The organism is Pseudomonas sp. FBCC-B35, from assembly GCF_059133755.1.
Window position 1 is genome coordinate 629678 of the sequence record NZ_CP101439.1, and the last position, 115343, is coordinate 745020.

General features: G+C 61.6%; 102 protein-coding genes, 1 other RNA gene and 3 pseudogenes (2 of these 106 running past the window's edge). 61 read left to right on the top strand and 45 right to left on the bottom strand.

Annotation, left to right across the window (positions count from 1 at the left end):
- Together amn and NMB38_RS02750 are read left to right on the top strand one after the other, a co-directional pair.
- On the top strand, nt 1–830 hold the 3' portion of the coding sequence (amn, locus tag NMB38_RS02745) for an AMP nucleosidase (RefSeq protein WP_049696675.1). It extends 634 nt beyond the left edge of the window; only the last 830 of its 1464 coding nucleotides appear in the window; its start codon lies off the left edge, out of view; it ends in the stop codon at nt 828–830.
- Nucleotides 831–836: 6 nt separating this feature from the next.
- Nucleotides 837–1475: a pseudouridine synthase gene (locus tag NMB38_RS02750; protein ID WP_088523404.1), complete on the top strand. Its 639-nt coding sequence runs from the start codon at nt 837–839 to the stop codon at nt 1473–1475.
- Between the two features lie 36 nt (nt 1476–1511).
- Here the strand turns inward: NMB38_RS02750 and NMB38_RS02755 are convergent, their stop codons facing one another.
- Complete coding sequence (locus NMB38_RS02755; protein ID WP_023534618.1) at nt 1512–1715, bottom strand: DUF2788 domain-containing protein; 204 nt, start codon at nt 1713–1715, stop codon at nt 1512–1514.
- A gap of 54 nt (nt 1716–1769) precedes the next feature.
- Nucleotides 1770–2246: an Lrp/AsnC family transcriptional regulator gene (locus tag NMB38_RS02760; RefSeq protein WP_023534579.1), complete on the bottom strand. Its 477-nt coding sequence runs from the start codon at nt 2244–2246 to the stop codon at nt 1770–1772.
- Nucleotides 2247–2642: 396 nt separating this feature from the next.
- Here NMB38_RS02760 and NMB38_RS02765 point away from each other — a divergent pair, with 396 nt between their 5' ends.
- Nucleotides 2643–3476, top strand: a complete 834-nt coding sequence (locus NMB38_RS02765) for a DUF6515 family protein (protein WP_027915233.1) — start codon at nt 2643–2645, stop codon at nt 3474–3476.
- Nucleotides 3477–3480: 4 nt separating this feature from the next.
- Here the strand turns inward: NMB38_RS02765 and NMB38_RS02770 are convergent, their stop codons facing one another.
- Nucleotides 3481–4350 (bottom strand): cation diffusion facilitator family transporter, encoded by an 870-nt coding sequence (locus NMB38_RS02770; protein WP_027915232.1) that lies wholly within the window; start codon nt 4348–4350, stop codon nt 3481–3483.
- Between the two features lie 21 nt (nt 4351–4371).
- Entirely contained in the window at nt 4372–4791 is a 420-nt protein-coding gene (gene pmcY, locus NMB38_RS02775) for a periplasmic Zn2+ metallochaperone PmcY (protein WP_494354885.1), read from the bottom strand.
- 119 nt (nt 4792–4910) lie between these two features.
- Here pmcY and hrpB point away from each other — a divergent pair, with 119 nt between their 5' ends.
- Both hrpB and NMB38_RS02785 read left to right on the top strand, forming a co-directional pair.
- On the top strand, nt 4911–7430 hold the full coding sequence (hrpB, locus tag NMB38_RS02780) for an ATP-dependent helicase HrpB (RefSeq protein WP_088523407.1): 2520 nt from the start codon (nt 4911–4913) through the stop codon (nt 7428–7430).
- A gap of 49 nt (nt 7431–7479) precedes the next feature.
- Nucleotides 7480–7692: a hypothetical protein gene (locus NMB38_RS02785; protein ID WP_128610956.1), complete on the top strand. Its 213-nt coding sequence runs from the start codon at nt 7480–7482 to the stop codon at nt 7690–7692.
- A gap of 185 nt (nt 7693–7877) precedes the next feature.
- On the opposite strand, the gene NMB38_RS02790 is transcribed toward NMB38_RS02785, so the two are convergent.
- The 4 genes from NMB38_RS02790 to NMB38_RS02805 all read right to left on the bottom strand — a co-directional run bounded on the left by NMB38_RS02790 (nt 7878) and on the right by NMB38_RS02805 (nt 11353).
- Entirely contained in the window at nt 7878–8606 is a 729-nt protein-coding gene (locus NMB38_RS02790) for an RHS repeat-associated core domain-containing protein (protein ID WP_081728210.1), read from the bottom strand.
- A 364-nt stretch (nt 8607–8970) separates the two neighbouring features.
- Nucleotides 8971–10293, bottom strand: coding sequence for an APC family permease (locus NMB38_RS02795; protein WP_027915227.1), 1323 nt, complete (start codon nt 10291–10293; stop codon nt 8971–8973).
- Between the two features lie 83 nt (nt 10294–10376).
- Complete coding sequence (locus NMB38_RS02800; RefSeq protein WP_027915226.1) at nt 10377–11201, bottom strand: carbon-nitrogen hydrolase family protein; 825 nt, start codon at nt 11199–11201, stop codon at nt 10377–10379.
- Nucleotides 11198–11353, bottom strand: a complete 156-nt coding sequence (locus tag NMB38_RS02805; protein ID WP_154665194.1) for a hypothetical protein — start codon at nt 11351–11353, stop codon at nt 11198–11200. The genes NMB38_RS02800 and NMB38_RS02805 overlap by 4 nt, the downstream gene beginning before the upstream one ends.
- 130 nt (nt 11354–11483) lie before the next feature.
- Here NMB38_RS02805 and NMB38_RS02810 point away from each other — a divergent pair, with 130 nt between their 5' ends.
- On the top strand, nt 11484–12263 hold the full coding sequence (locus NMB38_RS02810; RefSeq protein ID WP_028687140.1) for a helix-turn-helix transcriptional regulator: 780 nt from the start codon (nt 11484–11486) through the stop codon (nt 12261–12263).
- A gap of 16 nt (nt 12264–12279) precedes the next feature.
- Here NMB38_RS02810 and NMB38_RS02815 read toward each other — a convergent pair whose 3' ends face one another.
- Entirely contained in the window at nt 12280–12936 is a 657-nt protein-coding gene (locus NMB38_RS02815) for a membrane protein (protein WP_027915224.1), read from the bottom strand.
- Between the two features lie 167 nt (nt 12937–13103).
- On the opposite strand from NMB38_RS02815, the gene NMB38_RS02820 reads away from it, so the two are divergent.
- From NMB38_RS02820 to NMB38_RS02870, 11 genes and pseudogenes are all read left to right on the top strand, one after another.
- Nucleotides 13104–13865, top strand: a complete 762-nt coding sequence (locus tag NMB38_RS02820) for a DUF2076 domain-containing protein (protein ID WP_027915223.1) — start codon at nt 13104–13106, stop codon at nt 13863–13865.
- A gap of 70 nt (nt 13866–13935) precedes the next feature.
- A complete protein-coding gene (locus NMB38_RS02825; protein WP_023534583.1) occupies nt 13936–14415 on the top strand; it encodes a LabA-like NYN domain-containing protein in 480 nt (159 codons plus the stop codon).
- Between the two features lie 7 nt (nt 14416–14422).
- Nucleotides 14423–15028, top strand: a complete 606-nt coding sequence (locus NMB38_RS02830) for a 3'-5' exonuclease (RefSeq protein WP_027915222.1) — start codon at nt 14423–14425, stop codon at nt 15026–15028.
- Between the two features lie 130 nt (nt 15029–15158).
- Entirely contained in the window at nt 15159–16052 is an 894-nt protein-coding gene (gene yedA, locus NMB38_RS02835) for a drug/metabolite exporter YedA (protein WP_145280382.1), read from the top strand.
- An 81-nt stretch (nt 16053–16133) separates the two neighbouring features.
- Nucleotides 16134–17465 carry an RNA helicase RhlE1 gene (gene rhlE1 / locus NMB38_RS02840; RefSeq protein ID WP_027915220.1) on the top strand — a complete coding sequence of 444 codons (1332 nt, stop codon included), beginning with the start codon at nt 16134–16136 and terminating at the stop codon, nt 17463–17465.
- Nucleotides 17466–17764: 299 nt separating this feature from the next.
- Entirely contained in the window at nt 17765–18091 is a 327-nt protein-coding gene (tnpA, locus tag NMB38_RS02845; RefSeq protein WP_028687138.1) for an IS66-like element accessory protein TnpA, read from the top strand.
- On the top strand, nt 18088–18423 hold the full coding sequence (tnpB, locus tag NMB38_RS02850; RefSeq protein ID WP_028687137.1) for an IS66 family insertion sequence element accessory protein TnpB: 336 nt from the start codon (nt 18088–18090) through the stop codon (nt 18421–18423). Before tnpA ends, tnpB begins: the two co-directional genes overlap by 4 nt.
- Before the next feature lie 78 nt (nt 18424–18501).
- Complete coding sequence (gene tnpC / locus NMB38_RS02855) at nt 18502–19995, top strand: IS66 family transposase (protein ID WP_345956863.1); 1494 nt, start codon at nt 18502–18504, stop codon at nt 19993–19995.
- Nucleotides 19996–20309: 314 nt separating this feature from the next.
- The gene (locus NMB38_RS02860) at nt 20310–21797 is read left to right on the top strand and encodes a SulP family inorganic anion transporter (RefSeq protein WP_345956540.1); all 1488 of its coding nucleotides are present in this window, start codon (nt 20310–20312) and stop codon (nt 21795–21797) included.
- Nucleotides 21798–21893: 96 nt separating this feature from the next.
- Nucleotides 21894–22055: pseudogene (locus NMB38_RS02865) on the top strand (transposase domain-containing protein); the annotation flags it as partial.
- A 153-nt stretch (nt 22056–22208) separates the two neighbouring features.
- The gene (locus NMB38_RS02870; protein WP_081783942.1) at nt 22209–22958 is read left to right on the top strand and encodes an RHS repeat-associated core domain-containing protein; all 750 of its coding nucleotides are present in this window, start codon (nt 22209–22211) and stop codon (nt 22956–22958) included.
- Between the two features lie 91 nt (nt 22959–23049).
- Here the strand turns inward: NMB38_RS02870 and NMB38_RS02875 are convergent, their stop codons facing one another.
- From NMB38_RS02875 to pmrG, 3 genes are all read right to left on the bottom strand, one after another.
- Nucleotides 23050–24303: a TIGR03862 family flavoprotein gene (locus NMB38_RS02875; protein ID WP_110607066.1), complete on the bottom strand. Its 1254-nt coding sequence runs from the start codon at nt 24301–24303 to the stop codon at nt 23050–23052.
- Nucleotides 24304–24451: 148 nt separating this feature from the next.
- A complete protein-coding gene (locus tag NMB38_RS02880) occupies nt 24452–25366 on the bottom strand; it encodes a histone deacetylase family protein (protein ID WP_027915218.1) in 915 nt (304 codons plus the stop codon).
- Nucleotides 25367–25476: 110 nt separating this feature from the next.
- Complete coding sequence (pmrG, locus tag NMB38_RS02885; protein ID WP_242810066.1) at nt 25477–26163, bottom strand: lipopolysaccharide core heptose(II)-phosphate phosphatase PmrG; 687 nt, start codon at nt 26161–26163, stop codon at nt 25477–25479.
- 181 nt (nt 26164–26344) lie between these two features.
- Between pmrG and NMB38_RS02890 the strand changes: the two genes are divergently transcribed.
- The 9 genes from NMB38_RS02890 (at nt 26345) to NMB38_RS02930 (ending at nt 35449) form a co-directional block, all read left to right on the top strand.
- Nucleotides 26345–26917 (top strand): GNAT family N-acetyltransferase, encoded by a 573-nt coding sequence (locus NMB38_RS02890; protein ID WP_027915216.1) that lies wholly within the window; start codon nt 26345–26347, stop codon nt 26915–26917.
- A 141-nt stretch (nt 26918–27058) separates the two neighbouring features.
- The gene (gene tesB / locus NMB38_RS02895; protein WP_345956542.1) at nt 27059–27928 is read left to right on the top strand and encodes an acyl-CoA thioesterase II; all 870 of its coding nucleotides are present in this window, start codon (nt 27059–27061) and stop codon (nt 27926–27928) included.
- Nucleotides 27925–28515 carry an HAD family hydrolase gene (locus NMB38_RS02900; RefSeq protein ID WP_132578063.1) on the top strand — a complete coding sequence of 197 codons (591 nt, stop codon included), beginning with the start codon at nt 27925–27927 and terminating at the stop codon, nt 28513–28515. Before tesB ends, NMB38_RS02900 begins: the two co-directional genes overlap by 4 nt.
- A gap of 48 nt (nt 28516–28563) precedes the next feature.
- A complete protein-coding gene (locus tag NMB38_RS02905; RefSeq protein WP_088523411.1) occupies nt 28564–29574 on the top strand; it encodes a zinc-dependent alcohol dehydrogenase family protein in 1011 nt (336 codons plus the stop codon).
- Between the two features lie 128 nt (nt 29575–29702).
- Nucleotides 29703–30818 carry an ABC transporter substrate-binding protein gene (locus tag NMB38_RS02910; protein ID WP_027915213.1) on the top strand — a complete coding sequence of 372 codons (1116 nt, stop codon included), beginning with the start codon at nt 29703–29705 and terminating at the stop codon, nt 30816–30818.
- Entirely contained in the window at nt 30815–31876 is a 1062-nt protein-coding gene (locus tag NMB38_RS02915) for a FecCD family ABC transporter permease (protein ID WP_111475486.1), read from the top strand. Before NMB38_RS02910 ends, NMB38_RS02915 begins: the two co-directional genes overlap by 4 nt.
- Complete coding sequence (locus NMB38_RS02920; protein ID WP_345956543.1) at nt 31873–32634, top strand: ABC transporter ATP-binding protein; 762 nt, start codon at nt 31873–31875, stop codon at nt 32632–32634. Before NMB38_RS02915 ends, NMB38_RS02920 begins: the two co-directional genes overlap by 4 nt.
- Before the next feature lie 348 nt (nt 32635–32982).
- On the top strand, nt 32983–34374 hold the full coding sequence (gabP, locus tag NMB38_RS02925; protein ID WP_028687127.1) for a GABA permease: 1392 nt from the start codon (nt 32983–32985) through the stop codon (nt 34372–34374).
- A gap of 256 nt (nt 34375–34630) precedes the next feature.
- The gene (locus tag NMB38_RS02930) at nt 34631–35449 is read left to right on the top strand and encodes a hypothetical protein (protein WP_110607062.1); all 819 of its coding nucleotides are present in this window, start codon (nt 34631–34633) and stop codon (nt 35447–35449) included.
- A 66-nt stretch (nt 35450–35515) separates the two neighbouring features.
- On the opposite strand, the gene NMB38_RS02935 is transcribed toward NMB38_RS02930, so the two are convergent.
- Nucleotides 35516–35995, bottom strand: coding sequence for a hypothetical protein (locus NMB38_RS02935; RefSeq protein WP_042139356.1), 480 nt, complete (start codon nt 35993–35995; stop codon nt 35516–35518).
- Nucleotides 35996–36300: 305 nt separating this feature from the next.
- Between NMB38_RS02935 and NMB38_RS02940 the strand changes: the two genes are divergently transcribed.
- The 7 genes from NMB38_RS02940 to NMB38_RS02970 all read left to right on the top strand — a co-directional run bounded on the left by NMB38_RS02940 (nt 36301) and on the right by NMB38_RS02970 (nt 44219).
- Complete coding sequence (locus NMB38_RS02940; RefSeq protein ID WP_059183414.1) at nt 36301–37152, top strand: STAS domain-containing protein; 852 nt, start codon at nt 36301–36303, stop codon at nt 37150–37152.
- Between the two features lie 3 nt (nt 37153–37155).
- On the top strand, nt 37156–37518 hold the full coding sequence (locus NMB38_RS02945; protein ID WP_027915208.1) for an STAS domain-containing protein: 363 nt from the start codon (nt 37156–37158) through the stop codon (nt 37516–37518).
- Entirely contained in the window at nt 37515–37919 is a 405-nt protein-coding gene (locus tag NMB38_RS02950; RefSeq protein ID WP_242810070.1) for an anti-sigma regulatory factor, read from the top strand. The genes NMB38_RS02945 and NMB38_RS02950 overlap by 4 nt, the downstream gene beginning before the upstream one ends.
- Nucleotides 37910–38929, top strand: a complete 1020-nt coding sequence (locus NMB38_RS02955) for an ATP-binding protein (RefSeq protein ID WP_181420247.1) — start codon at nt 37910–37912, stop codon at nt 38927–38929. Before NMB38_RS02950 ends, NMB38_RS02955 begins: the two co-directional genes overlap by 10 nt.
- Nucleotides 38922–39764 carry a sensor histidine kinase gene (locus tag NMB38_RS02960; RefSeq protein WP_028687124.1) on the top strand — a complete coding sequence of 281 codons (843 nt, stop codon included), beginning with the start codon at nt 38922–38924 and terminating at the stop codon, nt 39762–39764. The genes NMB38_RS02955 and NMB38_RS02960 overlap by 8 nt, the downstream gene beginning before the upstream one ends.
- Nucleotides 39761–41704, top strand: a complete 1944-nt coding sequence (locus NMB38_RS02965; RefSeq protein ID WP_049696665.1) for a response regulator — start codon at nt 39761–39763, stop codon at nt 41702–41704. The genes NMB38_RS02960 and NMB38_RS02965 overlap by 4 nt, the downstream gene beginning before the upstream one ends.
- A 121-nt stretch (nt 41705–41825) precedes the next feature.
- Nucleotides 41826–44219, top strand: coding sequence for a TonB-dependent siderophore receptor (locus tag NMB38_RS02970; RefSeq protein ID WP_104925759.1), 2394 nt, complete (start codon nt 41826–41828; stop codon nt 44217–44219).
- A 210-nt stretch (nt 44220–44429) separates the two neighbouring features.
- On the opposite strand, the gene NMB38_RS02975 is transcribed toward NMB38_RS02970, so the two are convergent.
- Nucleotides 44430–46283 carry a DEAD/DEAH box helicase gene (locus NMB38_RS02975; protein WP_345956544.1) on the bottom strand — a complete coding sequence of 618 codons (1854 nt, stop codon included), beginning with the start codon at nt 46281–46283 and terminating at the stop codon, nt 44430–44432.
- 121 nt (nt 46284–46404) lie between these two features.
- A complete protein-coding gene (locus NMB38_RS02980; RefSeq protein WP_027915202.1) occupies nt 46405–47292 on the bottom strand; it encodes a LysR substrate-binding domain-containing protein in 888 nt (295 codons plus the stop codon).
- A gap of 168 nt (nt 47293–47460) precedes the next feature.
- On the opposite strand from NMB38_RS02980, the gene NMB38_RS02985 reads away from it, so the two are divergent.
- The 11 genes from NMB38_RS02985 to NMB38_RS03035 all read left to right on the top strand — a co-directional run bounded on the left by NMB38_RS02985 (nt 47461) and on the right by NMB38_RS03035 (nt 59678).
- On the top strand, nt 47461–48294 hold the full coding sequence (locus NMB38_RS02985) for an HTD2 family dehydratase (RefSeq protein ID WP_027915201.1): 834 nt from the start codon (nt 47461–47463) through the stop codon (nt 48292–48294).
- Between the two features lie 30 nt (nt 48295–48324).
- On the top strand, nt 48325–49488 hold the full coding sequence (locus NMB38_RS02990; protein WP_023534647.1) for an acyl-CoA dehydrogenase family protein: 1164 nt from the start codon (nt 48325–48327) through the stop codon (nt 49486–49488).
- A gap of 14 nt (nt 49489–49502) precedes the next feature.
- Nucleotides 49503–50852 (top strand): MmgE/PrpD family protein, encoded by a 1350-nt coding sequence (locus NMB38_RS02995; RefSeq protein WP_494354886.1) that lies wholly within the window; start codon nt 49503–49505, stop codon nt 50850–50852.
- A gap of 20 nt (nt 50853–50872) precedes the next feature.
- The gene (locus NMB38_RS03000) at nt 50873–52072 is read left to right on the top strand and encodes a CaiB/BaiF CoA transferase family protein (protein ID WP_494354887.1); all 1200 of its coding nucleotides are present in this window, start codon (nt 50873–50875) and stop codon (nt 52070–52072) included.
- Nucleotides 52073–52087: 15 nt separating this feature from the next.
- Entirely contained in the window at nt 52088–52915 is an 828-nt protein-coding gene (locus NMB38_RS03005; protein WP_196110392.1) for an HpcH/HpaI aldolase/citrate lyase family protein, read from the top strand.
- A gap of 171 nt (nt 52916–53086) precedes the next feature.
- Complete coding sequence (locus NMB38_RS03010) at nt 53087–54085, top strand: TRAP transporter substrate-binding protein (RefSeq protein WP_023534545.1); 999 nt, start codon at nt 53087–53089, stop codon at nt 54083–54085.
- Between the two features lie 63 nt (nt 54086–54148).
- Complete coding sequence (locus NMB38_RS03015; RefSeq protein ID WP_027915196.1) at nt 54149–54784, top strand: TRAP transporter small permease; 636 nt, start codon at nt 54149–54151, stop codon at nt 54782–54784.
- Nucleotides 54781–56064, top strand: coding sequence for a C4-dicarboxylate TRAP transporter large permease protein DctM (gene dctM, locus NMB38_RS03020; RefSeq protein WP_027915195.1), 1284 nt, complete (start codon nt 54781–54783; stop codon nt 56062–56064). The genes NMB38_RS03015 and dctM overlap by 4 nt, the downstream gene beginning before the upstream one ends.
- 149 nt (nt 56065–56213) lie before the next feature.
- Complete coding sequence (locus NMB38_RS03025) at nt 56214–57806, top strand: argininosuccinate lyase (RefSeq protein WP_490805813.1); 1593 nt, start codon at nt 56214–56216, stop codon at nt 57804–57806.
- Between the two features lie 340 nt (nt 57807–58146).
- Nucleotides 58147–58839, top strand: a complete 693-nt coding sequence (locus NMB38_RS03030; RefSeq protein ID WP_023534529.1) for a bacteriorhodopsin — start codon at nt 58147–58149, stop codon at nt 58837–58839.
- A 2-nt stretch (nt 58840–58841) separates the two neighbouring features.
- Nucleotides 58842–59678, top strand: coding sequence for a beta-carotene 15,15'-dioxygenase, Brp/Blh family (locus NMB38_RS03035; RefSeq protein WP_490805814.1), 837 nt, complete (start codon nt 58842–58844; stop codon nt 59676–59678).
- A 44-nt stretch (nt 59679–59722) separates the two neighbouring features.
- Here NMB38_RS03035 and NMB38_RS03040 read toward each other — a convergent pair whose 3' ends face one another.
- The 7 genes from NMB38_RS03040 to NMB38_RS03070 form a co-directional block, all read right to left on the bottom strand.
- Nucleotides 59723–59986: a DUF3077 domain-containing protein gene (locus tag NMB38_RS03040; protein ID WP_027915447.1), complete on the bottom strand. Its 264-nt coding sequence runs from the start codon at nt 59984–59986 to the stop codon at nt 59723–59725.
- 88 nt (nt 59987–60074) lie between these two features.
- Nucleotides 60075–60317: a hypothetical protein gene (locus tag NMB38_RS03045; RefSeq protein ID WP_490805815.1), complete on the bottom strand. Its 243-nt coding sequence runs from the start codon at nt 60315–60317 to the stop codon at nt 60075–60077.
- 743 nt (nt 60318–61060) lie between these two features.
- Nucleotides 61061–61324, bottom strand: coding sequence for a DUF3077 domain-containing protein (locus NMB38_RS03050; RefSeq protein WP_350025655.1), 264 nt, complete (start codon nt 61322–61324; stop codon nt 61061–61063).
- An 87-nt stretch (nt 61325–61411) separates the two neighbouring features.
- A complete protein-coding gene (locus NMB38_RS03055; RefSeq protein ID WP_125922122.1) occupies nt 61412–61654 on the bottom strand; it encodes a hypothetical protein in 243 nt (80 codons plus the stop codon).
- Nucleotides 61655–62383: 729 nt separating this feature from the next.
- Nucleotides 62384–63352, bottom strand: a complete 969-nt coding sequence (locus NMB38_RS03060) for a DUF932 domain-containing protein (RefSeq protein WP_494354888.1) — start codon at nt 63350–63352, stop codon at nt 62384–62386.
- A 111-nt stretch (nt 63353–63463) separates the two neighbouring features.
- Nucleotides 63464–63787 carry a hypothetical protein gene (locus NMB38_RS03065; RefSeq protein ID WP_494354889.1) on the bottom strand — a complete coding sequence of 108 codons (324 nt, stop codon included), beginning with the start codon at nt 63785–63787 and terminating at the stop codon, nt 63464–63466.
- 190 nt (nt 63788–63977) lie between these two features.
- A complete protein-coding gene (locus tag NMB38_RS03070; RefSeq protein ID WP_494354890.1) occupies nt 63978–64826 on the bottom strand; it encodes a hypothetical protein in 849 nt (282 codons plus the stop codon).
- A gap of 322 nt (nt 64827–65148) precedes the next feature.
- On the opposite strand from NMB38_RS03070, the gene NMB38_RS03075 reads away from it, so the two are divergent.
- The 6 genes and pseudogenes from NMB38_RS03075 to NMB38_RS03100 all read left to right on the top strand — a co-directional run bounded on the left by NMB38_RS03075 (nt 65149) and on the right by NMB38_RS03100 (nt 72314).
- Nucleotides 65149–65349: a helix-turn-helix transcriptional regulator gene (locus tag NMB38_RS03075; protein ID WP_181126733.1), complete on the top strand. Its 201-nt coding sequence runs from the start codon at nt 65149–65151 to the stop codon at nt 65347–65349.
- Nucleotides 65350–65879: 530 nt separating this feature from the next.
- Nucleotides 65880–66536 carry an inovirus Gp2 family protein gene (locus NMB38_RS03080; RefSeq protein WP_494354891.1) on the top strand — a complete coding sequence of 219 codons (657 nt, stop codon included), beginning with the start codon at nt 65880–65882 and terminating at the stop codon, nt 66534–66536.
- 142 nt (nt 66537–66678) lie between these two features.
- A pseudogene (locus NMB38_RS03085) lies at nt 66679–67059 on the top strand (group II intron maturase-specific domain-containing protein); the annotation flags it as partial.
- Between the two features lie 177 nt (nt 67060–67236).
- Nucleotides 67237–68160, top strand: a complete 924-nt coding sequence (locus NMB38_RS03090; RefSeq protein WP_198731394.1) for a DUF4007 family protein — start codon at nt 67237–67239, stop codon at nt 68158–68160.
- Nucleotides 68120–71479, top strand: a complete 3360-nt coding sequence (locus NMB38_RS03095) for an ATP-binding protein (protein WP_494354892.1) — start codon at nt 68120–68122, stop codon at nt 71477–71479. Before NMB38_RS03090 ends, NMB38_RS03095 begins: the two co-directional genes overlap by 41 nt.
- Nucleotides 71472–72314 (top strand): phosphoadenosine phosphosulfate reductase domain-containing protein, encoded by an 843-nt coding sequence (locus tag NMB38_RS03100; protein WP_494354893.1) that lies wholly within the window; start codon nt 71472–71474, stop codon nt 72312–72314. The genes NMB38_RS03095 and NMB38_RS03100 overlap by 8 nt, the downstream gene beginning before the upstream one ends.
- Nucleotides 72315–72367: 53 nt before the next feature.
- Here NMB38_RS03100 and NMB38_RS03105 read toward each other — a convergent pair whose 3' ends face one another.
- From NMB38_RS03105 to NMB38_RS03180, 16 genes and pseudogenes are all read right to left on the bottom strand, one after another.
- Nucleotides 72368–73579: a DGQHR domain-containing protein gene (locus NMB38_RS03105; protein WP_494354894.1), complete on the bottom strand. Its 1212-nt coding sequence runs from the start codon at nt 73577–73579 to the stop codon at nt 72368–72370.
- The gene (locus NMB38_RS03110) at nt 73576–74148 is read right to left on the bottom strand and encodes a GIY-YIG nuclease family protein (protein ID WP_494354895.1); all 573 of its coding nucleotides are present in this window, start codon (nt 74146–74148) and stop codon (nt 73576–73578) included. Before NMB38_RS03110 ends, NMB38_RS03105 begins: the two co-directional genes overlap by 4 nt.
- A complete protein-coding gene (locus NMB38_RS03115) occupies nt 74145–79559 on the bottom strand; it encodes an FtsK/SpoIIIE domain-containing protein (protein WP_494354896.1) in 5415 nt (1804 codons plus the stop codon). Before NMB38_RS03115 ends, NMB38_RS03110 begins: the two co-directional genes overlap by 4 nt.
- Nucleotides 79553–81106, bottom strand: a complete 1554-nt coding sequence (locus NMB38_RS03120) for a hypothetical protein (RefSeq protein WP_198731385.1) — start codon at nt 81104–81106, stop codon at nt 79553–79555. The genes NMB38_RS03115 and NMB38_RS03120 overlap by 7 nt, the downstream gene beginning before the upstream one ends.
- On the bottom strand, nt 81103–83010 hold the full coding sequence (locus NMB38_RS03125; RefSeq protein WP_494354897.1) for a DEAD/DEAH box helicase family protein: 1908 nt from the start codon (nt 83008–83010) through the stop codon (nt 81103–81105). Before NMB38_RS03125 ends, NMB38_RS03120 begins: the two co-directional genes overlap by 4 nt.
- A gap of 1383 nt (nt 83011–84393) precedes the next feature.
- On the bottom strand, nt 84394–84576 hold the full coding sequence (locus NMB38_RS03130) for a hypothetical protein (protein WP_494354898.1): 183 nt from the start codon (nt 84574–84576) through the stop codon (nt 84394–84396).
- Nucleotides 84577–84592: 16 nt separating this feature from the next.
- Nucleotides 84593–85090, bottom strand: a complete 498-nt coding sequence (gene radC / locus NMB38_RS03135) for a RadC family protein (RefSeq protein ID WP_494354899.1) — start codon at nt 85088–85090, stop codon at nt 84593–84595.
- Nucleotides 85091–85254: 164 nt separating this feature from the next.
- Nucleotides 85255–85380 (bottom strand): annotated as a pseudogene (locus NMB38_RS03140) (alkaline phosphatase); the annotation flags it as partial.
- 155 nt (nt 85381–85535) lie between these two features.
- The gene (locus NMB38_RS03145) at nt 85536–86792 is read right to left on the bottom strand and encodes an integrase domain-containing protein (protein WP_494354900.1); all 1257 of its coding nucleotides are present in this window, start codon (nt 86790–86792) and stop codon (nt 85536–85538) included.
- Nucleotides 86793–86977: 185 nt separating this feature from the next.
- Nucleotides 86978–87369: a transfer-messenger RNA gene (ssrA, locus tag NMB38_RS03150) on the bottom strand.
- 98 nt (nt 87370–87467) lie between these two features.
- The gene (locus NMB38_RS03155; protein WP_145280337.1) at nt 87468–87761 is read right to left on the bottom strand and encodes a PA2433 domain-containing protein; all 294 of its coding nucleotides are present in this window, start codon (nt 87759–87761) and stop codon (nt 87468–87470) included.
- A gap of 204 nt (nt 87762–87965) precedes the next feature.
- Nucleotides 87966–88334, bottom strand: a complete 369-nt coding sequence (locus NMB38_RS03160; protein WP_027915438.1) for an antibiotic biosynthesis monooxygenase family protein — start codon at nt 88332–88334, stop codon at nt 87966–87968.
- A gap of 57 nt (nt 88335–88391) precedes the next feature.
- Nucleotides 88392–89087 (bottom strand): glutamine amidotransferase, encoded by a 696-nt coding sequence (locus NMB38_RS03165; protein ID WP_490805825.1) that lies wholly within the window; start codon nt 89085–89087, stop codon nt 88392–88394.
- A gap of 36 nt (nt 89088–89123) precedes the next feature.
- On the bottom strand, nt 89124–90185 hold the full coding sequence (locus NMB38_RS03170) for an iron-sulfur cluster-binding domain-containing protein (protein WP_242810089.1): 1062 nt from the start codon (nt 90183–90185) through the stop codon (nt 89124–89126).
- A complete protein-coding gene (locus tag NMB38_RS03175) occupies nt 90182–91144 on the bottom strand; it encodes an AurF N-oxygenase family protein (protein ID WP_490805826.1) in 963 nt (320 codons plus the stop codon). The genes NMB38_RS03170 and NMB38_RS03175 overlap by 4 nt, the downstream gene beginning before the upstream one ends.
- A 123-nt stretch (nt 91145–91267) precedes the next feature.
- Nucleotides 91268–92482 carry an MFS transporter gene (locus NMB38_RS03180; RefSeq protein WP_430491834.1) on the bottom strand — a complete coding sequence of 405 codons (1215 nt, stop codon included), beginning with the start codon at nt 92480–92482 and terminating at the stop codon, nt 91268–91270.
- Between the two features lie 257 nt (nt 92483–92739).
- On the opposite strand from NMB38_RS03180, the gene NMB38_RS03185 reads away from it, so the two are divergent.
- Entirely contained in the window at nt 92740–94038 is a 1299-nt protein-coding gene (locus tag NMB38_RS03185; RefSeq protein WP_490805827.1) for a serine hydroxymethyltransferase, read from the top strand.
- Between the two features lie 9 nt (nt 94039–94047).
- On the opposite strand, the gene pdxR is transcribed toward NMB38_RS03185, so the two are convergent.
- The gene (gene pdxR / locus NMB38_RS03190; RefSeq protein WP_023533154.1) at nt 94048–95544 is read right to left on the bottom strand and encodes a MocR-like pyridoxine biosynthesis transcription factor PdxR; all 1497 of its coding nucleotides are present in this window, start codon (nt 95542–95544) and stop codon (nt 94048–94050) included.
- 131 nt (nt 95545–95675) lie between these two features.
- On the opposite strand from pdxR, the gene serC reads away from it, so the two are divergent.
- From serC to glyA, 5 genes are all read left to right on the top strand, one after another.
- A complete protein-coding gene (serC, locus tag NMB38_RS03195) occupies nt 95676–96758 on the top strand; it encodes a 3-phosphoserine/phosphohydroxythreonine transaminase (protein WP_490805828.1) in 1083 nt (360 codons plus the stop codon).
- A 119-nt stretch (nt 96759–96877) separates the two neighbouring features.
- Nucleotides 96878–98125 (top strand): benzoate/H(+) symporter BenE family transporter, encoded by a 1248-nt coding sequence (locus NMB38_RS03200; RefSeq protein WP_049696591.1) that lies wholly within the window; start codon nt 96878–96880, stop codon nt 98123–98125.
- Nucleotides 98125–98967 (top strand): YggS family pyridoxal phosphate-dependent enzyme, encoded by an 843-nt coding sequence (locus NMB38_RS03205; RefSeq protein ID WP_104925828.1) that lies wholly within the window; start codon nt 98125–98127, stop codon nt 98965–98967. The genes NMB38_RS03200 and NMB38_RS03205 overlap by 1 nt, the downstream gene beginning before the upstream one ends.
- A 23-nt stretch (nt 98968–98990) precedes the next feature.
- A complete protein-coding gene (locus NMB38_RS03210; protein WP_345956591.1) occupies nt 98991–100172 on the top strand; it encodes an aspartate aminotransferase family protein in 1182 nt (393 codons plus the stop codon).
- Between the two features lie 23 nt (nt 100173–100195).
- On the top strand, nt 100196–101461 hold the full coding sequence (glyA, locus tag NMB38_RS03215; RefSeq protein ID WP_027915429.1) for a serine hydroxymethyltransferase: 1266 nt from the start codon (nt 100196–100198) through the stop codon (nt 101459–101461).
- A gap of 255 nt (nt 101462–101716) precedes the next feature.
- Here glyA and NMB38_RS03220 read toward each other — a convergent pair whose 3' ends face one another.
- From NMB38_RS03220 to NMB38_RS03230, 3 genes are all read right to left on the bottom strand, one after another.
- Nucleotides 101717–104521, bottom strand: a complete 2805-nt coding sequence (locus NMB38_RS03220; RefSeq protein WP_441345412.1) for an FAD-binding and (Fe-S)-binding domain-containing protein — start codon at nt 104519–104521, stop codon at nt 101717–101719.
- 74 nt (nt 104522–104595) lie between these two features.
- Nucleotides 104596–105741 (bottom strand): FMN-dependent L-lactate dehydrogenase LldD, encoded by a 1146-nt coding sequence (gene lldD, locus NMB38_RS03225; RefSeq protein ID WP_490805829.1) that lies wholly within the window; start codon nt 105739–105741, stop codon nt 104596–104598.
- A gap of 63 nt (nt 105742–105804) precedes the next feature.
- Nucleotides 105805–107475, bottom strand: a complete 1671-nt coding sequence (locus NMB38_RS03230; RefSeq protein WP_490805830.1) for a lactate permease LctP family transporter — start codon at nt 107473–107475, stop codon at nt 105805–105807.
- Nucleotides 107476–107729: 254 nt separating this feature from the next.
- Here NMB38_RS03230 and NMB38_RS03235 point away from each other — a divergent pair, with 254 nt between their 5' ends.
- Nucleotides 107730–108497, top strand: coding sequence for an FCD domain-containing protein (locus tag NMB38_RS03235; protein ID WP_027915425.1), 768 nt, complete (start codon nt 107730–107732; stop codon nt 108495–108497).
- Between the two features lie 143 nt (nt 108498–108640).
- Here NMB38_RS03235 and smpB read toward each other — a convergent pair whose 3' ends face one another.
- The gene (smpB, locus tag NMB38_RS03240) at nt 108641–109123 is read right to left on the bottom strand and encodes an SsrA-binding protein SmpB (protein WP_023533119.1); all 483 of its coding nucleotides are present in this window, start codon (nt 109121–109123) and stop codon (nt 108641–108643) included.
- A 163-nt stretch (nt 109124–109286) separates the two neighbouring features.
- Here smpB and NMB38_RS03245 point away from each other — a divergent pair, with 163 nt between their 5' ends.
- The gene (locus tag NMB38_RS03245; RefSeq protein WP_028687805.1) at nt 109287–109727 is read left to right on the top strand and encodes a type II toxin-antitoxin system RatA family toxin; all 441 of its coding nucleotides are present in this window, start codon (nt 109287–109289) and stop codon (nt 109725–109727) included.
- A 123-nt stretch (nt 109728–109850) separates the two neighbouring features.
- Here NMB38_RS03245 and NMB38_RS03250 read toward each other — a convergent pair whose 3' ends face one another.
- Nucleotides 109851–110378 (bottom strand): outer membrane protein assembly factor BamE, encoded by a 528-nt coding sequence (locus NMB38_RS03250; protein WP_023533140.1) that lies wholly within the window; start codon nt 110376–110378, stop codon nt 109851–109853.
- A 97-nt stretch (nt 110379–110475) separates the two neighbouring features.
- Between NMB38_RS03250 and fur the strand changes: the two genes are divergently transcribed.
- Nucleotides 110476–110880, top strand: coding sequence for a ferric iron uptake transcriptional regulator (gene fur, locus NMB38_RS03255; RefSeq protein WP_023533128.1), 405 nt, complete (start codon nt 110476–110478; stop codon nt 110878–110880).
- Nucleotides 110881–110982: 102 nt separating this feature from the next.
- Here fur and recN read toward each other — a convergent pair whose 3' ends face one another.
- Complete coding sequence (gene recN, locus NMB38_RS03260; RefSeq protein WP_490805831.1) at nt 110983–112656, bottom strand: DNA repair protein RecN; 1674 nt, start codon at nt 112654–112656, stop codon at nt 110983–110985.
- Between the two features lie 193 nt (nt 112657–112849).
- Between recN and grpE the strand changes: the two genes are divergently transcribed.
- Nucleotides 112850–113407 carry a nucleotide exchange factor GrpE gene (grpE, locus tag NMB38_RS03265; RefSeq protein WP_027915422.1) on the top strand — a complete coding sequence of 186 codons (558 nt, stop codon included), beginning with the start codon at nt 112850–112852 and terminating at the stop codon, nt 113405–113407.
- Between the two features lie 101 nt (nt 113408–113508).
- Nucleotides 113509–115343: the 5' portion of a molecular chaperone DnaK gene (gene dnaK, locus NMB38_RS03270; RefSeq protein WP_023533180.1), read on the top strand. It continues 91 nt past the right edge of the window; 1835 of the gene's 1926 nt are visible here — the first part of the coding sequence; it begins with the start codon at nt 113509–113511; the stop codon falls past the right edge of the window.

Below are 115343 nucleotides of genomic sequence, written 5' to 3' on the forward strand. Positions count from 1 at the left end.
TGGACCAGTTCATCAGCCATGGCCTTGAGCAGTTGCGCGATGATCCGCGCTTCGTGCGCATGGTGTTGCCGGGCAACGTCGTGATCGAGAAGAGCATGGACCATGGTGAGGCCCAGGCGCTGGTCGCCGGTGTGGTCTGGCACCGCTACCAGATGCCGGCCTACCACCTGATTGCAGGGGACGGCGACGGCATCACGCTGGTCAACATCGGCGTCGGCCCGTCCAACGCCAAGAACATCACTGACCACCTGGCAGTGCTGCGCCCGCATTGCTGGCTGATGATCGGGCACTGCGGCGGGCTGCGCCAGTCGCAGACCATTGGCGACTACGTGCTGGCCCACGCCTACATGCGCCGTGACGGCATCCTTGACCGCGTGGTGCCGCCGAACATTCCGATCCCGGCATTGGCAGAGGTGCAGCTGGCCCTGCAGGAAGCCGCTGCGCAGGTGACCGGCGAGCGGGGCGAGCAGCTCAAGAAGCGCCTGCGCACCGGTACCGTGCTGACTTACGACGACCGCAACTGGGAGCTGCGCTGGGCCCAGGAACGGCCGCTGATCAACTTGTCCCGCGCCGTTGCCGTGGACATGGAAAGCGGCACCATCGCAGCCCAGGGCTATCGCCTGCGGGTGCCGTACGGCACCTTGCTGTGCGTGTCCGACAAACCGCTGCACAGCGAAATCAAGCTGCCAGGCTCGGCCAACGCGTTCTACAACCGCGCGGTCAGCCAGCACCTGAAGATCGGGATCGCGGCGCTGGACCTGTTGCGCACCGAGCTCAATTCGCTGCACTCGCGTAAACTGCGCAGCTTCGACGAGCCGCCGTTCCGCTGAGGACCCATGTCACTGCCACCCCGTTCCAAGCCGCGCCGCCCTCAGGGGCGGCCTGTGCCTGGCGCTCACCGCCAGCCCAAGGCGCCACCCGCCGAGCCGCGGTTGATCCTGTTCAACAAACCCTTCGACGTGCTGACGCAGTTCAGCGACGGCGAGGGGCGGGCCACGCTCAAGGATTTCATCGATATCCCGGGCGTCTACCCCGCCGGCCGGCTGGACCGGGACAGCGAAGGCCTGTTGCTGTTGACCAATGACGGCGCGCTGCAGGCGCGTATTGCCGACCCCAAGCACAAGCTGCCCAAGACCTATTGGGTGCAGGTCGAGGGCGAGCCCACCGAGCAGCAGCTGCGCCAACTGCGCGAAGGCGTGCAGCTCAATGACGGACCAACGTTGCCCGCCGAGGCCCGCAGCCTCGAAGCCCCCGCTCTGTGGCCGCGCAACCCACCAGTACGCTTTCGCAAAAGCGTACCGACCTGTTGGCTGGAGCTGGTGATTCGCGAGGGTCGCAATCGCCAGGTACGGCGAATGACCGCCGCCGTGGGCCTGCCCACCTTGCGCCTGGTGCGCGTGCGTATCGGCGATTGGACACTCGATGGGCTTGAGCAAGGCTGCTGGCGCGAGGTGGCGCCGACCCTGCGGCGCTAGGAGGCATGGCCAGCGGGCACGTGGCGACCGCGCTGGCTACACCCCCTCGATGAACCCCACCACCACGCTCTTGATGATGAACGCCAGCACACCCAGGCCGAGCACGAAGAACAGGATCAGGGTGCCGAACCGCCCCGCCTGGGATTTTTTCGCCAGGTCCCAGACGATGAAGCCCATGAAGCCGATCAAGGCAGTCACCAGGATGATCATCATCCACTCTTCGAATACGGCAGGATCCATTGCAGTGCTCCAGGCGGGTTGAGGGGGCAAGTATACCCGTGAGGTGGCAGCCGATCAGCGAAGGTGGGTCAATGGAAGCTCGGTGCTGGCCAACACCTGGTTGAGCACGAAGCTTGAACGCACGCTGGTGACGCCCTCGATGCGCGTGAGGCTACCGAGCAGCAGCTTCTGGTAATGGTCCATGTCGGGCACGACGACCTTGAGCTGGTAGTCGGCGTCCATCCCGGTCACCAGGCTGCACTCCAGCACCTGCGGCAGGTTGCGGATGGTGGCCTCGAAGGTTTCGAAACGCTCGGGGGTGTGCCGGTCCATGCCGATGAGTACGTAGGCAGTCAGGCTCAAACCCAGCTTCTTGCGATCGAGCAAGGCTACCTGACGGGAAATGTAGCCGTCGTCTTCGAGTTGCTTGACGCGGCGCGAGCAGGGCGAGGGTGAAAGGCCGATGCGTTCGGCCAGCTCCTGGTTGGAGATGCGCGCGTCACGCTGCAATTCAGCCAGAATGCTCAAGTCGTATCGGTCCAGCTTGCTCATGAATCATGCCTTTTCTGTTCGGATTGCGGCGAATTATCAATCCAGGGTTAAAAATTGCGCAAGTGCTATTTATCTGAGCAATCTTCGCAATCCTGTGCCGGGACGCGCCCGGTATTGTTATCACCAGAATCACTGCCCGGACATCAGTCCACGGCGATGCGCCCCAGACGGGCGCTCGCGGCCAAGCCATCCAACAGGATGGGCCAGGCCCCCGGGCTACGCACCTTCCAGAAGACGGTGTGAGGTGAGCCGGCGCCACAAGTGCCGAGCACGGACGACAATTGCTGAAGGGAGGCCCAGGTGGCCTCCCTTTTTTCATGGCTGAAATTTAATGGGCGGCGTGATGGGGCGCGGTAGACTGGCGCAGTCAGCCGTTTTACCGTCGAGAGGACTACCATGAAGTCGCACATCTGGCAGTGGGCAGGTGTTGGTTTGCTGGGCATGGGCATCAGCGTTGCAGCCCTGGCGGCCGGGCCCAACGACGGCCCAGGTGCTTTGCCCCCCGCCGCTACAGGGCCAGGTGTGGAGGCAGGGCCCGCGCCTGGGCGTGCGCTCAATTCGCGTGACGAAGTCGGTCAGACGCAGCCCCCACGGCCGGGGTTCTACCAGGACATTCCCCGCCGCCCCGATGACGGCCCGCGTTGGCATGGCCCAGGCCCTGGCTACGCGCCTCACGAGGGCTGGCAGGGCCGCCCTGGGGGCCACGGTGAAGGCTGGGGCCCCGGGCCGCACTACCGGCCTGGCCAGACCGTGGAGCGGTTTGCTGACCGTTTCTGGAAGGTGCCCTACCAGGGGCAGGACTATTTCTACTCCGGCGGGTACTGGTACCGCCCCTGGGAAAGGGGTTACCAGGTCGTGGTGCCGCCCCCGGGTGCGCGAGTCAGCTACCTGCCGCCCTATGCGCACAAGTTTCGCGTGGACGGCGCGATGATCTACCTGGTCGCCGACACCTACTATCGCTACCTGGAAAACAGCCGCGAGTACGTGGTGGTCAATCCCCCAGCACCTGCGCCTACAGCGGCGTCGGGGTATGACGTGGTGGCTTATCCGCGCTATGGACAGGGGCAGGAGCAGCAGGATCAGGACCGTTACCAGTGCCATCGCTGGGCGGTCAGCCAGTCGGGGTTCGATCCTGCCATGGCGGCCTACGCGCCGGCGCCTGCGGTTGCAAGTACCTACCAACGGGCGCTTGGCGCGTGCTTGTCCGGGCGAGGCTACAGCGTCAACTAGAGGGCTACACCGGGTCGGCGTGGACCATCACGTCGGCCTTGGGGTACTGCTGGCGGATCACTTCCGACGCCTGCACGCACAGCCCATGTGCGTGATGCAGCGGCAGTTGCCCAGGCAGCTCGATGTGCAATTGCACGAACCACTGGTTGCCCGATACCCGGGTGCGCAGGTCGTGCACGCCCAGCACGCCCTCGATGGCCAGCACGCGGCTGGCCATGTCTTCGCTCACATCCACGGGCAGCTCCTTGTCCATGAGAATCGCCGTGCTTTCGCGCGCGATCTGCAGGGCGCTCCACAGGATGTACAGTGCGATGCCCAACCCGAACAGCGCATCGAGTTGCGGCCAGCCGAAGCGCGCCAGCAGCAACGCCAGCAAGATGCTGCCGTTGAGCAGCAGGTCGGAGCGGTAGTGCAGGGAATCGGCGCGTACCGCCGTTGAACCTGTGGCGCGGATGACCTTGCGTTGCACGGCCAGCAGCGCGACGGTCAGCACCAACGACAACAGCATCACCCCGATGCCGATGGCGGTATCGCCTAACGGCTGCGGGTTGCGCAGGCGCTCCAACGCCTGCAAGGCAATCAGCACGGCACTGCCGCCGATGAACAGCGCCTGGGCGATGCCAGCCAGGGCTTCTGCCTTGCCGTGCCCGAAGCGGTGGTCGTCATCGGCCGGGCGCAGGGCGTAGTGCACAGCCAGCAGGTTGAGGAAGGACGCCACGGCGTCGAGGGCCGAATCGGTCAACCCGGCCAGCAGGCTAACCGAGCCGCTCAACCACCAGGCCAGCGCCTTGCTGACCACCAGGATGCTGGCCACCGCCAGGGAGGCGCGCGTGGCCAGGCGGAGCAACCGTTTGTGTTCGGCCGAAGTGGTCATCTCAGGCGGTCGTCCTTGACGTCAGGCGGCAGGTACCAGCCCAAGGCTGGCCAATTGTTCAGCACTGCCGCGGTGCTGGATCAAGCGTGGGTCGTCCAGCGGCAGGCGCTGCCCCAGTTCGCTTTCCAGAATGGCCTGCAGTTTGAGATTGTGCACGCTGCCATCGGCATTGACGGCGTCCTTCAGTTTGGCCGGGTCCACCTGCGCGGTTTGCCCTGGGGGGTAGTAGATGGCGCCGGTGGCGAAGTCGATGCCGAAGGCGATCAGCCCTGGGATGACGTAGAACAGCAGGCCAACGGCATCCAGCACGGCAATCGCAGGGTCGACCTTGCCGTCGATCTGGCCGCGACGGTCTGGGTAGAAGATGGAGCCGCAAGCCGTCAGTTGCGTCAGCAAGGTGCCCACGAGGGCAGCACCGATCAGGCGGGAAGCAATGCGCATGTAAATCTCCGGGCGTGGCGTTCGGCAGGCCAGGCAAGGCGCCTGAACCCGCGCAGTTAAGACCATGATAGGACAACGTCGGTTCGCCGTTATACTCGCCTGCTTGTTCGAGGGCCACCATGATTTCATTACCTATAGACCGTGTATTGCCAGAGCTACGACAGGCCCTGGCCAGTCGCAATGAAGTGATACTCGAAGCGCCCCCGGGTGCTGGCAAGACCACTCGGGTGCCCCTGGCGTTGTTGCATGAGCCCTGGCTAGCCGGGCAAAAGATCCTGATGCTCGAACCTCGCCGACTGGCTGCGCGGGCAGCGGCGGAGCGTTTGGCCAGTGAGCTGGATGAGCAGGTGGGCGAGACGGTCGGCTACCGCATTCGCCTTGAAAGCAAGGTAGGGCCGCGAACGCAGATCGAAGTGGTCACCGAAGGCATTCTGGCTCGCAGGCTTCAGGAGGACCCGGCGCTGGAGGGTGTGGGCGTGGTCATCTTCGATGAGTACCACCTGCGCAACCTCGATTCCGACCTGGCACTGGCGCTGTGCCTGAGCGCCCGTGAACTGCTGCGCGATGAGCCCCCGCTCAAGCTGCTGTTGATGTCTGCCACGCTGGAGGGTGCCCGCCTCTCGAAGGTGCTCGACGATGCGCCCGTGGTCACCAGTGAAGGGCGGATGTATCCCGTCTCGACGGTATGGGGAAGCCCCTATCAGCCGGGCGAGCGAATCGATGCGCGCATCACGGACACGTGCCTGGCCGCCCTCGATGAACAACCTGGCAGCATCCTGGTGTTCCTGCCTGGGCAGGCGGAAATTCGGCGGGTGGCAGAGGACCTCAAGGCACATCTCGGCAGCCGTCCAGAGGTGATGGTGTGCCCGCTGTACGGTGACCTCGACCTGCAGGCGCAGCGTGCGGCGATAGACCCGGCCCCCAAGGGCTCGCGCAAGGTCGTATTGGCCACGAACATCGCCGAGACCAGCTTGACCATCGAAGGGGTCAGGGTGGTGGTGGACAGTGGCCTTGAACGAGTACCCAGGTTCGACCCCCGCAGCGGCATGACCCGACTCGACACACAGCGCATTTCCAAGGCCAGCGCTACCCAGCGGGCGGGACGGGCGGGGCGCCTGGAGCCTGGTGTCTGCTATCGGCTGTGGTCGCAGTCCCAGCACGAGCAGATGGCCAGCTACAGCACCCCTGAAATCCTCCAGGCAGATCTGGCAGCCCTGGCGCTCCAGCTGGCTCGATGGGGCATGAAGCCGGAAGAGATGACCTGGCTCGATCAACCACCAGCGGCGCCCTTCGCTCAAGCCACAGACCTGCTCAAGCGCCTGGGCGCGCTCGACGATGCTGGACAGCTCACGCCACACGGTGCGGCCATGAGCGCGTTGCCAGCCCACCCCCGGATCGCCCACATGCTCATCAAGGGCAATGCGATGGGCCTGGATGACCTGGCATGCAACATCGCGGCTCTGCTGGGCGAGAAAGATATCCTGCGTGGGGCCGGTGCCGACCTGCACTCCCGGCTCAGCGCACTGTCGGGCGAGCAGCATGCCCGTCGCAGTGGCGGTTCCCTGCAACGCGTGAAACAGTCTGCTCGGCAGTACCGGTCGCTGCTGCGTGGCAAGGCCTCGAGCCCTGTAGACGCGCTCGATCACCCACGGTGGGTAGGATGCCTGCTGGCGTTCGCATACCCTGATCGAATCGGCCTGCAGAGGCGGGCGACTGCATCTGAATACCGTCTTTCCAACGGTCGTGCTGCGGTGTTCTCAGAGCCCGATGCTCTCACCAAACATGAGTGGCTGGTGGTGGCCGATCTGGGTAGCCGGCAAGGACAGCGCGAGGAGCGGATCTACCTGGCGAGTGACCTCGATCCGGCCTTGTTCGATAACCAGCTGGCTGACCTGGTGAGGTCGGTCGATGAGGTCGATTGGGACGAGCGCGAAGGCGTGCTCAAGGCGCAGCGGCAGTGGCGGGTAGGCCAGCTCGTGCTGTCGACGAAAGCGCTGGCGAACCTTGACGAGCAAACCCGTTCGCTGGCCTTGGTCAGCCTGGTGAGGCGCAAGGGCATCGAGCTTCTGCCCTGGAACCCCGAGCTGCGGCAGTGGCAGGCCCGGGTGGGTCTGCTGCGCCAGCTGGATATCGAGCGTGGGCAGGCACAAAGCAAGTGGCCTGACCTGAGCGATGCCAATCTGCTGGACACGCTCGACCAATGGCTCACGCCCTACCTGGGTAAAGTCACGAGGCTCAGCCACTTCAGCCAGCTGGACCTGCCCTCGATCATCAGAAACCTTCTGCCCTGGCCGCTTCCACAGGAGCTGGACACCCAGGCACCCCAGGCGATCCAGGTGCCATCCGGCTCGAATATCCGTATCGACTATTCGCAGCATCCGCCAATTTTGGCCGTGCGGCTTCAGGAGCTGTTTGGCCTGGCAGAAACCCCACGCATCGCTCAGGGCAGGCAGCCGCTGGTTCTGCACCTCCTGTCGCCGGCTCGCAGGCCTGTGCAGGTCACCCAGGATCTGGCGAACTTCTGGCGCAGCACTTACGTGGAGGTGAAGAAGGATCTGAAGGGGCGATACCCGAAGCACTATTGGCCTGAAGACCCGCTGGTGGCCGAAGCGACTGCCAGGGCTAAGCCTAGGAAGTAGCGATGCGCATACGTAACTGAACGTCGCCCGCCGTGTGCAGAACGGCTTGGTGAGCGAGCACAACGCACTGGAAATCCTCGCCGGCAAGCTGGGCGACGACCAGACCGGCGTGCCGGTGGTCGGCATCGACATCATCCTCAGCAAACAGCCCTCTACGCCAGCGCCGCCACCTGATGGACAGTGCCCTGGCCAGCCAGGATGTCATCAATCTGAGCCTGTGCGTGGCCCTGACCGGCGCGCAGGTCGGAGCACTGACCCATGACATCGTGTGGATGAAAAACAGTGTCATAGGCGGGCAGACCATACGGGTGCCGACTTCGTACTTGATCCAAGCGGACGCCCACAAAGTTCGTAGCCGCCGTAGTATTCCTTTCCGTCGATAGCGGAAGGTTCAAGAACCTTAGCGCTTGAGGGCAGCGGTTGGGTATCTCGAAGTTTTGTACAGCCTTAGTGACGCATTTTGACAGTTCTAAAATCATGGACACTGGGGATAATAACGGGCATGCCGTTCCGCATCAATGTCGCCAGTTCTGCATTAGACTCCACCGGCATGCTTGGTTTGTAGAGTCCTTCCTCCAACAACGACTCAATAACGTGTACGAGGCGTCCTGTAATCTTTGAATTTAATGCTTCAGTCAATACATGGTGGCGGTTCTCAGTTTTAACATATTTCTCGATGGCCTCTGAAGCATCATTTGGGCTGCGCAGTATATTGCGTTTCGCTTCTTTTAACTCCCCTTTGGAAATCTTGAACCAGTGTTGAATCTCTTTATAGGACATTTCCTTCAGTTTCATATTGCTGAAATCCCTTTTCGCTAACTCCGAGGGATGTGTCGGCCACTTGCCTGCTTCGCCGCGACTCGGCAGCGTAATAGCTGGTCTTCGCACATTTTTGTTGGGGTATAGGAAAGAGTGCCCAGTGGGATCGCTGCGGTTCACGGGGTCGTTTGAACAGTAGGCGTAGGTATTCATGCCACCCGCGTCGAACGGGCTTAGGCTATCAGGTGAAAGAAAACGCATTAAGCGCGTGTTGTAGACTCTGTATCCGGAGCCAAGCAGGTAGAGCGGTGTCAGCGCTTGCGCATGCTCACCATTGAAGCCAAGTAACGTGTGTGCAGATCGAATCTCTGCGGCAAAGCCGTAAGGCGAGTACGCCGATCTCTCGAGTCTGTTCATGCGATTGTGCTCGCGGTTGGAGAACTGTCGTTTCGCCCGTTAGCAGGGCGGGCGTCTTGAGTATCCGGGTGATGTACGCACCCGGCCACTGGCAAAACTGACAGGTGTTAGAGAACGGCCTTGGGCCCCGCACGAAATCGCGAGCAACCCAATCGCCGAACCACGAATGCCAACGGTTATAAAGATCCATGCCATTACGCATTTGTTATCCGTCGACGGCCGGAAGCCTCATAGAATTCCAGCTGCGAAGAACGCCACCGAGTTTTCCAGATTTCGCACTGGCCGCAATCATCCGATCCCCACCCTGACCCAAGCCCTGCGGGGCATATCTCCAAGCCCCGCAAATCATACTGCCCACTCGACCTCAAGCCTCCTCGAAATGCATCTCTGGCGGCTGTTGGCGCAACCCACGGGTGATGACCAGCAGGTACAGGCACCCCATGCCCAGCCAAGCCACGCCAAGGTAGATGGCCATGGGGTCCAGGCTTGCCATCAGCCACAGATCCGCCATCAGCCCGACCAAGGGGAAGGCCAGGTACACCGCTGCCGCCTTGAGCCCGCGCTCGCCCTGGGCGATCCAGTAGTGAAAGATCACCGACAGGTTGACCAGGCTGAACGCCAGGAAAGCGCCGAAGTTGATGAACGAGGTGGAGGTCGTCACGTCCATGCGCAAGGCCAGCAGCGCGACTACGCCACACAGGACGATGCTGATGACCGGTGTGCCGAACCGCGTACTCAGTCGCCCGAACCAACGCTTGGGCAGCACACCGTCGCGGCCCATGGCGAACAGCAGGCGCGAGGCACTGGCTTGGGCGGAAAGCCCCGAGGTGAACTGGCCCACGATCAGGCCGATCAGGAAGAAACTCACGAAAATGTCCCCGCCAATGGCCTTCGCGATTTCGTAGGCGGCCGAGTCCGGGTTGCTGAAGGTCGCGCTTGGGTGCGCGAGTTGGACGAAGTAGCTGGCCACGATGAAGATGAAACCGCCCAGCAGGGTGATGAGCAGGATGGCGCGAGGGATGGTCTTGCGCGGTTCATGGGTCTCCTCGGTCAAGGTGCTGACCGCATCGAAGCCCAGGAACGAATAACAGGCGATGGCGGCGCCACTCATGATCAGGGGCAGCTGGAAACCGTCCTGATGAAAGGGTGCCAGCGACCACAACGGCTGGTTCAGCTCGCCGGTGGCGTAATGCACGGCCAGGCCCACGAAGGCTGCCAGTACGAGGAACTGAAGCAGCATAAGCACGCCATTGACGGTCTTGGCCAGCTGCAGGCCGATGATGTTGATGGCCGTGGTGACGGCAATGAAGGCCAGCACCCACACCGGGTGCGGCACCGCCGGAAAGGCCGAATGCAGGTAGGCCGCGCCGATCAGCCAGATCGCCATGGGCAGGAACAGGTAGTCCAGCAGCACCGCCCAACCGGCCAGAAAACCCAGCTTGGGGCTGATGGACTTGCGCACGTAGGTGTAGGCCGAGCCGGCGACGGGGAAGGCCTTGGCCATCTTGCCGTAGCTCAGGGCGGTGAACAGCATGGCGATGGAGGCGGCCAGATAAGCCGAGGGCACGGCGCCCTGGGTGGTGTCGGCGAGGATGCCGAAGGTGCCCAGCACAATGATGGGGGTCATGTAGGCGATGCCGAACAGCGTCACCGCACCCAGCGACAGGGTGCGTTTCAAGTGGGCCATGGTGTTACTCCGGATTGTGTTTTTTATGGAGTTCAATGTCAGGGCCCGGCCTGGGCCCTGGGCGCCAGCCGTGGCGCAAAGGTTCAGACGGTGGTCAGGATCAGTTCTCGCAAGCCGTCAGGGTGCTCGACCTGCTGGCCTGGCAGTTCGAAGCGGCGCTCGGCCAGGTAGCTGTAGTCCTGGCGCGCTTGCCCGATCAGCGCCAGGTCGAGGTCCAGTTGCAGCCGGCAGGCGGTGCGCCCTGCCTCGCATAACAGTTGGCCGTAAGGGTCGACCACCGCGCTGCCGCCTGCAAAGACCAGGTTGCCATCGCCCTGGCCGACGCGATTGACCATGACCGCATAGGCCTGGTTTTCCATGGCGCGGGCGCTGATGGCGGTGCGGTGCGTGGGGCCATAGGGGTCCATGTTGCCGTTGGTCACCAAGATCAGCTCGGCGCCCAGCTGGCCCAGGGCGCGGGCGCTTTCGGGGAATTCGATGTCGAAGCAGATCAACAGCCCTACGCGCACCCCTTTGTACAACGCCGTGGCGTAGCGATCGCCCGCCGTGAAGATGCCCTTGTCGGAGGCCCACAGGTGGGTTTTGCGGTACTTCAACGCGACACCGTCCGGGGTGATCAACACGGTGGTGTTGTAGAAGTGCCCGTCTTCGCCCGCTTCGGCAAGGCCAACCACGGCTGCCACGCCCTTGTCGGTCACCGCTTGGGCGACGGCGGCAAGCGTCGGGCCGGTCAGGGGCTCGGCGATAGCCGCGATGTTGTCATGGGTTGGAAAGCCCATAAGTTGGGTTTCCGGGAACACGATCAGGTCCACATCCGCTGCTGCGCGGTGGATCGCCTCGAGGGTGCGTTCCAGGTTGTAGGCGGTGTCGCCGTCGCGACCGTCCAGCTGGACGAGTTCTACTTTCATTGCAACTCCTGAATGCGCAGCCCAACGGCTGCCAGGTGATCGACGCGGCGTGAAACCAGCTGCTGTGGCGCACGGTGAGTGCCCGAGTATGCCGCTGCCATCGGCGGCGGGGTAATTACGCCCTTGAGGTAACCCATAGGGGTTAGCCCCATGCAAATCCGTCGGTACTGGTCGACGCTGCGCTGAAAACAGCGCCGCAATGCCGATGCACTCCAGTACACTTTGCCTGCTCGGTTGTATTCACCCTGACCTGCGTCTCACCTTTTGGTACAGAGCCCGGACATGAACCTTACACTTCAGGACATTGCCTGGCATCGCTCGGTCGGCCAGGTGATCGATGCGTTGGACCACCCCGGCTTCTGGCTGCGCCTGGTGCGTTTGCTGGAGCAATACGTGGCGTTCGACAGCTGGGTCGCGTTTCTTTTCAGTGAGCACCGCCCATTGGTGTATGCCGAATCCCCGGGCAGCGACGGCGGGCTGGACCCGTTATTCCAGGATTACCTCAAGGGCCTCTACCTGCTGGACCCGTTCTACATCGCCAGCCGGGAAGCACCGGCAAGCGGCCTGGTCCAACTGGCCGACGTGGCCCCTGAATGCTTCGAGCGCACCGACTACTACCAGCGTTATTTCCGCCTCAACGTGGTGGCCGACGAGGTGCAGTACAACGTGGCCCTGGATGCAGGGCGCACGCTTTGCCTGTCGCTCGGTAGCCGCTCACGCTTCGCAGGTGAGCAGATTGCGTTGCTGCACCTTTTGCAACCCTGGGTGCTGGCCACCATGCGCCAGCGCTTTCGGTTCGAGCACGATGTCGACGAAGTCACCCCGGCGCCTGCGTGGCAGAACCACTTGGCCGAGGGCTTTGGCCACCTTGAAACGCCGCTCACCGCCCGCGAACTGGAAGTGGGCCGCATGCTGCTAAGCGGCTGTTCCAGCAAGGAGATCGGCCGCAAACTCGCCATTTCATCGGAAACCGTGCGGGTCCATCGCAAGCACATCTACCGCAAGCTGGGCATCAAGTCCCAGTCGGAGCTGTTCGCGCTGTTCCTCAAGGCCCAGCGCTAGCAGCCAACGGCTGCGTTCAGGTGCGCTGCTCGACTTCGAGCAGCATGAACAGCCGGTACATGACCACCGTGCCGAACAATTGCAGGAAGCCTGCCAGGCTATCCACGAGCAGTTGCACGCCAGGGGAAGGATCGGGGATGGCCATCAGGATCAGGCCTTCGATCAGCCAGATCGACGCCAGCACCCCCAGCAGGCACACCAGAATGCGCATGAAATGGCCAGTAGTCATGCGGGCGCTTTCGCGCATCGCCTGCACCACGGGCAAGCCGCGCAGCACCAGCAGGTATTCGCCGAACACCAGGTTGACCATGATCCACACCCCTGGGAACACGAACAAGGCCATGCCGGCCATGATCAGCAACGAGCTGATCAGCACCAGCAGCGTCAGCGCCGGCCAGAGCTGCACCGCACGGGCAAACAGGTCGCGCTTGGCGATGGCCTGGCCATTGCTGCGGGTATCGAGGTAGAGGATCAGTGCAGCGCTGTACAACGGGTAGCACAGCACGTAGATCAGCATGCCGTAGGCCGGCGAGGCCTGCTCGCCCAGCTGGCGATACAGCACCTGGGTCAGCACGGCTTCGAGCACCACCAGCGGCAGGCACAGTTGGGCAATACCGGCCAGGTGGCGGGTGAAGAAGTGGAGGGAGTCGCGCAAAACGCTCAGCGGATTCATGGGTCAACATCGCATGGCAGTTGAAACAGGGGGTCTAACTCTAGCCCAAAGCGACCTCTGATCCGTCACTTGCTGAAAAAAGTTTCACCCCGCCAGTGATTGAATCAGCCGCGTTAACGCCCCATCTTTGAGCCTGTCCGTTGTCCCGCTACCCACGAGGTCGCCCCATGAATACCGAAGAACAATCCCTGATCGATGGCCTGTTCAGCCGCATCAAGCAGGCCGAAGACCCAAGCCAGCCCCGTGATGCGCAGGCACAGGCCTGTATCGAGGCGCACGTGCGCCAGCAGCCGGCGGCCCCTTACTACATGGCCCAGGCGATCCTGGTGCAGGAAGCGGCCATCAAGCGCCTGGACGAACAGAACAAACAGCTCGAAGCCGAACTCAAGCAGGCACGTGCCCAGGCCGAGGCTGCGCAGGCCGGCGCCTCGCAGAACACAGGCGGCGGCGGTTTTCTGTCCAGCATCTTCGGCGCTGGTGGGCGCAGCTCGGCGCCGGCACCTGCCCCTCAACCCCAGCGCTCGGTCGCGCCGTCCGCACCCGCCGGTGGCGGCTGGCGCGAGCCGGCGGCACCTGGCTTCTCGCAGCCGCCGGCCCAGCAGCCGGGCTTTGGCGCAGCGCCCGCGCGTGGCGGTGCCAGCAGCTTCCTGGGCGGCGCCATGCAGACTGCGGCCGGTGTAGCCGGGGGTGTCTTGCTGGCCCAGGGCATCAGCAGCCTGTTCAACCACAACGCCCAGCCCGAAGAGGTGGTCGAGGTGATCAAGGAGGAGCCTGCGCAGGCCAGTGACAGTGGCGGCTGGACCGACCAGAACGAGCAGCAGCACGTGGCCGACAACAGCGGCTGGGGCAGCGACCAGGGCGGTTACAGTGACGCCGATTACGGCGGTGATGACGGTGGATTATTCTCCGACGACGATTCCTACGTCTGACGGCTCTGGCATACTGCTGGCCTTCGCGGGGCGCTGAACCCGCCCCGATTCGGCCAGACGAGGTGCCAAGGTGAAAAAGATCGCGTTGTTCGCCGACGTGCAGAACCTCTATTACACCGTGCGCCAGGCCCACGGTTGCCATTTCAACTACACCGCCTTGTGGAACCAGGTCAGCCGAGAAGGCCAGATCGTCGAGGCGGTGGCCTATGCCATCGATCGGGGCGACAGCAAGCAGCAGCAGTTTCAGCAGATACTGCGCAACCTGGGTTTCGATGTGCGCCTCAAGCCCTTCATCCAGCGCAGCGATGGCTCGGCCAAGGGCGACTGGGATGTCGGCATCACCCTGGATGTGATCGATGCGGCCAGCCGCGTGGACCAGGTGGTACTGGCCTCGGGTGACGGGGATTTCGACCTGCTGCTCGACCGCGTGATCCAGCGCCACGGCACCGAAGCGGTGGTCTACGGCGTGCCGGGGCTGACGGCGATGTCGCTGATCCGCGCCGCCACCCGCTATGTGCCCATCGAGGGCCCGTTGTTGCTCAAACACTAAGGTTTTTATGGAACGTATCGCTGTCATCGACTTTGAAACCACCGGCATTTCCCCAGGCACCGGTTGCCGCGCCACTGAGGTGGCCGTGGTGATGCTCGAGCGCGGGCAAATCGTCGAGCGCTATCAGAGCCTGATGAACGCGGGGGTGTCGGTGCCTGCTTTCGTGTCGGGCTTGACCGGCATCACCACCGCCATGGTGCGCAAGGCACCCCCGGTGGAGCAGGTGATGAACGAGGTGGCCGAGTTCGTGGGGGCCACGCCGCTGCTGGCCCACAACGCCGCCTTCGACCAGAAGTTCTGGGATTTCGAACTGAGCCGCATCGGCCGCAGCCGCAGCCAGCCCTTCGCCTGCTCGCTGTTGCTGTCCCGGCGCCTGCTGCCGGCCGCCCCTAACCACAAGCTGGGCACACTGAACCACTGGGCCGGGCTGCCCAACACCGGCACGGCCCACCGGGCCATGGCCGACGCGGAAATGGCGGCTAACCTGGTCCAGCACCTGGCCGGCGTGCTGCGCCAGGACCACGGGGTGCAGCAGCCTTCCCACGACTTGTTCTGCCGTTTGCAGAAAACCCCCGCCGCCAAGGTGCGCGACGCGCTGGCAGCCTACCGCTGAAACGGGCAGCGCCTGGCGTCGCACGCCCGCGGCGGCAAGTGTGCTGCTTATCCAACGCCTCACTGTAGGGTTGCCGCTGCGTTTCACACCGTTAGACTGCGTCACCCGCAAATGGATTTTCGAGTCGACCATGTCCAGCACCCGCCGCTTCCCGCTGTTGCTCATCGGGGCCTTCGTGGCCCTGTATTTCGTATGGGGTTCAACCTACCTGTTCATTCGCATCGGTGTGGAAAGCTGGCCGCCCATGCTCATGGCTGGGGTGCGCTTTCTGATTGCCGGGGGGCTGTTGTACGGCTTTATGCGCTGGCGAGGGGCGCCATCACCGTCCTGGCCGCAGTGGCGGGCAGCGGGGCTGGTGGGCTTTATGCTGCTCAGCTGTGGCAACGGGGGCGTGACGATCGCTGAGCATGCCGGCGTGGCGTCCGGCGTGGCAGCGCTGGCGGTGGCGACCGTGCCCTTGTTTACCCTGGTGTTTGGGCTGATGTTCGGTTATCGCAACTCAGGGCTCGAATGGGCGGGCATCGTGCTTGGCCTGACCGGCATCGGCTTGCTCAACCTGGGCTCCAACCTGCAGGCGAGCCCGCTTGGCGCGGCGCTGTTGATCTTCGCCGCCGCCTCGTGGGCATTCGGGTCGGTCTGGAGCAAGCGCCTGCCCATGCCTCCGGGCCCCATGGCCAGCGCTGCACAGATGCTGGTCGGTGGTACGGCGTTGCTGTTGGGCAGCCTGCTGTCGGGTGAACGCATGACGCAGATGCCCACCGCTGCCGGCTGGGGCGCGCTGGCCTACCTGGTGTTCTTCGGCTCGATCCTGGCGTTCAGCGCCTACATGTACCTGCTCAAGCACGTTCGCCCGGCGGCGGCCACCAGCTATGCCTACGTCAACCCGGCCGTGGCGGTGCTCTTGGGCATCGTGTTTGCCGGCGAGCAGATCGGTGCCGAAGAGTGCGTTGCCATGGCCGTGATCATTGGCGCGGTGGTCCTGATCGGCCTGCCGCAGTGGCGCAAGGCGCGGCCCATCGCCTAGCCGCTCGACCGGGAAACCTGCAAGTGCACAGGGGGGATGCGGTAGACTTGCCGGCTTCGCTGAACCCCTGATGGTATTGCCATGAATTTCGCCAAACTCGGCCTGATCGAACCCTTGCTGCGCACCCTTGAGCAGCGCGATTACACCAACCCGACCCCGGTACAGGCCCAGGCCATCCCCGCCGTGCTGGCCGGCCGCGACCTGATGGCCGCCGCCCAGACCGGCACCGGCAAGACCGCAGGTTTTGCCCTGCCCGTGTTGCAACGCCTGGCGCTCGAAGGCGAGAAGGTCGCGGCCAACTCGATTCGTGCCTTGGTCCTGGTGCCCACCCGTGAACTGGCCGAGCAGGTGCATACCAACGTGCGCGAGTACGCCGAGCACCTGCCGCTGAGCACCTATGCGGTGTATGGCGGGGTCAGCATCAACCCGCAGATGATGCGCCTGCGCCGTGGTGTGGACCTGCTGGTGGCGACCCCGGGCCGGCTGCTGGACCTGTATCGCCAGAACGCGATCAAGTTCAACCAGGTGCAGATTCTGGTGCTCGACGAAGCCGATCGCATGCTCGACCTGGGGTTCGCCGAGGAACTGCAATCGGTCTATGCCGCGCTGCCCCGCAAGCGCCAGACGCTGCTGTTCTCGGCGACGTTCTCGGACCAGATCCGCCTGCTTGCAGGGCTCGCGCTCAACGACCCGCTCAGCATCGAAGTCAGCCCGCGCAATGCCACGGCGGCGAGCGTCAAGCAATGGCTGGTGACGGTGGACAAGAAGCGCAAGGTCGACCTGTTCTGCCACCTGTTGCGCAAGCAGCGTTGGAAGCAGGTGCTGGTCTTCGCCAAGACACGCAATGGCGTCGATCAACTGGTCGAGCGCCTGCTGGCCGAAGGGGTCAAGGCCGACGGTATCCATGGCGACCGCCCCCAGGCGACACGGCAACGGGCGCTGGACAGCTTCAAGGCACGCGAGGTGCAGGTGCTGGTGGCCACCGACGTGGCTGCGCGCGGGCTGGACATCGACGACCTGCCGCTGGTAGTCAACCTGGACCTGCCGATCGTGGCCGAAGACTATGTGCACCGTATCGGCCGCACTGGCCGTGCGGGCAACACGGGTGAGGCGATTTCGCTGGTGTGCGCGGATGAGGTGCAGTTGCTGGCGGCCATCGAAGTGCTGACCCGGCAGACACTGACGCGTCATGAAGAGCCTGACTTCATTCCTGATCACCGGGTACCCCTGACCGATGCCAGTGGTCAGGTGATGAAAAAGCCCAAGAAACCGAAGAAGCCCAAGGAGAACAGTGCCAAGCGTGGGCTGGGTCGCTGGATGGACAGTGATGAGGCAGGCACCGCGCCACCTGCGGTGAAGGCCGTGCGCAAGGTGCCTAGCTTCAATGGGGGGCCGCGCAAGCGCAAGCCCTGACGGTTAGAGCGTTGGCGTGAGGCAGTGGCTTTTGATCTCAACGGGGCAGGTACGAGCCTTGGCACCGCGTAGGGCGCTGCCTCTCCTTAAAACGAGAATCACCGGGCGCCATTCAATGAATCCAGTCCAACCGCCAGTAGGCACTCGTAGGGGTGCGCACACCGTAGCCCCGACGATCACATCGGCAGGACGGTACTTCGTAAGCGTCTGCCGAACACACCTTCAGAAACCCCAGATTAAGGGCGATGGTGTCCACGTATTTTTAGGTGGACACCATCGCCCTTAATTCAAGGAACACCATGCGTCAGCGCACCTCTTACCCCAAACCCTTCAAGACGCAAGTTGTCCAGGAATGCCTCAATCCTGATGTGTCCATTGCCAGCGTCGCCCTGCGGCACGGCATCAATGCCAATCTGGTTCGCAAGTGGATACCGCTCTATCGTGACCGGCAGGCTTCTGCTTTGCCTGCATTTGTACCGTTGAAGCTTGAGACCCCTGTTGCGACGCCTGCTCGGCAGGATGTAGCCCGCATCGATATCTCTTCCGGGCAGCGAACAGTCACTGTGAACTGGCCGATCTCCGATCCGGACGGCTGCGCCCGCTTCATCAGTAACCTCTCCCAATGATCCGCATCGACGCCATCTGGCTCGCCACTGAGCCGATGGACATGCGCGCCGGCACCGAGACTGCGCTGGCTCGTGTGGTGGCGGTGTTCGGTGCGGCGAAGCCGCACTGCGCTTATCTGTTCGCCAACCGCCGAGCCAACCGGATGAAGGTGCTGGTGCACGATGGCGTGGGTATCTGGCTTGCCGCAAGACGTTTGAACCAAGGCAAGTTTCACTGGCCTGGCACTCATCACGGCTTGGAAGTTGAACTCGCCGCCGAACAACTTCAAGCGCTCGTGTTGGGCCTGCCTTGGCAGCGGGTTGGCGCTAACGGTGTAATTACGTTGCTCTGAATCGGGTCTTTTAGCTGTGTCTAGTGGGCGGCTTCGGTAAAATCCACCCCCATGACTTCCTTGCCCGATCTCGACTAAATTCCCCCCGAACAACTGCGCACGCTAGCGGCGCAGTTGCTGTCGAGGGTCGACACCATGGGCCGGAAGATCCATCATGGCGAAACGATCATCGAGCGGCTCTCTCACGAGATCGCCATCCTCAAGCGCCATAAGTTTGCCAAGCGCAGTGAGCAGATCAGCCCGGCGCAAGGCAATTTGCTGGATGACTTGCTCAACATCGACCTCGAAGCCATCGATGCCGCGTTGAAAGCACTTCGTCCTGCCCCGGCGCCGGACGAACCACGCCAACAACCCAAGCGCGCGCCGTTGCCACCGCAGTTCCCACGTACTGTCATTCATCACGAGCCAGAGAACACCGAGTGTGCCTGCGGCTGCCAGTTGCAACGCATTGGCCAAGACGTCAGCGAGAAACTGGATTACACGCCAGGCGTGTTCACCGTTGAACAGCACGTACGTGGCAAGTGGGCCTGCCGTCAATGTGAAACACTGTCTCAAGCGCCAGGGCCGGCCCAGGTGATCGACAAGGGTATCCCCAATGCCGGCTTGTTGGCCCATGTGATGGTCGCCAAGTTCGCCGACCATCTTCCGCTGTACCGGCAGGAAAAAATCTTTGGCCGTGCCGGCCTGGCGATCCCGCGTTCGACGCTGGCTCAGTGGGTCGGCCAAACCGGCGTGCAACTCCAGCCGTTGGTGGATGCACTGCGCGAAGCAGTGCTGGGGCAACGCGTGATGCACGCTGATGAGACTCCCGTACAGATGCTAGCGCCGGGGGAGAAGAAAACGCACCGCGCCTATGTCTGGGCTTACTGCACAACGCCGTTCTCAGCACTGAAAGCTGTGGTCTACGACTTCAGTCCCAGCCGGGCTGGTGAGCATGCGCGTAACTTCCTTGGCACGTGGAACGGCAAACTGGTCTGCGATGACTTCGCGGGTTACAAGGCCAGCTTCGAGCTGGGCATCACCGAAATCGGCTGCATGGCCCACGCCCGCCGCAAGTTCTTCGACCTGCATGTGGCGAACAAAAGCCAACTGGCAGAGCAGGCACTGAACTCGATTAGCGGTTTGTACGAGGTTGAGCGGCAAGCCAAGGAAATGGGCGATGAAGATCGCAAGCGATTACGCCAGGAAATGGCAGCGCCCATCGCAAAGAAATTGCATGAATGGATGCTGGCTCAACGCGAGCTTGTGCCTGAAGGATCGGCTACAGCTAAGGCTTTGGATTACAGCTTGAAACGCTGGGTAGCGCTGATGCGCTACCTCGATGATGGTGCTGTGCCCAGCGACAACAACCAGGTCGAGAACACGATCAGGCCATGGGCACTGGATCGTTCTAACTGGCTGTTCGCCGGATCTATGCGCAGCGGCAAACGGGCTGCGGCAATCATGAGCTTGATCCAGTCGGCACGCATGAACGGTCATGATCCGTATGCTTATCTCAAAGATGTGCTGACGCGATTACCGACCCATAAGGCTAGTGAGGTCTCGAGTCTGCTGCCTCACCATTGGCGTTAACGGGCTTTTCATCCTGCGGGACTGCCTCGCTGTACGGGGTGCGGTTGTAAGATTGCGCCTTTCACCGGTATTATTCGTGGGTCATTTCTACGACATCTCGAAGGGAATTACCTTTGCCCCGTTCCAACTGGCTGCCTACGCCGCCTTAGCGCTACGCCCCCCTCGCAATACTCTGACCGCCTCATAGCTGCGGTCGCGTTCTGCTGCGCCTGATTTTTGGTCGCCGCTATCTCACAACCTAAATGAAGACAGAAGCACCTGCATTGCTCAGCGCTGGCCGCTGTGCGTCATGCCGTGCCTGCTATAGGTAAACCATGCTTGAAAAAATCAAAGCTGCCTGGCTATCAAATGTCCGGGCTGACGTTCTTGCTGGACTCGTTGTTGCGCTCGCCCTCATTCCCGAGGCTATCGCCTTCTCGATCATTGCCGGAGTCGACCCCAAGGTTGGCCTTTACGCCTCATTCTGCATTTGTACCGTGATCGCATTTGTCGGTGGTCGGCCCGCAATGATCTCTGCGGCCACGGGGGCTATGGCTTTGCTGATGGTGAATCTGGTCAAGGATCATGGCCTTCAGTACCTGCTTGCTGCCTCATTGCTTTGCGGCGTGCTGCAAATAGCAGCGGGATATTTAAGGCTGGGAGAGCTGATGCGCTTTGTATCGCGCTCGGTTGTAACTGGTTTCGTAAACGCTTTGGCGATCCTGATTTTCATGGCGCAGTTGCCCGAGCTGACTGGTGTTACATGGCCGGTTTACGCCATGACCGCTGGAGGCCTCGCGATTATCTATCTCTTCCCTCGACTGCCTGTTGTAGGGAAGCTGCTGCCATCGCCGCTAGTGTGCATCATTGTGCTCACCGCAATCTCGGTACATATGGGCCTGAAAATTCATACGGTGGGAGATATGGGCTCATTGCCTGACAGCTTGCCGGTATTCATGTGGCCAAGCGTACCGCTGAATTTGGAGACCCTGCTGATTGTGCTTCCTTACTCAGCCGCGCTGGCAGTGGTAGGACTTTTGGAGTCCATGATGACCGCGACCATCGTGGATGACCTGACGGACACCACCAGTGACAAGAACCGTGAGTGTAAAGGTCAGGGAGTTGCCAATATCGCAACCAGCCTCATAGGAGGCATGGCCGGCTGCGCCATGATTGGCCAGTCTATGATCAACGTTAAGTCAGGCGGTCGCACGCGTCTTTCTACCTTGTTTGCCGGAGTTTCTCTGCTGATCATGATGATCTTCCTTGGCGATTGGCTGGCCCGGATACCAATGGCCGCGCTGGTTGCAGTAATGATCATGGTGTCTATCAGTACCTTCAGTTGGGGATCGATCCGAAATCTCAAGGAGCATCCGCCCTCAACCAACATCGTTATGGTTGTCACCGTTGTGGTTGTAGTTGCGACTCATAACCTGGCGTTCGGAGTAGTCGCAGGCACCCTGCTAGCCGCGATGTTTTTCGCAAACAAAATCGGCCACTACCTGGACGTGTCCTCTAAGCGTGATCCCGATAATGCTCACCGGACGTACTACGTGGCGGGGCAAGTATTCTTTGGTTCAGCAGACAGATTCTCAAATGCTTTTGACCTCAAAGAGCGGCTAGACACCCTGACGATTGACCTGCGTGAAGCTCATTTTTGGGACATCACAGCCGTGGCTGCGCTGGACAAGGTTGTGCTCAAGCTTCGTCGCGAAGGTATCCAGGTAGATGTGATCGGGATGAACCAAGCGACTTCAACGCTGGTGGATCGCTTCGGAATACATGACAAACCCGATGGTATTGACACGCTGATAGGACATTAACGGTGATCCCCGGGGGCAATGTCTACCGACTTGCTTAGGCACGTACACGGCCAATGGGAGGCCATTGGTCTGTGGCTAGCAGTCAATATGCATTAACGGGACGCTTACCGCACAGCGGCCATCATGAGCTTGATTCGGTCGGCCCGCATGAATGGGCATGATCCGTATGCCTATCTCAAGGACGTGTTGACGCGATTGCCAACACAGTGGGCTAGCGAGATTGAGGCTTTGCTGCCGCATCAGTGGACGCCAGCTTAACGAGCGCAAGGTGTGTTCGCTGGCCGCTTACGGTACTTCCAGAGACCGTGCAGCCTTACTTGCAGTACAGAGCCTGGCCTGACAAATCTGCCAGTTTTTTTCACCCGGCACATTGCACATCATTAGATACCCCGATAGGACTAGGTGTGTCTCATGTGTCATACAGCAAGCTTGGTATCACGGACTGGCCAAGCATTCTCCTATTTGCCCTATGGCGACCAACGCTGCGCCCCACGCCTCTATGGACTGGCTTACAGCGGCCAGCTACTGGACCGTAGTACCGGGGGGTATCTGCTCAAGAGAAGGATGTACCAACCCCAGCTGAGGCGTTTCTACACCCCAGATCCGCTGAGTCCTTTCCTAAAGGGAGGCTTGAACGCGTATGCCTACTGCGAAAACGATCCGGTTAATTTCAACGATCCTGAAGGGAGTAACCGATTCAAGTTGTATAAAAGTAATCTAGAGCCTGTTTGGAACAAGATCGAAAATAGAAAACTTCGGCTGAAGGGCTTCTCTTACGACTCCTCAAAGCCCGAGGGTGAACGTATTAACAGGTTTCGTGTGAAAGTGGCAAATGGCCAACCGCTAGAGCGTGCTGACCCAGATGCTCCCACGAGTGGTTCTTTCTATGTTAACGAGGACCAATCTCTGTTCATAAGTGAGTATCTCGTTGCCAATGACAAGGTGGGTTTGTATCGGTTGAAAGATTTCGGTTTCATCGAAGCAGGCTTTACGTTGAAGGATGTGAACCCTACCCATATCAAAGTGGTAAATGGAAAACCTGTACCGGATAGCAACATGATCATGGTCAACGATTCAGGCAAGACCGATTATTCGAAACAGGATCTGCGACTGCCTGGGTTGAACGACGCAATCCGCAAAGGGCAGCCTGGAATGCGTTGATCACTCATTGCAAGGTAAGCAGCTGGTGGCACAGCCGGGGCTTGAGTAGCCCCGATTGCACAAAGCGAGGACAGGCCTGTGAAACCTGCGATCAGCCCGTCGTATTCCCCTGCCGCCCCACCCACGCCGCCGCTGCCCGACCGGCCCGCAGCCCGCTGGCGAAGCAGGCAGTCAGCAGATACCCGCCTGTTGGCGCTTCCCAGTCCAGCATCTCGCCCGCACAGAACACCCCTGGCATGTGCTTTATCATCAGCCCCTCATCCAGGCTTTCGAAACGCACCCCGCCGGCACTACTGATCGCTTCGTCCAAGGGACGAGTGCGCACCAGCGTGATCGGCAGGGCCTTGATCGCCTGGGCAAGGGCTGGCGGGTCGGCGAATGTGGCCGGGTCGGTCAGCTCGCGCAGCAGCGCCGCCTTGACCCCGTCCAGGCCCAATTGCCCTTGCAAGTGCTTGGCCATGGACCGCGAGCCCCTCGGGCGTGCCAGGGCCTGGGCAATCTTGTCCACAGGCTTGTCCGGCAGCAGGTCCAATATCAGCACACCGCTGCCACATTGCTCGATGGCCGCACGCACCTGCGCCGACCAGGCGTAGACCAGGCTGCCTTCCACACCCTGGGCGGTCAGGATGAACTCGCCTTTGCGCGGCGCACGGCCTGGCACGCTCAGGGCAATGTTCTTGACCGGCGCCCCTGCGAACTTGTCGGTGAGCACCGCACTCCAGCCCGCGACCTCGAACCCGCAATTGCTCGGTCGCAGGGGTGAGATATCCACAGCGCGGTCAGCCAGGGTTGCCTGCCAGCGCCCATCCGATCCCAGCCGCGCCCAACTGCCGCCACCCAGTGCCAGTACGACCACGGCGGGCCGGACCAGCCGCTCGCCCTGTGGATAAGCAATGCGCAACGCGCCGTCCTCGCTCCAGCCCAGCCAGCGATGACGGTTGTGGATAACCACGCCGGTTTCACGCAGGCGCTTGAGCCACGCGCGTAAGAGCGGGGCGGCCTTCATGTCGGTTGGGAACACGCGGCCCGAGCTGCCCACGAACGTGGCGATACCCAGCCCGTGAATCCACTGGCGCAAGGCGTTGGCGTCAAAGTCGCGCAACAGCCCGTCAACCTCGCTTTGGCGCTCGGCATACCGCGCCGCGAAGGCAGGGTAGGGCTCGGAATGGGTGATGTTCATGCCGCCCACGCCTGCCAGCAGAAACTTGCGACCCACCGAAGGCATGGCGTCGAACACTTCCACCGAAAGCCCGGCCTGTGCCAGGGCTTCAGCCGCCATCAGGCCGGCGGGGCCGCCCCCAATGACAGCGGCGACAGGAGGGGCGGGGTGACTTACTTCGGACATGATGGGCTGCAGGCTGTGGAAAAGATGCGCATTCTAGCGCAGCACAGCCCTCACAAGCACTGATCAAAAAATGATCAATGTCGCGCAAGCAGCGCTATTAAAGGGCTACAGCCTGTTTCGCTCAGGTTATCCACAAGCGGTTCCACAGTCATTGTGCACAACGCAAGACGTTGGCCGCCGTGTGATGAAGTACGCCGTGGCGCTTGGCCAGCGCTCTGCGATCCTTGCTGTAACCGCCCCCGATCACGCCCATGACCGGAATGTCGCGGCCCAGGCACTGGCCGAGCACGCGCGCGTCACGTGCGGCCAGCCCTGCATCGGTGATTTGCAGGTAACCCAGGGCATCGTCCTTGTGAACATCGACCCCGGCGTCGTACAGCACCAGGTCAGGCTGATAGAGCGGCAGCAGGTAATTGAGCGCCTCATCCACCACGTGCAGGTAAGCGTCGTCCCCCATGCCACGTGGCAGGGGGATGTCCCAGTCGCTTTGCGCCTTGCGGGCCGGGAAGTTCTGCTCGCAATGCAGGGAGACGGTAATGGCGTCGGGCGTGTCTTCAAGAATGCGCGCGGTACCGTCCCCTTGATGAACATCGCAATCGAAGATCAGCACCCGGTGCACGCGGCCGGCTTCGAGCAGGTAACGGCTGATCACGGCCAGGTCATTGAAGATGCAAAAGCCGGCTGGGTGGTCGTAGTGGGCATGGTGGGTACCGCCCGCCAGGTGACAGGCCACCCCGTGTTGCAGGGCCATCTCGGCCGTCAACAGCGAACCCCCGACTGCGCGCACGGTGCGCCGCGCCAGCGCTTCGCTCCACGGCAGGCCCAGGCGCCGCTGGTCCTCGCGGGATAGCTCGCCGTGCATGTAGCGCTCGATGTAACGGCGGTCGTGGGCCAGCGCAAGAATGTCATTGGGGCAGATCTCGGGCCGCAGCAACGCCTGGTCGGTGGTCAACCCACTGTCGATCAGGTGATCGTGCAGCAGACGAAACTTGTCCATCGGAAAACGATGGTCCGGCGGAAACTCCGGGCTGTAGTCTTCGTGGTAGATCAGCGGCAGCGACATGGGTTATCCACAACAAGAAACAGACTTGATCTTGCCATGACAGCCAACGGCTGTGGAAAACTTTGCTAGCCCAGCGTGCAAGCCGGTGCCCACCTATGCAACGGGCACTTTCAACGTGCGGCGCTGGCCAGCACGCGCTGCCATTCGGGCGCGTTCAACCGCCCTAGGATGCGTGCCTTGCCATTGTCGTCCACGGAAACGAACAAGGCACTGGCATAACCGCTGTCCCGTTCGCCGCCGGTAACGTTCTGCTGGCGAGCGAACTGATCGACGCAGCCGTTGTGGGTTACCAGCACCAGGTTGTGTTCAGGGCGTTTGGCTGCCAGCGCCTGAGCCGCGAAGCCGCCGTCGCACTGGCCGATCCATTCCCGCGTGGCCACCGGCTGCCCCAGAATGAAATGCGCCGTCTGCTGGGTGCGCACCTTCGGGCTGCTCAACAGGTCGGCATCGGCCAGCCCCAGGTGCTTGAGGCCTTCGCCCACGCGCCCGGCAGCCTGGCTGCCGGCGACCGTGATGCCAGCCGGGTCGCCCAGGCAGGGGCCCGGTGCGCTGTCACAGCGCTCGGCATGGCGGATCATGACGATCACCGCACCGTTGGCCCAGGCCTGGAGCAGGCCGCTTTTGCTGAGTTGTTGTTCGCTACCAAGGTCCACGATGGAGGTTCTCGTCATAAACCAGGAGGTCGATGCCGCCACGGCCAGGCACAGGCTCAAGGCGACGGTCACGGTGCTGCGGGGCAGCCATCGCTTGCGCGGTGAATGCATTGCGTAGGGCGGCAGAGTGTTGCTCGACAGCATGGGTGGCTCCGACAGGGAAACCGCGCGCTGGGCGCGGCAGGGATGGCGGCATTTTGCTAACCCGCGTGTTGCCAGCCGGTGAAGCGCATGTGAAAAATGCATTCGGCTACTCATTACCCGGTGCGCGGTCGTGCCTGCGCCTACGCTGTACAGTGCAGCACGCCAAAACGGAGCGAACCCCATGACCCCCATTCTGGAACTGGAAAGCGCGCGGCTGATTCTGCGCCAATGGCAGGACGAGGATCTGCGCGAGTTCGCTGCCCTGTGCGCCGACCCCCAGGTCATGCGCTACTTCCCCGCGCCGCTCACACGCCTTGAAGCGGCTGCCTTGATCGGCCGCATCCGCGGGCATTTTCATGAGTACGGGTTTGGCCTGTGGGCGCTTGAGCGCAAGGACAGTGGGGCTTTCATCGGCATGACGGGCCTGCTCAATGTCAACTTCGACGCGCCCTTCGCCCCGGCAGTCGAGATCGGCTGGCGCCTGGCACGTCGGCACTGGGGCCTGGGGTTTGCCAGTGAGGCGGCCTGGACGTGCTTGCGCTGTGCGTTTGCCCAGTTGCAGGTCGAGCAGGTGGTGTCCTTTACCAGCACCCTCAACCTGCCCTCGCAGAAGGTGATGCAAGCCATCGGCATGGAGCAGGACCTGGCAGGCAGTTTCGACCACCCGCGTGTCGCCCTCGGCCATCCACTGCGCCCGCATGTGCTGTATCGGATCGATCGCGCGCGGTGGGAGCAGACCTTGCGGGCCGAGTGAACCGCCAGGGGGGCTGGCGATGTCAAACCCTGTATTATTTGCGCTATTGGACGGTGCGGCTCATGCGTGGGCCGCGCCGGTTGAATCGAGCGCCGGCCCACGGCGCCTTGTGAGCACGTCTTGCGTCTACGGAGAACCCTGATGAGTCATGTGTTGGACGACCTGGTCGACCTGTTGAGCCTCGAAGCCATTGAAGAAAACCTGTTCCGCGGCCGCAGCCAGGACCTGGGTTTTCGCCAGCTGTATGGCGGCCAGGTGCTGGGCCAGTCCTTGTCGGCCGCCAGCCAGACGGTAGAGGATGCCCGCCACGTGCACTCGCTGCACGGCTACTTCCTGCGCCCGGGCGATGCCAGCCTGCCGGTGGTGTACTCGGTGGACCGCGTGCGTGATGGCGGCAGTTTCAGTACCCGACGCGTCACGGCGATTCAGAAGGGCAAGACGATCTTCACCTGCAGCGCCTCGTTCCAGTACGACGAGGACGGGTTCACCCACCAGGCACAGATGCCCGATGTGGTCGGCCCTGAAAACCTGGCCACCGAAGTGGAACTGGCCAGCGCCATGGCCGATCAGCTTCCTGAGCGCATCCGCGACAAGGTGCTGTGCGCCAAGCCCATCGAGATTCGCCCAGTAACCGAGCGTGACCCGTTCAACCCCAAGCCCGGCGACCCGGTGAAATACGCCTGGTTCCGCGCCGACGGCAATCTGCCGGCTATCCCTGCGCTGCACAAGTACATCCTGGCCTACGCCTCTGATTTCGGACTGCTGACCACATCGATGCTGCCCCATGGCAAGTCGGTCTGGCAGCGGGACATGCAGATCGCCAGCCTGGACCACTCTTTGTGGTTCCACGGCAACCTGCGGGCTGATGAATGGCTGCTGTACGCCACCGACAGCCCCTGGGCTGGCAATGCCCGTGGCTTCTGCCGCGGCAGCATCTTCAACCAGGCCGGCCAACTGGTCGCCTCGTCCAGCCAGGAAGGCCTGATCCGTCATCGCAAGGACTGGGCATGAACCTGGGCCAGGTGCGCCATTGGGTGTTCGACATGGACGGCACCCTGACCGTGGCCGCGCATGATTTTGCCGCTATCCGCGTGAAGTTGGGCATTCCTCCCAAGGACGACATTCTGGCGCACCTGGCGGCTCTGCCCGCAGACGAAGCCGCCGCCAAGCATGCCTGGCTGCTGGAGCACGAGCGTCATCTGGCGCTGGCCTCCAAAGCTGCCCAGGGGGCGGTGGAGCTGGTCCGTGAGCTGGCCAGCCGTGGTTGCCAGCTGGGCATCCTCACCCGCAATGCCCGCGAACTGGCACACATCACGCTCCAAGCCATTGGCCTTGCCGACTGTTTTCCGGTGGCGCACATTCTTGGCCGTGACGAAGCGCAGCCCAAGCCCAGCCCGGATGGGCTGCTCAAGATTGCCGGCGCCTGGGGCGTCGCGCCGCAGGCGATGGTGATGGTGGGCGACCACCGCTTCGACCTCGACTGCGGGCGAGCCGCCGGCGCGGGCACGGTGCTTGTGAACCAGCCGGACGACGCCTGGCCGGGCCTTGCTGACCGACATGCGCCCGACTGTCATGCCTTGAAGCGTATGCTGGGCTGACCCCACGCTCGCCGACCACTTTCCTTTTTACAGATGGAGCACTCGACCATGAGCAGCAAGGCGATCTACGTTCAACCCGGCGGCGGCTACGACAAGGTCGAGGTCGGCACCTGCGAGGCCACTGCCCCAGGCGTGGGTGAAATCACCGTACGCTTGCATGCCAGCTCCCTCAATTACCACGACTTCGCCGTGGTCAGCGGCATGTGGGGCCCAGCCGAACGGCGCATCCCGATGGCCGACGGTGCTGGCGAGGTGATCGCCGTGGGCAGCGGCGTCAGCGACTTTCAGGTCGGTGACAGCGTGGTCAGCACCTTCTTCCCTGACTGGCTGGATGGTGAGGCCAATGTCGAGGGCTTTGCCCGGGTGCCGGGTGATGGCCTGGACGGTTATGCCCGTGGCCATGTGACCGCGCTGGCCACGGCCTTCACCCGCGCGCCCAAGGGCTTCAGCCACGCCGAGGCCGCGACCTTGACCACCGCCGGGCTTACCGCCTGGCGCGCGCTGATGAGCGACGATCACCTCAAGCCCGGTGACACGGTGCTGGTACAGGGCACCGGCGGGGTGTCGATCTTTGCCCTGCAGTTCGCCAAGCTGGCCGGTGCGTCGGTGATCGCCACCTCTTCCAGCGATGCCAAGCTCGAGCGGCTCAAGGCCTTGGGCGCCGACCACGTGATCAACTACACGCGCACGCCGGCCTGGGGCGAAAAGGTGCGTGAGCTGACCGACAACCGTGGGGTGGACCATGTGATCGAAGTCGGCGGGCCCGCCACCCTGGAGCAATCGATGATCGCCGCACGCATCGGGGGCCATGTCTCGCTGATCGGCATTTTGACCGGTGTGGCGGGGCAGCTGCCGCTGGTGCAGGCCCTGGTGCGGCAGATCCGCCTGCAGGGTGTGCTGGTAGGCAGCCGTGCCCAGCAGCAGGCCATGGTCCGGGCCATCGAGGCCAACGGCCTGCGCCCGGTGGTGGACAAGCACTTCGAGCTCGAACACATCGTCGATGCGTTTCGCTATCAGGAAAGCAACCGCCATTTCGGCAAGATCTGCCTGACCTGGTAACGCCTTGGGGTAACGGGATGTAATGGCTGGCGACCAGACCAATACATTCGCGCACATCGGGAGTACAGGCGGCTGGCTAGAATGCCCGGCTCCGTTGCGACTGATTCTCTCTTCAAGAGGACGCCCCGATGTGCCTGTTCCCCCGTTTGCGGCAGCGCCTGCTGCCTGCCTTGCTGCTGCTGGCGTCCTGCCTCGGCTTTGCCCACACCGCCCAAGCCCTGCAAGTTACCGATGTGCTGGGGCGTACCGTCGAGCTTGACCACGCCCCGCAACGTATCGTGCTGGGCGAGGGGCGTTTGTTCTTCGCCCTGGCGCTGCTCGACCGTGATAACCCCTTCCAGCGCGTGGTGGGCTGGCAGAACGACATGCGCTTGCTGGACCCGCATACCTATGAGGTCTACGCCCGGCAGTACCCGCAGATCGCCAAGCTGCCCTTGATAGGGCAGGCCTCCGAGCAGAGCGTGAGCGCCGAGCAGATCCTGTCGCTCAAGCCTGACCTGGCCATTTTCAGCATCGCCGGCGAAGGCCCGACCCAGCACAGCCCGGTGGCCGATCTGCTGGCCAAGGCCGGCGTGCCGGTGTTGTTCATCGATTTTCGTGTGCACCCCATGCGCAATACCCACGTCAGCATGCAGGCGCTGGGTACGCTGCTAGGCCGTGAACAGCAGGCGCAGCAGTACCTCGACCTGTACGACCGTCACCTGGAGCAGGTGAAAGCGGGCGTGGCTGGCATCAAGGAAAGCGAGCGGCCCAAGGTGTTTCTGGAATTGCTGGCCGGGGTGTGGCAAGCGCCTGGCCATACCACTGGCAAAAGCGGCTTGGGCAGTGTGGTCCAGGCGGTGGGTGGCCATAACATCGGTGCCGACGTGGTGCCCGGTGCGCTGGGCGATGTGAGCGTCGAGTACGTGCTGCAAGCCGACCCCGACGTCTATATCGCCACCGGCAACCGCGCCCCCGGCGTACTGCTGGGGGCCGGGGTTTCCGAAAAAACGGCCCGGGACAGCCTGGCGAAGATCACCGCCCGCCCGGAATTCGCCCCCTTGCGGCCCATTCAGGCCGGCCAGGCCCATGGCTTGTGGCATGACTTCTACAACTCGCCGTTCAACATCCTTGCAATTGAAGCGATGGCGCGCTGGGTGCACCCGGAGCGGTTCAAGGACATCGACCCGCAAGCGACCATGGCCGAGATCAACCGCATGCTCAAGGTAGGGCTGGACGGTCAGTACTGGGTCGACGCCCAGTGACCGCACAGGCGCTGCCAGGCGTGCAACAGGCCGCCTGGCACTACCGCCGGCTGCTGTGGCGGCGTACCGGGCTGGTTGCCGGGCTGGCCGTGCTGTTGCTGGTTTCGGTCTTGAGCGACCTGGCCAGCGGTGCGTCGGGGATGAGCCTGGGGCGACTGGTGCAAGGCCTGTTCGACCCGGCCACGCTCAGCGCCACGGAGCGGGTGATCATCTGGAACGTACGCTTGCCCTACGCGCTGATGGCGGTGCTGGTGGGCACGGCACTGTCGCTCGCAGGGGCCGAGATGCAGGCAATCCTCGACAACCCGCTGGCCAGCCCCTTTACCCTGGGGGTGTCCTCGTCAGCGGCACTGGGGGCTTCGCTTGCCATCGCCTACCCGCTCAGCATCGCCTGGATGACGGCGGGGGTGCAGGTGACGGTGATGGCCTTCGTCTTCGCCTGCCTGTCGGTGGTGTTGTTGCAGGCCATGTCGCGGCTTCGCGGGGCGGGCGTGGAGAGCCTGGTGCTGTTCGGCATCGCCCTGGTGTTCAGCTGCAATGCCCTGGTGTCGCTGTTGCAACTGCTGGCCACCGAAGACGTATTGCAGCAACTGGTGTTCTGGACCATGGGCAGCCTGGCTCGGGCCGATTGGAACAAACTCGGCATTCTGGCGCTGGTCGTGGCGCTGGTGTTGCCGTTTTCGCTGCGGGCGGCACCTTCGATGACGCTGCTGCGCATGGGCGAGGACCGGGCGCGCAGCTTCGGTGTGGACACCCGGCGGCTGCGTTTTGCCTCGCTGCTGCGCATCAGCCTGTTGTCGGCAACCGCCGTGGCATTCGTTGGCACCATCGGCTTCGTCGGCCTGGTCGGGCCGCACATTGCGCGCTTGCTGGTGGGTGAAGACCAGCGGTTCCTGCTGCCGGCCAGCGCGCTGGTGGGCGCACTGATGCTGTCGTTGTCCTCCATTGCCAGCAAGCTGATCATGCCAGGCGTCATCGTGCCGGTCGGCATCGTCACCGCCCTGGTGGGGGTACCGATTTTCGTGACGCTGGTGTTCCGGCGGGGGAGAAAGCTGTGAGCCTGGTGATCGACAAGGTTTCGGTCGCCTACGGTGCGCGGCAGATTCTGCACGAGGTCAGCCTGCCTGCCTTGCCCGGAGGCAGCCTGGTGGCGCTGGTGGGGCCCAACGGGGCGGGCAAGTCCACGCTGCTCAGGGCCCTGGCAGGGCTCGAACGCATGCGTGGCGGCCTGCGCCTGGATGGCCAGGACGTGACCCGCCTGGCCTTTGCCGAGCGCGCTCGACGGCTAGCCTACATGCCCCAGCAGTTGCCCCCCGGCATTGCCCTCGGCGTGCTGGAAAGCATCATGGCGGCACTTCGCGTAGGCAGCGCGGACGACCTGCTGGGCCAGGCCTTTGCGGCCCTGCGCCAGCTGGGTATCGAGCACCTGGCCCAGCGCTCGCTGGACAGCTTGTCCGGTGGGCAACGGCAATTGGTGGCGCTGGCCCAGTTGCTGGCGCGCAACCCGCAGGTGCTGCTGCTCGACGAGCCCACCAGCGCGCTTGACCTGCATTATCAATTGCGGGTCATGGACGCCGTGCGTGAGCGCGTGCAGGTGCATCGCCTGTTGGCGGTGGCGGTGCTGCACGACATCAATCTGGCTGCCAGCCATGCCGACTGGCTGGTGGTGCTGCGCGAGGGCAGGGTGGTCGCCAGTGGTACGCCGCAGGATGTGTTGGTGCCCGACCTGCTGGCGCAGGTGTATGGCGTCCAGGCGCGGGTCGAGCGCTGTTCCCAGGGGCGGCTGCAAGTGCTGGTCGACCACGCCTTGGCCTGATGCCCGCGCCACCCGCTACATGCTGGACAGGTAGCGGGTGCAACACACTCGAATGAAAAACAGAAGCGTCATTGGCGTTGATGGCGCGTTCGGACATGCCAATCGCGACATTTGTCGCTTGCACAAAAGCGCTGTCGTGATCGAACAGTTCCGGGGCGTTCTCGTGTAATTTCCCTCATCCCTGCGGGGCTTAAATGAAGCCCGACCCCCACTGGCACGTTGCCTTGTGATGCGCTGCAAAGATCAACAACAGAGCGCAAGCAACCTGTCGACCTGAACCCTTCAAGGAGCTATTTTCGCCTACGCCTGCCCGTCCATCCTTGTGTCAGCAAAAAGAGAACAACATCAATGAACACCGTGGGATCTGATGGCAACCTTGCACAAGGTTTCAAGCCACGTCATGTAACGATGCTGTCCATCGCCGGCATCATCGGCGCCGGACTTTTCGTCGGCTCGGGCCACGCCATTGCGGCAGCCGGCCCGGCTACCATAATCTCCTATTTCGTGGCCGGGACCTTGGTCGTCCTGGTCATGCGTATGCTCGGCGAAATGGCCGTCGCGCACCCCGATACCGGTTCCTTTTCCACCTACGCCGACCAGGCCATCGGCCGCTGGGCCGGCTACACCATCGGCTGGTTGTACTGGTGGTTCTGGGTGCTGGTCATTCCCATCGAAGCCCTGGCGGCAGGGCATGTGCTCAACGCCTGGTTCCCGCAGATAGACAGTTGGATATTCGCCTTGGCGTCGGTGCTGCTGCTGGCAGGTACCAACCTGTTCAGTGTGGCCAAGTACGGTGAGTTCGAGTTCTGGTTCGCCATTTTGAAAGTGACTGCGATCCTTGCCTTCATCAGCCTCGGCTTCGCGGCGCTGATGGGGTGGCTGCCCAACCGTGAAGTCAGCGGTTTGAGTGGGCTGATTGCCGAGCATGGCGGTTTTGCGCCCAATGGCTGGGCGGCGGTGGTGGGCGCGTTCATCACCGTGATGTTCAGCTTCATCGGTACCGAGGCGGTGACCATCGCGGCGTCGGAATCCAGCGATCCTTCGCGCAACATCGCCAAGGCCACCCGTTCGGTCATCTGGCGCATCAGTACCTTCTACATCCTCTCCATCTTCGTGATCATTTCCGTCGTGCCGTGGAACGACCCACAGTTGGCTGTGGTGGGCTCGTATCAGCGTGCACTGGAAATCATGAACATCCCCAATGCGGCCTTGCTGGTCGACCTGGTGGTGCTGGTAGCGGTCACCAGCTGCATGAACTCCTCGATCTACATCGCCTCGCGCATGATGTATTCGCTGGCCAAGCGTGGCGATGCGCCGGCAATGCTCAAACACACGTCCAAGGTCGGCGTACCCCGTGCTGCGGTGTTCGGCAGCACCCTGATCGGTGCATCCATCGCCGTGCTCAACTACTTCGCACCCAAGGGCGTGTTCGAGTTCCTGCTGGCAAGCTCAGGTGCCATCGCGCTGCTGGTCTACATGGTCATCGCCATCTCCCAACTGCGCATGCGTCGCCGTCTTGAGCGGGAGAATACTGAGCTCAAGTTCCGCATGTGGCTGTTCCCCTGGTTGACCTGGGCGGTGATCATCTTCATTGCCCTGGCCTTGGCGGTGATGATGTACACGCCCGAGCACCGGGCGGAAGTGAGCGCCACGCTGGGGCTTGCGATCCTGATTTCCTTCCTGGGTATCGTGACGACACGCGGTCATGCGCAGCCTGTGGGGGCGCGGTCGTTGGGTTGAGATGAGCTTTGCTGGAGCCTCGAGGCTGCGATGCGGCCTCAGGGTTATCAGCTTCGCAACTCAGGGTGCTGGGGCCGCTTTGCGGCCGACGCATCCAATGGCCCGGCCAAACCGGCCGAGCATACACACTGGCACCCCCCTACCGAATGATGGAAAATCGCGCCTCGCCCGTCTGGGCGTCGCTGTCAACGACACGGATGTGAGGCGCTTTTCTCGCTGCGCCTGCTTCGATTTTCCAGAGTAAGGATACGTCCCCATGACCCTGTGTAGATTCCTCCTGCCCATGCTGGCCGCCATGGCCCTGACCGGCTGCGTCACGACCGAGCAAATGCCCGACGGTCGTACCAAGGTTCGTTTTTCCGACGACACGGTCAGCTCACTGACATCGATGATGCCTTCGGCCATGGCCAACGGAATTGCTGGCAGTGCTGGCAGTGAGCTGGACTTGATTGCCACCTTGCCCTCGAGCAGTGGCGAGTACCTCTACCTGGGCGGCAGGTTCGACGCCGAGTGCACTGCAGCCTTGTTCTACAGCGCCAAGTCCGGCAAACCACTCGCGACCAAGATCGACGACAGCTGCAGGATTCGCTACCTGGCCAGGCAGCAGGACCTCAAGGCGATTGGTAAACCCTACGACCGCGCAGCCCCTGTCGGCGAACTGGATGGCCCCCATCACCCCTATTGGGATTCGCTCACGCGCCGGGTCATTGGGCAGCTCGCCGCGCAGAAGCAGTTTAAAACGCGAGTAGGTGTCATCCCCCGCTATGACAAGGCAGGCACACCGTTTGTCACCCTCGGGTTCCTGGGCCAGGGCAAAAGTGAGGACTACGCCCTCAGGGCAACGCCAGCTCCGGCACCGGTGGTGTTCAGCGATCCTGCCGATGGCGTCCAGATGCGGGCCACCGCCGTCAGGCGACAGACTGACCTTGGTGAATCCATCAAGTGTGAAGCGTTGCTGGAGCCGCAAGCTGCCGTCGACCTGCGGCGCAAGCCGCCTTCGGTCAACACCAGTGACTTTACGCGTTACGTAGTGCCCATGAAGATCACGTCCATGAGCTGCACACGTCTGTACTAGGGCAGGCGGGAATGCCAGCCTTGCAGGGCTGGCAGCTCATAGGCGCTGGGCGGCGAGGCGATCAGCCTACTGCGCCGGGCGCTTGTCTTGCGTGCAGGCAACGTAGGTACTGCCCGACTCGCCCCGCAACGACACATCGTGGTTGCCAACTTCCTGGGTGTAATGCCCCAGGTCATCCTTGCCGATGCCGCTCAGCTTGGCGATGTCCTCGACGCGCTGGCCCTTGAACATCCCCGAAAACTCGTTGAAGTCACCTTCGCCGTCACTGGCAGCATGTACCGTCAGCTGCGTGATCGGTTGGCCGTAGACCTTCACTGGCTGCGCCAGCGAGTACTCAGCGTCCGACAGCTCCGACGCCTGGACGGTGGCCTGGCCCTTGGCCGCCGTGACCAGTGCATCGAACTGCTCGGGTGAGACCACGCGCTTGCACGTCAGAACTTGGCCGATACGCGTGAGAGCCTCGGTTTGATCGAGGTTTTCAGCGTGAGCGGTGGCCACGCCAGCAAGGCTGGCAAGCAGGGGCAGGATCAGGCGAGTCGTGTTCATGCATCAGTTCCTTCTGGTGGGTAGCCCCTATTGAGTGCCGGGGTCACCAATGGTTTCAAGGCGCCAGGGACGCTACCGGCCATGGCGTGAAGAGGCAGGCCACCCATGCTTTGGTCCGGTGCTCACGGCGCACTCGCCTGCCCTTGATCCAACCTGCCAAATTTCTTTGAGCAATGGACTACCATCGGATGGCCTAATGCAATTAAATGCGCCACCCGGACAACTATTCCGGCCAGTAACTGTCACTCACAAAACACCCGGTCATAGCGTGAAGGTGCCCGCTTTCACCACAGGAGCTCAGATACATGGCAGCACTGCAAAGCAGTACGTTGGACGCGGTCGAAAACAACCAGGACCAGTTGCTGACCCAGTGGTTGGCAGGCCTGGAAGCCAACGGTGCCACGCGCAACGTCAAGGAACAGGTGCTGGCCCAAGAGACACGCGAGTTCCTGCAACTGTTGGTGCAGGGCTTGAAGGGCCAAGGTGGCGCCAACCTGGCAGCCGCCGATTGGGAGGCCGTACGCCGGTTCCTCGAAAAGCTGTCGTCATCGCGCGCGCAGATGGGCCATGACTCCCACCAGGCCGTGTACTTCATCTACGCCCTGAAGCGTCCGCTGTTCGCCTTGCTGCAATCGCACTACAGCGCCGACCCGGCCACGCTGGCCGAGGAACTCTGGCGCGTGTCCGAGCTGCTCGACAGCATGGGCATGCACACCATGCGCACTTACCAGACTAGCCGTGAAAACGTCATTCGCCGCCAGCAGGAAGAACTGCTGGAGCTGTCCACGCCGGTGGTCAAACTGTGGGACGGTGTGCTGGCCTTGCCATTGATCGGCACCCTCGACTCCCAGCGCAGCCAGACCGTCATGGAGTCGCTGCTGCAGCGCATCGTCGACACCGGTTCGGAAATCGCCATTATCGACATCACGGGCGTGCCCACCGTGGACACCCTGGTGGCGCAGCACCTGCTCAAGACCGTGACGGCCATTCGCCTGATGGGCGCCGATTGCATCATCAGCGGCATCCGCCCGCAGATCGCCCAGACCATCGTGCACCTGGGCCTGGACCTTGGCACCCTGACCACCAAGGCTAACCTGGCCGATGCCCTGAAGCTGGCCCTGACCCGCGTGGGCAGCGACCTCGGCCAGCGAGCCTGAGCCATGGAGCGTATCCCGATCCTGCAGATGGGGGAATTCCTGCTGGTGACCATCCAGGTGGACATGCATGACCAACTGGCCCTCACCCTGCAGGAAGACCTGACCGACCGCATCAGCAGCACCTCCGCCCGCGGCGTACTCATCGACATCTCGGCACTGGACATGGTCGACTCGTTCATCGGGCGCATGATCGCCAGCATATCGGGCCTGTCACGCATCATGGACGCCGAGACCATGGTGGTCGGCATGCAGCCTGCCGTAGCCATCACCCTGGTGGAACTGGGCCTGACGTTGCCTGGGGTAAGTACGGCCTTGAATGTGGAACGCGGCATGCAAGTGCTGCGTCAGCGTGTGACCCGCAAATGAATGTGCGCGACAGCGGTAGCCTGCCGGTGCGCATCGAGCAGGATGTAGTCCTTGCGCGCCAGTTGGCCCGCAAGCTGGCGGGCGAGTGCGGCATGCGCCTGGTCGACCTGACCAAGCTGGTCACCGCCGTCAGCGAGCTGGCCCGCAACACCGTGGTCTACGGCCGTGGCGGCGACATGGACTGGCAGGTGCTGGAGGACTTCGGTCGCGTGGGCCTGCGCCTGCATTTTCGTGACGAAGGCCCCGGCATTCCCGATATCGGCCTGGCGTTGACCGACGGCTGGACCTCGGGCGCTGGCATGGGCCTGGGCCTGACCGGCGCGCGGCGCCTGGTGGATGAGTTCGAGTTGGATACCGCGCCTGGCGAGGGTACCCGTGTGACGATCACACGATGGGCGTGAGCATCGCTGCCAGCCAGACCTGCGTCGTACCGTTGGCTGACCCCAGTGACGTTGGCCACGCTCGACGGATCGCGCAAAAACTTGCTCAGGCCCACGGTCATGACGAAACGGACGCCGGACGTGTCGCGCTGGTGGTGACCGAGCTGTGCACCAACGTGCTCAAGCATGCCGGGCACGGCGAGCTTCATCTGCGGGCGCTGCCGCGCGGTGACGGCAGGTTTGGCATCGAAGTGCTCACCCTCGATCGCGCCCAAGGGTTCGATGCCCAAGCCTGCCTGGCCGACGGCTATTCGTCGGCGGGTACCCAAGGCATTGGCCTGGGCGCCATCGCCCGCCAGGCTCAAGTCTTCGACGTCTATGCCGATACCCGGGGAGCCGTGGTCCTGGCGCGGTTGTATGCCCAGAATGACCCAGGTACTGACCTGCGCTTCGGCGTCAGCCAGCATGCCCTCAATGGCGACCCAGCCTGCGGCGACACCTGGCACCTGACATTCGATGGGCAGCGCGTGAGCGCCCTGGTGATCGACGGGCTGGGGCATGGCAGCGAAGCCGAAGCGGCAGCCCAGGCGGGCGCGGCAGTGTTCGCACAGGCACCGTTCGCCCACCCGCAGCAGCAGCTTCTGGCCATGCACCAGGCGATGGCAGGCACACGCGGTGGCGCCGTGGCCCTGGCGCACTACGACGGCTGCAATGCACGGCTGAGCTACACCGGCATCGGCAACATCGGCGCGAGCCTGGTCAATGGCAGCCAATCACGAGGCCTGGCGTCAATGCCCGGCATCGTCGGCGGGCAATTCAGAAAAACCCAAGTGTTCGACTACGCTGATCTGAACGGAAATGTGTTGATCATGTACAGCGATGGCCTGCAGTCCCGGTGGAACCTCAAGGATTACCCTGGCCTGGTGCACCGTCATCCGGCCGTGATCGCTGCGGTGCTACACCGCGACTTCTGCCGAGGCCGGGACGATGTCACCGTACTTGTCATCGACCTGGAGCTGCCCAATGGCTGATGCCGCACTGATTGCCCGCCTGCAAGCCGAGAACGACGCCTTGCGCGCCGAGCTGGATGAAACCAACCAGGGTGTGCTGGCGCTGTATGCCGAGCTGGATACCCAGGCTGAGCACCTGCGCCAGGCCTCGGACCTCAAAAGCCGCTTCCTGTCCTACATGAGCCATGAGTTCCGCACCCCGCTGGGCTCGATCTTGAGCATCACCGGCCTGCTGACCGACGAGCTCGACGGGCCGTTGTCGGCGGAACAGCACCGTCAGGTCACCTTCATCAGTACCGCTACCCGCGAGCTGTCCGACATGGTCGACGACTTGCTCGACTTGGCCAAGATCGAAGCCGGTCGCATCACCATTTCGCCGGCCTGGTTCGACATGTTCGACCTGTTCGCCGCCCTGCGAGGCATGTTCAGGCCCATCGTCGATGCCACGGCCGTGGACCTCATCTTCGAAGAACATGCCGGCCTGCCGCGGCTGTACACCGATGACAAGAAGCTGGCGCAGATTCTGCGCAACTTCATTTCCAATGCCCTGAAGTTCACCTCACAGGGCGAAGTGCGTATTTCCGCCTGCCTGGAAGGCGATGACAGTATCCGTTTCGCCGTGAGCGACACGGGTATCGGCATTGCACCGGAGCTGCTGGGTACCCTGTTCGAAGACTTCGCCCAGGTGGACTCGCCGTTGCAGAAACGCTTGCGCGGTACGGGCCTGGGCCTGTCGCTGTGCAAGCGTTTTGCCGAGCTGCTGGGAGGTCATGTGGGCGTCGAGAGCGAGCCGGGCGTCGGCTCCTGTTTCTTCGTGGTGATCCCGCTTGCCCTCGCCCCGGAGAGCACTGAATGAATGCCGATGTGCGCTTGCTGATCGTCGATGACAACGTTGCCACCCGCTACGCCATGCGCAGGCGGTTGGCGGTGCACGGGTACCAGGTACTGGAGGCCGGCACGGGCGGCGAGGGCCTGGCGCTGATCCGCGACAGCCAGATCGACGCCTTGATCCTGGACGTGAACCTGCCGGACATGAGCGGCTTCGACATCGTCCGGCTGCTGCGTCAGGACCCACGCACGGCGCTGCTGCCAGTGATTCATGTGTCGGCCGCGTCGATCCAGAGCGGCGACATCATCACCGGGCTGAACGCTGGCGCCGATGCCTACCTGATTCACCCCGTCGACCCGGACGTGCTGCTGGCCACCCTGCGCACCTTGCTGCGCGTGCGCGACACCGAGCGCGCATTGCGCCAGAGCGAGGCACGCTTTCGCGAGATTTTCACCAGTGTGTCGGCGCCGATTGCCGTGATGGACGCCCAGCTGAAGGTGCATGAATGCAACCAGGCGTTCAGCTACCTGATCCAGGACAACCGCCACCCCGAGCAGCTGCACGACTGCTTCGCCGATGGGCAGGAGGCGGCGCTGGCCAGCCTGCGCGAGCACCTCATGGCTGGCGAGCGCTGGCAGGGCACCTTGAGCATGCAGGTGCATGGCCATGTACGCGAGACCGAGTGGCAGCTTTCGCCGTATCAGGCGCCGGGTTTGTGCCTGGTGTTCGTCGAGGACATCACCGAGCACCGTCACCGCGAACGCTCGCACCTGGCCCGGCTGGACGACGCGACCAGCCAGTTGGCCCATGAAGTGGCCGTGCGCGAACGCACCGAGGCGCAGCTGGTGCAACTGCAAAAAATGGAGGCACTGGGCAGCTTGACCGGCGGCATCGCCCACGACTTCAACAACCTGCTGACCGGCATCATCACCAGCCTCGAACTGATCTGCAAACGGGTGGCCGAGAACCGTGTCGACAGAGTGCCGCGCTATGCCGAAGCTGCGCTCAGCTCGGCCAACAGCGCGGCTTCGCTGACCCATCGGCTACTGGCCTTCGCTCGCCAGCAACCGCTGGACACCCGGCCGGTGGACGTCAACCGCCACGTGCGCTCGCTCGAAGAACTGCTGACCCGCACCATTGGCGAGCGCATCACGTTGACCCTGAACCTCTCCACCCAACCGGCCATCGCCCTGGTCGACCCGGTGCAGCTGGAAAGCGCGGTGCTCAACCTGGTGATCAACGCCCGCGACGCGCTGCCCAAGGGCGGGCGGATCTGGCTCGACACGGCCGCCATCTGGTCCCAGGAAAACCCCAATCTTGCCGACGGCCCCTATGTGATGGTCAGCGTGCGCGACAACGGCACCGGCATCGAACCTGAGTTGCTGGACAAGGTGTTCGACCCGTTCTTCACCACCAAGCCCGTCGGGCAGGGCACCGGCCTTGGGTTGTCGACCATCTATGGTTTCGCCCGGCAGTCCAGCGGCCACGTGATGCTCAACAGCGTGGTGGGGCAGGGCACCGAAGTGGCGCTGATGCTGCCGGCCAGCGCGCAGGCAGCCGTGCCCGTGGTGCGCGAGCGTGGGCTCGATCTACAGGGTAACGGCGAGCATGTGCTGATCGTCGAGGACATGGCCTCGGTGCGGCTGTCGGTGGCCGAAGCGCTGGCCGATGCCGGCTACCACTGCACACTGGCTTCGACCACCGACCAGGCGCTGGAATACCTGCGCGACGACCCGAGCCTGGACCTGATGCTGACCGACGTTGGCCTGCCAACGCTCAGCGGCCGAGAGCTGGCCGACCTTGCCCGTGGCTACCGGCCCGAACTGCCTGTGCTGTTCATGACCGGCTATGCCGATGCCGCGTTGGACCGGCAGGCGTTTCTCGGCGATGGCATGGACATGCTGATCAAGCCGTTCCGTATGGGTGAGCTGCTGGGCAAAGTGAGGCAGGCCATCGGTAAGGTGTAGGACCCAACCTACAACCGAAGTTAATTAATCTGAAAATAAATGAGGTGTTTTCTCATTCTCGTTCGGCAGGTAGGGAAGGCCGGAATACAGGCCGCCCGCCGATACGCTACGGAGCGAGAGAATGAGTTCTACCCCGGTTTCACCGCGCCACCCCCTGAACCGAGCCCTGCGTGGCGCCTTGCTCGGGCTCGTGGTAGGCAGCCATGTCCTGCCAGCCCTGGCCCAGCCTGCGGCCACTGACAGCAGCAGCCCGCTCAAGCAGTGGAACATTCCGGCAGGCCCGCTGGCGCCAGCGCTCGATCGTTTTGCCAGGGAAGCCGGCATCAGCCTCTCGTATGACGCGCAAAGCGTGGCCCACCAGACGACGCCGGGCGTCCAGGGCTCGCTGGGTACCGCAGCGGCCTTGTCTTCGCTGTTGCAGGGCAGTGACCTGCAATCTGAACAGCAAGGCCCCAACGCCTACCTGTTGCTGCCCCAGCCCAAGCCCACCGGCCCGCTGGAGCTGGGCGCCACCGAGGACTACCGCCTGGCCCCGGTGATCGTCAACGCCAAGGTCAAGGCCAGCGCCGACGACGACATCAACTCGGTCGTGGCCAAGGAGCTTTGGGTGGGGGGCAAGGTCGCGACCAGCATCCTCAATACCCCGGCGTCGGTATCGGTGGTGACCCGCAAGGAGATGGAGCAGCGCAGCGTCAGCACCACCGAAGAAGCGCTGCAGTACACCCCAGGGGTGATCAGCGACTTCTATGGGTCGGACGACCGTAACGACTACTTCCAGATTCGCGGCTTCCAGGCCACCACCTACCGTGACGGCCTGACGCTCAGCTCCATGCGTGGCGTGCGCGAAGACCCTTACGCCTACGAGCGTATCGAGATCATTCGCGGCGCCAACTCCACCCTGTTCGGCCCCGCCGACCCAGGCGGCTCGGTCAACTTCGTGACCAAACAGCCACGGTTCGAGCGCTTCGGCCAGGGCTACGTGACCTACGGTTCGTACGACCATGCCGAGACCGGCATCGATGTGGGCGATGTGCTCAACGAAGGCGGCACCGTGGCGGGGCGCTTCACGGCCAAGCTGCAGGACAGCGACCGTGAGTACGACCATTCCCGGGACGACAGCCGCCTGGTGATGGGCGGGCTGACCTGGGCACCGAGCGACTTCACCTCGGCCACCGTGGTGCTGGACTACCTGAAGACCAACAGCTCGCCCAACAGCGGTGGCTACCCGCTGGACAAGGAGTACGACCGCAGCAAGTTCTTCGGCGAGCCCGGCTACAACTTCCACGATGTGGAGCGCACCAGCCTGTCCGGCAACATCACCCACGACTTCGACAACGGCTTTGTATTGCGTGGCAACCTGCGCTACAGCGAACTGACCGACGATTTTGGCTACGCCTACTTGAGCGACAGCCCATCGCGGGTGGGCACGACCATCCCGCGCTATGTGTTCGGCACCGACAGCGACGCCGACCAGCTCAACGGCAACCTGATGCTGCAATACGATGCGCAGTTCGAGCACATCGACAGCAGCACCCTGGTGGGGGTGGAGTACCTCGACTCCTCGACCAAGCAGCGCTCGGTCTATAGCCTCGCCACCCCGATCGACATCGCCAACCCGGTGTTCACCGGCGTGCCGCGTGGCATCGAGCCCTACAGCCGCAAGAAGCAGGACGTGACCACCAAGGCTGTGTTCATGCAGCAGAACCTTTCGTTCTACGACCGCGTCATCGCCACCGCTGGCGTGCGCAATGACTCCATGGATCTGTCCAGCACCGAGTACGTGGGTGGGGCCGCCAAGCAGAGCGACGATTTGTCGGAAACCTCGTATCGCGCGGCGCTCACCTACATCGTCAACGACGAAGTGTCGACGTACGTGAGCATGGTGGAGTCGGTGTCCCCACCCCAGGTGGGCGTCACCCCGCAAACCGGCAAGCAGTACGAAGTGGGCGTGAAGTACTCGCCCATCGGCATGGACGCGATGTTCTCCGCTGCGGTGTATGACCTGACCCAGGAAAACGTCACCATCGCTGTGGTACTGCCCAGCGGCATCATCGAACAGCAAACCGTCGGTGAGTCCCACGCACGCGGCCTGGACCTGGAAGCCAAGGCCCAGGTGACGGCTGATATCAGCGTGATTGGCGCCTATTCGTACATGGACACCGACGTGAAACGCGGGTCGCTGTATGACGGCTCTTCGCTCAAGGGCAACGCTTTTGCCACCGCACCCAAGCACTCGGCTTCGTTGTGGACGTACTACGACATTCCGGCGACCGACGTGAGTGTCGGGCTGGGCGCACGGTACGTGGGGGCTTACTACATGGATGCGGCCAACACCAAGAAGACCGACGGCACCACGTTGTTCGATGCGGCATTCAAGTACCAGATCGCCAAGGGCACCGACCTGGCGGTGAACGTGAGCAACCTGTTCGATGAACAGCACGTGGTGGGCTCGGGGACGGCTGATTATTACAACCCGGGGCGTGAGGTGACGGCGCGGGTGAGTTATAGCTGGTAAGCCATTATTTGGGGGGCTGAGCAGTGTCTGTAGAGGCTGCAATCGATGGCCTGTGCAGTCTGGCCGTTGTGAGCCGCACGGTAGGCCTTGAGCTCTAATGTGGAGCTGAAATGTTGGGGCCGCTTCGCGGCCCATCGCGGCCGGTCCGGCATCCCGGCGAGGCCGCGTCCACTAATACCGCGCAACCCTTAGTCCCGCACTATCAAGCAGCTAAAGGCTCGCTTGAACCTGAGCCACTGCCTCCTGCAGGCGTTCGGTGAATCCGGAGTAGGTCTGATGGGTCATCACCAGCCTGTCCACGGCGCGGGTCATGGCTACATACAGCAAGCGCATCTCATCGGCTTCGTCTTCGCCCTGCACCGGCATCTCGTGCAAGCGCGGAATCACCACGAACCCGAATTCCAACCCCTTGCTCGAATGCATGCTCACGATTTTCACCGTGTTCTCGCCATACAGCGCGTTGCGTTTGGAAACGGTCTTGGCGCTGGTGTACGGGATGCCCGCGGCCTTGAGTGTGTCCTCGACCCAGGTGGCCTGGAAACCTTCTCGGTAGATCACGGCCATGTCTTGCCAGGCCCGGCCGTTTGCCTGCTCATGCTCAAGCCGGGCGACAAGGCATTGGGCTTCCTGTACAAGCCCAGGGTGGCTGAGCAGTTGCGGCAAGTCGCCGCGCCGGCCTGCGCTTTGCGGGGCCAGTACCGGGATATGGTCGTCTTCGGCATCGCGGGCGCTGAGCAAATCCTTGGAAAACGCATGCGCGACCGACAGCACTTCCAGCGTATTGCGGTAGTTGATGCGCAAGATGGTGGTCCGCCCTGACGCCTTGATCCCTACACTGGCGAAGCTGAATGTCATCTTCGAGGCAAGGGTGGCCTTGCCGCGGTAGATGGCCTGGGCGTCGTCGTAGAGCACCAGCAGGTTTTCCTGCTCCTGGTCGAGTTGGTGAACGACCAGGCGGAACCACTCCGGTTTGAAGTCGTGGCCCTCATCGATCAGGATCGCGGCATACCGATCAGCGTCCAGCTTGCCGTCCGCCATGTGCTTGAGCACATCGTCTTCGAGCGCCTGGAAGAACTTCTGCCCCTGGAGTTGAGGGATGGGCAGCTGCGCATCGGTCAGCAGCTTGCGACACCAGGCATGAAAGCTCATGGCCACTACCTGAACGTCTTGCTGGTGCGCCTTGAGCACTTGGTTCAAGCGCGCTGCGAGGGTCTTGTTGTAGCACAACACCAGTACCGGCTTGCTGGAGGTGCGCGCCAGGTAGAGGCTGCGGTACACCAGGACCATGGTCTTGCCGCTGCCGGCCACGCCGTGAATCACCCGGTGCCCACTGCCCATGGAACGCGCCAGTTGCTCCTGCTGCAGGTCCATGACCTTGATCAGGCTGGGCATGGGCGCCTCCTGCTCACCGAACAGCCCGAACTGGGCACGTGCCGGGTTCAGGCGGATTTCCGGGAACAGGTGGTAACGCACGCGGTCCAGGTGCTCGTCCGACAGCGCCACGGGAAAGTGCTGCACGAACATGGCCTTGAAACGTTGTTCGAACAGGCCTGCATCCACGGTTTCGAACATTTCGTCCTTGCAGATGACACGCACGCTTTGCAAGGCCGAGCCGGCTTGCAGCGAGGTGAATTCCTTGCGCGTCATCTCTGGCAGCACGACGCCCCAGGTGTAGGGCATCAACAGTTTGCCCGCTCGGATAGAGCCTGGCTTCTGGGTCAGCGCGGGGTCCTTTTCCAGCGTTTCCTTCGTTTCGAACGCGTTCTTGCGGGCCTGCGCCATGGGGTTGATGACGGTGACTTCGCGACCGTGCTCGAGCTTGATGACCTCGTTGATCGTCACCTCTTTCAGCGAGCTCAGCTTCCAGTCCTTGACCTCGAGAATGAGCAAGCCCACTTCAGGGTGCAGGAGGACGAAGTCCGGCTGCAGCCCCTTTGGGCCAACCGGCACGTTGAACCAGCATAACCAGTCATCGGGGAGTTTCTTTTCGAGGCGCTCAGCCAGGCGTTTTTCCCCGGGCGAGTCGAAACGGCACGCGCCGAGTGTTGGGATGATTTGGGCCATATCCTTATTGTCCATATCCAAAACGACGCGCCACAGTAGGATTTATCCTTCTGCAGTGCAAATCTGAACCACTGTCCTGCACCCGATCTGACGGTCAGATAACCCGAGCGTAATGGCTTGCCTAGTTCGCAGGCATCAACGTCTTGATCAATGCGCGCACCGTCCCCGGCAGGGCCTCCAGCTCCCGGACGAGTATGCTGCGTTCGCGCTCGGCCCAGGGTTCGTCCAGGGCGATGGTCACCAGGTTCATGGTGTGGCTGTGGCGCGATGCGGATGACTCGGGAATGATGCCGATGCCCACGCCTGCCTCGACCATGCGGCAGATGGCCTCGAAACCCGACAGCTGGATACGCAGGGCCAGGGTTTCACCCATGCGCTCGACCTGGTCGCGCAGAAAGGTCAGCAGGGTGCTGCCGTCGTGCAGCCCGATGTGCTGGTAGGCCAGGGTCTGTTTCAACGTCACCTGGCGGCGGTTGGCCAGCTCGTGGCCGGCGGGCACGATCAGCACCAGCCGATCGGTGCTGAAGTGCATCACCTGCAGGCCGCTGGCCTCCACAGGGCCGGCGATGATGCCCATGTCGGTGCTGCCATCGAGCACGCCTCGCACGATGTCGCGGGACAGGCGTTCCTGCAGGTCGACCGTGACACCCGGCCGTTGCGCCAGAAAGCCTGCCAGCACCTCGGGCAGAAACTCGGTCACCGCCGTGGTGTTGGCAAAGATGCGGATATGCCCCGCCGAATCGCCGCCGAACTGAGTGAACTCCGCCTTCAGGTAATCGACCTGGCGCATCACCAGGCGTGCGTGGGTCAACAGCGTGTGCCCGGCCGGGGTCAGTTCGACGCCGCGGCTGTCGCGGTACAGCAGGCGTGTGTCGAGCTGCGCTTCCAGCGCCTTGATACGCGCACTGGCGGCGGCCGGGGAGAGGTGGGCACGGCGGGCGCCCTGGGTCAGGCTGGGAGATTCGCCGATGTGGATGAACAGGCGCAAGTCAGCCAGATCGAAGTGCATGGGCAAGTCCTGGGTAGGGAAGGCGTTCGGCATTTATGAACGCCGGGTTATGGAAATGCAAATTCACAGAATGCGCGACAGGCTCGCATGATCGTCCCTGTCGCCTGCGCAGCGTCGATGACGCGCCTGCAAGCGGCCTGCCATAACAACAATTCCAGAGGCCCACCCATGCCCACTACGCCCTTTGATTACAGCCCCTGGCTCGGCCGCACCGAGCACGCCTGGGATGTGCTCAGCCGCAACCTGGTGCAGCGCATCGCGGCGACGTTCGGCGAGACCGCCCCGGCCCATGGCGAGGCGTTGCCGCCGCTGTGGACCTGGTGCTTCTTTCAAGACCCTGTACCCGAAGCGCAACTGGGCACCGACGGGCACCCGGCACGCGGGGGCTTTCTGCCGCCGGCTGACGGGCGCAACCGCATGTGGGCCGGTGGCCGGGTCGAGTTCATCGCCCCGCTGGTGGTCGGCGGCGAGGCGCAGCGTACCTCGACCATCCTGCACATCGAGGAGAAACACGGCCGCAGCGGCGCCTTGCTGTTCGTGACGGTGCGCCATGACTACACCCAGCACGACCAGCTGTGCATCCGCGAAGAGCAGGACATCGTCTACCGCGAGCCGACCCCGCCCAAGGCGAGCACGGGCGAGCCTTGTGAAACCGGCACCTGGGGTGAAACCGTCACGCCCACCGCGACCCTGTTGTTCCGCTATTCGGCGGTCACTTTCAACGGCCACCGCATCCATTACGACTACCCCTATGTCACCGCCACCGAGGGATACCCGGACCTGGTGGTGCACGGCCCCCTGATCGCGACGCTCAACCTGCGGGCCTTTCTGCGCGCCAACCCCGGTGCCCGCCTGCGCCGCTACAGCTACCGCAGCCTGCGCCCGCTGACCCTGCCCACGCCCTTCCAGCTCAGCGGCTGCCTCGACGGCCCAGGCCAGGCGCGCCTGTGGGCCGGCAACGCTGCCGGCGTGGCGCAAAGCGCCGACGTCACCTTCGACTGACCCCCTTTCAGCACCGTAGAGAAGCCTGCCATGCACAGCTACGACAGCGATGACCTCAACGCCATCCGCGAAGGCGTGCGCGCCTTGTGCGCCGAATTTCCGGCCGAATACTGGCGCACCCTGGACGAGCAGAAGGCCTTCCCCGAAGCCTTCGTCAAGGCCATGACCGACGCCGGCTGGCTGTCGGCGATGATCCCCGAGGCCTACGGCGGTTCAGGGCTGGGCCTGGCCGAGGCGTCGGTGATACTCGAGGAAGTGAACCACTGCGGTGGCAACTCCGGCACCATCCACGGGCAGATGTACAACATGTTCACCTTGCTGCGCCACGGCAGCGAGGAACAGAAACGTCATTACCTGCCCAAGCTGGCCAGCGGCGAGCTGCGCCTGCAGTCGATGGGCGTGACCGAACCGACCACCGGCACCGACACCACGCAGCTCAAGACCACGGCCGTGCGCGAGGGCGACGACTACGTGATCAATGGGCAGAAAGTGTGGATCTCGCGCATCCAGCATTCGGACCTGATGATTCTGCTGGCGCGTACCACGCCGCTGGCGCAGGTCACGCGCAAGTCCGAAGGCATGTCCATCTTCCTGGTGGACCTGCGCACGGCCATTGGCAACGGCCTGACCGTGCAGCCGATTGCCAACATGGTCAACCACGAAACCAACGAGCTGTTCTTCGACAACCTGCGCATCCCGGCCAGCAGCCTGATCGGCGAGGAGGGCAAGGGTTTTCGCTACATCCTCGACGGCCTGAACGCCGAGCGTACGCTGATCGCTGCCGAGTGCATCGGCGACGGGCGCTGGTTCGTCGAAAAGGCCAGCCAGTACGCCCGCGACCGCGTGGTGTTCGGCCGCCCGATCGGCCAGAACCAGGGCGTGCAATTCCCCATCGCCGAAGCCCACATCGAACTGGAGGCGGCCGACCTGATGCGCTGGCGGGCGTGCGCCGAGTACGACAGCGGCGCCAACGCCGGTGCTGCCGCGAACATGGCCAAGTACTTGGCAGCCAAAGCCTCGTGGGAGGCGGCCAACGCCTGCCTGCAAACCCACGGCGGCTTCGGCTTTGCCAACGAGTACGACGTGGAGCGCAAATTCCGCGAGACCCGCCTGTACCAGGTGGCGCCGATTTCCACCAACCTGATCCTGTCGTACGTGGCCGAGCACCTGCTCGAGCTGCCGCGCAGCTTCTGAAGGAGGGTATGCCCATGCGTGATACCCAAGCACTGGCCACCTTCCTGGCCGACCTGCGCTACCAGGACATCCCGCCCTCCGTGCTGGCGCGTACCGAAGACCTGTTCCTCGACTGGCTCGGCTCGGCCCTGGCCAGCCAGGGCGCGCACCCGGTGCCGCTGTTCGAGCGCTACGCCGAGCGCATGGGGCCACCTGCCGGTAAAGCCCGGTTGATGAGCACCGGCCGTGGCACCTCGCCGTATTTCGCTGCGTTGGTCAATGGCGCAGCGTCGCACCTGGTGGAGCAGGACGACCTGCACAACAGCTCGGTGCTGCACCCGGCCACGGTGGTGTTTTCCGCAGCCCTGGCTGCCGCGCAGGACCTGGACAAGTCGGGGCCGGACCTGCTGCTGGCGGCTGTGGCCGGCTACGAGGCTGGCATTCGCATCGGCGAATTCATGGGCCGCTCGCACTACCGCATTTTCCACACCACCGCCACCGTCGGCACCCTGGCGGCGGCTGTCGCGGTGGGCAAGCTGATGGACTTCGACCAGGCCCAGTTCATCAACGTGCTGGGCAGTGCCGGCACTCAGGCGGCCGGGCTGTGGGAGTTCTTGCGCGATGCGGCCGATTCGAAACAGCTGCACACGGCCAAGGCCGCTGCCGACGGGCTGTTGGCGGCGTACCTGACCGCCGATGGCCTGAGCGGGGCGCGCAACATTCTGGAAGGCGACCAGGGCCTGGCGGCCGGCATGTCCAGCGACGCCGACCCGGCCCGCCTGTCGGACCGCCTGGGCAGCCGCTGGGCGCTGGCCGAAACCTCGTTCAAGTTCCACGCCTCGTGCCGCCACACCCACCCGGCGGCCGATGCCTTGCTCGAACTGATGCAGCGCGAAGGGCTGCGCCACGGCGACATCGCCGAGGTGATCGCCCACGTGCACCAGGGCGCCATCGACGTGCTCGGCCGGGTGAAGGTGCCCACCAGCGTGCACCAGGCCAAGTTCTCCATGGGCACGGTGCTCGGCCTGATTGCCGTGCACGGCAGCGCGCAGTTGCTGACATTCCGCGACCTGGCCCTGAGCGACCCGGACGTGGCGGGGTTCCGCGACAAGGTGCGCATGCAGCTGGACCCCGAGGTGGACGCCGCCTATCCGGCCCGGTGGCTGGGCCGGGTAGAAGTGGGCTGCAAGGACGGGCGCCGCTTCACTGCTGCCATTGACGAACCCAAGGGCGACCCCGGCAACACCTTGTCCCGCGCGGAACTGGAGGACAAGTTCCAGTGCTTGCTGGCCTACGCCGGCCAGCGCAGTGCGGCCGACGGCCGTGCCTTGATCCAACGTGTCTGGCAGCTGCGCGATACCCGCTCGCTGGCCGACCTGCCATGACTCCCGCACAGGACCTTGCCATGAGTGCATCTGCCCCCCGCCCCCTGGACGGCATCACCGTCGTCAGCCTGGAACACGCCATCGCCGCGCCGTTCTGCACCCGCCAACTGGCCGACCTGGGCGCCCGGGTTATCAAGGTCGAACGCCCCGGCAGCGGTGATTTTGCCCGAGGCTATGACCAGCGCGTCGACGGCCTGGCGTCCCACTTCGTGTGGACCAACCGCTCCAAGGAAAGCCTGACCCTGGACCTGAAGCAGCCTCAGGCCGATGCCATCCTCGAAGGGCTGCTGGCCAAGGCCGACGTGCTGGTGCAAAACCTCGCACCTGGCGCTGCGGCGCGCATGGGCCTGGGGTTCGAGGCCCTGCATGCGCGCTTCCCGCGGCTGATCGTGTGCGATATTTCCGGCTACGGTGAAGGTGGCCCCTATGAGAAGAAAAAGGCCTACGACCTGCTGATTCAAAGCGAAGGCGGTTTCTTGTCGGTCACCGGCAGCCCAGGCGAGGAGGGGATGGCCAAGGCTGGATGCTCGGTGGCCGATATCGCCGCTGGCATGTACGCCTATACCGGCGTGCTTTCGGCCCTGCTGTTGCGTGATCGCACCGGGGTGGGTAGCCGCGTCGACGTGTCCATGCTCGAAAGCCTGGTGGAGTGGATGGGTTACCCCATGTACTACGCCTACAACGGCGCACCGCCACCGCCTCGCGCGGGTGCTTCGCACTCGACCATCTACCCGTACGGCCCTTTCCCCACAGGCGATGGCGGCACGGTGATGCTGGGGTTGCAGAACGAGCGTGAATGGCAGCTGTTCTGCGAGAAGGTGCTGCTCGACCCGGCGTTGGCCACTGACGAGCGCTTCTGCGCCAATTACCTGCGCTCGGAGAACCGCGACCTGCTGCGCCAGATCATCGTCGACGGTTTCGCCGCGCTGAGCCTGGAAGACGTCGTGGCGCGCCTTGAGACCGCCCAGATCGCCAACGCCCGAGTCAACGACATGCAAGGGGTGTGGCAGCACCCCCAGTTGCAGGCCCGTGACCGCTGGCGCGAGGTGGACAGCCCGGCGGGCAAGCTGCCGTCCCTGCTGCCGCCGGGGCGCAACGCGGCCTTCAGCCCGCGCATGGACCCGGTGCCTGCACTGGGCCAGCACACCGCCGCGATCCTGGCCGAGCTGGGGTATGGCGATGATCAGCAGGCGCAATTGAACAGCGCAGGCGTGGTTTAGTAGAGGAGCAAAAGCATGCCATACCCCATCGTTCGCTCCGCCCTGTTCGTGCCCGGTAGCCGCCCGGAGCGCTTCACCAAGGCCCTGGCTGCCGGTGCCGATGCCGTGATCGTGGACTTCGAAGACGCGGTCGAAGAACCGCTCAAGGCCCAGGCCCGCGAGCACCTGGCGCGCTTTCTGGGCGAACACCCCGACGCCCGGGTGTGGGTGAGGGTCAACGCACCCAGCCATGCAAACCACGCCGAGGACTTGCAATTGTGCGCGCAGCATCTGGGCGTGACCACGGTGCTGCTGCCCAAAGTCGAGAGCGCCGCACAGGTGGCGGTTGCCGCCCGGACGGGCAAAGCCGTCGTGCCGATCATCGAGACCGCCAAGGGGCTGTTGGCCCTTGAACGTATCGCCGGCGCCGAGGGCGTCGAGCGCTTGTCGTTCGGCAGCCTGGACCTGGCGCTGGACCTTTGCCTGAACACCGACAGCCCGGCAGGCCAACGCTTCATCGACCAGGCCCGCATGGCCGTGCAACTGCATTCCCGGGGCGCCGACCTGGCGCCGCCGCTGGACGGTGTGTTTCCTGCGATCCGCGACCCGCAAGGGCAGCGCGAGGCCATGCGCCATGCCTACGACATGGGCTATGGCGGGGCGCTGTGCATTCACCCAAGCCAAGTGCCGGTGATTCACGAGGCCTTGCAGCCCAGCGAGCACGAACTGGCCTGGGCGCAGCGCGTGCTCGAGGGCAGCGCAGCGGCGGGTGGGGCAGGGGCCTTCCAGCTGGACGGGCAGATGGTCGATGCCCCGGTGGTGTTGCGCGCGCAACGCCTGCTGGCATTGGCCCATGCTGGCTAGTGGCTAGTGGCTAGTGGCTAGTGGCTATGGTCCAGGCCAAGGGGCGGCGTTCGTTTTTGCCGAACGCAGCCTTACACAAAAGCAGATTCCCCAAACACCTATACTTGCGCCACCGTAATCTTGGCTACGCTTCCCTGCTGACCTTACCAACAACAATAACAGGTGAAACCCATGTTGAAGCTGACCCAGGCGCTGTTCTGCGCCGCCGCCGTCTCCCTGACCTCGTTCGCTTACGCCGCGGACCCGGTCATCATCAAGTTCGCCCACGTGGTGGCCGACAGCACGCCCAAAGGCCAGGGCGCGCTCATGTTCCAGAAGCTCGTGGAGGCCGATGACAAGCTCAAGGGCAAGGTCAAGGTCGAGGTTTACCCCAACTCGTCGCTGTTCGGCGACGGCAAGGAAATGGAAGCGCTGCTGCTGGGCGACGTGCAGATGCTGGCGCCCTCGCTGGCCAAATTCGAGCACTACAACAAGCAGGTGCAAATCTTCGACCTGCCGTTTCTGTTCGACAACCTGGCGGCGGTCGACCGCTTTCAGCAGGGGCCCCAGGGCAAGGCGCTGCTCACCTCCATGGAAGACAAGGGCATCCGCGGCCTGGCTTACTGGCATAACGGCTTGAAGCAGCTGTCGGCTAACAAGAAGATCCTGCTGCCCAAGGATGCCCGTGGCCTGAAGTTCCGCGTACAAGCCTCCAGCGTGCTGGAAGAGCAGTTCAAGGCCGTGCGCGCCAACCCGCGCAAGATGAGTTTTGCCGAGGTGTACCAAGGCTTGCAGACCGGCACCGTCAACGGCACCGAGAACACCTGGTCGAACTACGAAAGCCAGAAGGTCAACGAAGTGCAGCCGTTCTTCACCGAGACCGACCACGGCCTGATCGACTACATGGTGATCACCAACGCCAAGTTCTGGAACGGCCTGCCTGAAGATGTGCGCACCGAACTGCAGGGCATCATGGACAAGGTCACCGTCGAGGTGAACAAGCAGGCCGAGGCGCTGAACCAGGCCTCGCGGCAGAAGATCATCGACGCCAAGACCAGCGAGGTCGATGCGCTCACCCCCGAGCAGCGTGACGAATGGCGCAAAGCCATGCGTCCGGTCTGGGACAAGTTCGAAGGCCAGATTGGCGCCGACCTGATCAAAGCCGCCCAGGACGCCAACACAGCCTCTTGATTGGCCCCGCCTGCAGCCGCCCCTGCGTGGGCGGCTCAGCCTCATTCTGCGCGGAGAATGCCCATGCAAACGTTACGGCGCGTCTGGGAGCGCTTCGAGGAAGGCATGATCGCCTTTCTTCTGGCGGCCATGACCCTCATCACCTTCATCTACGTAGCGCTGAACAACCTCTACACGATGTTCTACAACTTGAGCGACCGTTGGACCTTTGCCAGCGAGCCGCTGTTGAACATCGGTGACCACTTGATGGGCTACGCCCAGGAAATGACCTGGAGCATCGCCCTGACCAAGGCCCTGTTTGGCTGGCTGATCTTCTTCGGCATCGCCTATGGAGTACGTACCGCCGGCCACCTTGGGGTCGATGTGCTGGTCAGGCGCACCCGCAAGCCGGTGCAGCGTGTGCTGGCCATGGTTGCCTGCGCCTGTTGCCTGGCGTATGCCGGGCTGTTTCTGATTGCCAGCATCAAATGGGTCAGCGCTGTGCTGGCGGCTGGCATCGGGGCCGAAGACCTGGACCGCTACGGCATCAAGATCGGCCACATCGCGATGATTGTGCCCTTCGGGTTCGCTTTGATCATCGTGCGCTACCTGGAAATCCTCTACCGCATCTACACCCACCGCCAGATCAACCTGGGCCTGGCCGACGAAGCGGCCGAGGCGAGCAAGCTGGCCAACCCCGGTGAGGAGTCGCAGCAATGACCGTTATCTGCCTGTTCCTGCTGCTGTTCATCTTCATGTTCCTGGGCGTGCCCATTGCCATTTCCCTGGGCCTGTCGGGGGCGGTGTCGATTCTGCTGTTCAGCCAGGACTCGCTCAGTTCGTTGGCGATCAAGCTGTTCGAAACCTCTGATAGCTACACCTTCCTGGCCATCCCCTTCTTCCTGCTGTCTGGCGCCTTCATGACCACCGGCGGCGTGGCGCAGCGGCTGATCGATTTTGCCAACGCCTGCGTAGGGCACATTCGGGGCGGCCTGGCCATTGCCGCCGTGCTGGCCTGCATGTTGTTCGCTGCGTTGTCCGGCTCGTCGCCGGCCACGGTGGCGGCAGTGGGTTCGATCGCTGTGGCCGGCATGGTGCGCTCGGGGTATCCGAAGGAATTCGGCGCCGGCATCATCTGTAACGCCGGTACGCTGGGCATCCTGATCCCCCCGTCGATCGTGATGGTGGTCTATTCAGCCGCGACCGAAACGTCGGTGGGCAAGTTGTTCATGGCTGGCGTGATCCCTGGGATCTTGCTGGGCGTGTCGCTGATGGTAGCCATCTACATCGTGGCGCGGGTCAAGAAGCTGCCTGCCCAGCCACGTGCCAGCTTCCGCGAATGGCTTACGGCCGCGCGGCGGGCGTTCTGGGGGCTGTTGTTGCTGGTGATCATCCTGGGCGGCATCTACAGCGGCATGTTCACCCCCACTGAAGCGGCGGCCGTGGCGGCGGTGTACTCGGCGTTCATCGCCCTGTTCGTGTACAAGGACATGACCTGGCGCGAGTGCCCCAAGGTGTTGCTGGAGTCCGGGCGGCTGACCATCATGCTGCTGTTCATCATCGCCAACGCCATGCTGTTCGCCCATGTGCTGACCACCGAGCAGATCCCGCAGCAGATCACCCAGTGGGTGCTCTCCGAAGGCCTGACGCCTATCGGCTTCCTGATCATGGTCAACGTGGTGCTGCTGATTGCCGGCAGCTTCATGGAGCCGTCGGCGATCATCCTGATTCTGGCGCCGATCTTCTTCCCCATCGCCATGGAACTGGGCATCGACCCGATCCACCTGGGCATCGTGATGGTGGTGAACATGGAGATTGGACTGGTTCACCCGCCAGTGGGGTTGAACCTGTTCGTGACCAGTGCCGTGACGGGCCTGACATTGGGCCAGACCATTCGCGCAGCGCTGCCGTGGCTGTCGATCTTGTTGCTGTTCCTGATCCTGGTCACCTACGTGCCGTACATCTCCCTGGCGCTGCCAGAGTTTCTCGGCATGCCCTAACCAGCGGCTCGATCAACCCCGCCACTGCACCGACGCCACCGCCTACCCGGCGGTGGTTTCACTTTCGGCCAAGGGGGCAGGGGTGTAGGTTGACCTTCCAAGGGTGCCACCAGCCCGCCAGCCTTCCACAAGCCCCGAGCGGACCCACCATGACAACAACAAGATCACTGCTGTGCCTTGCCATCGCCTGCGCCTGGCTCACCAGCCCCGCGGCCCAGGCCGCCAACACCGCCGACAACCCGTGCAAGACCACCGCCGAATGCGCCGAGCAGGCTCGCAAGATCGGCGCCTTCGTGGAAAAGACCCCCAACGGCCAGCGCCACGGCGAGACTCAGTTCGACTACCTCAACCGCATCAACAAAGCCTCGCTGGTGATGCTCAAGGAAACCGGCATCGTCACCGCCGAACAGGCCGCGACCATTGCAGGCGGGGTACGCCACGCCATCGACCAGGCCACCCAGCCAGACGGCAAGCGCCCCAGCGATGTGTTGCAACTGGAGCAGATCATCACCGACAAGGTCGGCCCCGAGGCCTCGCTGATTCACTCAGGCCGCAGCCGCCAGGACATGTACGCCACCTACCGCCTGGCCTCGCTGCGCCGCCACGTGCTGGCCTACGGCGACGCCCTGGACGCAACCCGCCAGCGCTTGCTCACCCTGGCCGCCCAGCACGTCGATACCCTGGTGCCGGCCTACACCAACGGCGTGCAAGCCATGCCCATCAGCTACGCCCATTACCTGCTGGCCTACGAGGCCTCGTTCGAGCGCGACGCCCAACGCCTGCACGAACTCTACGCCCGCCTGAACCTCAGCCCCATGGGCACCGCCGTGCTGGCCAATTCCGGCTACCCCATCAACCGCGAGCGCCTGGCCCAACTGCTGGGCTTTGACGGCGTGCGCGAGAACTCGCTGGACGCAAGCCAAGTCTCGACCTACGACATCCCGCTGGAAGCCGCCGGCCTGGTCTCGTCCTCGGCCATTCGCATCGGCGCCTTCATCGGCGACATTCACACCCAGTACCACCAGACCCGCCCCTGGCTGCTGCTCGACGAAGGCGCCACCTACACCAGCAGCGCCATGCCGCAAAAGCGCAACCCTGGCCTCTTGATGCGCACCCGCGAAGCCGCCTCCGACGTGGTCGGCCTGGCCAACGCCACCACCCTGCGCGCCCACAACGTCACCACCGGCATGACCGACTACAAGGCCGCCTTCGACGACCTGGGCCTGTTCCGCTCCACGGGGGACATGTTCAAGCGCCTGGACCAGGTGCTCGACGCCCTGAAAATCAACGCCGCACGCGCCGAAGAAGAACTGGACGCCGACTGGACCACCTCCATGGAACTGGCCGACACCCTGGAGCGCAAGCACCACGTCCCCTTCCGCATCGGCCACAGCTTCGCCTCGCTGATCGTCGAAAAAGCCCGCGCCGACGGCACCTTGCCCAAGGACTTCGCCTACGCCGATGCGCAGGCGTTGTTCACCCAGGCGGCGGACAAATACAAATGGAAGGACAACACCCTGCCCCTGAGCGAAGCGGATTTCCGCGCCAGCCTGTCCCCCCGCGCCATGGTGCAAAGTCGCAAGGGTACTGGTGGGCCGCAGCCTGAAGAAGTGCGGCGCATGTTGGCTGAGGCCCAGGCGCGATTGAAGGCGGATCAGGCGTGGATGGAGCAGCGGCGGCAGAAGCTGGTGGATGCGGATGCGGGGTTGGACAAGGCGTTTGATGGGCTGACGAAGCGGTGATCTAGCAGGGGCGCGTGCTCCGATGACTCGGTGATTCGGCGGGCGCACGCGATCCGTGTGGGAGCGGCCTTGCGCCGCGATGGGCCGCATAGCGGCCCCGGCGATTTGAGCTGCGGGCTGAAATCCTGGGGCCGCTTCGCAGCCCATCGCGGCGCGAGGCCGCTCCCACAGTAGTAGATCGCGTGACCTGGAAAAGATCTCAACCGACCCCCGAAACATTTTGAACCAAAAATCTCACCCCCCTCTCCATCCGTAAACGAAGCGGCTAAATAAACCGCGGCGAACCCCGGCATCCCCTTGCATGCACCCGGGCCTTTTACTGCTGGTAGCGGAGCCTCAAATGATCCAAACCCCCTTGCTGATCGGTTTCATCGTCATGGCCCTGGCATCACTGGCCATCTACATCAAAGGCGCACACTACGGCCCGCTTCTGGGCCACACCCTCATCCACGCCGCCGTCCCCTTCATCGCCGCCACCGCCTACCTGTGCATGTACCTGGGCGTCGGCAACCTGATCAAAGTCGACGGCAGCGTCACCTACCTGGCCCGCTACGTGGACTGGGCCTTCACCACCCCACTGCTGTTGGCCGGCGTCGTCAGCTCCGCCTACTACGGCACCCGCGACCTGTACGGCAAAAGCGGCTACATCACCGCCATCGTCACCCTCGATGTGATCATGATCGTCACCGGCCTGATCGCCTCCCTGGCCCCTTACGGCGTGATCAAATGGGTGTTCTTCGCCTGGTCCTGCGCCGCCTTTGCCGGCGTGCTGTACCTGCTGTGGAAACCTGTCGCCAGCATCGCCAGCCAACAACCCGGCGTCAGCCCCGCCTACCGCCGCAACGTAGGCTTTCTCACCGTGCTGTGGCTGATCTACCCCGTGGTCTTCGCCGTCGGCCCTGAAGGCTTCTGGGCCGTGAGCGACGCCACCACCGTATGGGTATTCCTGGTGCTCGACGTGCTGGCCAAGGTCGTCTACGCCTTCACTTCGGAACGTAACCTGCGCGCCGTGCCGGTAGGCCGAGGCTACTGAGCATGACCTGCACAGGGCGCAGCTGGCGCGCCCTTGTGGGGCTGGCGATAGCGGCCAGCCTTGCAGGCGGGCTGGCACCGCTGGCTTACGTGCTGCTGGTCGGGCTCGGGCTTGGCCTGCTGCATGGGGCAAGCGACCTGTACCTGATCGAGCACGGGCAGCGCAGGCGCTTTGTGCTCAGTTACCTAGGCGTGGCCGTGGTGTGCGCCTTGGTCTGGCAAGTGGCGGGGGCGCTGGCGCTTACCGCCTTTTTATTACTGTCGGTTTGGCACTTCGCCCATGAGGACGAGGTGTTCCAGCGGCGGCATGAACAGATAGCGCTGGGGCTGTTCATCCTGGGCGGGCCTGCGGTGCTGCACAGTGACGCAGTAGCCCAATTGCTCAACCTGGCGATGGCGGCCGGTGCCTCTTCTGCCTTGGGCGGATGGCTAGCGGTGACGCTGGCGTGTGCCGGCCTGATTGCTCTCGGTGTGCTGCTGATGAATGCCTGGCAACAGCGTGACCTACGACTGGCGCTGACCTTGCTGCTGGTGGTGGTAACCCCGCCGCTGATCGGGTTTGCGCTCGGGTTCTACCTGCTGCACGCCGAACCCCAAACCCGTGTGCGCGAGCGCATGGTAGGTGCCTTGTCGATGGGCGACTACCTGCATCGCACCTGGCCAGTGCTCGTCGGGGCAGGGGTGTTTGCCCTGGTGGGTGGGGCTGTGTTCTGGCAGCAGGAGCAGACCGGCATTCGGGCGCTGTTCGTGGTGCTGGCGGCATTTGCACTGCCGCATATGGTGGTGTTGCCACGTTTTCTCTCGGGGCGCGCAGTGCCCCAGGTGCCGGGCCCGGTTTGACCTGATCGACAGCCCCGGCGCGCAGGTGCGCCGGGGGACCGGGGTCAGCGCATCATGCCCAGTTCAGCGTCGTCCAGCAGGGCTTTGCCGAGTGCGCAGAGGTAGTGGGCGGCCCAGATCAGTTTGGGTTTGTCTTCCATCAAGCCTTCGAGGGTGAGGTCGCGGGCGTAACCCATCAATTCCGAAGCTTGTTCGCGGGCGTGTTGGCAGGGGATGCCGGGTTCGATGCGGAACAGCGCGTGGGTGTGGTTTTCGCCTTGGTAGAAGACGGTTTGGCCTGGGGTGCAGGGTGTGTGTGCGGTGGACATGGGTGTGGCTCCCTGAAGTTTTTTGGGCTGGCTGTTTTTGTGTCGCGGCTGGGTTACTGCCATTTTGATTGAGCCAGGGGCTTGAGGGTTAGTGCGTGGGGTGTCGCGAGGGAGGGTGATGGATTTGGAGGAAGGCGGATTCCAGCAGGCGGCGCAGGGATTCGAGCTCGTGCATGGAGGCCATGATCAGTGGGGCTGCCGGGGAGCGGGGCTGCATGAGGAGGGCTTGTTGGGCCACGGCTTCGGCGCAGAGGGCGTAGTCGACGGCTAGGGTTAGGGTGTCTTCCAGGGTGGCGGGTGGAGGTGGTGGATCCGGGACGATCTTCAGCATGTTCTGGTCCTCAGTGGAGCGACCAACGCTTGCTGTCAAACAAGTGGTGGCAGCTGTGCATGGGTTGACAGACCGGTGAAGACCAAACCGGCGCACACGAGGTGCCCCACACACAGCCGCCATAGGCAATCCGCGTGTTTGGTCGTCATCAGCCTGTCAAAGCTAGTCGTTGATGTGCAACGACGTGCTGAGACTAAGGGGGCGGAAAAACGACCGCAATGGGAAAGGTAGGTTGGGAGTATCTTTGGGAAATGGACTACAGGGAAGGAAAAAAATCCGAAAGTTTGGGGTTGTTTTAGACGTACTGGCTATGGATGTGCCAGAGCTTTAGCGCTGCGATTAATGCAGGGCACTGAAGCGGCAAACTGCGGCTAGCCAAGAAGGTGGCAGCTCTACGTGAGTTAGCCGACCGGGACGTCAGGCACCCGGCGCACCCAAGGTGCCTCACGCAGAGCAGCCATAAGCAGCACGGTGAGACTGCCGTGTGTTCCTAGGGTGTGCAATGGGGAATCGGCTCGGCGTATGTCTTTGGAAAGTCACCTACAGGAAGAGAGTCTGATTCTTTTCTGTGGGTGGAAAGGCAGTGTAAGTCAGCCGAATCTCGCTTGCCGGTATTTGCTTGGGGCAAGACGATAGAGCCTCGCAGGTATTTCATTAGCCAATCCCTTAAGAACTCCCGTGCCTCCTGACCTCGTGCGAGTCCCGGCGTAATGAGCAGCTTCATTTCGCCGGGATCTGCAGGCTCAGCGCATCGTGCCCAGTTCAGCGTCGTCCAGCAGGGCTTTGCCGAGTGCGCAGAGGTAGTGGGCGGCCCAGATGAGTTTGGGTTTGTCTTCCATCAAGCCCTCGAGGGTGAGGTCGCGGGCGTAACCCATTAACTCCGAAGCTTGTTCGCGGGCGTGTTGGCAGGGAATGCCTGGCTCGATGCGGAACAGCGCGTGGGTGTGGTTTTCGCCTTGGTAGAAGACGGTTTGGCCTAGGGTGCAGGGGATGTCTGCGGTGGACATGGGTGTGGCTCCCTGAAGTTTTTGGGCTGGCTGTTTTTGAGCTGCGGCTGGGTTACTGCCGTTTTGCTTGAGCCAGGGGCTTGAGGGTTAGTGCGTGGGGTGTCGCGAGGGAGGGTGGTGGATTTGCAGAAGGGCGGATTCCAGCAGGCGGCGCAGGGATTCGAGCTCGTGCATGGAGGCCATGATCAGTGGGGCTGCCGGGGAGCGGGGCTGCATGAGGAGGGCGTGTTGGGCCACGGCTTCAGCGCAGAGGGCGTAGTTGGCGGCTAGGGTTAGGGTGTCTTCCAGAGTGGCGGGTGTGGGTGGTGGGTCGGGGACGATTTTTAACATGAGTTGCTTCCGTTGCTGGGCCGACATCCGCCGCTGTCAAACGGTGGGTGGCAGCTGTACGTGGGTTGACAGACCGGCGGAAACAACAAGATCCGGCGCACGCAAGCGTGCCCGCACGTACAGCCGCCATAAGGGCGACCGCTTAGTTGTTTACCGCTGCGACCTGTCAAAGTCGTGTCGTTGGGTTGGCAACGACGGGGTGAGACTAGGACGCTGGGAAGGCTGGCGCAACGGGAAACAGGGGAGGGGAGTATCTTTGGGAAATGGACTACAGGGAAGGGGGGAAGTCTGAGGTTTTGGGTGGGATGGGCCTATTCCTGAGCGTGTTTGCAGGGACGTCCGGCCTGTCGGATTGAGGCTATGTGCCCCAAATCCCAGTTGCCGATTGATGCATCATCGATGCATTGCTATTAAAGGTCGCTGAGCCGGGGTAATCTGAAACGAATTCATATCGATTTGAAAATAAAGGATAAATCTCGGTTTGATTTTACCGTGGAATACCTTTTGGAATACCGCTTTGAAAAGTCTGAGGTCGGGGCCCTGGGCCGAGTGGAAGGGGCATCGCTGCCCGAGCTTTGTCTTCAGGAGTTGACCGGGGCATGCCAGATTAGGTCGGAAAAGTCACCGCAGCAGCTATTCAATATTGGCGTGCTGCATAGCTTTCATCTTACAGACATAAAATCGCCCGGTCAGCGTTGAGATGAATGACCGCGTGTAAGATGCAATTGGTCAAGCGACCAATTGCAGGGCGGTATCCAGAGCGCGTTGCTTGATCTGCGCGCCCTGTCCGAACCAGGCTGAGTCCAGCCGGTACTCATTGCTACGCGCACGACGTTCGTGGTCGACATATTCGGTCACCGCGTTGAGCAGGCCCCAAGCAGTGCCGCGAGCTGAGTCCAATTGGCTGCCTCGTCCACGTCCTTCGTACAGCTCCTGCACTTTGCGCAAGGCACGCTCATTCGGCAGAACTTCTGGCAAGTTGCCGGTCGGTGAGGTTTCGCACATCACGTTCATGAAAAAAACCAAGGCCTCATGCCACTGCACTTTGCGTTCGGTCAGAGCACGCATGCGATACATGAAGTCGTCCCATTGCGAGACGGCGATGCCGAGTTGCTTCTTTACCGCCTTCGGATCAAAGCGGGTGTTGTGCGGCACCTTGATCGCACGAGTAGTACCGTCCAAAGCGACAGTGAGGGTGTTGTTGCACACCACGCGCACAGTGGTCGGCGTTGCCGTCGTGGCCAATGTACCGTCGCAGGACGTGGCCAACAGCAGGTAACCGTTGACTTGGTCGTTGCCCTTGAGGGTAGACCCTTGTCCGGTACGCGCCAGCGCCCAGAACTTACGACCGCCCTTGAGCACGCCGGCTGTTTCCAGCTCGTAGCCGGAGACCTCGGTCAGGTCGCGGTAGAATTCCAAGACCTCCCGAGGTTGTACCGTGTGATAGCGCTGGGAAACCACCGACAACGGTGCCTTGGTGTCTGAGCGGTAGAGGACCTTTTGTTCAGGGAAGGAGTGAATGGCCCCCAGGTGGCCGACGGCATCCGACTTGAAGTGCACAGGGCTTTCCAAGATTTGCCAGTTCATACCGGCTTCGCGCTGCCAGACTTCAATGGATTGTTTACGCGGCAGATTGTTGCCCAGGCCGTGCCAGGGGGTAGTCCCAACATAAGCCATTTGTTCGATTTGATGAGCCATGGGAGATATTCCTTTGAGCAATAGCCGGCATAAAGCGCTGCGCATTGCACAGCACCGGCAGAAATAGGGAGTGGAAAGGGGGCGGATAAGCGAAATAGGGATCGCGGGGCGTCAGTCGTAGAGGCTGAACTCGTGCCCGCATTCCAGGCACTGGTAATTGTTCAACACTCTCTCATCGATTTGAGAGCCAATCGCTGCACCAGCTACCGCTCCGGTGGCGCCACCTACGAGCCCTCCGAAGATGGCTCCGGTAATACCGCCCAGGGCAATGCCGACAGGGCCGGCAAAAGCACCGAAAGTCGCGCCAGCCTCGGCACCTGCTAGTACGCTGGACACGCCACTGGCGGCACCACCAATCGATCCGATGACGCCACCGGCCTTTTTGCCGAGATCCTTCGTTGCAATGCGTGCAGAACTACATACGGGACAGTTCATGAGAGAAATTTTCCTATATCAGGCCGATTCAACCGCGGGAGAAGGCCTACTGCTAGGTCTTCAAATTAATGATATAGGTTTGAAAATTATTTGAATCTAATTTGCTGCTGGTTTCTGGCTGAGAGTGGTTGCCTTCTTAGCATTGATAGACTTGGCGTTTGTATGTTTCGGTCGTTATGCCTGCTTTGGGCTAAGTGTTGCGAAGCAGTTTAGAGTTTTGCAGCTTTTCTGAGATGTATAAGCCTTGTTTAGCCTCTATCTCTACGAGTATTTCTAGTGCTCGTGCTCGACTGATTTCGTGTTGTTCTGAAATTTTGTCTAGCATCTCGACGGTCTTGTCTGACAGGACAAAGTTATACTGTGACTTTCCCTTTAATGTGCTTCTGTATTTTCTTTGGTTCCATAGTTTTTTAATTTTCCCAATATAAAGTTCTTCTTGTTCTTGGGTGTAGTTCACGTTGTCGAAAAAGATCAGTAGGTCTTCATATGTTTCGATTGGCGTGCGGAAGATGGAGAGGTATGTGTTCTTTTGTAGCCACTCGTAAGCGAGTGAGCATTTTTGATTGTCGTCTTTAAACCATGAGTATTTTTTGTCGTGGGCTTTGTGCTCGCGCCACCTCTGCTCCAGATTTTTGATTAGAGATGTCTTTTCGGTAAGGTCTCGTTCCCAGACGTCAAGTATTGCAATAGGGAGATCCCTTCCAGAAAGATTGAATGGGAAGTTAAGTTGGCTGTGCTTGGTTGAGTTTTGAATTTCTTTTGTTAGCCATTCCACTAGTCGACGTTCGTTCGTGATCCACTCTAGGTGTTTCTTGGGGGTGAGTTGCTCTCGTCTTCTTTGCAATAGTGGATCGACCTTCCATTTGTTTACTTGGAGGTATCGAGCCATCTTGTCTCGCATTCCATGGTCTGGGAGTGCTTCTTTATTGAAACTTTTTTCGAAGAAAACGAGTGTGTACCAAAGCCATATGTCATGGCGCTCGCTGTACTCGGAATCGCCGAGAACCTGGCTTAACTCATCGTTGTAACGTATCGCCATACTAGGATCACTCTATGCAAGCTCAAGGGTGAAGCTACGTTTAACCTATCATGATTATTGAGTCAATCTAGGCGTGCTCTAGTAGTACAAAATTTTCTTAGGTACGCGATTTCACTGGGTATGTAGGTGTGTTTTTGGCTGTTTACGTTTGAAAAAGGCAAGTCCTCTGAGACGAGCATGATCCCCCAGAAGGGTGCTGAGGGTAGGAGGCAATGGACGGATGGCGAGAGGGCGGCGTGCCGACAAGGTGTGGGGTGGGTTCGTCGTCCGTCAAATTTTACTGGCCTTGCCAATCCTCTGGACGAATAGAGGAGCTACGTTCATGAGAATAATCCGCCTGAAAGAGGTCATGGATCTTACTGGTCTTTCCCGATCCACGATTTATAAGTACATCGCAGAAGGTCAGTTTCCAATTCCGGTGCCGTTAGGGGATCGATGCGTCGGCTGGCTAGAAAGCGAAGTTCACGACTGGATTCTCGCTAAGGTGGCTGAGCGTGATAAAGCTTTAGGCCTGGCTAGCTGATAATTTGCGTTGACGAGCATAGTCGCCATCATGATCCGGTTGATGTCGGATCATGATGGTTTTTTGCCGGAGTTAAATGAGTGAGGTATTTGCTGGTTTTTATAATGGTTTGGTCGGTATTGGTGGGTATGTGTTGTCATTTTGTTTTCGGTATGGGTAGTATGCTTTTATTAAGTAACTATCAATTGTGCTGTTAGGGCGGCTGATACTTGCTTCTGCTGATGGCTGTCTGTATCTATATCCATCATGATGTGAGAATGGCTAATGCTTACTCGTGCCGCTGATTCTATATCTATCCAATGCCTAGCATGATATTGTCTGTCTGAAGTCTATCTACTCCCTAGCAGACCCCTTGGTGCATAGGGCGACCCAGTGCATCACATGCTACCCAAGCACTTATCTCCCTAGTGATTTTCTCTTCAGGCTAGGTGATGTGCAGGATGTTTGGGTAGGGATGGATGGCGCCGTGTACTCGTAAATAAATACCACGCTTGCTGAGTATATGAGTCTTAGCAAAGAGAGTGGTTACCATGCTGCGTCATCCCGATAATACCAACCTCCACATTCACGCTGGCGATCTGTTTGAAGGTCTTCCAGTCATGATCGAGAAGGGGCCATTTGTAACTGAGTACTTGGCTGCATTGAAACGCACCGTTGAAAACACGCTTAGCCAGTATCCGAGGCTGTTAGCCTTTAGAATCGATCTACGTCTGCCAATCGGTATCGACTTGCCTGATTATGCATACACCAACCAGGTCATCAGCAGGTTTATTGAGTCGTTCAAGGCCAAGATCGAGCACAACCGACTGAAGGCTTGTGAGCGGAATCCGTATGCTCATGGAAGTAGGGTCCGTTACGTATGGGCCAGGGAGGATGGGGCAAGGCAACGCCCGCATTATCACGTTCTGATTCTGCTCAATCGAGATGCCTTCTACACGGTTGGTAAGCTGCAGTCTGATAACGCCAACATGATCAGTCGCCTGCAGGAGGCGTGGGCTAGCGCCTTGGGGCTGCAGGTCGATCAGGTGACAGGTCTGGTCGAGATTCCTGCCAACCCAGTGTACAGAGTGGATCGCGGGGGCACTGGAGGGGTGTCTGACCTGTTTCACCGTGCCAGTTATCTTTGCAAGGTCGCCTCTAAGGCGTACGGAAATGGTCAGCATGGCTTTGGATGCAGCCGGGGGTAATGCCTCTCCTGCTGAGAGCCAAGATGGCCAAAATTGTAAGCGGTCTGGCGTGATTCGCTACCAGTGCTCAAGGCTGCTCAATGAGCAGCCTATTTATTGTACGTCAGGCATGGCGCGTTGAGCGTAAGCGCAACCGGCTTGCAGGGGCCATCGTTTTCATGCACTACGCCGATGATTGGAAACATCTACGTCTGTAATCAGAGGGTTGGCGGACGGATGATGGACAGTGTAGAACGCCTCTTGAAGCAGCGCCTGAAGCTGACGGTGAGTCGGAAGAAGGGCCGAGTTGCACGAGCTTGGAAGTGTGGCTACTTGGGCTATGGCATGAGCTGGCATCAACAGCCAAGGCTTCGCGTGGCAGCGATGAGCCTTGGCCGTTTGCGTAACCGGCTCCCGGAGCTGCTGCGCGGAGCGCGGGGCCGCGAACACCATCGTGCGAATACACCCTGTGCTGCGCGGCTGGGCGAGTTACTTCGAGCTCCGTCAGAGCAAGCGGCCGCTTGAAGAGCTGGATGGCTGGGTCATCGTGAGTGACATTACTCGATTCTCGGTGTCTTTCCCGCGCTTGTATCGTCAGTCAGCTCTGCTTTGAGGCCTAGATGTTTGCTGTAGGTTGGGGTATTGCTGTATTTTTATACAGTCTTTCGATTGTCACCGATCGGACTGGTGGAATTCACCAGTTCCGGATAAGCTGCAACGCATGAATAGCACAACCTCAAAAATCAGCCGCGAGAAGTCCGTCTACTTCTCAGGTCACGAAACCTTTCCGCTGCGCCAAATGTGGCTAAAGAAGGCATTCGACCAAGCAACCGTTGGCGGGCTGATCCCTAAGAGCACCTTCACCGATGACTCCGCCATCGCAGCATTCGGTGTGGGTAAGAACATGGTTGCATCCATTCGGCATTGGGCCTTGGCATGTGGGATCATGACTGACGACGGGGACGCGTTCCGCGTAACAGACTTTGCCATGGACGCATTGTCAACGGATGGTCTTGATCCCTATGCAGAAAACCCTGCGACAGCGTGGTTCGTGCATTGGCAGCTAGCGGGAAAGTGCCACCGTTCCACCACGTGGTATTGGCTGTTCAACCATGTGACCGCCCCTACGTTCACGCGCCAAGAGCTCGAAGAGCCTTTGGCTCTTTATGCTCGCAGTCTTGATCCCAAGCACCGCCTTTCCGCAGCCACTATTTCGCGCGACTTGGAAACCTGCCTGCGCAGCTACGCTCCACGAGCGGCAAGCGGTTCTCCTGAAGATTTCGCCGAGCCTCTGCTTGGAGAGTTGGGGCTGCTCCAAGAGGTCCACAAGGGGCAATACGCATTCCGCCGGGGCCCTAAAGCTGCGCTCCACGACGGTATTTTTACTTATGCCCTAATCGATTTTTGGGACAAGACGGCCGCTAACCAAAGCTCGCTAGCCTTTGAAGCGATTGCCTATGCGGAAGGATCTCCTGGCCGCGTCTTCAAACTCGACGAGGAGTCGATCGCCCAACGGCTGATTTCTTTGGCCGATTTCACTGATGGCAAGCTCGCGTGGACCGACTCCGCGGGGCTTCGCCAAGTCCACAGAAAAGTCCTCACCGATGACGATCGAAATGAAATGGTCAGACGCGCTTATGGCTGATACAAAAGAGCCGGCGCTCTCGGACATCGTGCAGCTTTCACACCAATACCAACGCTCAATCCGGGTTGACGCGGACATTGGCCGATCCGACGCATTGGAAGGCTACGTCTTCCATGCGACTGCATCGGCCGTGGTCGATGGAATGTGCAGGCAGCTTGCGGCCACCAATCAACGAAGCTTCACCTGGACTGGACCATTCGGCGGTGGCAAATCATCCCTAGCTGTGGCCTTAGCGAGTGCCGTGCATCCCGACAAGAGCCTTCGCGAGAAAGCTCGCTCCGCTCTAAGTTTGGACTCGAAGCCAGACTTTGACAGAGCCTTTCCTGTCCAAAGCGGCTGGCTCGTCATCCCGGTGGTTGGTCGACGCGGCAGCGTCCTCAAGGAATTGGACGTAGCCATCCGCAAAGCCCAAGGCAAGAGCTTTGACGGTCGAAACAAAATCAATGCACAGAGCGTCATTGCCGACCTTATTGCCGCAGCCAAAAATCGCCCGAACGATGGTGTCCTGGTATTCATCGATGAAATGGGCAAATTTCTTGAGGCCTCGGCCCTAGGCGCGGGCGACGATGTCTATTTCTTTCAAGAGCTTGCCGAAGCATCAGCACGCTCTGAAGGTCGGCTGGTTGTGATTGGAGTGCTGCATCAATCATTCGCGCAGTATGCCAACCGTCTCGGAATCAACACGCGTGACGATTGGGCTAAGGTCCAAGGCCGTTACTTGGATCTTCCCTTCGTTGCTGCAAGCGACGAAGTTGTCGAGCTCATCGGCAGTGCGATTGAAGCCAACCAGCGTCCAGATTGGATACGGGAGGCTTCAAAATCTGTCGCCGATGCCATCAGATCGCGCCGGCCCGCAATCGGCAGTGATTTCGCTGCTGCCTTAGAGCGCTGCTGGCCGCTGCACCCGGCCATGGCAGCCTTGCTGGGCCCAATTTCCAAGCGGCAATTCGGTCAAAATGAGCGGAGTACCTTCGGTTTCCTCTCGTCGGTCGAGCCCTATGGCTTCCGTGCTTACCTTCAATCGATGCCGTTGGCTCAATCGACTTGGTATCGCCCTAGTGACTATTGGGACTATTTGCGCGCGAACCTAGAGCCCGCAATTCTGGCCTCTTCCGATGGGCATCGCTGGTCCCAAGCGGTTGAAGCCGTGGAGCGCGCCGAGGCTAAGTCTGGCGACCCTCTTTTGGTAGCGATGATCAAAAACATCGCCGTCATCGATCTGTTCCGCAACGGTTCGGGGTTGTCCGCCGATCTGCCCGTCTTGTCGACGCTATTCCACAATGTGCCGCAGGAGCAGATTGAAGAGGCCCTTAAGAAGCTCGCATTGCTCAAAGTGGCCTTGTTTAAGAGCTACACCGGAGCTTGGTCCGTCTTTGAAGGAAGCGATTTCGACATTGATGCGGCTATTGCCCAAGCTCTTTCCGCGTCTCCCGGTATCGACTACGCCAAGCTATCTCAGCTCATGGGTATGCGTCCTGTAGTAGCCAAGCGGCACTACCATGAAACGGGATCCATGCGTTGGATGGAGCTCTCGCTGCGTAGCATCGAGCAGGCGGAGAAAATCGCCAGAACCTACTCTCCCCAACGGGGCGAATTCGGCCAGTTCATTCTTGCGCTTCCTAGTCGCGACATGACCATTCGTGAGGCCTGGGAGCGGGCCCACGCCTGTGCTTACGAAGAGCCTTGGCCGGTGCTGGTAGGCATCCCGGATAACCATGCTCGTATTGCTGAGCTAGCGGCCGAATTGGTCGCCTTGGAACAGGTAAAAGAGCGCCACGAGCTTGGAGGCGACCCGGTAGCCCGCCGTGAGGTCTTTGCCCGTTTGGCCGCCACGCGATCCAATCTCGAAGATCAACTGCAGGCCGCTGTTTCACTTTGTAAATGGTACGATGGAGGCGACCAGCTCATCGAGCCCGGAACGAAGCTATCACCTAAAGCTTCGGACCTCGCCGACGATCTCTATAGGCATTGTCCTCGGGTGTGGAGCGAACTAGTCAATCGCGACAGTATTTCGAGTAACAGCGTCAAAGCCCGACGAGATCTACTGCACGCAATGCTCAATGCCGAAGGCCAAGAGCGTTTGGGTATAGAAGGTTTTCCTGCCGAACGCGGTCTTTTCGAAACGCTGCTTGTCGCATCGGATCTTTACCGCCAGGTGGGAGAGGCTTGGCGCTTCTGCGAGCCGTCTGCCGCTTCGCCCGAAGGCTTCTCCGAAATCTGGAAGGTCACCCAAGAGCTCTTCTCCGATGCCAGTGCCCGCATAAGCGTGGACACGATCTACGACCGTTGGCGCATGCCTCCGTTCGGCATGAAGCAGGGCATCCTGCCCGTGTTCCTTACAGCATTTTTGCTGGCGCACAAAGCCAACATCGCCGCATACAAGGAAGGCATATTTATCCCCCGGCTCAGCGATGCGGATATCGACGAGTGCCTGCAAGATCCGGCTCGTTTTACGCTCCGCTGGATCGCTATTGATGAGGACAAGAGCCGAATTCTAGAAGGTATCTCCAGTCTCCTTGAGGAGGTGGGAGAGAAGGGTGGCGCCGATCCCCTCGAGGCGGCGCGTGGCCTGGTGGCGATGATCTTCAACCTGCCTGAGTGGGCTCGGCGTACACAGCGCTTGAGTGAAAAGGCCAAAGCGATTCGGGATATGCTGCTAAAAGCCAGCGACCCGCACAAAGTCCTGTTCGTAGACTTGCCTTCGCTGCTGGAGGCAGCCGATGGCAAGGCCTACGTGACTGCTTTGCGCGCTCCGCTGCAAGAGATCGCAGCGGCCTACCCAAAGATGCTCGCCGAAGTCGAAACCAAGATGCTCGAAGCGCTCGATGCGACTTCCGCGGATTTGGCGTCGCTACGTGAAAGAGCGAAATCGGTGGTAGGTGTTTCAGGAAATTTCAGGCTCGATGCCTTCTCGACACGACTGACTTCATACGACGGCAGTCGCCCGTTATTGGAGGGCATTCTGAGCTTGGCGGCAGATAAGCCCCCGCGTGACTGGGTTGACCGTCACATCGATGCAGCGCTCCTGGAGCTTATCCAGTTCGCACGACGCTTTCGCGAGGCAGAGGCTTTCGTCACAGTCAAAGGCCGTGAAGCACGGAGTGAAGCTATAGCCTTGGTCATTGGTGCCGGCGCGCATACCACGACGATCTCTCGGTCTTTCGCGATTGCTGAGCGCCATCGTAAGACCGTAGAAGACAAGGCTGCTGAACTAGCCTCAATGTTGCAGGACCAAGGGCTTGAAACCGATGTTTTGCTGGCAATTCTGGCCAAAACTGGCATGAGGCTGGCGACGGAAAAGGAGCAAGTGGATGGCTGAGCGACACGTCTTGGGTATCTCCGGTGGTAAAGATAGCGCAGCTTTGGCTGTATGGATGCGCGACCATCATCCGGAGTTAGACATCGACTATTTTTTTACTGACACCGGTGAAGAGCTTCCCGAGGTCTATGAGTTTTTGGGTAAGCTCGAAGGCTACCTAGGAAAGCCGATCGAACGGCTCAATCCGCGTCGAGACTTCCGCTTTTGGCTTCGCGAATACAACCACTTCCTTCCGAGCCCTCAAACGCGCTGGTGCACGCGGCAGCTCAAACTGGCCCCGTTCGAGCAGTGGGTTAAGCCATGGTTGGCGGCTGGAGACACAGTTTTCTCCTATGTGGCCATCCGGGCGGATGAGGAGTACCGCGAAGGGTATGCGGCGAAAGCCGAAAATCTGATCGTGAGATTCCCCTTTCGTGGAGCCGGCATCGATAAAGCAGGCGTAGTCGACATCCTGGAGTCGTCTGGTGTTGGCTATCCAAAGTATTACGAGTGGCGATCGCGTAGCGGTTGTACCTTCTGTTTCTTCCAGCAGAAGATCGAGTGGGTACGCCTGAAAGTGCAGCACCCCGAGGACTTCGAAAAAGCCAAGGCGCTAGAGAAGGACGCCTTGGAGCATGGATCGCCATTTACATGGACAAAGGGCGAGTCACTTTGGGATTTGGAGAGACCTGAGCGCATCGCTGAAATTCAGGCCGAGTACGAAGCCCGTCGCGCGCGCCTTCGTCGAAACATTCCCGTGAATCCGCTACGGCCTGTGAAGAACTGCCCCGAAGACATCGATGATGTCTACGGGGAGGACGAAGGAAATGGCTCCTGCGTCATATGCCACAAATAAGAAGGTGTCTGTTCGAGCAAATGATCATGGTTTAGGTGGTGCCAAACGTCACATCACCCTTTGCTAGCTGAATCGAGCAAACGCTCTAGTTTTTTGGCGCTTGAGGTATTGCGTGTATCTTGACCAGCCAGGCGAAGAAGCTGTGCTTCTGCAACTATCATTGTCCCGGTCACCATGGTCTGGGTTACCGGGTTCCAAAGTACATGATGCCAAGCGTCCTTCAAGATATCCATTTCCGCAGTCAGTAATACTTTGACAGCATCGGTAAGCGTAACCCCTCGTGCAACAAGGAGTTGAACCGCTCTAGCGAAAGCCCTTTGGCCAGCTGGCCGAAAGAGAAGATGGTTGCGCTCCCCCGTTCGATAATCTCCAGGCTGCCCATTTGCATTCTGGAAAACTTCTACATACTCGGGAACGTGCGCTAGCAGTGCTTCAAAGTAGGCGAAGCAGAATTCAAAATGATTGTCGATTTCCTCGTCATCGGGTCGTTTTTGATCGAAACTTTTGCTGCCTCCGTACAAGTCTTTTACCAGTTCAAATAGACCTACTACGCTTGTAATAGCTTTAGCCTCTGTTGCTGGAAGTGCGCCTGTACTTGCATAAAGGACTCGTTCCCCATCATCAGAGAAGAGTGGGTGAGCGTCGATGAGTCGGCGAGTTACGATAGCGAAGCCATTGTCTTCATCAAGTGCGATTGTCTGTGTGCGTGCAATCGACTTTGCTTTCTTATTCACAGTGGTGAATAGCCTTCGCGTGCGTGCTTTCCCTTCTGCTGTATTGGGATCATGAGCAACAAAAATTGCACTGACACAGTCATCTCGCAACAGGGATTCCGCGGGCTCACCAATGAGAGCACGCTTGATTCCCGCTACACGATGTTGCCCGTCGATAGCAAACAGTTTTTCGCCGCCAAAAAGATGGAGCAACCCGAGCGCCCCTTCAATCCGTAAAAGCTGTTCCTCCGATACGTCCTCATGGGCAGGAACTTTGACTTTTAGCGGGCTCCAGTCAGGGTTCCCTCCGTATACGCCGACAATTAGAGAGCCTAAGAATCGTTGGCTTGAGGTCTTTATGTAAACCTCGATGGCCTCCGCATGGGCTTCAATGGCTTCACGCTGAATCCAGTCAGCTAGCTGTTTTCGTTCGTGGATTTCGTCAGGCGCCTTAATAAGTTCAGCGACCTCCGAAAATGTGAGGGTCGTGACATAAAAGTTCCAGTCGCCTACCCGTGAGCGGATGGCTGGGAGTAAAGTAGATGTTTTCATGGAAATGCCCTCTGTCGGCTACTTGTTTCCGCCGGGAATTCTTTGTTGAAGTAAGGTAAAAGAGCTTCCAGCATGCGGTCTTCCAAATTTTCGGCGTCAGCGACAGTCGAAGTGGTTGTGTATAAGTAGCGAAGATGGCCATTCCAAACATTCAGCATGCGCCAGATGTGGGGGCGGGTGGTCAATGAGTGCCTCTTGTTAATCTCCGAGATGTACGCTCCGACGCGTTGGTACAAGTTTGTAGCCTTGCCCACATATAGGAGGCCACTTGTTTGAAGAAGGCCGAATAAGTCTGGCCTTACTAAAAAAACATAGACTCCGGGCAGGTTTGGCACGGCGCTTCTTGGGTTTGGAGGAAACGCGAGCTCCGTCCACGTATGGTTTGATGACGTAGCGGCAGCCCATGCCTTAGTGGAGTATTGCATCCGGACCTCGTAGATGGCGCCATGGAAGGCGAGATCTACGATATCGGAAAGGACCTCATTGCTAAGCCCTGAGGAGGGCATCGCTGCAGTGACGGAAGTCACTGCAGCAGAGGCTGGAGCAGACGTCGGGTCCGGCGAGCTCATAGATCAGTCTCTCCACTTGCATCTTGAATAATAGCGTCCACGGCAGCGCCAATTTCGTCGTCACTAAGGAAAGGGGCTTGCGCAAAGACTAGCCCCTGCTCGCCATTGAGTTTTGCTGCGAGATGACCCCGTCCCAGCAAGAGCTCGGCGCCAGGTCTATCGAGCGCAATTTTGGAGGTAGCCTCGCTGGAGACTTTCAAAATCAAACGATTACCCAAGTTCTCTCGAAGCTGCATCGGCATCACATCTTTGTCGGGGCGTTGTGCCGCGAAGATCAGGTGGATGCCGGCAGCACGGGCTTTCACGCCCAGCCGCTGGACCGCCGCACCGACCGCCGCCTTGTAGGCATCATCGAGCATCCAGTCAGCGAACTCGTCGTGGACCAGGAAGACCATCGGCAGCCGCTCTTCGGCGGAAACCTTTGAGTTGTAGGTTGGCAAGTCGCGCGCCCTGGCCTTGGCGAAAGCGCGGTAGCGATCCTCCATCTCTTGCACTAGAGCCTCGAGAACCTCGGCGGCCTTTTCCTTGGTGGTGACTATCTCGTCGCGCATATGCGGCAAGTCGCCCAATGGTGCGTAGTCCACGCCCATCTTCGGATCGATCAAGATGATTTGGGCGAGCTCTTTAGGGTTGGTCGCGGCGATATCCAACAGCAGTGCCTGGATCAAAACTGACTTACCACTGCCCGTGGCTCCCGCCACTAACGAGTGCGGCTCATGCGAAGAAAGCCTACCGAACTCCGACCCCAAGTTCAGATACAGCAGCGCGCCGTTAATCTCCTGAAGCCCTAGAAGGAATGAGGTGTTGATGCCCGCGACGTTTCTATTCAGCTCTCGACGCGCCCAAAGCTCCCAGAGCGACACAGCCTGCCTCTTTGCGCCAGCAACCGTCACTACGATCTCACCAGGCTTGGGCTGGACAGTGACGAGGTTGATCGCATGCGTAGTCAAAAGCTGTGTACGCTTGTTCTCAATATCCTCGACGCGAAGTCGATCAGAGCCCGCCAAGCGGATCAGGCAACCATTGGGAGTCAAGCGCGTGCCCAGAATTGCCGCCTGCAGGCCGTAGCTGTTGAGTGCGGCTTTGAGCTTTTTGGTGACATCTTGGGCCCATTCTTCCCTCTCTGCATCGGCTTGCTCATTGCCAGCAAACTTCGACGCGACTAGTTCGGAGAGCGCAGGTCCGAGGTTGATGTTCGTGGCGGTGACTTGGTTAGGCGCTGAAGTGGCAATAGCTGCAGAGGCTTGGGCGGGCTCTTCTGTCAGATCCGAAGGTGCGGCCGTCAGGCTGTTCAGCGCAGTTATCGAACCATCACTATCCGAAGCTTCCTCATCAAGGGAGTCGGACTGGCCACCCGAGAGCAGACCCATCGTGGCCAACCATGGCACTCGCGAGGCGGGCTTCTTGAAGCAGTGCCCAACCCAAGGCTGTTGGGCCCCAAGACCTGCTCGAGCTGCGTGCCCGCCGGAGCCTTTAGCGTAGGCTTCGGCGAGTTTTCGCAGGTCAGGCCGATCGAAAACTTCTTGCCAAGCTTCCACGCCTTCAGAGTCATCAAGCAGCTCTTGATCAGATGCCGAGACCGAGCCGGCATCCGAGTTGTGGACATAGACATGCGAGTAGCCACGCAGCGAAATCTCCACCTCGCCCTCACGCAGCTTGGCGCGTGCGCGCTCCATTAAGCCAGTCAACCCGGGTGGGACGTCTGCGTCGATCAGCAAATCGGCCAAGCGAGCCAACCAAACGTCCCGGTCAAGGCGGCCGGGATCACCAAAAAGCGCCTCACGGAACATGCTCAGTGTTGCCAAGAGCTGATCCTTGGAATCTCGGCGCGCCTTAGCTAGTCCGTCGGCCCCTACATATTTCGACTCAACGATTGAAATGACGACGCGGACGGTTTCCTCGTGCTCTTCGACGTTGAGCGCCAAAATGTCTGCGATGCGGCTCTCCGGTTGTGAAAGCCAGCTCGCGTAATCGTCGAGCAGGAAATAGGCGGTCAAGGTTTGTCCGCCCACAGCAGCGGACTTGAACTCCTCCGCGAGTAAGTGTCGGCTAAGTACCAGGCCAATCAACTCTCCAGCAGAAACACCTCGCTTGGCTGCACGCAGCACAATATCGCCCGAGACCGAGAGCGCGTCGCGTTTCGCCTTGTCTGCAGCGGCCTGGAGTTCATCGGGTCCGATCTGGAGGTTCAACTCTTCCAAGCGCCTGCGGACCAGAACCCCCAGTAGCCGGAGCTCGGAGGTTGAGCTCACGATCATATTGCGGCCGTTGGTCGAGCCTCGGCGGTAGCGCACCACTGTGATGTTGTTGTGTTGGAGTTGGCGCTTGTCGAGTAGCTCGTCGTAGGTGGCCACCCATTCGGCCAGCTCGTGGGCGTCCTTGATCATTCCTGCCAGCGCTGGATTTTGCAGGGAAATACGACGTGCCGGTAGGAATCGCTCTTCTGGTAGAGCGTCCGTCTGGCGGCAAACTGCGGCGACAGCCGATACATAGGTCCATCCTGATGCCGTTTGCCATGGGCAGGTTAGGAACGTGGTCGATTTCAGCTCGTTCTCGCCTGATACGCTCCTATAAGACCAGCGCGAAGGAGCGTGCTCAAAATTGGGCCGATCGTTGGTCCACGGCACGGGGAGCCACTCCGTCTGAGCTGCCCGTGCGACCACGTCATGCAGGAAGGCCACATCAAAGGCCTTGAATCCTTGAGCACTCTCGCCTGGTGTAGCCGATAGGGGCGTCACAGAAATACGCAACTTCGAGATGAAGTTGTCGCTGGTCTCGCTGACCACTGGCAAATCGGGATCGTCCCCGGCCTTGTTGACCAGCTCACCATAGACTCGCCGCAGCTTTCCTGGATCTGAGTGGCGTACCGAAACGCTGCATTGGAGCTTGCCATTTTCCTGGATAGAAGAGAGTTCGCGGACAGTGGCGAGCGGTAGATCGGCAGCATCGGCGTTGTAGAGTACGACGCTAAGATTGCTTGCCTCGTGGGGCTGTAACCCGACATAACGCTCCAGAAGCTCACGCGCCTGCTTGGCTGCAGCTGTAGGATCGACATCGGTCATCGCTTCCTCAGCACCGCGCGTGGGCGACTCCAATAGGCTGTAGCCGTTGACCGTGCTGCTCTCCGAAACCAGCGTCATAGCGCCGCCTCGATTGAGGACCGAGATCTCCGGATAAAACGGATGGGCGATCTCGTCGGATAGCTCGCGCATGAATATCTCGCGATCGCCATAGAGAATGCTGTCGCTGGACAGCAAGTGGGTGGCGAAACCGGCAACGCGTCGCGTCTTCACCGCAAGGGCTTTCATGCGTTCTGGATGCCACGGCGGGATGATAATTGCTGGGTTGTCGCCAGCAACGCGAACCGTGCCCACCGACAGTATTTCGGAGACCAGTCGTGAGCGACACACGTCACCACGAGCATGAGCCATGAGAGTGTTCAGCAGCCTGGCAAAAGACTCTGACTGACGCATGACGGCATCGCCATTCAGCCCAGTTGCGACGAAGTCTTGCATCGCCGCGATGTAGTCCTCCTCGAACTTATCCCAAGAGGCTTTTACCTCGTTTTGTTGATGCGGGGTCAGCCGGTCTTCCTCGGCGAGCTCCTTGATCCGAGTCTTGATTTCATGACGTAAACTCCGGAGCCTGTTGGCCGCTGGAACCAGTGAACCCGCGTCAGTCGAATACGTCGCCTCCAACGTCCCGGTGTCGAGCAGCGAGACATTTTGTACACCACCCTTCTTGCTTACGAGCCGGCGGGGAACCTCTGTGCAACCTACTGCGCCTTTCTCCAAGAGACGTCGCATGTCGTCGACCATCGACAGACCGATCGAAGTAGGCTTATAGCTCCAAAGGAGTTGCGTTTTCGCCAAGACAGTTTCTTTGTCCTTCGCAACCTGAATCAAAGCCACATCGAACTTGATCTGCAAGGCCTGGCGCGATAGCGACGAGTTTGGGCGGACCTTGCCCTTCTTATCGTTGCGGAGGTCCTTCTCTTTGGCAAAGAAGGCTTCATAGTCGAAAAGAGGGTCGGGCAAATTCGCATTGCCCAAGCGCTCGACTTTCCACTCTACCTTGGAGCCCATGAGCTCCTTTAAGCCGCGATACATAGCCGAGAAGTAACTACCGGCGTCATAGTTAAATCGCTCACGCCATTCCTTGCGGCCCTTGGTCACGGTGAAGCGCAGGATTCGTTCACCTTGCGGGTCGCGGAGACCAGCATGCAAGCTATTCACTACCCGGGCGAAGCCCTCGAAGAAGTCATTGCAGTCGATAGGCTTGCCATAAAGGGCCTTCTCCCAACGCGAGCAAAGTTTGGCGTCTTGCTCCAAGAGCCTTCGCTGCTTGATGAAAAACTCTTCGTCCTCCTCAGTGAAGTCGGATCGCCGCTCACGGCTCTTCAGGTCCTCCAGAAGCTTGCGCCCTTCGGTATCGAGCGAGTTCTCTTGGTCGCAATCATGGTCAAAGAAGCGGATCGTCGACTCTGCTAAGCCGAGTTGCTTTTCCTTTGGCTTGTCGAAGGCCAGGTATACGCCATCGCTTTCCCACTCGAATTGGGCGAGGGCATTGGATGTCTCTTGATCTCCTGCAGGTGCGGCGGCGAAGGCATCGAGAGCTGTGCGGGCCCCTTCCGAAATTTCTGTGGCATTGGCTTCGATACGCTCGGAGATCTCGTCCGGATCGAGAGGCTGACCATTCTGGCGGAGCTTTTTGAGCAACGGTGCGCGTTGAGCGAAAAGCTTGGTGAAAGCCTTATGCCACGGCTTGCGTGAGGCTGCGAAAGTCTTCGCATTCGAGAAGTAGGAACTGTCCCTAGGGAGACCTGCGCAAGGCAAGGCGAAACCAACGGCATCGCGGATGGGCAACCCACGGGTGGCGATAGCTTCGACGATGGCGGAGCAGAGTTCGCCAAGCTGTACTAGCGAAAGTTCCGAGGAGGCGAGCAGTCCGCCAAGAGCTGCCTGGAATACCGCTCGGTCGTCAGACACTGGCGCAATGCCGCCCGCTTGGAGCGTGGCGTCTACCCAAGGGGCAGGATCGGCCCTCATCTCCTTTGCACCGATAGCCATGACATGGCCCAAGGTATCGGCAAGGTTGTGCTCGTTGCCATTAGCCGTAAGGATTGCCGCCTTAGCGGTAGTGGCGTTGTTGCGGACGTAGCCAGCGTTATGCGGAATCAGGATGTCTGGCGGTAGGCCTTGGCCTTCCACCAAGGCCTCCGGGATCATGAGGTCCACTTGGGCGAGCAGATCCGGGTTAGCGAGGATAGCCCATGCTACCGCCGCGATTTGATTGGCCGAAAGTTTGTCGAGCCTGAAGAGAGCCGCCAAATCGTTAGGCTGGCCAGGACTAGATATGCGTTGGGCGAGGATATTCGCGCCGACGCGCCCAATAATACGATCGGTCAGCATGCGGCCTCTCCCTGGAACGCGAATGGGTTTTCTACAAATGAGCAGGAATCGGAGAGCCTGCGAACCAGACCCAAACCGACGAGACGGGCTTCAAGGTTGTCTCGGTTCTCACTAAGCTCTTCTTGGTCGACTAGTTTGGCGTCGACCAAGCGCGCTCCTTCGGCGTCCCCCAGCACCAGACCATATCTGCGCTTGGCTTCGGCAAGGAACTCGTCGAGCTGCATCCGATCGTCCACGATCGACACCACGATCGACTTGAGCAGCCGATCGTTAGGCGCGTAGCGAGTTCTCCGCGAAAGCCTGCGTGAACTAAGCCCAATCGCGCGCGACCATGAAGCATGAATCTTTCCAACATGCTGCTCATGCCGGGCCAGGGCGTTATCGGCCAACTTTGCGACCAATTCATCTGGACTCTTGTCCGTGTAGTCTTCATCGTCGCCACTATCGGCAGGCGGCCATTGGAAGCGCTCACGCATGAGCTTAACGCGCTCGGCCTCGGGGAACTCCGCCAACTCAGCGGCAACCCATTCTGAGTCCAACCGTATCGACTCGACGTGAGCTCTTACAGCCTTAGCCGGCAGTCCTTGATTGAATTGATAGCTGTCGCCAGAGAGCGCTCGTACCTTCGTACGCTCCTTGGATACGATTTCGCAGATGATCTCAACCGGATTGTCATCGCCAGCGACCCGCTTGGCTCGTTCTAGGAAGTAGAGCAGCATGTTCAGACCGGTGATCGTGATCAAGTGCTCCAAAGCGTCGTAGATCGGCATATCCTTGGCAAGGATTGACAGCCAGTCCTCACAAATTTGGTCAAAGCGCGCATTGCTTGTTTCGGGAAGATAACCTGATGGCCGTGGGTCGCTGGCATGCTGCGGCTTACCTTGCAAAGCCCTGGCCAGGCGATTCATCGGCGCCTCGTGATCGAACAGGCGCTTGGTAAGGATGTCGCCGAGCTCCGCTCCACGCTTAGCACGCGTGAGCATGAGATAGAGCAGCTCGCCTGTACGGGCGAAGAAACGACGGTCGTTGTTCATATTTCCGCGTGAATCGATCGCCAAGTCCTCATAGAGGGCATCAGGACCGAAGGGAAATACGAACTTGGAACTCCAGCGCTTATTACTTCGAGATTCGAACGACGAGGAGCGCAGCAGCTCGATGGCCTTGGCGAAGTCTTCGAAGCTGGTGAACGAGCGGCGCAGGTAGGTCATGTCTCGATCATCCTTGCCCGTTGCCCCAAGATCAAAGCGCTCAAACCACTGTTTCCACCTCTCCTCATCTGACGCAGCGCTTTCTGCAATTGATTCAACGTAGGGGTTGTTGAACAGCAGCCCGCGCAAACGGATTTGCCGCTGCGGCTTGAAGATAACTGGACCGCCCAGCTCCTGATGCGGCCTGAGCGGCCGATCCAGGTTCGAGCCAAGGACGCCCAAAAACTCGAGAACAGTCAGATGCGGAAGCTGCTCGTCATAGAGACGATGTCCCCAAATATTCTCGTCGACACAAAAGTCGACGCTCTTGATCTCGGGCCTCTTGATGATCGCGCTCATTCTTGTGTCCTCACAATTACAGGGCGCGAAAAGCCGTGACCGCCTGGCTCAACAATATCAATGAAGTTGAGTGTCAGTGCGGAGGTCTCGCCGCCGACCTCGTCGTCATCGCCGGCCATGCCAGCCCTCCTGACGTTCTCAGCCTTGCGCAAGAGCTTGGTCTTGAAGGCCAGCAGGTCTTCAAGGCATTCGTTAGAGAAGCTGGCAGGCAAAGCGCCTTCGGCGATGCGCGAGAGAAACTCATGACGGATGGGGGTCAAGTCGAAGGTAACCGAACTTCCCGGGCCGGCAGCGAGGGAAACGTCGAGTCGAGGGCAACCCGTCTCCTCGACTAGTCTGATCGCCATGCCAACACCACCTTGCTTACGGGAGGGGGTCTCGTGATCACAAAGCACGCTCACCCGGCTTTGAGTGAAGCCCCCCGAGCTGGCGATAAAGATGCGGTCCACATTTTCAAGAAGAAGGCCAGTCAATACACGGTTGAGGCCCTTGGCGATAAGTCCGCGAACTATCTCGCTGACAGGCCTCTTCTCTTTAAGTGCATTGATGATTTCTAAGTATTCGCCAGCAAAGCGGAACGCGGTCATCGACCAATGCGGATAGCCGGCCTCCCCATCCGGAAGAGTGAAGAAAAGCCTGCGCCGCTGGTTTTCGAGCATCGAGAGAAACTCGGCCGACCCTCCTTCTAAGCGGGCGCCCTCATACCCCTCCAAATAGGCGTCTTGGGCTGTAATGAAGGCGATCGTGGCCCCGTAGATAGGATCGCTCGCGACCAGACGAGCGAAGTCAGCTTGCAGTCGCGAGTCATCCTTGCCATAAACTAGCAGGCCGTCAGCTGCATTGGTCGACTCATCGCCCACGCCAAAGCTGGACATCGCCTTGAAGATGGGGCGGTCAGAAGCCCTTCGCTTGGGCAGATTGGCCCCGAAGGCGTTGACATAGACACTGGCTTTACCGAGATCGCTGCTCTCCTGGATTTTCGCGACATCGGCACAGGTCATCAGGTTCTCCTTGGCCTGCTTGGCATCGGAGCAGCCGAGGATCATGTTCGAGCATAGCGCGAGCAAGTCGCGCATAGGGAGGTGTAGCCCATTGAGCCTCGCGATTTCAACCAAATCTCCCAAGCGGCGAGAGAGCTGGCCACCATCCGACTCGCCCAAGAGTCTGCGGCGGTTTTCGTCGATGGGGCAGACTTTGCCGTCTGCCTTGAGTGCGCAGCGTTTGCAGTTGTCCCACTCCGGATGCCCTGCTACTACCTCAACCACCTCCTCTAGTGTCTTGCGGCTGGTGGAGCGGCTGAGATCGAACACTGCTAGGCGACCAGGCGCCGGGCCGGCCTGCAAGAAGCGTTCTTGAAGCGGCTTACGAAGTGGGTGGGTGCGATCTTGGCGCCTGCCCAAATCGCGGAGACGATCTAGAATCTGACCATGGTTTGCGGCAAGGATCACGATCTCGGAATTATCACCTTCTAGAACAGACCTTTCGAGCCGCTGCAACGGGAGATCGCTTTCCTCGCCATTGAACTCGGAAAGATCCTTGATGAAGACAGCCAAACGCCCATCGGCTAGATGCAGCTCTTTCACATTGCCCTTGGTTGCCCAATCCTTGGGATCCCCGCCGATGCGTTCCCATAAGGCACGACAGTGGTACGTTTTACCATCCCCAGCAGTTCCGGCGATCAAGATAGACCCCGGGGCCTTGGATTCGATGTGCCGTACCATGTCCTCTAGCTGCGGCGCGGACAAGCTAATCGGCTTAACTCTTGCTCGCCCAAGCGCGCTCGAAACATACTCGTCGAACATCGTCAGGTTGTTCGATGTCGGACCGTAGCTACGCAAAAACCGAACCCAAGCGCTAGCTGGTGGAACCCCATCGCTTTCATCTTCTTGCGGTGTAGTGGTCATATCGCTTCCTAATGAAAATCATTTTCTACGCCAGCCTTCGGGCTTCTCTTTGGCAGAGTCGTAGTCAAGCCATCCCAGGTAGTCTCGGCGATCAGCGTATCTCGCTCATGCTTGTGGGTTTCTCTGTCGAGTGAAGCGAACAGTTGGGGCAATTGCCCGAACAGAAACTGATTGCCGATGGTGCTGTCATCGCTGAGAGGGCTGCGAAGATTGTTGAGCGTCTGCTGGCGTTATCCATATGCGGCGCTCCATGAGGCAGGCAGGGCAACTGAAGTCGGGAGACGAAGGCGTGGCCCGTATTATACCGGGTCAGGCCACGAAACGGGGCGTCAGAACCTGATGCGGACGGTTGCGCCAGAGGTTGAAGCCGTCGAGTAATCAGTCCAGTCAATGAACGGCCAGAATGATGGCTTCGTCGATGGTGTCTGGTGAAGTTTTAGAACGCTCGGCTTCGAGGCGCTTGACCCAAAGGCAGAGGTTGTTGCGCTCTCAAATAGAGGATCTTGACTCTATTGTGGTGGTAATTCAGAAAAACGAAGCACGCAGGGTGGAACTCCGCGGCCGTGATGCTCATTTCGACCAGGGCGGCAAGGCGGACTAGGGGCTCCATCAGCTTGGGATAGAGGAGACCTTTTCGATACGGCGTCGGGGCGCATCATGTGTGCAGGCTTCAGAAAGAAGTCGGAAGCGCAGCTTCGGAGATCAAGGGATTGCTTAGATTGTGGTGTTCCTGGATAGGTGACTCCTTAAACATGATGATGGTGCCTCCGCAGATGAGGCGCAAGCCCAGGGTACTACCAGAGAAAGAATAAAGCGTTGAATTTGATTTGCTGACTTATTACAGATATGCTGAAGTTGTGCGGACATATTGAGAAAGAATTGCGACAGTTGTCAAGGTAAGTAGGTTTCTGCTTTTAGGGTTGATTAGTCCTTTGGGCGTTTTTGGTTCGGGGCAAACCAGCTGATTAAAATCGCAAAAAATAATATGGCCACCCTCTCCACGACTCGATGGTCGTGGAGAGGGTGGCCATTATGACGCTGGTAGCGGCTATCGTGTTTCGCTCCGCAGCGTAGGCAAAGGTAATCGTTGCCTAAGAAATGAAAGCAATGGACGTCACGAGTGAAGTCGGTGGTGTCTTTTTCGATATGCCAATCTCGGATAGTCCTTCCTGAATGAGTTACAGGGTACTCTCACAGTGGATCAGAGGGTGGTGTCTTCGCTTGGAAAGATGCGCGCTGAATTCGTTAAGTAAAGCTGTTCAACACTCCTAAGGTGCGTATCAGGGTTTCGGCTGTTTCTCTGGTCAATACTTCGAATGAGTTGCAGATCAAGCATCATGTGATCATGTAGGGATAACTTTTGAGGTGTATTGGAGGTTTGCGTCAGGACTTCACTTGGATTCCGACTCGGCTGAGCAGCCAGTTGAATAGAGCGAGAGTCAAAATCAGGATCAGCAGGACAGGCCAGAACCGTATGGCAAGTACCAATAGCGCGATGACGATAGTGCATCCGACCAGCATGCAGATGAACACGAAGAGAAGGACTAAAAAGCGGATCAGGTTCATTCATGGGCTCCTTTTGTCAGATCCAGCCCAACTGAGCGAGAGATACATAGCCTTCATTGGCAACAATGATATGGTCCAATGTACGGGTGCCAATTAGGTCAAGTGCGGCTTTTAGTGTTTGAGTAACCAAGCGATCTTCGGAGCTGGGAGTCGGGTCACCCGATGGGTGGTTGTGGACCAGTATGACAGCGGAGCTATTGTGGCTGAGCGCCATTTTTACCACTTCACGGGGGTAGATGCGGGCGTTATCCAACGTGCCGCGGAACACCTCCTCAAAAGCGATTACGCGGTGTCTTGTATCGAGCATTAGTAGTGCAAAGACTTCATGCTCATAATCCTGTAAAAGCATTTGTAGGTGTTCAGCTACTTGTAATGGATCAGTTAACGGCTTTCCTTTGGACATCCGTCGGGCTGCTAGCTGTAAGGCCAAGCGTAGAATTTCAGTTTCGGTAACAGGTGAGTGAACGATGTAGCTGCCAGCGTCTTCGCCAGCTTTGATTTTCTGAAATTTCATTTGCATGCACTCCTTCGGACAGCAAGGTGCAAGCGACCTGCTATCCAATGATTATTGGACGGTGGACAGCGGGGCGCTGCGCCTGGCCTGGGATTCCAGTTTTTCAGCAAGAGAGGGGCGTGTAGCGGAGTCTTCTGGTTGATCTTTGGGCATGATTGTTTCGGGGCATCCGAACTGCCGATACCTCGCTTCCGAACGGCCAGCCAGTCCCTGCGCGGTAGTTCCTTGGTGCTGACCAGGCGCAGAGCGGGGCGGTGCTTCTGGGCGCTGTTAATAGAGCGTGCTTTCATGGTGTTTATCTTGCAGATACAAAAACGCCCGGTCAGCTCAGCGCTGATCGGGCGTCATGGAGAATGAAAGTTGGGGAGTAGGTCAGGTGGGACTATCTGCAGTGTTCTGGACGGCGACCATGGCGCCAATCTTGAAACAGGCTGGATTGCGGACGTTAGCGTATCGAGACGATTTTTCTGTCCCGGTTGTCATTGATGGCTGAGACCGACAGGTTGCCAGTAGCTGCTTCATGGATGTGGTTGCTCCACCACGCCATCATTGGGCGTCTCCGCTCGATGTAGTCCGCACGATTGTAGGCACTGCGAACCTCGTCTCTATCAACGTGGGCCAGTGCTACCTCGATCAACTCGGGATCCCAGCCATGCTCGTTGAGGATTGTGCTACCCATCGAGCGCATACCGTGGCTGACCAGGCGTCCCTCGAAGCCCATTCGTTTCAGCGCCATGTTGGCGGTCTGGCTGTTGCAGTGGGTCCGGGGGTTCCGGTCTGCGGGGAACACAAATTCTCGGTGTCCGCTGTACGGCTTGATCGCTTCCAACAGTGCGAGAGCCTGCTCCGTGAGTGGGATGATATGCGTACGGCGTTTCTTCATGCGTTCCGCAGGGATCGTCCAGATTTTTCTCTCAATATCGATGTCCGCCCAGCGTGTGGTCGCAGCTTCCACTGGCCGTGTCATGGTGTGGAGCTGCCACTCGATCAGGCAGCGGGTTGTTCTTTTTATGCTGGCATTGGCTATTGCCACCATGAGCTCTTTCAGTTCATCGGGGGGTAGTGCCAGCATGTTTTTCTTTTTCGGTTTCTTGAAGACGGAGCGGATGCCGCTAAGCGGGTTCGCGTGAACCAGTCCCGAGTTGACCCCGTAGGTCATGATCTCGTTGAGTCGCTGCGTCAGCCGCTTCACAGTCTCAAGGGTGCCTTTGGTTTCGAGGGGCCGGAGCAGGTTAATAACCTGAGGAGCACTTATGGTCGAGATTGGGGTGTGTCCCAGATACGGAAAGATGTGCAGCGTGAGGGAGCGCCAGATGTCCTCAGCGTAGGCCTGGGTCACTGCATCCTTTTTCAGCTCATACCAGGCCGTCGCCACGTTCTGGAGAGTGTGCTCAGTCGCTGCCTTCTTAGCTTGCTGCACTGCATCCCGCTTCTCTTTGGGGTCAATGCCGTGAGCGAGGAGCTCGCGTGCCTCAATGGTACGCTTGCGAGCTTGTGCCAATGAAACTTCAGGGAAGGTCCCGAGGCCCATGTTGATCCGGTTCTTCGTCACCGGATGCCGATAGTTGAAGTTCCAGAGCTTAGAGCCATTGCTTCTCACTCGCATTTGAAGGCCGTCACCATCGCTTAGGACGTAGTCCTTCTCTTGAGGCTTGGCGGCTTTGACTTTGAGGTCCGAGAGGCGGGTGGCTTGAGCGCACATGCGGTATTCCAAGAGCGGTTTCGGTATTCCAAAAACTACCAGCAGATGACTTGGAATACCACTTGGAATACCGAATTGCGTGGACCCTGCTGGACGCTATCGGACTCTAATGGCGCTGAAAGCCCCGTATTTATTGGGTTTCAGGCACAAAAAAAGACGTCCGTGGACGTCTTTGATTGATCATTTGGTGGAGCCGGGGGGATTTGAACCCCCGTCCGCCAGTACTCCGCTGTCGGTACTACATGCTTAGCCGTGTCTACTGAGTTAATCCGCAGCCGCCCGACGGGCAGGGTGCTTTGGACGAGTTGGGTAAGTTTTAGTCGCTTTGCCCCCAACGTGCTACACGACGATCCTGTTCTGTATGACAATCACTTCGGGTTTACAGGCATCCCCTGGTGATTGCTGGAGCCGAAGCTACCAGGAGAGCGGGCTCAGCTGCTTACGCAGCGAGAGCGTAGCCCTCGTAGTTTTCGTCATTGGCAACTATAGAAAGTTGCAACAGTGGATTTACGAGTTCTGTTACCAACTCGGCATGCACCTAGAGTTTCGCTACCGGCGTCGAATCCTAATCGGCCCCACACTAGCTCTAAGCTAACGCACCTTACGGCACGTGAACCGGAGTATACGGCATTGCGCGGGCGGCGTCGACAGCTGAGCGCTCACCCGCGCGATGCATCAGGCGCCGCCGCTGCTCGAGCCGCTGCCTTTGTTGGTGTTTTGCAGCGTGGTCAGGGCTTTTTGAGTGATTGCGATGCAGTCCTTGTCATTGCCTTTTGCCTGGGCATCTTTGGCCTTGGTCACTTCATCATCGATTTGCGTTTTGAGGCCTTCCGAGGTGGCTCCGGCGGTGGCCATGCTGTCGTTGATTTTCTGCAGGTTCAGGGCGCACAGGTCTTTTTCGGCAGCGAAGGCCGGCGAAGCGAGCAGGGTAGCGGCCGCGAACAGGGCCGAAAGCGCGGTACCTTTCATGGGAGTCTCCTCTGTGGCCTCTGGTAGGTGGGCCTGTAAAGGTGGACTGTGCCGTTTGGCTGACAGTTCCGTTTTGATGGTGGCGGGATGGCATGAGGGTTTGTGGCGGGATGTTGCTGGAGAGCAGAGTGGGAAGGGGCCGCTTTGCGGCCCATCGCGGCCGGTCCGGCGCCCCGGCGAGGCCGCTCCCACAGGGGGGTAGCTTTAGGCTACTGGGCAGGCGGTTGGGCGGGTGCCGTCTACGACTTCGTTGTAGGGCGCCTGGTCGCGGTCGCGTAGGCCGTAGTCGCGGATGACCGAGGTGACGCGCACGCGGTAGTCGTCGAAGATCTTGTCGCGGCCGGCGCGTTGGGCAGAGAGGTGGGCGGTGACATTGCGCCATTGCACCACGGCTTCTTCATCGCGCCAGGTGGTCACCGACATCACTTTCTTGGGGTTGAGGGTGCTCTGGAAGCACTCTACCGAGATGAACCCTTCCATGGGCTTGAGCAGAGGGGTGAGCTTGTTGACCAGGTCAACGTAGGTTTCGCCCTGGCCGGGCAGTGCTTGCAACTCGAACAATACGACGATCATGGGGCGTGCCTCATCCTTGATGACTTTGTTGTTTTCATGCGGTGGTGGTGCAGCGGGTTACTTCAGGTTGGCGAGCCAGGCGCGCATCACGCGGGCGGCGGCCTGGGTCAGGCGCTCGCCGAGTTCGGCGGCAGCCGAGCGCAGGGCGATGGGGTCCAGGCCGGTCTGGCCGACTTCGTTGGCGTGGCCTACCAGCCACTGCTCGATGCGGGCGGGGTCGGCTTCCAGGTGGCATTGCAGGCCCAGGATGCGGTTGTCCACGGCAAAGGCCTGGTGCGCGCAAATATCGGTCTTGGCCAGCAGCACGGCGCCCTGGGGGATGTCGAACTGGTCGCCATGCCAGTGCAGCACGGGTACGTCGCCCAGTTCGGCAAGCGGCGTTTGCTGGCCTTCGGCGGTGAGGGTAAGCGGCGAGAAGCCGATTTCCTTGACGCCCATGGGGTAGACCTTGGCGTTCATGGCGCGGGCGATCAGTTGTGCGCCCAGGCAGATGCCCAGCATGGGCTTGCCGGACTCGATGCGTTGGCGCACCAGCTCAAGTTCGGCCTTGAGGAAGGGGTAGGGCTTTTCGTCGTAGGCGCCAATGGGGCCACCCAGCACGATCAGCAGGTCAGCTTGCATCACCTGTTCGGCGTGGAGGGTTTCGACGGTGGGGTCAATGTAGGTGAGGCTGTAGCCGGCCTCACTCAGAACGGGGGCCAGGGTGCCGACGTCTTCGAAGTGGATGTGGCGCAGTGCGATGGCTGTTTTCATGTGCAAACCCGATGATGAAAGGAGTGAGGGCGCGGTTTACGCCGTTGGGTTGAGGTCGACCTTGATCGTACCGGCCTTGGGGAAGGTGCAGCAGGCCAGGGCGTGGCCGTCGCGCTTGTCCTGGTCGGTCAGGCAGAAGTCGGGTTCGACGGTGTACTCGCCTTCCGACACTTTCAGCCGGCAGTGGCCGCAGATGCCGGCGCGGCACAGGCTGCGTACGGCGATGCCGCTGGTTTCCAGCATCTCCAGCAGGCTCTTGCCCGCGGCGGGCTCCAGCACCTGGTCGTTATGCTGAAGGTGCAGGCGCAAGGGGCTTTCGGCCTGGGCATCGTCTGGCGTGGCCGGGGCAGAGGCCGCTGGTGGGGTGAAAGATTCGATCAGCAAGGGGCAGGTGGGGAACAACGCCAGCAGGTGCTCGCGCATGCCCTGGGCGAAGCCGTGGCTGCCACAGATCACCACGCTGTCCGGGTTGCCCAGCGCTTTCAGGTCCTGGGCTTGTGGGCGGCCGGCCTTGAAGTGGCCTTTGCCGTGCACCGCTTCGCGGGTGACGAACACCTGCAGGTCGAACCAGGGGCAGCTCAGTTCCAGTTGCAGCAATTCGTGCAGGAACGGGATGTCGGCAATGGACGGCACGCACAGCAGCAGGCTGACCTGGGGCACGTTCAAGCCGCGCAGGGCGCGCTCGTGCAGCCCGCGCAGCAGGGCGATCGGCAGGGTGATGCCGATGCCGCCGGCCAGCAAGCCGACGTGGCGGCAGGCCTGGACCGAAGCCAGGGTGATGTCACCTGCGGCGAACTGCACGTCGAAACGCGTGCCGGGCTGGCAGGTGGCGTGCAACTGGTCCGAGACCCCGCCACGGCCTTCGCGCTTGATCGCCAGCTCGAACTGGTCGTTGCCAAGCCTGCGGGTGATGGAGTACAGCCGTTGCTGACGGGCGCCGGACAGGTCCGTTGCCTGCAACGCCACGTGCCGGCCGGGCACGAGGTCTGCCAGAAAGGCGCTGGAGGCGTTGAGTACGCGCAGGCCAAATACCTTGATCTGCGCGGTCTCGCTGCTGACATGCTCGCACACGGCTTCAAAGCCTGTCGGGGTACTCATGCGCTAGCCCTCTCGCGCAGCTGTTCGACGGCCTGTTCGGCGCTCTCCAGGCCATTGCCGGCCAGGCCGATGCGGTTGACCAGGGCTCCGAGGGAGTCGGTATAGACGCTGATCTCGTTGTTGTCGCCCACGTCGTGCAGGATCTCGTTGCCGTTGGGGAAGCCCAGCATCTCGAACACCCGCGACCAGGCGCCCATCTCGTTGTTGGCGAACATCTGCACGGTGCGCAGGATGATCGAGCGCAGGTACAGGCGTTCCTTGCGGGTCAGGCCGTTGACGATGTCGGTGGCGACGAAGCTGAACACGCTGGAGTGGCTCCACTCGTCCATGGCGTGGGTGCGGGTGACCTCGTGGCAGACCGACTGGATGGTGGTGTCTTCGGCCATGGTCTTGAGGTAGTCGGTGATCAGCGTTTCGCTGGCGCAGGCGATGCCAAAGCGGGTCAGGCGGCGTTCCCATTCGGCGGTGCAGTTGGCTAGCAGCGCTTCGCGCCAGGTCACCAGGTTGAAGGCGCTGAAGTCCAGGGGGGTAAGTTGGCGCATGTCATAGATATAGTTGCAGGCCATGATCGACATGCGTGTATGCAGGGCTTCATCGAGCAGGGCTTGAGACATTACATCTTGCAGCAGTGCGCGGTTATGGCTGTGGGGCGGGGTCTTGATAATGTCTTCACAGGCCGGCACCACCACATTGCATTCAATATAAATGGTCTTGAGGTTATAAATGCCCCAGGCGTAGGACATGCATTTGGACTGCAAGTCCTTGGGGGCTTCAAGCCAGGCCTGGTGGTTGCGAAACGGCAGCAGTGAATGGCTGAAGTCGTTCTTGTTGGCATCGAACGCCAGGCCCCAGTAATCGGGTTGTGGCTGGTTCACGGCAGCGCGGGTTTTCCACAGGGTTGAAAGTTTGGCGAGCATGCCTTTAACTGCATCATCGGTACCGCTATGGTTAACATCCATGTTAAAACTCCAGGCTATCGGTTGTCGTTGTTCAGTTTGATTACGCCGGCTGGGTGGCACGCACAGGTGCGGGCGGCGCCCTTCAAGTTTGCGGTACAAATGTGTCGTTATTATTGCGTCAGGTCATTTAAATGAAAGTTGCAGCGCAGTGACTTTGCGCTGCCGCGCCATTACCCATTCCTGCAACAATGTCAGGGCGACGGTCAGGCCCATGAAGGCGGCACTGGCCCAGAAAATCGCGTTGGGGTGGCCCTGGTCCAGCAACCAGCCGAACCCGACTGGCCCGATGGCGCCGCCGATGTTGAAACCCGTGGACACGATGCCGAAGGTCTTGCCTTCAGCCCCTTTGGTGGCGGCAGCCCGTACCAGCATGTCCCGTGACGGGGCGATCACGCCGGTCAAAAAGCCCGCCAGGCCCAGCACGGCAAGCAAGAGCGGCTCGCTCAGGCCCGCCGTGGCCACCAGCAACATCAGCATGCACGCCACCCCAAAAGCGCTGGCCGCCACCACCCCGTGACGCTGGGTGCGGTCGGCCAATGCACCGCCTGCCAGCACGCCGAATGCGCTGGCGAACAGGAAGGCGGTCAAGGCCGAGTTGGCCCAGTACAAGGCCACGCCCTGGCCCTGCATCAGGGCCGCGACGGAAAACTTTTCGATGGCGCCAGTGCTCAGGTTCAGCAGCACGAACAGCAGCGTCAGGCTGATGATCATCGGCGAGAGCAGCGCCACGCGTTGCGCCTGCACGGGCTTGGGTGCCGGGGCGGGCGGCGCGTCACTGACCTGGGCCAGTGCCGAGCCGGGTATCAACAGCAGGGCCAGTGCTGCAAAGCCCACCAGCGCTGCGGTCGCGAAGGCCATGGCCGGGCCGTTGGCTACCGCCACCCCCAGCAGCAACACCGGAGCCACCGCCGCGCCCAGAAAACCTGCAAAGGTGTGCACCGAGAACGCCTTGCCGATGTGCGCAGGGTTGATGTGCCGGGACAGCAGGGCATAGTCGGCAGGGTGGTAGACGGCATTGGCCACCCCCGCCAGCGCCATGCCCACCAGCAGGCAGGTGTAGCCGGGCAGCAGGGCAATCAACAGGAAACTGCAACTGCCCAAGGCCAGGGCCAGCAGCAGCAGGCGCCGGGCGCCATGGCGATCGACGGCAAACCCCATGGGGGCCTGCACCAGCGCGGTGACGATGTTGAACACGCTGAGGGCCAGGCCCAACGCCACATAATCCACGTTCAAAAAAGCAGGCAGCAGCGGAAAGAGCGCCGCCAGCACCATGATGTGCAGGTGGCTGACAAAGTGCGCTGCGGCGACTTGCGGCAACAGGCCGATACGTATCGTCATGGTGAAACCTGTAGGGGCATGAGCTGAGTCGGCGCAGAGCTTAATGAGGCTTTGGTCTTGTCGGGTAGTCCAATTAGTGGCAATAGGCCAGACCGCTTTGGCCCATCTTTCGCGCGTTCTGGCATGCCCAGGCCAGACGCCTGCTTGCCGGGCCGAGCCAGGTGGTCTGCAACAGCGCGGGTAATCGGTACGGTCGCAGGCGCCGCAGGCCGCTAGGGTAGTGCGGTTGTCGCCGGCGTTCAGACCAAGGAGTACACATGCCGCATTTCGCTTATAAAGAGGGCCACGCGCTGCCGGGCATCAGTGCCGCTGCGCTGCCGCAGGTGGACAGCGAGGTGTGGACCGCCATCGATGCCGAGCGGTTGCGCCAGGTGCAGTCCATCGAGCTGATCGCCGCCGAGAACGTGGTCAGCCGCGCCGTGCTCGAGGCCCAAGGGTCGGTGCTGACCAACAAGTACGCTGAGGGGTACCCGGGGCGACGCTATTACGCCAGCTGTGGCAATGTGGATGTGGTCGAGGACCTGGCCATCGAGCGGGCCCGGCTGCTGTTCGGTTGCAGCTATGCCAACGTGCAACCCCACTCCGGCAACCAGGCCAACCAGGCGGTGTTCCTGGCGCTGCTGGAGCCGGAGGATAAGATCCTCGGCCTGGACCTGAAGTCGGGCGGGCACCTGTCCCACGGGGCGGCGTTCAACGTGTCCGGGCGTTGGTTCCAGGCGGTCAGCTACGGTGTGCACCCGCTGACGCACCTGGTCGACATGGACCAGGTGGCGCAGATTGCCCGTCGTGAGCGGCCACGGCTGATCATCGCCGGGGCGTCGGCGTATTCACGCGCGCTGGATTTCGCCCGTTTTCGCGCCATTGCCGACGAGGTGGGGGCGTATCTGATGGCCGACATCGCCCACGTCGCCGGGCTGGTCGCAGGCGGCGCCTATCCCTCGCCAGTGCCCCATGCCCACGTCACCACGCTGAGCACCCACGCGACCCTGCGCGGCCCGCGCGGAGGGATGATCCTGTGCAACGATCAAACCCTGGCGCGCAAAATCAACGCGGCGGTGTTCCCCGGCCTGCAGGGCGCTGCACTGATGCACACGGTCGCGGCCAAGGCGGTGGCGCTGGGCGAGGCGCTGCAACCGGGTTTTGGCCCCTACGCCCATGCGGTGGTGGCCAATGCCCGGGCCTTGTGCGGGCGGCTGGCCGAAGGTGGCTTGCTGGTGGTGTCGGGCGGCACGGACTGCCACCTGGGGGTGATCGACCTGCGCCCCTGGGGCCTTGCCGGCAACGCCGCCGAGGGTGCGCTGGAGGCGGTCGGCATCACCGTGAACCGTAACGTCGTGCCCGGTGACGAGGTCAAGTCCAGCGTCACCTCGGGCATTCGCCTGGGCAGTGCGGCCTGTACCTCCCGGGGCATGGGCGAGGATGAGTTCCGCGAGATCGGGGACATGATCCTGGCCATGCTCGGGGGCGTGCGCAGCGGTGCCATGGACAGCCGCACCGAGCGCTCGATCCGCGAGGGCATCTTCGACCTGACCCGGCGTTTCAAGCTGCCTTACTGAACCCGGCGCTCAAAGCTTGAGGGCGTTGGCCAGGCGCAGCATGGCCGCTTCGATCTCATAGGCCGTGAGCGAGGAATACCCCAGCAGCCAGCCGTGGGTCTGCGGCTCGCCCAGGTACAGGCTGCTCAGGCCCGACAGCTGCACGCCGGCCGTGGCCGCCTGGCGAATGGTCTTTTCTTCGGACCAGCCTGGCTTGAGCAGGCAGGGGATCTGCAAGCCACCTGGCGGCAGGTGGGCGGTGACCACCGGGCTCAGGTACTTGGCGATGGCATCGTGCATCACCGCCCGGCGCCCGGCGTACAACTTGCGCATGGCACGCACGTGGGCGTTGTAGTGCCCGTCCTCCATGAAGCGCGCCAGGGTCAGCTGCAAGGTCTGCGGGGTGTGGCCATCCATCATGCTGCGGGCATAGGCGAAGGGCTTGACCAGTTCGGGCGGCAGCACGATGTAGCCCATGCGCAGGCCAGGGTAGAGGGTCTTGCTGAAGGTGCCGATGTACAGGGTGCGCTGGTAGCGGTCCAGGCCCTGCACGCAGGCGGTGGGCTGGCCGTCGTAGTGAAACTCGCTGTCGTAGTCGTCTTCGATGATCCACTTGGCTTTCTGCGCGGCCCAGTTGATCAGCTCCAGCCGGCGCTCCAGGGGCAGGGTCGCGCCTGTGGGGTACTGGTGCGAGGGGGTGACGTACACGCAGTTGGCGCCGCTGCGGTCGGCGAACAGCAGGTCGGTGCGGATGCCCCGTTCGTCCACGTCGATGGGCAACACTTTGGTTTCGGCGATGGCGAACGCCTTGCGGGCGCCGTAGTAGCCGGGGTTTTCCAGCAGGATGGGTTTGCCGGCATCTACCAGCAATTGCGCGCACAGGTACAACGCCTGACGCGTACTGCTGAGCACCAGCACCTGGTCGGGGGTGCACGTGGCCCCGCGTTCGAGGTTCAGGTAGGTGGCGATGGCCTTGCGCAGGGGTTCGGCGCCTTGCGGGTCACCGTGCAGCAGGACGCTGGCGCGGTAGTCCTTGACCACTTGGCGCTGCAGCCGCTCCCAGACGTCGGTGGGGAAGCTGCGGGTTTCCGGCAGGCCAGTGGCGAAGGCCTTGATCACTTGCTGGTCACGCACGCCGCCGGTCTCGAAGATCATGCGCCCGCGCTGGCTGAGTTCGGCGCCGGGCGCGACCACGCTGCGCCGCACCTCCTGGGTCCGTTGCCGGCGTGGGCCGGCCCCGCGCAATTCGGCGCCCACCGTGTCGCACACGTAGCTGCCCGCGCCGCCGCGGCGCACGATGAAACCGTCCCGGTGCAGCTGCACGTAGGCGTTTTCGACGGTATCGCGGGCGCAGCCCAGGGACTTGGACAGCGCACGGGTGGAGGGCAGTTTCAGGCTCGGGCCCAGCGCGCCATCCAGGATCAACGCACGCAAGGCGCGCTGGATGCGCTGGTGCAGGTCCAGCAGCTGAAACTCGGCGTCGTTGAGCCGAATCTTCAGGGTGTCCAGCGCGAAGGTCTTCGCCATGTGGTCTGCTCTCCATCCATGAACTGGCAGGTAAGGGCAGGCCAGTTTATCCGTAGACTCCGGCCTTCGCCACCCAGGCCTGGCCTGGTATTCACCGCGTCGGCGCGTTCACGCACAGGAGCCCACCCACCATGGCACGGTCACACAATTTCAGCGCAGGCCCCACCGCAGTCCCTCTGGAAGTGCTCAACCAGGCGTACGACGAGTTCCACGATTTTGCCTGCACGGGCATGTCCATCATGGAGATGAGCCACCGCTCGCCCATCTTCCGCGCCATTGCCGAGCAGACCGAGGCCGACCTGCGCGAGCTGCTGGAGGTGCCGGCGCATTACCGCGTGCTGTTCGTGCAGGGCGGCGCTTCGTTGCAGTTCGCCCAGGTGCCCATGAACCTGGCCGGGGACAACGGCAGCGTGGACTACCTGCACACCGGGTTGTGGTCGGGCAAGGCGATCGAGGCGGCGCGCCAGTATGGCGAAGTGCGCGTGGTCGCCAGTGCCCAGGGCACCGGCTTTGACCGGGTGCCGGCGGTTGCGCACTGGCAGCTGAACCCCAAGGCGGCCTACCTGCACTACACCGAGAACGAAACCGTGCACGGCGTGCAGTTCACCGAAGCGCCCGCCAGCGAGGCGCCACTGGTGTGCGATGCCTGTTCGAGCCTGCTGTCCAAGCCCATCGACATCGCACGCCATGGCCTGGTGTATGCCGCCGCCCAGAAGAACATGGGCGTGGCTGGGCTGACGGTGGTCATCATGGATCCGGCGCTGCTGGATCGCTGCCATGGGTTCACCCCGGACATCCTCAACTACCGGCGCATCAGCGATGCCCAGTCGATGCTCAATACGCCCGCCACCTTCCCCTGGTACCTGACTGGCCTGACGTTGCAGTGGATCAAGCGCAGTGGGGGCTTGCAGGTGCTGCACCAGCGCAACCAGACCAAAGCCAGCCTGCTGTACGAAACCCTCGACGGCAGCGACGGCTTCTACCGCAACCCGGTGCAGCCGGCCTATCGCTCGATCAACAACGTGCCGTTCCGGCTGGCCGATGAAGCACTTCAAGCGGTCTTCCTGCGCGAGGCCGAGGCGGCCGGGCTGCATGGCCTGAAGGGCCACGCCAGCGTCGGCGGCATTCGCGCCAGCCTGTACAACGCCATCTCTGTCGAAGCGGTGGCCGCCCTGTGCGAGTTCATGGGGGCGTTCGCCCGCAGGTACGGTTGAGCGCACTGAAAGTGGTCTGGTCTGCCCCGGTGAAGCGTCGGGGTAAAACCAGCCAATCTGCGGCTATAAATGACTGCCTACCGCAGCCGGATACAGCGTCTAGCAAGGAGCCAAGACCTATGTCATCTACTCGTACCCCCTCGCCCCTGCGCCTGCAGGACCTGCTGCACCCGGTGGTGGCCGGGCTCATTTCGGTGATCGTCAACTATGGCGGCACTTTCATCCTGGTGTTCCAGGCTGCCAAGGTTGCAGGGCTCAGCCCCGAGCTGACCGCCTCGTGGGTGTGGTCGGTGTCCATCGGCGTGGGCGTGACCGGGCTGCTGCTCAGCTGGGTCAGCCGCGAGCCGATCATCACCGCCTGGTCCACGCCGGCGGCGGCGTTCCTGATCGTGGCCCTGGCCACCACGCCCTACGCCGAGGCGGTGGGGGCGTACATGGTGTCGGCGGTGGCCTTCGTGCTGCTGGGCGTGTCGGGCTACTTCGAAAAAGCCGTGCGCCTGATTCCGCCGGGGGTAGCCGCGGGCCTGCTGGGCGGCATCCTGTTGCAGTTCGGTATCGGCGCCTTCGCCAGCATGAGCGTCGACCCGCTGCTGGTCGGGCTGCTGATCGGGGCGTACATCGTGTTCAAGCGCCTGAGCGCTCGCTATGCCGTGGTGGGCATCCTGGTGCTGGGGCTGGTGTACCTGGTGATGCAGGGCCGGGTCGATTTCGCTGGGCTGTCCCTGGAATTCGCCACGCCGGTATTCACCCGCCCCGAGTTCTCGCTCAACGCACTGCTGAGCGTGGCGCTGCCGCTGTTTCTGATCACCCTGACCGGCCAGTACATGCCCGGCATGCTGGTGTTGCGCAACGACGGGTTTCGCACCAGTGCCAACCCGATCCTCGGAATCACCGGGCTGGGCTCGCTGTTGATGGCGCCGTTCGGCTCCCACGCCTTCAACATCGCCGCCATCACCGCTGCCATCTGCACCGGCAAGGAAGCGTCCGAAGACCCGTCCAAGCGCTGGGTGGCCGGTGTGGCCGCCGGCATCTTCTACATCCTGGTGGGCATTTTCGGGGTGACGCTGGCGGCGGTGTTCATGGCCTTCCCGGCCACCTTCATCACCACCCTGGCGGGGCTGGCCCTGCTGGGCACCATCGGCGGCAGCCTGGCCAACGCCATGCTCGATGCAAAAGCGCGCGAGGCGTCGTTGATCACCTTCCTGGCCTGTGCGGCCAACATCACCCTGCTGGGCATCGGCGGTGCGTTCTGGGGGCTGGTGATCGGCCTTGTGGCCTACGCCGTGCTCAACGGTCGCCTGCCACGCCGGGCCAAGGCCGCCCAGGCAGAACCGGCAGCAGTGCCCACCAAAGGAGCGACGAATTGATGACCGAGTACGCCGAAGACCTCACCACCCTGCATGCGCGCCATGGCCGCTATCCGCAGGCCAACACCGTCGAGGATTTTCGCCGCAACCTGGCCGCCGTGCATGAGCGCATCGCCCGGGCCTGCGAGCGGGTCGGGCGAGACCCGGCCGAAGTACGCCTGCTGCCGGTCAGCAAGACCTTCGACGAAGCCCACCTGCGCCTGGCCTATGCCGCCGGTTGCCGCCTGCTGGGCGAGAACAAGGTGCAGGAGGCCCAGCGCAAGTGGGAAGCCATGGCCGACTTGCAGGACTTGCAGTGGTCGGTGATCGGCCACTTGCAGACCAACAAGGCCAAGCAGGTGGCGCGCTTTGCCAGTGAGTTCCAGGCACTGGACAGCCTGCGCGTGGCCGAGGTGCTGGACCGCCGGCTGCGCATCGAAGGGCGGCAGATGGATGTGTTCGTCCAGGTCAACACCTCGGGCGAGGCCAGCAAGTACGGGCTGGTGCCCGATGAGGTGGCGGCGTTTCTACAGGCGCTGCCCGCGTTCCCGGCGCTGCGTGTGCGCGGCCTGATGACCCTGGCGCTGTTTTCGGCCGACGCCGCGCGGGTACGCCCGTGCTTCGTGTTGCTGCGTGAGCTGCGCGACCAACTGCGCGCCACTGCGCCTGAAGGGGTGTCGTTGCAGGAGCTGTCGATGGGCATGTCGGGTGATTTCGAAGTGGCCATCGAGGAGGGCGCCACGGTGGTGCGCGTCGGCCAGGCGATCTTCGGCGCCCGCGCCATGCCCGATGCCTACTACTGGCCCACCGCCGATGCCGCGCCGCACCCGGACGCTACCCCGTCGCTGGCCACCAGCCATTGACCACTCTGTACAGGAAACCTGCAATGTCTGCTGCTCCCGCTTACCTCATGCACACCTCAGCCCGCCAACCAGTTGCGTTCAGCCGGGGCCAGGGCGCCTTGTTGTGGGATTCGCACGGGGTCGAGTACCTCGATGCCATCGCCGGGGTGGCCGTGACCAGCCTGGGGCACGCCAATCCCGAGATCGCCTCGGCCCTGGCCGAACAGGCCGACGTGCTGCTGCACACCACCAACATGTTTCGTATCCCATGGCAGGAACAGCTAGGCGAGCGCCTGTGCCGGCTCTCAGGCATGGAGCGGGCGTTCTTCTGCAACTCCGGCGCCGAGGCCAACGAGGCCGCGCTCAAGCTGGCGCGCTTGCACGCCACGGCCCGCAACGTCGCCCAACCCCAGGTGCTGGTGATGGAAAACAGCTTCCATGGGCGCACCCTGGCAACCCTGGCCGCCACCGGCAATCCGGCCGTTCACCGCGGTTTCGAGCCGCTGATGCCAGGCTTCATCCGCGTGCCCTACGATGACATCGAGGCGGTGCGCCAGGTGGCGGCCAACTCGCCCAACGTGGTGGCCGTGCTGGTCGAGCCCGTGCAGGGCGAGGGCGGTGTGCATCCGGCATCGGCGGGCTATCTGCAAGCGCTGCGCCAGCTGTGCGACGCGCACGACTGGCTGATGATGATCGACGAGGTGCAGACCGGCATGGGCCGTACCGGCACCTGGTTCGGTTTCCAGCACGCCGGCATCGAGCCCGACGTCATCACCCTGGCCAAGGCCCTGGGCAATGGCTTCCCCATCGGCGCGTGCCTGGCCCGAGGCAAGGCCGCCGAGCTGTTTTCCCCCGGCCACCATGCCTCCACCTTCGGCGGCAACCCGCTGGCTTGCCGGGTGGGCTGCACGGTGGTGGACATCATGCAGCGCGATCAGCTGCCGCAGCGCGCTGCGGTGCTGGGCCAGCGTTTGCTGGCGGCCTTGCAGCTGGCGCTGGGCGGGCACCCTGAAGTGGTGTCGGTGCGCGGCCTGGGCCTGATGGTCGGCATCGAGCTCAACCGCCCCTGCGCCGAGCTGGTGGACCGGGCCCGGGACGAGCAACACCTGCTGGTCACCGTCACCCGCGGTACCACCGTGCGCCTGCTGCCACCCCTGATCTGCTCCGAGGTGCAGATCGACGACATCGCTGCACGCCTCACCCGCTTGCTGTCACCCCAAGCCTGATTCAGAACAAGGACGCTTAACCCATGTACGACTCGACGCTGACCCTCAACGCCTTCGATCCAGAGCTGCACGCCTCGATTCGCAACGAAGTGAATCGCCAGGAAGACCACATCGAGCTGATCGCCTCGGAAAACTATGCCAGCCCCTTGGTGATGCAGATCCAGAGCACGGTGCTCACCAACAAGTACGCCGAAGGCTATCCCGGCAAGCGCTACTACAGTGGTTGCGAATACGTGGACGTGGCCGAAAGCCTGGCTATCGAGCGGGTCAAGGCCCTGTTCAACTGCGACTACGCCAACGTGCAGCCCCACGCCGGCGCCCAGGCCAACGCGGCGGTGTTTTTGGCGCTGATCCAGCCAGGCGACACCGTGATGGGCATGAACCTGGCCCAGGGCGGGCACCTGACCCACGGCAACCCGGCCAACTTCTCGGGCCGCCACTACAAGATCGTGCCCTACGGCCTGGACCCTGAAACGGGCTTTCTCGACTATGACGAGATGGAGCGCATCGCGCTGGAAACCCGCCCGAAGATGCTCATCGGTGGTTTCTCGGCCTACTCGCGCTACAAGGACTGGGCACGCATGCGCAGCATCGCCGACAAGGTCGGGGCGATCTTCTGGGTGGACATGGCCCACGTGGCCGGGCTGGTTGCCGCAGGCGAATACCCAGACCCGCTGCCCCACGCCCATGTGGTCACCAGCACCACCCACAAGACCCTGCGCGGCCCGCGCGGCGGCCTGATCCTGTCCAAGGGGCAGGACGAAAGTTTCTACAAGAAGCTCGACTCGGCGGTATTCCCGGGTGTCCAGGGTGGCCCACTGATGCACCAGATCGCGGCCAAGGCCGTGGCCTTCAAGGAAGCGCTGTCGCCGGCATTTCGCAGTTACCAGACCCAGGTGGTGACCAATGCCCGGGCCATGGCCAAAGTGTTGCAGGCGCGCGGGTACAAGATCGTGTCGGACGGGACCGACAACCACATGATGCTGATCGACCTGTCGGCCAAGCCCTACACGGGTAAGGAAGCCGATGCGGCCTTGAGCAGCGCCTATATCACGGCCAACAAGAACTCGGTGCCCAACGACCCGCGTTCGCCGTTCGTGACCTCGGGGCTGCGCATCGGTACACCGGCGGTGACCACGCGAGGGTTCGATGTAGAGGCGTGCGAGCAGGTGGCGGGGTGGCTGTGTGATGTGCTCGATGCCCTGGAAACCGGGCGCAGTGACGAGGTGGGGCACCATGTGCGTGAGCAGGTGGTTGCGCTGTGCCGTCGTTATCCGGTTTATGGTTGAGAGGATGGGGGCCTGGCACCGGCGGTGTCGGGATGTTTGAGGCAGGTTTTTCGACCTGTGTGAAAGGGCTGCCTGGCAGCCCTTTTTTTGTTGCTGGGTTTGCTGTGCCGTCGAGTCCGGGATGAAGACCGCCTGGGCCGCTGTGCGGCCCATCGCGGCACAAGGCCGCTCCCACAGGGATTTGCGTATTCGAAAGCTACCGGGATCTACTGTGGGAGCGGCCTCGTGCCGCGATGGGCCGCATAGCGGCCCCAACTACCGCGCCCGAGTGACCCGATCCACCAGATACACCAGCCCGTGATAATCGATGCCACTGTGGGTCGACAAGCCAATTTCACAGGTGCGGCTGGTGGAGATGCCTTCACCGCAGTACTGTACCGCATCCTTCAGGCTGCGCAAGGCATGGGCATTGAGCTCAGGGGTGGTGAAGCCCTTGTCGCCGGCAAACCCGCAGCAATGAATCCCTTCAGGTATCACCACCTGCGTGCTGCACCGCCGCGCCAGGTCGATCAGCGCCTGGCTTTCGCCCAGGTGCTGCGTACTGCAGGTCACATGCACGGCGATCGGTTCATCCTGCGGAGTGAAGGTGAGCCGATCGACCAGGTGCGTACGGATGAAACGGACCGGGTCGTACAGGTCCAAACGGGTATCCCCCAGGTCCTGGACCAGGCGTAGGGTGCAGGGGCTGGTGTCGCAATAGATCGGGTCCAGGCCGCCCCGGCTGGCGTGCAGCAGTGCATTGATCAGCTCCTGGCGCTTGTGTTCAGCCTGCTCAGGGTAGCCTTTGGAGGCGAAGGGCTGGCCGCAGCACAGGCTTTCGGCATTGTCAGGGAAGACCACCTGATACCCTGCCTTCTCCAGCAGGCTGCGGGTCTTGTCGAGCAACGAGCTCTGCTCGCGATCGGCATACGCCGGGCCCATGACCTTGGACACGCAGGCAGCCAGGTAAACCACGCGAGGGCGCGGGTCGTTGCTCGCCTCACCCACGCGCACAGGGCGCACAGGCTGGGGCATGGCCGGGGTCCAGCGGGGCATGCGCCCTTTGCTGGTCTTGCTCAGGGCGGCGCTCAAGCGGTTCAGGCGCGGCGCGCCCAGCAGCTTGCGGGCGGTATTGGCGGCGGTCAGGGACAGGCGCGCGCCGCCCATGGCCGTCTTGAAGTGTTCGGCCAACCAGTCGGCGGCCTTGCCATGTTCGGCCGCCTGGGCGCGCAGCTTCTTGACCAGCTCGCCGGTGTTGATGCCCACCGGGCAGCGCTGGGCACACAGCCCCGTGGCGGCGCAGGTATCCATGCCCTGGTACTGGAAGGTGTCGCGCAGCGCGCGGGTGTCCTGGCCGTCGCGCTCCCTGGCCTGGATATCCCGCCACATGACGATGCGCTGGCGCGGGCTGAGGGTCAGCCCCTTGGACGGGCACACCGGTTCGCAGAACCCGCATTCGATGCATTTGTCGACGATCGCGTCGGCAGCCGGCAGCGGCTTGAGGTGCTTGAGGTGGATGGCCGGGTCTTCGCTGAGCACCACATCGGGGTTGAGAATGCCGTTGGGGTCGAGCAGGCGCTTGAGCTGCCACATCAGCTGGTAGGCATCCTGGCCCCATTCGAGCGCTACGAAGGGCGCCATGTTGCGGCCGGTGCCGTGCTCGGCCTTGAGCGAGCCGCCGAACTCCACGGCCACCAACTGCGCCACGTCGTCCATGAAGGCCTGGTAGCGCGCCACTTCCTCGGCGCTGTTGAAACCCTGGGTGAAGACGAAGTGCAGGTTGCCTTCCAGCGCATGGCCGAAAATGATTGCCTCGTCGTAGCGGTGCTGGTCGAACAGCTGGATCAGCCGGTTGACGCCTTCGGCCAGTTGCTCGACGGGGAAGGTGACGTCTTCGATGATGACCGTGGTGCCGGTCTGGCGCACGGCGCCCACGGCGGGGAAGGTGTCCTTGCGGATCTTCCACAGCTGGTTGTACACCACCGGGTCTTCGCTGAAATCCACTTGCTGTTCCAGGGGGAACTCGGCAATCGAGGCCATCACTTGGTGCACTTGCTCGTGCAGCAGGGTCTGGCTGGCGGCGCGGGATTCGATCAACAGGGCGCAGGCGTTGGCCGACAGGCCCTTGACCCACACCGGCATGCCGGCCATGTCCTGCACCGAGCGCAGGCTGCGCCGGTCCAGCAACTCCACGGCCGATACGGGCTGGCGCTTGAGGATCGGCACGGCGCGGCAGCAGCTTTCGACACTGGGGAACACCAGCAGGGCGCTGGCCTTGTGCGGGTGGTCGGGCACGGTGTCGTAGGTCACCGCGCTGATGAAGCCCAGGGTGCCCTCGGAGCCGACCAGCAGGTGCTGCAGGATGTCGAGCGGCTGGTCAAAATCCACCAGGGCATTGAGCGACAGGCCGGTGGTGTTCTTGAGCCGGTACTTGTGCCGGATGCGCTCGGCCAGGGCCGTATTGGCGCGGGTCTCCCGGCCCAGGCGGGCGAGGGCGTCGAGCAAGGGGGCGTGGCTGTTCTGGAAGGCCGCGACGCTGGCCGGGTCCTCGCTGTCCAGGCAGGTGCCGTCGGCCAGCACCAGGCGCAGGCCGGCCAGGGTGTGGTAGGTGTTCTGCGCCGTGCCGCAGCACATGCCGCTGGCGTTGTTGGCGACGATGCCGCCAATCTTGCAGGCATTGATCGAGGCAGGGTCGGGGCCGATCTTGCGCCCGAACGGCGCCAGCCAGGCGTTGGCCTGGGCGCCGATGACACCCGGCTGCAGCCTGATCTGTTCGCCCTGGCCGCGCACCTCGCGCCCGTTCCAGTTATCGCCCAGCACGATCAGGACCGAATCGCTGATGGCCTGGCCGGACAAGCTGGTGCCGGCGGCGCGGAAGGTGATGGGCACCCGCTCGCGCTGGGCCAGCTTGATCAGCCCAACCACTTCGTCCTCGGACTCCACCCGCACCACCAGCTTGGGGATCAGGCGATAGAAGCTGGCATCGGTGCCGAAGGCCAGGGTAGAGGTCGGGTCGTCGAAGCGACGCTCGGCAGGTATCAGGCGCTCGGCATCGCGCAGAAACGCAGCAGGCAGGCTCATGCAGTCTCCTCGCGGGGCCGCGGCGTCTGGTGCGGCGCGTGCCCCGGTAATCAGGCGGTGTTTCAGGCAGGCGCTCAGGCGCCGAGTTCGCGTACCAGCGAGTCGCGGGTGATCTCGCCGATGGACTTGGTGCCGGTCAGCACCATGGCCACGCGCATTTCTTTCTCGAACAGCTCCAGCAGGTTCTTCACCCCGGCCTGGCCATGAACGGCCAGGGCATACAGGAAGGCCCGGCCGATCAGCACGGTGTCGGCGCCCAGGGCGATCATGCGCGCCACGTCCAGGCCGCTGCGAATGCCCGAGTCGGCCAGGATCTTCAGGTCGCCCTTCACCGCGTCGGCAATCGCCGGCAAGGCGCGGGCGCTGGACAGCACGCCGTCGAGCTGGCGGCCACCGTGGTTGGACACGACGATACCGTCGGCGCCGAACTTGACCGCATCGCGGGCATCGTCGGCATCGAGGATGCCCTTGATGATCATCGGGCCGTCCCAGAATTCGCGGATCCATTCCAGGTCGCGCCAGGAAATGGACGGGTCGAAATTGTTGGCCAGCCAGCCGATGTAGTCGGCCAGGCCCGTAGGGTTGCCCCGGTAGGTGGAGATGTTGCCCAGATCGTGCGGGCGGCCCATGACGCCCACGTCCCATGCCCACTGCGGGTGGGTCATGGCTTGCAGCATACGCCGCAGCGGGCCGTTCCTGCCGCTCATGCCCGAGTGGGCATCGCGGTAGCGGGCGCCGGGGGTGGGCATGTCGACGGTGAACACCAGGGTGCGAACGCCGGCAGCCTTGGCGCGCTCCAGGGCATTGCGCATGAACCCGCGGTCCTTGAGCACGTACAGCTGGAACCACATCGGCCGGTCGATGGCCGGGGCCACTTCTTCGATGGGGCAGACCGAAACGGTGGACATGGTGAACGGGATGCCGTGGGCAGCAGCCGCACGCGCCGCCTGCACTTCGCCACGGCGGGCGTACATGCCGGTCAGGCCGACCGGGGCCAGGGCCACAGGCATGCTCAGGGTTTCACCGAACAGCTCGGTCTGCAGGCTGAGTTCGGACATGTTCTTCAGCACGCGCTGGCGCAGGGCGATGCTGGCCAGGTCCGAAACGTTATGGCGCAGGGTGTGCTCGGCGTAGGCGCCGCCATCGGCATAGTGGAACAGGAAGGGCGGCAACTTGCGTTGGGCGGCGGCGCGGTAATCGGTAGAGGCAGAAATGATCATGGGCTCTCGCAGCTTGGCAGGTGAGTAAGGCCGGGCGATGTGGGCTGCCCGGCCCCTTTCACTTTAGTGATGAACCAGCATGCCGGTCAGCCAGTAGGCCTGCACCAAGGTGATCAGGCCGACGATGGTGGCGAAGAACAGGCTGTGCTTGACGGTGAAGCGGAACAGGTCGGACTCCTTACCCACAAGGCCGGTGGCGGCGCACGCCACGGCGATCGACTGCGGCGAAATCATCTTGCCGGTCACGCCGCCGCTGGTGTTGGCTGCAACCAGCAGGGTGTCGTTCACGCCGATCTGGTGCGCGGTGGTGGCTTGCAACGAGCTGAACAGGGCGTTGGAGGAGGTGTCCGAACCGGTCAGGAACACCCCCAGCCAGCCCAGGAACGGCGAGAAGAACGGGAACGCCGCGCCGGTGCCGGCCAGTACCAGGGCCATGGTCGAGGACATGCCGGAATAGTTGGTCACGAAGGCGAAGGCCAGCACCATGCCGATGGACAGAATGGGCCAGCGCAGCTCGAAGAGTGTTTCCTTGAAAGTGGTCAGACCAGTCTTGACGTTGATCTTGAGCACGGCCATGGAGATCAGTGCCGACAGGAAGATCGCGGTGCCCGTGGCAGAAATCGGGTCGAGCTTGAACACGGCCGGCATGGCGGTAGGCGCAGCCACGATGGGGGCGGTCTTGATCACCAGTTGGTCGAGGTGCGGGATGGCGAAGTTGAACACGAAGTTGTACATCGCACCGCCCGGGGCGAACGCGGCCTTGAAGGGCTTGAGGGTCCAGATCGTCACCAGCACCGTGAGGATCAGGAACGGCGACCAGGCTTTGAAGATTTCACCCAGGCTGTAGGGGCTTGGCTGGCTGCCACCGGTTTGCACCACGGCCGCGCCAACGCTGCCGGTGGCCGCCGCGAACGAACGCTTGGGCTGCCACACTTTCAGGAACAAGGTCAGGGCGATCAGGCTGGCCAGGGCCGAGGTGATGTCAGGGAGTTCCGGGCCGATGAAGTTCGAGGTGAAGTACTGGGTGACGGCGAAGCTCAAGCCGGCCACCAGGGCAGCAGGCCAGGTTTCCTTCACGCCGCGCAGGCCGTCCATCATGAACACCAGCCAGAACGGCACGAACAGCGACAGCAACGGCAGCTGGCGACCAGTCATGGCGCCAATGTGGAAGGCGTCGATGCCGGTGACCTGGCCTGCCACGATGATCGGGATGCCCAGCGCGCCGAAGGCGACCGGTGCGGTGTTGGCGATCAGGCACAGGCCTGCGGCGTACAGCGGGTTGAAGCCAAGGCCCACCAGCAGCGCGGCGGTGATCGCCACCGGTGCACCAAAGCCGGCCGCCCCTTCCAGGAAGGCGCCGAAGCAGAAGCCGATCAGCAACACCTGCAGGCGCTGGTCGTCGGTGATCGACAGCACCGAACTGCGGATCACCTCGAACTGGCCGCTCTTGACCGTGAGTTTGTACAGGAACACGGCCGCGACGATGATCCAGGCGATGGGCCACAGACCATAGAGGAAGCCGTAGCCGGCAGCCGCCAGGGCCATGTCGACAGGCATCTGGAAAGCGAAGATCGCCACCAGGATCGACAAACCCAAGGTGATGCTGCCGGCGACATGGCCCTTGAGACGGAAGACGGCCAGGGCCAGGAAGAAGAAGACGATGGGGATGACCGCCGCCAGTGCGGACAGGCCGAGACTGCCCAGCGGGCTGTAGAGTTGGTGCCAGGTTTGCATATGGGGTGGCCCCTAATTGTTGTTGGTCATGCGCCGGCCCTGGATAATTGGTAAGACCAATTTACAATGGCTCGCCGCTAGGTTAAAAGCGCACACGGGGGTGTGTCAATTTGTCCGAGGCAGCACTTTGGTCGAATGCCGATGAGCGGGCAGGTGATGTGGCGTGAAAATCGAGCGCTGGTGGGTGTCGGCCGGCTGTGGATCGGCGAGAATGGATGCCCCGGATATCAGCCGGGATTCGTGGAGAGCGTGTGATGGTTTTTGATCAGGTCCGCCAGCGGCGCCTGTCCGACGACATTGTCGATCGGTTGGAAGGGATGATTCTGGAAGGCACGTTGACGTCGGGCCAGCGGCTGCCAGCCGAACGCGTGCTGGCCGAGCAGTTTGGGGTATCACGCCCGTCGTTGCGCGAAGCGATCCAGAAGCTGGTGGCCAAGGGGTTGCTGGTCAGCAAGCAAGGCGGCGGCAACTATGTGGCGCAGTCGCTGGGCTCCACGTTCAGTGACCCGTTGTTGCAACTGCTCGAACACAGCCCTCAGGCGCAACACGACCTGCTGGAGTTTCGCCATACCCTGGAGGCGTCTTGTGCCTACTACGCGGCCCAGCGCGCCACCGCACCCGACCGGGCTCGCTTGAAGGAGGCGTTCGACGTGCTGCAGGACTGCTACGCACGGGTGGGGGAAGTCACGCGGGCCGAAGAAGGCGCCGCCGATGCGCGCTTTCACCTGGCCATTGCCGAGGCCAGTCACAATGCCGTGCTGCTGCACACCATTCGTGGCTTGTTCGACCTGCTCAAGCGCAACGTGGTCACCAACATCGGTGGCATGTACCAGCAACGCAGCGAAACGCGCGACATGCTGATCAGCCAGCACCGGGAGTTGTACCTGGCGATTGTCGAAGGCAGGGCCGAGGATGCGCGTGAGGTGTCCAGCCGGCACATTCTGTACGTGCAGGAGGTGCTCGAAGAGGCGCATGAAGAGGCGCAGCGGGTCGCACGGGCGGAGCGGCGCAACGGGCACTGAGGGTATGTGTGCGGGCGAGTGTACGCATGAACAGGTGGCCGCTGTGGGCGGCGCGCTGTTCACGGCAGGTAAGCTTCCCCTTGATGAAACGATCGGGCAACTAGTTGCCCGTATCATCACTCGGCGGGGAAGAGGGGCAAGCGCTAGTCTTCCTTGCCCTTGTTGCGCACGGCCCGCTGCAGCTCGCGGTTGGAATCGCGTTCGCGCACGGTATCGCGCTTGTCGTATTCCTTCTTGCCCTTACCCAGTGCGATTTCGCACTTGATCAGGTGCTTGCTCCAATACAGCGCCAATGCCACGCAGGTATAACCCTTTTGCGCCACGGCCGCTTCGAGCCGCTCGAGCTCACGCTTGTTGAGCAGCAGCTTGCGGGTGCGGATGGGGTCTGCGATGACGTGGGTGCTGGCGGTGGTCAGCGGGGTGATGTGGCTGCCGAACAGCCAGGCCTCACCGTCCTTGAGCAGCACGTAGCTGTCAACGAGGTGCGCCTTGCCGGCTCGCAGGCTTTTTACTTCCCAGCCGGACAGGACCAGCCCGGCCTCGAACTTGTGTTCGATGAAGTAATCGTGTCGCGCTTTCTTGTTCTGCGCGATGGTCCCGGTCGGATGTTTTTTTTGCTTAGCCATAGGGTCGGCATTATAGGCAAGTCCGCGCGTCGTCCGCTATGGGATTTCTGCGTGCTTGAGCCACTGGAATGAATACCGGACAATGCAGGCACTGTCATAGGTACAGAACCTGTAATCGGAATGCTGCGAAGCACCGCCACCCAGCCTAGGAAGTGACGCCTGGATGACTACCCATATTCAACGCTCCGCCCTGCTGCCGTATCCTGCCCAGGCCTTGTACGACCTGGTAAACGATGTAGCCAGCTACCCGGACTTCTTGCCCTGGTGTTCCGACTCGACGGTGCTCGAAGCCAGCGAAACCCACATGCGCGCCAAGCTCGAGGTGGCCAAAGGCGGTATCAGCCAGCACTTCGTTACCCGCAATGTGCTGGTGCCGGGGGAATCCATCGAGATGAACCTGGAGGAGGGGCCGTTCACCCAGCTGCATGGCATCTGGGTGTTCAAGCCGCTGGGCGAGAAGGCCTGCAAGATCAGCTTGGACCTGTCGTTCGACTATGCCGGCTCATTGGTGCGCGCCACGCTGGGGCCGCTGTTCAATCAGGCAGCCAATACCCTGGTGGATGCGTTCTGCGAGCGTGCCAAGCAGTTGTACGCTGCTTCGTAAGGTCTGCAATCGAGGTATCGCCAAGCGCCTCCAGTGGCAGGAGGCGGTGACGTTTGATTGGCAGCGTTTCTTGCAGCAATGAAAAAGCCCGGACACTGTCCGGGCTTTTTTGTATCAGCGCGTTTAGCGCGTTTCCAGCGGTGCCGGTGTCGGCACTGGCGTGGTTTCGATGGTGTCGATTTCGCGCTGGATGGATTCCTCGACCGAGCCTGGTTTGGCCGGTTTTTCTTCCGGCTGGGCTGCCGGCTGCTCGCCGTTGGCGCCTGGGCTGACCGTGGTGTCACCGCTGCCACCGAGGATTTCCTGGTCGCGGCTGACGCCCGGCATGAAGTCGCCAGACAGGCTTACCAGCTGGTCGCTTTCATTGAAGAAAATGCTCATGCGTTCCTGTTGGCGCTGACCGCCACCAGGTTGCAGGCTGTAGAGGTAATCCCACCGGTTGGTGTGGAACGTATCCTGAATCAGAGGGTTACCCATGATAAACCGCACTTGCCGCCGGGTCATTCCCGGACGCAATTGGTCTATCATGTCTTGCGTGACGACATTGCCCTGCTGGATGTCGATTTTGTAAACCCCGGGAAACGAGCAACCGGCGAGTGCGAGCAGTCCCACGAAGGTGAGGCTGGTTAGCAAGAGCTTGGTGTTTTGCATCGGTGGGCGACTTCCACTATCTTGGCTGGACAACGTAAACACCGATCATACCCGTATTAAGAGAAGCTGCGAAGCAGCATCGGCGAGAAAGCTGACCATGGTTGAAAATAGCGAATTGCGCAAAGCCGGTCTCAAGGTGACCCTGCCTCGAGTCAAGATCCTTCAAATGCTCGACTCTGCCGAGCAGCGTCACATGAGCGCCGAAGATGTGTACAAGGCCCTCATGGAGGCAGGCGAGGATGTTGGCCTGGCCACCGTGTACCGTGTACTGACCCAGTTCGAAGCAGCAGGTCTGGTGGTTCGCCACAACTTCGACGGCGGTCATGCGGTGTTTGAACTGGCCGATGGCGGTCACCACGACCATATGGTCAACGTGGATACCAGTGAAGTCATCGAGTTCATGGACGCCGAGATCGAGAAGCGTCAGCGTGAAATTGTCGAAGAGCACGGTTTCGAGCTGGTGGACCACAACCTGGTCCTTTATGTGCGTAAGAAGAAGTAACGATTACTTCGTTCTTAAACAGCAAAGGCGACCCTAGGGTCGCCTTTGTTTTTTCTGCAAGCGGTGGTGTTGGCCGTTACCCCGGCCCTTTGCCGAATGACTTCAGGCCTTGCCGCTGACCACCATCTTGCGCGCATGGGCCAGCGATTCCTTGGTCAGGTCGATGCCACCCAGCATGCGCGCCACTTCCTCGACCCGCTCGCGTTTGCCAAGGCTGGCCACAGCCGTATGCGTGGTATCGCTCTCGCGGACTTTGTGCACGAACAGGTGATGATGGCCTTGAGCGGCCACCTGGGGCAGGTGGGTGACGGTCAACACCTGGCCGCGCTCGCCCAGGCGACGCAACAGTTGGCCCACGATTTCCGCCGTCGGCCCGCCGATGCCTACGTCCACTTCGTCGAACACCAGGGTAGGGATGCGCGAGGTCTGGGCCGTGATGACCTGGATCGCCAGGCTGATCCGGGACAGTTCGCCGCCCGAGGCGACTTTGGACAGCGCCTTGAGGGGTTGGCCGGGGTTGGCGCTGACCAGCAATTCGATCTGCTCGAGCCCATTGGGTGAAAGGTCGGCCGTCTCATTGGGCGTGAGCTGAATGCAGAAGCGACCGCCGGGCATGCCCAGGCGCTGGATTTCCTGCTCGACAGCCTCTGCCAGCTGCTTGGCGGCATGCTGACGCAGCCCGCTCAGTTCGCGGGCCTTCTCTTTATAGTGCTGAGCGAATGCAGTCATCTCTTCGCCCAGGCGTTCCAGCGATTCGTCGCTGGCGTTGAGCCCTTCGAGTTCCTCCATCAACTGCTGCTGCAGGTGAGGTAGCTCTGTGGGGTGCACCCGGTGCTTGCGCGCCAGGGTATAGATGGTGTCGAGGCGTTCTTCCAGGGCCTGCAGGCGCATGGGGTCGGCATCGAAGTTGTCGAGGAAACGGTTGAGCTCGCCCACGGCTTCTTCCACCTGAATCTGCGCGCTGGCAATCAGGTTGGCCGCTTCCGACAGTGCCTTGGGGGCATTGCTGGCAGCGCCTAACCGATTGAGGCTGGAGGTGAGCGCGCCAAGCACATTGCCTGAATCGCTTTCACTGCACTGGTCGATGACCTGGCGGCAAATGCCGAACAGGGCCTCGGCGCTGGTGAGGTTCTTGTGCTCCTGCTCCAGGTGCTCCAGCTCGTTTTCGCCCAGGCCCAGGTTGTCCAGCTCTTCGAGCTGGTAGCTGAGCAGCTGGTGACGGGCCCGCTGTTCGTCGCCGGAATTGGACAGGCGCTCCAGTTCGAGTCGCGTCTGGTTCCAGCGCTTGGCCGCCATTTGCACCTGCCGGGCCAGGTCGATGGCCCCGGCGTACTCGTCGAGCAGGCGCCGGTGGGTGTCGGCCTTGAGCAGGGACTGGTGCTCATGCTGGCTGTGGATGTCGATCAGCAGCTCGCCCAGGGCCTTGAGGTCGCCGAGCGGGCAGGGCGTGCCGTTGATGTAGCCACGGCTGCGGCCTTCGGCAGTGATGACACGCCGCATGATGCACAGCCCATCGCTGGCGAGGTCGCGTTCGGCCAGCCAGGTGTGGGCTTCGGGAATGTCAACCAGGTCGAACGTGGCGAGGATGTCGGCCTTGTCGGTGCCGGGGCGTACCACACCGCTGTCGGCGCGGTCGCCCAGGGCCAGGCCCAGGGCATCGAGCATGATCGACTTGCCCGCACCTGTCTCGCCCGTGATCACGGACATGCCGCGGGCGATTTCCAGGTCGAGGTGTTCGACGATGGCGTAGTTGTGAATGGACAGGTGCACCAGCATGAGGGCGACTCCAGAAAGTCATGTCTGGTTATTTATACAGTAGTTTTTTCCAGCCTGCCAATGCCCTTTTGGCGCAAACGCTTGAAGGCGTAAAAACCGGGTTGCCCCTTGAAGCTGTATTTTCCGGCCCCATATACGCCACATCACCGGCGAGCCTGGCTCGCAGTCCACCAAATTGCGCAGGAGATATCCCATGGCTGATGAGCAGCTGAACGAGAAAGACCTCAACGTCGAGCAAACCGGTGCCGACAACGCAGCTGATGCCCGCGTGCTGGAACTCGAAGAACAGCTGGCCGCGGCCAAGGACCAGTCGCTGCGTACCGTGGCCGAACTGCAGAACATCCGTCGTCGTGCCGAGCAGGATGTGGAAAAGGCGCACAAGTTCGCCCTGGAAAAATTCTCCACCGACCTGCTGCCTGTGATCGACAGCCTGGAACTGGCCCTGGCTCACTCCAGCGCCCAGGACGAACACGTCAAGCAGATCCGCGAAGGCGTCGAGCTGACCCTGAAGATGTTCCAGGACACCCTCAAGCGCTACAACCTCGAAGCCATCGACCCGCACGGCCAGCCGTTCAACCCTGAGCATCATCAGGCCATGGCCATGCAGGAAAACGCCGAGGTCGAACCCAACAGCGTATTGAACGTGTTCCAGAAGGGCTACCTGCTCAACGGCCGCCTGCTGCGCCCCGCCATGGTGGTGGTCAGCAAGGCGCCGAGCGCAGCGCAACCTTCTATCGATGAAAAGGCTTGAAATCCTTCCGGGCATCCCCATCTAGGTGTCAAGCCTTCAAGTATTACCGCAGTTGGCCACAGTAGCCGCTGCTACCTCATTCAAGTTTCGGGAGAGTTAACATGGGCAAGATCATCGGTATCGACCTGGGGACCACCAACTCGTGCGTCTCTGTGCTGGAAAACGGTAACGTCAAAGTCATCGAGAACGCCGAGGGTGCGCGTACCACCCCCTCGATCGTGGCCTACGCCAACGACGGCGAAATCCTGGTCGGCCAGTCGGCCAAGCGCCAGGCCGTGACCAACCCGCACAACACGCTGTTTGCCGTCAAGCGCCTGATCGGCCGCCGCTTCGAAGAAGACGTCGTGCAGAAAGACATCAAGCTGGTGCCTTACAAGATCGTCAAGGCCAACAACGGCGACGCCTGGGTTCAGGCCAGCGGCAAAGACATGGCCCCGCCGCAGATCAGCGCTGAAGTGCTGAAGAAAATGAAGAAGACCGCCGAAGACTACCTCGGCGAGCCTGTGACCGAAGCGGTCATCACCGTGCCGGCCTACTTCAACGACAGCCAGCGTCAGGCCACCAAGGACGCCGGCCGCATCGCCGGTCTGGACGTCAAGCGCATCATCAACGAGCCGACCGCCGCTGCACTGGCCTACGGCATGGACAAGGCCAAGGGCGACCACACCGTCATCGTCTATGACCTGGGTGGTGGTACCTTCGACGTATCGGTCATCGAAATTGCCGAAGTCGACGGCGAGCATCAGTTCGAAGTACTGGCCACCAACGGCGACACCTTCCTGGGTGGCGAAGACTTCGACATGCGCCTGATCGACTACCTTGTCGACGAGTTCAAGAAAGAGTCCGGCATGGACCTGAAGAACGACCCGCTGGCCCTGCAGCGCCTGAAGGAAGCTGCTGAAAAGGCCAAGATCGAGCTGTCCTCGGCCCAGTCGACCGACGTCAACCTGCCGTACATCACTGCAGATGCAACCGGTCCGAAGCACTTGAACGTGAAGATTTCCCGCGCCAAGCTGGAATCGCTGGTCGAAGACCTGGTCAGCCGCACCATCGAGCCTTGCCGCATTGCGCTCAAGGACGCCGGTATCGACGCCAGCAAGATCGACGACGTGATCCTGGTCGGTGGCCAGACCCGTATGCCGCTGGTTCAGAAAGCCGTTGCCGACTTCTTCGGCAAGGAAGCGCGCAAGGACGTGAACCCGGACGAAGCCGTTGCCATGGGTGCCGCCATCCAGGGCGCAGTATTGGCCGGTGACGTGAAGGACGTTCTGCTGCTGGACGTCAGCCCGCTGACCCTGGGTATCGAAACCATGGGCGGCGTGATGACCTCGCTGATCGAGAAGAACACCACCATCCCGACCAAGAAGTCGCAGGTGTTCTCGACGGCCGACGACAACCAGGGCGCCGTGACCATTCACGTGCTGCAAGGCGAGCGCAAGCAGGCGGCACAGAACAAGTCGCTGGGCAAGTTCGACCTGGCTGACATTCCGCCAGCACCACGTGGCGTGCCGCAGATCGAAGTGACCTTCGACATCGACGCCAACGGCATCCTGCACGTCAGCGCCAAAGACAAGGCCACTGGCAAGTCGCAGTCCATCGTCATCAAGGCCAACTCCGGCCTGTCGGACGACGAAATCGAGCGCATGGTGCGTGACGCCGAGGCCAACGCCGAGGAAGACCGCAAGTTCGAAGAGCTGGCCGCTGCCCGTAACCAGGGTGATGCACTGGTTCACTCGACCCGCAAGATGGTCGCCGACGCGGGTGACAAGGTCACCGCCGAAGAAAAGACTGCCATCGAAGCGGCCGTGGTCGCCCTGGAAACCGCCGTCAAAGGCGACGACAAGGCTGCCATCGACGCCAAGGTCGAAGAGCTGTCCAAGGTCTCTGCGCCGGTTGCCCAGAAGATGTACGCCGAGCAGTCGGCTGAACAGCCTCA

Bases quoted from the DNA above. Each gene is read 5' to 3' on its own strand.
- NMB38_RS02750 (WP_088523404.1), top strand. From the start codon at position 837: ATGTCACTGCCACCCCGTTCCAAGCCGCGCCGCCCTCAGGGGCGGCCT.
- NMB38_RS02755 (WP_023534618.1), bottom strand. From the start codon at position 1,715: ATGGATCCTGCCGTATTCGAAGAGTGGATGATGATCATCCTGGTGACT.
- NMB38_RS02760 (WP_023534579.1), bottom strand. From the start codon at position 2,246: ATGAGCAAGCTGGACCGATACGACTTGAGCATTCTGGCTGAATTGCAG.
- NMB38_RS02765 (WP_027915233.1), top strand. From the start codon at position 2,643: ATGAAGTCGCACATCTGGCAGTGGGCAGGTGTTGGTTTGCTGGGCATG.
- NMB38_RS02770 (WP_027915232.1), bottom strand. From the start codon at position 4,350: ATGACCACTTCGGCCGAACACAAACGGTTGCTCCGCCTGGCCACGCGC.
- pmcY (WP_494354885.1), bottom strand. From the start codon at position 4,791: ATGCGCATTGCTTCCCGCCTGATCGGTGCTGCCCTCGTGGGCACCTTG.
- hrpB (WP_088523407.1), top strand. From the start codon at position 4,911: ATGATTTCATTACCTATAGACCGTGTATTGCCAGAGCTACGACAGGCC.
- NMB38_RS02790 (WP_081728210.1), bottom strand. From the start codon at position 8,606: ATGAACAGACTCGAGAGATCGGCGTACTCGCCTTACGGCTTTGCCGCA.
- NMB38_RS02795 (WP_027915227.1), bottom strand. From the start codon at position 10,293: ATGGCCCACTTGAAACGCACCCTGTCGCTGGGTGCGGTGACGCTGTTC.
- NMB38_RS02800 (WP_027915226.1), bottom strand. From the start codon at position 11,201: ATGAAAGTAGAACTCGTCCAGCTGGACGGTCGCGACGGCGACACCGCC.
- NMB38_RS02805 (WP_154665194.1), bottom strand. From the start codon at position 11,353: ATGGGGCTAACCCCTATGGGTTACCTCAAGGGCGTAATTACCCCGCCG.
- NMB38_RS02810 (WP_028687140.1), top strand. From the start codon at position 11,484: ATGAACCTTACACTTCAGGACATTGCCTGGCATCGCTCGGTCGGCCAG.
- NMB38_RS02815 (WP_027915224.1), bottom strand. From the start codon at position 12,936: ATGAATCCGCTGAGCGTTTTGCGCGACTCCCTCCACTTCTTCACCCGC.
- NMB38_RS02820 (WP_027915223.1), top strand. From the start codon at position 13,104: ATGAATACCGAAGAACAATCCCTGATCGATGGCCTGTTCAGCCGCATC.
- NMB38_RS02830 (WP_027915222.1), top strand. From the start codon at position 14,423: ATGGAACGTATCGCTGTCATCGACTTTGAAACCACCGGCATTTCCCCA.
- yedA (WP_145280382.1), top strand. From the start codon at position 15,159: ATGTCCAGCACCCGCCGCTTCCCGCTGTTGCTCATCGGGGCCTTCGTG.
- rhlE1 (WP_027915220.1), top strand. From the start codon at position 16,134: ATGAATTTCGCCAAACTCGGCCTGATCGAACCCTTGCTGCGCACCCTT.
- tnpA (WP_028687138.1), top strand. From the start codon at position 17,765: ATGCGTCAGCGCACCTCTTACCCCAAACCCTTCAAGACGCAAGTTGTC.
- tnpB (WP_028687137.1), top strand. From the start codon at position 18,088: ATGATCCGCATCGACGCCATCTGGCTCGCCACTGAGCCGATGGACATG.
- NMB38_RS02860 (WP_345956540.1), top strand. From the start codon at position 20,310: ATGCTTGAAAAAATCAAAGCTGCCTGGCTATCAAATGTCCGGGCTGAC.
- NMB38_RS02870 (WP_081783942.1), top strand. From the start codon at position 22,209: ATGTGTCATACAGCAAGCTTGGTATCACGGACTGGCCAAGCATTCTCC.
- NMB38_RS02875 (WP_110607066.1), bottom strand. From the start codon at position 24,303: ATGTCCGAAGTAAGTCACCCCGCCCCTCCTGTCGCCGCTGTCATTGGG.
- NMB38_RS02880 (WP_027915218.1), bottom strand. From the start codon at position 25,366: ATGTCGCTGCCGCTGATCTACCACGAAGACTACAGCCCGGAGTTTCCG.
- pmrG (WP_242810066.1), bottom strand. From the start codon at position 26,163: ATGCTGTCGAGCAACACTCTGCCGCCCTACGCAATGCATTCACCGCGC.
- NMB38_RS02890 (WP_027915216.1), top strand. From the start codon at position 26,345: ATGACCCCCATTCTGGAACTGGAAAGCGCGCGGCTGATTCTGCGCCAA.
- tesB (WP_345956542.1), top strand. From the start codon at position 27,059: ATGAGTCATGTGTTGGACGACCTGGTCGACCTGTTGAGCCTCGAAGCC.
- NMB38_RS02900 (WP_132578063.1), top strand. From the start codon at position 27,925: ATGAACCTGGGCCAGGTGCGCCATTGGGTGTTCGACATGGACGGCACC.
- NMB38_RS02905 (WP_088523411.1), top strand. From the start codon at position 28,564: ATGAGCAGCAAGGCGATCTACGTTCAACCCGGCGGCGGCTACGACAAG.
- NMB38_RS02910 (WP_027915213.1), top strand. From the start codon at position 29,703: ATGTGCCTGTTCCCCCGTTTGCGGCAGCGCCTGCTGCCTGCCTTGCTG.
- gabP (WP_028687127.1), top strand. From the start codon at position 32,983: ATGAACACCGTGGGATCTGATGGCAACCTTGCACAAGGTTTCAAGCCA.
- NMB38_RS02930 (WP_110607062.1), top strand. From the start codon at position 34,631: ATGACCCTGTGTAGATTCCTCCTGCCCATGCTGGCCGCCATGGCCCTG.
- NMB38_RS02935 (WP_042139356.1), bottom strand. From the start codon at position 35,995: ATGAACACGACTCGCCTGATCCTGCCCCTGCTTGCCAGCCTTGCTGGC.
- NMB38_RS02940 (WP_059183414.1), top strand. From the start codon at position 36,301: ATGGCAGCACTGCAAAGCAGTACGTTGGACGCGGTCGAAAACAACCAG.
- NMB38_RS02945 (WP_027915208.1), top strand. From the start codon at position 37,156: ATGGAGCGTATCCCGATCCTGCAGATGGGGGAATTCCTGCTGGTGACC.
- NMB38_RS02950 (WP_242810070.1), top strand. From the start codon at position 37,515: ATGAATGTGCGCGACAGCGGTAGCCTGCCGGTGCGCATCGAGCAGGAT.
- NMB38_RS02955 (WP_181420247.1), top strand. From the start codon at position 37,910: ATGGGCGTGAGCATCGCTGCCAGCCAGACCTGCGTCGTACCGTTGGCT.
- NMB38_RS02960 (WP_028687124.1), top strand. From the start codon at position 38,922: ATGGCTGATGCCGCACTGATTGCCCGCCTGCAAGCCGAGAACGACGCC.
- NMB38_RS02965 (WP_049696665.1), top strand. From the start codon at position 39,761: ATGAATGCCGATGTGCGCTTGCTGATCGTCGATGACAACGTTGCCACC.
- NMB38_RS02970 (WP_104925759.1), top strand. From the start codon at position 41,826: ATGAGTTCTACCCCGGTTTCACCGCGCCACCCCCTGAACCGAGCCCTG.
- NMB38_RS02975 (WP_345956544.1), bottom strand. From the start codon at position 46,283: ATGGCCCAAATCATCCCAACACTCGGCGCGTGCCGTTTCGACTCGCCC.
- NMB38_RS02980 (WP_027915202.1), bottom strand. From the start codon at position 47,292: ATGCACTTCGATCTGGCTGACTTGCGCCTGTTCATCCACATCGGCGAA.
- NMB38_RS02985 (WP_027915201.1), top strand. From the start codon at position 47,461: ATGCCCACTACGCCCTTTGATTACAGCCCCTGGCTCGGCCGCACCGAG.
- NMB38_RS02990 (WP_023534647.1), top strand. From the start codon at position 48,325: ATGCACAGCTACGACAGCGATGACCTCAACGCCATCCGCGAAGGCGTG.
- NMB38_RS02995 (WP_494354886.1), top strand. From the start codon at position 49,503: ATGCGTGATACCCAAGCACTGGCCACCTTCCTGGCCGACCTGCGCTAC.
- NMB38_RS03000 (WP_494354887.1), top strand. From the start codon at position 50,873: ATGAGTGCATCTGCCCCCCGCCCCCTGGACGGCATCACCGTCGTCAGC.
- NMB38_RS03005 (WP_196110392.1), top strand. From the start codon at position 52,088: ATGCCATACCCCATCGTTCGCTCCGCCCTGTTCGTGCCCGGTAGCCGC.
- NMB38_RS03010 (WP_023534545.1), top strand. From the start codon at position 53,087: ATGTTGAAGCTGACCCAGGCGCTGTTCTGCGCCGCCGCCGTCTCCCTG.
- NMB38_RS03015 (WP_027915196.1), top strand. From the start codon at position 54,149: ATGCAAACGTTACGGCGCGTCTGGGAGCGCTTCGAGGAAGGCATGATC.
- dctM (WP_027915195.1), top strand. From the start codon at position 54,781: ATGACCGTTATCTGCCTGTTCCTGCTGCTGTTCATCTTCATGTTCCTG.
- NMB38_RS03025 (WP_490805813.1), top strand. From the start codon at position 56,214: ATGACAACAACAAGATCACTGCTGTGCCTTGCCATCGCCTGCGCCTGG.
- NMB38_RS03030 (WP_023534529.1), top strand. From the start codon at position 58,147: ATGATCCAAACCCCCTTGCTGATCGGTTTCATCGTCATGGCCCTGGCA.
- NMB38_RS03035 (WP_490805814.1), top strand. From the start codon at position 58,842: ATGACCTGCACAGGGCGCAGCTGGCGCGCCCTTGTGGGGCTGGCGATA.
- NMB38_RS03040 (WP_027915447.1), bottom strand. From the start codon at position 59,986: ATGTCCACCGCACACACACCCTGCACCCCAGGCCAAACCGTCTTCTAC.
- NMB38_RS03045 (WP_490805815.1), bottom strand. From the start codon at position 60,317: ATGCTGAAGATCGTCCCGGATCCACCACCTCCACCCGCCACCCTGGAA.
- NMB38_RS03050 (WP_350025655.1), bottom strand. From the start codon at position 61,324: ATGTCCACCGCAGACATCCCCTGCACCCTAGGCCAAACCGTCTTCTAC.
- NMB38_RS03055 (WP_125922122.1), bottom strand. From the start codon at position 61,654: ATGTTAAAAATCGTCCCCGACCCACCACCCACACCCGCCACTCTGGAA.
- NMB38_RS03060 (WP_494354888.1), bottom strand. From the start codon at position 63,352: ATGGCTCATCAAATCGAACAAATGGCTTATGTTGGGACTACCCCCTGG.
- NMB38_RS03065 (WP_494354889.1), bottom strand. From the start codon at position 63,787: ATGAACTGTCCCGTATGTAGTTCTGCACGCATTGCAACGAAGGATCTC.
- NMB38_RS03070 (WP_494354890.1), bottom strand. From the start codon at position 64,826: ATGGCGATACGTTACAACGATGAGTTAAGCCAGGTTCTCGGCGATTCC.
- NMB38_RS03075 (WP_181126733.1), top strand. From the start codon at position 65,149: ATGAGAATAATCCGCCTGAAAGAGGTCATGGATCTTACTGGTCTTTCC.
- NMB38_RS03080 (WP_494354891.1), top strand. From the start codon at position 65,880: ATGCTGCGTCATCCCGATAATACCAACCTCCACATTCACGCTGGCGAT.
- NMB38_RS03090 (WP_198731394.1), top strand. From the start codon at position 67,237: ATGAATAGCACAACCTCAAAAATCAGCCGCGAGAAGTCCGTCTACTTC.
- NMB38_RS03095 (WP_494354892.1), top strand. From the start codon at position 68,120: ATGACGATCGAAATGAAATGGTCAGACGCGCTTATGGCTGATACAAAA.
- NMB38_RS03100 (WP_494354893.1), top strand. From the start codon at position 71,472: ATGGCTGAGCGACACGTCTTGGGTATCTCCGGTGGTAAAGATAGCGCA.
- NMB38_RS03105 (WP_494354894.1), bottom strand. From the start codon at position 73,579: ATGAAAACATCTACTTTACTCCCAGCCATCCGCTCACGGGTAGGCGAC.
- NMB38_RS03110 (WP_494354895.1), bottom strand. From the start codon at position 74,148: ATGAGCTCGCCGGACCCGACGTCTGCTCCAGCCTCTGCTGCAGTGACT.
- NMB38_RS03115 (WP_494354896.1), bottom strand. From the start codon at position 79,559: ATGCTGACCGATCGTATTATTGGGCGCGTCGGCGCGAATATCCTCGCC.
- NMB38_RS03120 (WP_198731385.1), bottom strand. From the start codon at position 81,106: ATGAGCGCGATCATCAAGAGGCCCGAGATCAAGAGCGTCGACTTTTGT.
- NMB38_RS03125 (WP_494354897.1), bottom strand. From the start codon at position 83,010: ATGACCACTACACCGCAAGAAGATGAAAGCGATGGGGTTCCACCAGCT.
- NMB38_RS03130 (WP_494354898.1), bottom strand. From the start codon at position 84,576: ATGAACCTGATCCGCTTTTTAGTCCTTCTCTTCGTGTTCATCTGCATG.
- radC (WP_494354899.1), bottom strand. From the start codon at position 85,090: ATGAAATTTCAGAAAATCAAAGCTGGCGAAGACGCTGGCAGCTACATC.
- NMB38_RS03145 (WP_494354900.1), bottom strand. From the start codon at position 86,792: ATGTGCGCTCAAGCCACCCGCCTCTCGGACCTCAAAGTCAAAGCCGCC.
- NMB38_RS03155 (WP_145280337.1), bottom strand. From the start codon at position 87,761: ATGAAAGGTACCGCGCTTTCGGCCCTGTTCGCGGCCGCTACCCTGCTC.
- NMB38_RS03160 (WP_027915438.1), bottom strand. From the start codon at position 88,334: ATGATCGTCGTATTGTTCGAGTTGCAAGCACTGCCCGGCCAGGGCGAA.
- NMB38_RS03165 (WP_490805825.1), bottom strand. From the start codon at position 89,087: ATGAAAACAGCCATCGCACTGCGCCACATCCACTTCGAAGACGTCGGC.
- NMB38_RS03170 (WP_242810089.1), bottom strand. From the start codon at position 90,185: ATGAGTACCCCGACAGGCTTTGAAGCCGTGTGCGAGCATGTCAGCAGC.
- NMB38_RS03175 (WP_490805826.1), bottom strand. From the start codon at position 91,144: ATGGATGTTAACCATAGCGGTACCGATGATGCAGTTAAAGGCATGCTC.
- NMB38_RS03180 (WP_430491834.1), bottom strand. From the start codon at position 92,482: ATGACGATACGTATCGGCCTGTTGCCGCAAGTCGCCGCAGCGCACTTT.
- NMB38_RS03185 (WP_490805827.1), top strand. From the start codon at position 92,740: ATGCCGCATTTCGCTTATAAAGAGGGCCACGCGCTGCCGGGCATCAGT.
- pdxR (WP_023533154.1), bottom strand. From the start codon at position 95,544: ATGGCGAAGACCTTCGCGCTGGACACCCTGAAGATTCGGCTCAACGAC.
- serC (WP_490805828.1), top strand. From the start codon at position 95,676: ATGGCACGGTCACACAATTTCAGCGCAGGCCCCACCGCAGTCCCTCTG.
- NMB38_RS03200 (WP_049696591.1), top strand. From the start codon at position 96,878: ATGTCATCTACTCGTACCCCCTCGCCCCTGCGCCTGCAGGACCTGCTG.
- NMB38_RS03205 (WP_104925828.1), top strand. From the start codon at position 98,125: ATGACCGAGTACGCCGAAGACCTCACCACCCTGCATGCGCGCCATGGC.
- NMB38_RS03210 (WP_345956591.1), top strand. From the start codon at position 98,991: ATGTCTGCTGCTCCCGCTTACCTCATGCACACCTCAGCCCGCCAACCA.
- glyA (WP_027915429.1), top strand. From the start codon at position 100,196: ATGTACGACTCGACGCTGACCCTCAACGCCTTCGATCCAGAGCTGCAC.
- NMB38_RS03220 (WP_441345412.1), bottom strand. From the start codon at position 104,521: ATGAGCCTGCCTGCTGCGTTTCTGCGCGATGCCGAGCGCCTGATACCT.
- lldD (WP_490805829.1), bottom strand. From the start codon at position 105,741: ATGATCATTTCTGCCTCTACCGATTACCGCGCCGCCGCCCAACGCAAG.
- NMB38_RS03230 (WP_490805830.1), bottom strand. From the start codon at position 107,475: ATGCAAACCTGGCACCAACTCTACAGCCCGCTGGGCAGTCTCGGCCTG.
- NMB38_RS03235 (WP_027915425.1), top strand. From the start codon at position 107,730: ATGGTTTTTGATCAGGTCCGCCAGCGGCGCCTGTCCGACGACATTGTC.
- smpB (WP_023533119.1), bottom strand. From the start codon at position 109,123: ATGGCTAAGCAAAAAAAACATCCGACCGGGACCATCGCGCAGAACAAG.
- NMB38_RS03245 (WP_028687805.1), top strand. From the start codon at position 109,287: ATGACTACCCATATTCAACGCTCCGCCCTGCTGCCGTATCCTGCCCAG.
- NMB38_RS03250 (WP_023533140.1), bottom strand. From the start codon at position 110,378: ATGCAAAACACCAAGCTCTTGCTAACCAGCCTCACCTTCGTGGGACTG.
- fur (WP_023533128.1), top strand. From the start codon at position 110,476: ATGGTTGAAAATAGCGAATTGCGCAAAGCCGGTCTCAAGGTGACCCTG.
- recN (WP_490805831.1), bottom strand. From the start codon at position 112,656: ATGCTGGTGCACCTGTCCATTCACAACTACGCCATCGTCGAACACCTC.
- grpE (WP_027915422.1), top strand. From the start codon at position 112,850: ATGGCTGATGAGCAGCTGAACGAGAAAGACCTCAACGTCGAGCAAACC.